Annotated in this window: 117 protein-coding genes (2 of these 117 running past the window's edge); 62 read left to right on the top strand and 55 right to left on the bottom strand. The window is 44.6% G+C overall.

Translation table 11 applies throughout. The annotated features are described in order from the left end of the window. A protein-coding gene (locus ACZ5R2_RS23970; RefSeq protein ID WP_464900716.1) for a recombinase RecT crosses the window boundary here: on the top strand, nt 1-738 show its 3' portion. Its footprint begins 585 nt before the window's first position; only the last 738 of its 1323 coding nucleotides appear in the window; its start codon lies off the left edge, out of view; it ends in the stop codon at nt 736-738. Between the two features lie 349 nt (nt 739-1087). Further along, nucleotides 1088-1837 carry a DNA/RNA non-specific endonuclease gene (locus ACZ5R2_RS23965; RefSeq protein WP_464900715.1) on the top strand — a complete coding sequence of 250 codons (750 nt, stop codon included), beginning with the start codon at nt 1088-1090 and terminating at the stop codon, nt 1835-1837. A gap of 102 nt (nt 1838-1939) precedes the next feature. Here ACZ5R2_RS23965 and ACZ5R2_RS23960 read toward each other — a convergent pair whose 3' ends face one another. Then, the gene (locus ACZ5R2_RS23960) at nt 1940-2182 is read right to left on the bottom strand and encodes a TfoX/Sxy family DNA transformation protein (protein WP_464900714.1); all 243 of its coding nucleotides are present in this window, start codon (nt 2180-2182) and stop codon (nt 1940-1942) included. A 165-nt stretch (nt 2183-2347) separates the two neighbouring features. Between ACZ5R2_RS23960 and tnpA the strand changes: the two genes are divergently transcribed. The 3 genes from tnpA to tnpC are packed head-to-tail and all read left to right on the top strand — an operon-like array spanning nt 2348 to nt 4632. Continuing rightward, the gene (tnpA, locus tag ACZ5R2_RS23955; RefSeq protein WP_464900713.1) at nt 2348-2656 is read left to right on the top strand and encodes an IS66 family insertion sequence element accessory protein TnpA; all 309 of its coding nucleotides are present in this window, start codon (nt 2348-2350) and stop codon (nt 2654-2656) included. Beyond that, nucleotides 2656-3024, top strand: a complete 369-nt coding sequence (tnpB, locus tag ACZ5R2_RS23950) for an IS66 family insertion sequence element accessory protein TnpB (RefSeq protein ID WP_464900712.1) — start codon at nt 2656-2658, stop codon at nt 3022-3024. Before tnpA ends, tnpB begins: the two co-directional genes overlap by 1 nt. A gap of 48 nt (nt 3025-3072) precedes the next feature. Further along, entirely contained in the window at nt 3073-4632 is a 1560-nt protein-coding gene (tnpC, locus tag ACZ5R2_RS23945) for an IS66 family transposase (protein WP_464902408.1), read from the top strand. 42 nt (nt 4633-4674) lie between these two features. On the opposite strand, the gene ACZ5R2_RS23940 is transcribed toward tnpC, so the two are convergent. Further along, the gene (locus tag ACZ5R2_RS23940) at nt 4675-5004 is read right to left on the bottom strand and encodes a hypothetical protein (protein WP_464900711.1); all 330 of its coding nucleotides are present in this window, start codon (nt 5002-5004) and stop codon (nt 4675-4677) included. A gap of 25 nt (nt 5005-5029) precedes the next feature. Continuing rightward, nucleotides 5030-5992: a peptidoglycan DD-metalloendopeptidase family protein gene (locus ACZ5R2_RS23935; RefSeq protein ID WP_464900710.1), complete on the bottom strand. Its 963-nt coding sequence runs from the start codon at nt 5990-5992 to the stop codon at nt 5030-5032. Between the two features lie 572 nt (nt 5993-6564). Between ACZ5R2_RS23935 and ACZ5R2_RS23930 the strand changes: the two genes are divergently transcribed. Both ACZ5R2_RS23930 and ACZ5R2_RS23925 read left to right on the top strand, forming a co-directional pair. After that, complete coding sequence (locus ACZ5R2_RS23930; RefSeq protein ID WP_464900708.1) at nt 6565-9006, top strand: Ig-like domain-containing protein; 2442 nt, start codon at nt 6565-6567, stop codon at nt 9004-9006. 407 nt (nt 9007-9413) lie between these two features. After that, on the top strand, nt 9414-10205 hold the full coding sequence (locus ACZ5R2_RS23925; protein ID WP_464900707.1) for a hypothetical protein: 792 nt from the start codon (nt 9414-9416) through the stop codon (nt 10203-10205). 333 nt (nt 10206-10538) lie between these two features. On the opposite strand, the gene ACZ5R2_RS23920 is transcribed toward ACZ5R2_RS23925, so the two are convergent. Continuing rightward, nucleotides 10539-10928: a hypothetical protein gene (locus ACZ5R2_RS23920; RefSeq protein ID WP_464919480.1), complete on the bottom strand. Its 390-nt coding sequence runs from the start codon at nt 10926-10928 to the stop codon at nt 10539-10541. Between the two features lie 715 nt (nt 10929-11643). Here ACZ5R2_RS23920 and ACZ5R2_RS23915 point away from each other — a divergent pair. The 4 genes from ACZ5R2_RS23915 (at nt 11644) to ACZ5R2_RS23900 (ending at nt 17906) form a co-directional block, all read left to right on the top strand. After that, entirely contained in the window at nt 11644-12318 is a 675-nt protein-coding gene (locus ACZ5R2_RS23915) for a hypothetical protein (protein WP_464900705.1), read from the top strand. 283 nt (nt 12319-12601) lie between these two features. Next, nucleotides 12602-14512, top strand: coding sequence for a hypothetical protein (locus ACZ5R2_RS23910; RefSeq protein WP_464900704.1), 1911 nt, complete (start codon nt 12602-12604; stop codon nt 14510-14512). A 257-nt stretch (nt 14513-14769) separates the two neighbouring features. Then, entirely contained in the window at nt 14770-15615 is an 846-nt protein-coding gene (locus ACZ5R2_RS23905) for a P-loop NTPase family protein (RefSeq protein ID WP_464900703.1), read from the top strand. Between the two features lie 647 nt (nt 15616-16262). Then, nucleotides 16263-17906 carry a hypothetical protein gene (locus tag ACZ5R2_RS23900; RefSeq protein ID WP_464919479.1) on the top strand — a complete coding sequence of 548 codons (1644 nt, stop codon included), beginning with the start codon at nt 16263-16265 and terminating at the stop codon, nt 17904-17906. 333 nt (nt 17907-18239) lie between these two features. Here ACZ5R2_RS23900 and ACZ5R2_RS23895 read toward each other — a convergent pair whose 3' ends face one another. Further along, nucleotides 18240-18590 carry a hypothetical protein gene (locus ACZ5R2_RS23895; RefSeq protein ID WP_464900701.1) on the bottom strand — a complete coding sequence of 117 codons (351 nt, stop codon included), beginning with the start codon at nt 18588-18590 and terminating at the stop codon, nt 18240-18242. Between the two features lie 107 nt (nt 18591-18697). On the opposite strand from ACZ5R2_RS23895, the gene ACZ5R2_RS23890 reads away from it, so the two are divergent. The 7 genes from ACZ5R2_RS23890 (at nt 18698) to ACZ5R2_RS23860 (ending at nt 24203) form a co-directional block, all read left to right on the top strand. Continuing rightward, a complete protein-coding gene (locus ACZ5R2_RS23890; RefSeq protein ID WP_464900700.1) occupies nt 18698-19171 on the top strand; it encodes a hypothetical protein in 474 nt (157 codons plus the stop codon). A 46-nt stretch (nt 19172-19217) separates the two neighbouring features. Further along, the gene (locus tag ACZ5R2_RS23885) at nt 19218-20405 is read left to right on the top strand and encodes a hypothetical protein (RefSeq protein ID WP_464900699.1); all 1188 of its coding nucleotides are present in this window, start codon (nt 19218-19220) and stop codon (nt 20403-20405) included. A 288-nt stretch (nt 20406-20693) separates the two neighbouring features. Further along, nucleotides 20694-21317: a hypothetical protein gene (locus tag ACZ5R2_RS23880; RefSeq protein ID WP_464900698.1), complete on the top strand. Its 624-nt coding sequence runs from the start codon at nt 20694-20696 to the stop codon at nt 21315-21317. Nucleotides 21318-21446: 129 nt separating this feature from the next. Then, nucleotides 21447-21671 (top strand): hypothetical protein, encoded by a 225-nt coding sequence (locus tag ACZ5R2_RS23875; protein WP_464900697.1) that lies wholly within the window; start codon nt 21447-21449, stop codon nt 21669-21671. A 333-nt stretch (nt 21672-22004) separates the two neighbouring features. Beyond that, entirely contained in the window at nt 22005-22520 is a 516-nt protein-coding gene (locus ACZ5R2_RS23870; protein WP_464919478.1) for a hypothetical protein, read from the top strand. A gap of 607 nt (nt 22521-23127) precedes the next feature. Then, nucleotides 23128-23715 (top strand): hypothetical protein, encoded by a 588-nt coding sequence (locus ACZ5R2_RS23865; RefSeq protein ID WP_464900696.1) that lies wholly within the window; start codon nt 23128-23130, stop codon nt 23713-23715. 98 nt (nt 23716-23813) lie between these two features. Continuing rightward, on the top strand, nt 23814-24203 hold the full coding sequence (locus ACZ5R2_RS23860) for a hypothetical protein (RefSeq protein ID WP_464900695.1): 390 nt from the start codon (nt 23814-23816) through the stop codon (nt 24201-24203). A 198-nt stretch (nt 24204-24401) separates the two neighbouring features. On the opposite strand, the gene ACZ5R2_RS23855 is transcribed toward ACZ5R2_RS23860, so the two are convergent. Further along, nucleotides 24402-26843, bottom strand: coding sequence for a hypothetical protein (locus ACZ5R2_RS23855; protein ID WP_464900694.1), 2442 nt, complete (start codon nt 26841-26843; stop codon nt 24402-24404). Nucleotides 26844-27203: 360 nt separating this feature from the next. Between ACZ5R2_RS23855 and ACZ5R2_RS23850 the strand changes: the two genes are divergently transcribed. From ACZ5R2_RS23850 to ACZ5R2_RS23840, 3 genes are all read left to right on the top strand, one after another. Then, nucleotides 27204-27458 carry a hypothetical protein gene (locus tag ACZ5R2_RS23850; RefSeq protein WP_464900693.1) on the top strand — a complete coding sequence of 85 codons (255 nt, stop codon included), beginning with the start codon at nt 27204-27206 and terminating at the stop codon, nt 27456-27458. Nucleotides 27459-27476: 18 nt separating this feature from the next. Then, entirely contained in the window at nt 27477-28964 is a 1488-nt protein-coding gene (locus ACZ5R2_RS23845; protein WP_464900692.1) for a hypothetical protein, read from the top strand. A 166-nt stretch (nt 28965-29130) separates the two neighbouring features. Further along, the gene (locus tag ACZ5R2_RS23840; protein WP_464900691.1) at nt 29131-29742 is read left to right on the top strand and encodes a hypothetical protein; all 612 of its coding nucleotides are present in this window, start codon (nt 29131-29133) and stop codon (nt 29740-29742) included. A 169-nt stretch (nt 29743-29911) separates the two neighbouring features. Here the strand turns inward: ACZ5R2_RS23840 and ACZ5R2_RS23835 are convergent, their stop codons facing one another. Together ACZ5R2_RS23835 and ACZ5R2_RS23830 are read right to left on the bottom strand one after the other, a co-directional pair. Next, entirely contained in the window at nt 29912-30193 is a 282-nt protein-coding gene (locus ACZ5R2_RS23835; protein WP_464900690.1) for a hypothetical protein, read from the bottom strand. 494 nt (nt 30194-30687) lie between these two features. Further along, nucleotides 30688-31506: a hypothetical protein gene (locus tag ACZ5R2_RS23830; protein ID WP_464900689.1), complete on the bottom strand. Its 819-nt coding sequence runs from the start codon at nt 31504-31506 to the stop codon at nt 30688-30690. 144 nt (nt 31507-31650) lie between these two features. Between ACZ5R2_RS23830 and ACZ5R2_RS23825 the strand changes: the two genes are divergently transcribed. Together ACZ5R2_RS23825 and ACZ5R2_RS23820 are read left to right on the top strand one after the other, a co-directional pair. Continuing rightward, a complete protein-coding gene (locus ACZ5R2_RS23825) occupies nt 31651-32307 on the top strand; it encodes a hypothetical protein (protein ID WP_464900688.1) in 657 nt (218 codons plus the stop codon). A 482-nt stretch (nt 32308-32789) separates the two neighbouring features. Then, entirely contained in the window at nt 32790-33074 is a 285-nt protein-coding gene (locus tag ACZ5R2_RS23820; protein WP_464900687.1) for a hypothetical protein, read from the top strand. A 115-nt stretch (nt 33075-33189) separates the two neighbouring features. On the opposite strand, the gene ACZ5R2_RS23815 is transcribed toward ACZ5R2_RS23820, so the two are convergent. Then, nucleotides 33190-33567 carry a hypothetical protein gene (locus ACZ5R2_RS23815; RefSeq protein WP_464900686.1) on the bottom strand — a complete coding sequence of 126 codons (378 nt, stop codon included), beginning with the start codon at nt 33565-33567 and terminating at the stop codon, nt 33190-33192. Between the two features lie 551 nt (nt 33568-34118). Between ACZ5R2_RS23815 and ACZ5R2_RS23810 the strand changes: the two genes are divergently transcribed. From ACZ5R2_RS23810 to ACZ5R2_RS23785, 6 genes are all read left to right on the top strand, one after another. Continuing rightward, nucleotides 34119-34604 carry a Fe3+-citrate ABC transporter substrate-binding protein gene (locus ACZ5R2_RS23810; RefSeq protein ID WP_464900685.1) on the top strand — a complete coding sequence of 162 codons (486 nt, stop codon included), beginning with the start codon at nt 34119-34121 and terminating at the stop codon, nt 34602-34604. 153 nt (nt 34605-34757) lie between these two features. Then, on the top strand, nt 34758-35285 hold the full coding sequence (locus ACZ5R2_RS23805; RefSeq protein ID WP_464900684.1) for a hypothetical protein: 528 nt from the start codon (nt 34758-34760) through the stop codon (nt 35283-35285). After that, complete coding sequence (locus ACZ5R2_RS23800; protein ID WP_464900683.1) at nt 35285-35611, top strand: hypothetical protein; 327 nt, start codon at nt 35285-35287, stop codon at nt 35609-35611. Before ACZ5R2_RS23805 ends, ACZ5R2_RS23800 begins: the two co-directional genes overlap by 1 nt. Nucleotides 35612-35628: 17 nt before the next feature. Continuing rightward, the gene (locus tag ACZ5R2_RS23795; protein WP_464900682.1) at nt 35629-36495 is read left to right on the top strand and encodes a 3'-5' exonuclease; all 867 of its coding nucleotides are present in this window, start codon (nt 35629-35631) and stop codon (nt 36493-36495) included. Between the two features lie 285 nt (nt 36496-36780). Next, the gene (locus ACZ5R2_RS23790) at nt 36781-38337 is read left to right on the top strand and encodes an Lcl C-terminal domain-containing protein (protein WP_464900681.1); all 1557 of its coding nucleotides are present in this window, start codon (nt 36781-36783) and stop codon (nt 38335-38337) included. Further along, nucleotides 38337-38888, top strand: coding sequence for an Lcl C-terminal domain-containing protein (locus tag ACZ5R2_RS23785; RefSeq protein WP_464900680.1), 552 nt, complete (start codon nt 38337-38339; stop codon nt 38886-38888). Before ACZ5R2_RS23790 ends, ACZ5R2_RS23785 begins: the two co-directional genes overlap by 1 nt. 247 nt (nt 38889-39135) lie before the next feature. Here ACZ5R2_RS23785 and ACZ5R2_RS23780 read toward each other — a convergent pair whose 3' ends face one another. Further along, nucleotides 39136-39729 (bottom strand): hypothetical protein, encoded by a 594-nt coding sequence (locus tag ACZ5R2_RS23780; protein ID WP_464900679.1) that lies wholly within the window; start codon nt 39727-39729, stop codon nt 39136-39138. Between the two features lie 415 nt (nt 39730-40144). On the opposite strand from ACZ5R2_RS23780, the gene ACZ5R2_RS23775 reads away from it, so the two are divergent. The 9 genes from ACZ5R2_RS23775 (at nt 40145) to ACZ5R2_RS23735 (ending at nt 48426) form a co-directional block, all read left to right on the top strand. Further along, a complete protein-coding gene (locus ACZ5R2_RS23775; protein ID WP_464900678.1) occupies nt 40145-40615 on the top strand; it encodes a hypothetical protein in 471 nt (156 codons plus the stop codon). Between the two features lie 13 nt (nt 40616-40628). Then, nucleotides 40629-41126: a hypothetical protein gene (locus ACZ5R2_RS23770; RefSeq protein WP_464900677.1), complete on the top strand. Its 498-nt coding sequence runs from the start codon at nt 40629-40631 to the stop codon at nt 41124-41126. A gap of 12 nt (nt 41127-41138) precedes the next feature. Then, nucleotides 41139-42035 (top strand): DNA replication terminus site-binding protein, encoded by an 897-nt coding sequence (locus tag ACZ5R2_RS23765; RefSeq protein WP_464900676.1) that lies wholly within the window; start codon nt 41139-41141, stop codon nt 42033-42035. Further along, nucleotides 42028-42516, top strand: coding sequence for a hypothetical protein (locus ACZ5R2_RS23760; protein WP_464900675.1), 489 nt, complete (start codon nt 42028-42030; stop codon nt 42514-42516). The genes ACZ5R2_RS23765 and ACZ5R2_RS23760 overlap by 8 nt, the downstream gene beginning before the upstream one ends. A 50-nt stretch (nt 42517-42566) precedes the next feature. Further along, nucleotides 42567-42866 carry a hypothetical protein gene (locus tag ACZ5R2_RS23755; protein ID WP_464900674.1) on the top strand — a complete coding sequence of 100 codons (300 nt, stop codon included), beginning with the start codon at nt 42567-42569 and terminating at the stop codon, nt 42864-42866. Nucleotides 42867-42871: 5 nt separating this feature from the next. Continuing rightward, the gene (locus ACZ5R2_RS23750; RefSeq protein ID WP_464919477.1) at nt 42872-43489 is read left to right on the top strand and encodes a hypothetical protein; all 618 of its coding nucleotides are present in this window, start codon (nt 42872-42874) and stop codon (nt 43487-43489) included. A gap of 87 nt (nt 43490-43576) precedes the next feature. Further along, entirely contained in the window at nt 43577-45010 is a 1434-nt protein-coding gene (locus ACZ5R2_RS23745) for a hypothetical protein (RefSeq protein ID WP_464900672.1), read from the top strand. Nucleotides 45011-45021: 11 nt separating this feature from the next. Continuing rightward, entirely contained in the window at nt 45022-45762 is a 741-nt protein-coding gene (locus ACZ5R2_RS23740; protein WP_464900671.1) for a hypothetical protein, read from the top strand. Between the two features lie 117 nt (nt 45763-45879). Then, nucleotides 45880-48426 carry an Ig-like domain-containing protein gene (locus tag ACZ5R2_RS23735; RefSeq protein ID WP_464900670.1) on the top strand — a complete coding sequence of 849 codons (2547 nt, stop codon included), beginning with the start codon at nt 45880-45882 and terminating at the stop codon, nt 48424-48426. 248 nt (nt 48427-48674) lie between these two features. Here ACZ5R2_RS23735 and ACZ5R2_RS23730 read toward each other — a convergent pair whose 3' ends face one another. Both ACZ5R2_RS23730 and ACZ5R2_RS23725 read right to left on the bottom strand, forming a co-directional pair. Next, a complete protein-coding gene (locus ACZ5R2_RS23730) occupies nt 48675-49304 on the bottom strand; it encodes a hypothetical protein (RefSeq protein ID WP_464900669.1) in 630 nt (209 codons plus the stop codon). A gap of 859 nt (nt 49305-50163) precedes the next feature. After that, nucleotides 50164-51111, bottom strand: coding sequence for a S49 family peptidase (locus tag ACZ5R2_RS23725; protein WP_464900668.1), 948 nt, complete (start codon nt 51109-51111; stop codon nt 50164-50166). Nucleotides 51112-51275: 164 nt separating this feature from the next. On the opposite strand from ACZ5R2_RS23725, the gene ACZ5R2_RS23720 reads away from it, so the two are divergent. Beyond that, the gene (locus tag ACZ5R2_RS23720; protein ID WP_464919476.1) at nt 51276-52802 is read left to right on the top strand and encodes a UvrD-helicase domain-containing protein; all 1527 of its coding nucleotides are present in this window, start codon (nt 51276-51278) and stop codon (nt 52800-52802) included. Between the two features lie 20 nt (nt 52803-52822). Here ACZ5R2_RS23720 and ACZ5R2_RS23715 read toward each other — a convergent pair whose 3' ends face one another. Beyond that, nucleotides 52823-53005: a hypothetical protein gene (locus ACZ5R2_RS23715; protein WP_464900666.1), complete on the bottom strand. Its 183-nt coding sequence runs from the start codon at nt 53003-53005 to the stop codon at nt 52823-52825. Nucleotides 53006-53418: 413 nt separating this feature from the next. Here ACZ5R2_RS23715 and ACZ5R2_RS23710 point away from each other — a divergent pair, with 413 nt between their 5' ends. The 3 genes from ACZ5R2_RS23710 to ACZ5R2_RS23700 all read left to right on the top strand — a co-directional run bounded on the left by ACZ5R2_RS23710 (nt 53419) and on the right by ACZ5R2_RS23700 (nt 55907). Continuing rightward, entirely contained in the window at nt 53419-53829 is a 411-nt protein-coding gene (locus tag ACZ5R2_RS23710; RefSeq protein ID WP_464900665.1) for a hypothetical protein, read from the top strand. 33 nt (nt 53830-53862) lie between these two features. After that, on the top strand, nt 53863-54432 hold the full coding sequence (locus ACZ5R2_RS23705; protein WP_464900664.1) for a hypothetical protein: 570 nt from the start codon (nt 53863-53865) through the stop codon (nt 54430-54432). A gap of 776 nt (nt 54433-55208) precedes the next feature. Then, a complete protein-coding gene (locus tag ACZ5R2_RS23700) occupies nt 55209-55907 on the top strand; it encodes a hypothetical protein (protein ID WP_464900663.1) in 699 nt (232 codons plus the stop codon). 66 nt (nt 55908-55973) lie between these two features. Here the strand turns inward: ACZ5R2_RS23700 and ACZ5R2_RS23695 are convergent, their stop codons facing one another. Further along, the gene (locus ACZ5R2_RS23695) at nt 55974-56219 is read right to left on the bottom strand and encodes a hypothetical protein (protein WP_464900662.1); all 246 of its coding nucleotides are present in this window, start codon (nt 56217-56219) and stop codon (nt 55974-55976) included. Nucleotides 56220-56295: 76 nt separating this feature from the next. On the opposite strand from ACZ5R2_RS23695, the gene ACZ5R2_RS23690 reads away from it, so the two are divergent. After that, a complete protein-coding gene (locus tag ACZ5R2_RS23690) occupies nt 56296-56859 on the top strand; it encodes a hypothetical protein (RefSeq protein WP_464900661.1) in 564 nt (187 codons plus the stop codon). 320 nt (nt 56860-57179) lie between these two features. Here the strand turns inward: ACZ5R2_RS23690 and ACZ5R2_RS23685 are convergent, their stop codons facing one another. Together ACZ5R2_RS23685 and ACZ5R2_RS23680 are read right to left on the bottom strand one after the other, a co-directional pair. Further along, complete coding sequence (locus tag ACZ5R2_RS23685) at nt 57180-57731, bottom strand: hypothetical protein (protein WP_464900660.1); 552 nt, start codon at nt 57729-57731, stop codon at nt 57180-57182. A 120-nt stretch (nt 57732-57851) separates the two neighbouring features. After that, entirely contained in the window at nt 57852-59012 is a 1161-nt protein-coding gene (locus tag ACZ5R2_RS23680; RefSeq protein WP_464900659.1) for a tyrosine-type recombinase/integrase, read from the bottom strand. 565 nt (nt 59013-59577) lie between these two features. Here ACZ5R2_RS23680 and ACZ5R2_RS23675 point away from each other — a divergent pair. Beyond that, a complete protein-coding gene (locus ACZ5R2_RS23675) occupies nt 59578-60429 on the top strand; it encodes a hypothetical protein (RefSeq protein ID WP_464900658.1) in 852 nt (283 codons plus the stop codon). Nucleotides 60430-60693: 264 nt separating this feature from the next. Here ACZ5R2_RS23675 and ACZ5R2_RS23670 read toward each other — a convergent pair whose 3' ends face one another. The 5 genes from ACZ5R2_RS23670 to ACZ5R2_RS23650 form a co-directional block, all read right to left on the bottom strand. Further along, nucleotides 60694-61251 carry a hypothetical protein gene (locus ACZ5R2_RS23670; protein WP_464919475.1) on the bottom strand — a complete coding sequence of 186 codons (558 nt, stop codon included), beginning with the start codon at nt 61249-61251 and terminating at the stop codon, nt 60694-60696. A 597-nt stretch (nt 61252-61848) separates the two neighbouring features. Beyond that, nucleotides 61849-62142 carry a hypothetical protein gene (locus ACZ5R2_RS23665; RefSeq protein ID WP_464900656.1) on the bottom strand — a complete coding sequence of 98 codons (294 nt, stop codon included), beginning with the start codon at nt 62140-62142 and terminating at the stop codon, nt 61849-61851. Then, nucleotides 62139-62555: a hypothetical protein gene (locus ACZ5R2_RS23660; protein ID WP_464900655.1), complete on the bottom strand. Its 417-nt coding sequence runs from the start codon at nt 62553-62555 to the stop codon at nt 62139-62141. The genes ACZ5R2_RS23665 and ACZ5R2_RS23660 overlap by 4 nt, the downstream gene beginning before the upstream one ends. Nucleotides 62556-62560: 5 nt before the next feature. Further along, nucleotides 62561-63361 carry a hypothetical protein gene (locus ACZ5R2_RS23655; RefSeq protein ID WP_464900654.1) on the bottom strand — a complete coding sequence of 267 codons (801 nt, stop codon included), beginning with the start codon at nt 63359-63361 and terminating at the stop codon, nt 62561-62563. A gap of 208 nt (nt 63362-63569) precedes the next feature. Then, the gene (locus ACZ5R2_RS23650) at nt 63570-63857 is read right to left on the bottom strand and encodes a hypothetical protein (protein ID WP_464900653.1); all 288 of its coding nucleotides are present in this window, start codon (nt 63855-63857) and stop codon (nt 63570-63572) included. A gap of 819 nt (nt 63858-64676) precedes the next feature. Here ACZ5R2_RS23650 and ACZ5R2_RS23645 point away from each other — a divergent pair. After that, nucleotides 64677-65807, top strand: coding sequence for a DNA-binding protein (locus tag ACZ5R2_RS23645; protein ID WP_464900652.1), 1131 nt, complete (start codon nt 64677-64679; stop codon nt 65805-65807). 37 nt (nt 65808-65844) lie between these two features. On the opposite strand, the gene ACZ5R2_RS23640 is transcribed toward ACZ5R2_RS23645, so the two are convergent. The 3 genes from ACZ5R2_RS23640 to ACZ5R2_RS23630 form a co-directional block, all read right to left on the bottom strand. Next, entirely contained in the window at nt 65845-66333 is a 489-nt protein-coding gene (locus ACZ5R2_RS23640) for a hypothetical protein (RefSeq protein ID WP_464900651.1), read from the bottom strand. 142 nt (nt 66334-66475) lie between these two features. Next, nucleotides 66476-67306, bottom strand: coding sequence for a hypothetical protein (locus ACZ5R2_RS23635; RefSeq protein ID WP_464900650.1), 831 nt, complete (start codon nt 67304-67306; stop codon nt 66476-66478). Then, entirely contained in the window at nt 67299-68135 is an 837-nt protein-coding gene (locus ACZ5R2_RS23630; RefSeq protein ID WP_464900649.1) for a hypothetical protein, read from the bottom strand. Before ACZ5R2_RS23630 ends, ACZ5R2_RS23635 begins: the two co-directional genes overlap by 8 nt. Before the next feature lie 448 nt (nt 68136-68583). Here ACZ5R2_RS23630 and ACZ5R2_RS23625 point away from each other — a divergent pair, with 448 nt between their 5' ends. Together ACZ5R2_RS23625 and ACZ5R2_RS23620 are read left to right on the top strand one after the other, a co-directional pair. Next, a complete protein-coding gene (locus ACZ5R2_RS23625; RefSeq protein WP_464919474.1) occupies nt 68584-69021 on the top strand; it encodes a hypothetical protein in 438 nt (145 codons plus the stop codon). 288 nt (nt 69022-69309) lie between these two features. After that, nucleotides 69310-71808: an Ig-like domain-containing protein gene (locus tag ACZ5R2_RS23620; RefSeq protein WP_464900647.1), complete on the top strand. Its 2499-nt coding sequence runs from the start codon at nt 69310-69312 to the stop codon at nt 71806-71808. A gap of 600 nt (nt 71809-72408) precedes the next feature. Here the strand turns inward: ACZ5R2_RS23620 and ACZ5R2_RS23615 are convergent. From ACZ5R2_RS23615 to ACZ5R2_RS23585, 7 genes are all read right to left on the bottom strand, one after another. Beyond that, on the bottom strand, nt 72409-74283 hold the full coding sequence (locus ACZ5R2_RS23615) for a hypothetical protein (RefSeq protein WP_464900646.1): 1875 nt from the start codon (nt 74281-74283) through the stop codon (nt 72409-72411). Between the two features lie 288 nt (nt 74284-74571). Beyond that, nucleotides 74572-74898 carry a hypothetical protein gene (locus tag ACZ5R2_RS23610; RefSeq protein WP_464900645.1) on the bottom strand — a complete coding sequence of 109 codons (327 nt, stop codon included), beginning with the start codon at nt 74896-74898 and terminating at the stop codon, nt 74572-74574. Between the two features lie 83 nt (nt 74899-74981). Beyond that, the gene (locus tag ACZ5R2_RS23605) at nt 74982-76208 is read right to left on the bottom strand and encodes a helix-hairpin-helix domain-containing protein (RefSeq protein ID WP_464900644.1); all 1227 of its coding nucleotides are present in this window, start codon (nt 76206-76208) and stop codon (nt 74982-74984) included. 70 nt (nt 76209-76278) lie between these two features. Next, nucleotides 76279-76713 carry a hypothetical protein gene (locus ACZ5R2_RS23600; protein ID WP_464900643.1) on the bottom strand — a complete coding sequence of 145 codons (435 nt, stop codon included), beginning with the start codon at nt 76711-76713 and terminating at the stop codon, nt 76279-76281. Continuing rightward, nucleotides 76710-77138: a hypothetical protein gene (locus ACZ5R2_RS23595; RefSeq protein ID WP_464900642.1), complete on the bottom strand. Its 429-nt coding sequence runs from the start codon at nt 77136-77138 to the stop codon at nt 76710-76712. The genes ACZ5R2_RS23600 and ACZ5R2_RS23595 overlap by 4 nt, the downstream gene beginning before the upstream one ends. A 413-nt stretch (nt 77139-77551) precedes the next feature. Beyond that, nucleotides 77552-78298 carry a hypothetical protein gene (locus tag ACZ5R2_RS23590; RefSeq protein ID WP_464900641.1) on the bottom strand — a complete coding sequence of 249 codons (747 nt, stop codon included), beginning with the start codon at nt 78296-78298 and terminating at the stop codon, nt 77552-77554. Nucleotides 78299-78562: 264 nt separating this feature from the next. Continuing rightward, nucleotides 78563-80281: an ankyrin repeat domain-containing protein gene (locus tag ACZ5R2_RS23585; protein ID WP_464900640.1), complete on the bottom strand. Its 1719-nt coding sequence runs from the start codon at nt 80279-80281 to the stop codon at nt 78563-78565. Nucleotides 80282-80500: 219 nt separating this feature from the next. Here ACZ5R2_RS23585 and ACZ5R2_RS23580 point away from each other — a divergent pair, with 219 nt between their 5' ends. The 3 genes from ACZ5R2_RS23580 (at nt 80501) to ACZ5R2_RS23570 (ending at nt 83975) form a co-directional block, all read left to right on the top strand. After that, nucleotides 80501-83074: a hypothetical protein gene (locus tag ACZ5R2_RS23580; protein ID WP_464900639.1), complete on the top strand. Its 2574-nt coding sequence runs from the start codon at nt 80501-80503 to the stop codon at nt 83072-83074. Nucleotides 83075-83119: 45 nt separating this feature from the next. After that, nucleotides 83120-83272 carry a hypothetical protein gene (locus tag ACZ5R2_RS23575; protein WP_464900638.1) on the top strand — a complete coding sequence of 51 codons (153 nt, stop codon included), beginning with the start codon at nt 83120-83122 and terminating at the stop codon, nt 83270-83272. Nucleotides 83273-83621: 349 nt separating this feature from the next. Further along, nucleotides 83622-83975 (top strand): hypothetical protein, encoded by a 354-nt coding sequence (locus ACZ5R2_RS23570; protein WP_464900637.1) that lies wholly within the window; start codon nt 83622-83624, stop codon nt 83973-83975. A gap of 211 nt (nt 83976-84186) precedes the next feature. Here the strand turns inward: ACZ5R2_RS23570 and ACZ5R2_RS23565 are convergent, their stop codons facing one another. The 5 genes from ACZ5R2_RS23565 to ACZ5R2_RS23545 form a co-directional block, all read right to left on the bottom strand. Then, nucleotides 84187-84837: a site-specific integrase gene (locus ACZ5R2_RS23565; protein ID WP_464900636.1), complete on the bottom strand. Its 651-nt coding sequence runs from the start codon at nt 84835-84837 to the stop codon at nt 84187-84189. Between the two features lie 164 nt (nt 84838-85001). Continuing rightward, nucleotides 85002-85421, bottom strand: a complete 420-nt coding sequence (locus ACZ5R2_RS23560) for an Arm DNA-binding domain-containing protein (protein WP_464900635.1) — start codon at nt 85419-85421, stop codon at nt 85002-85004. A gap of 375 nt (nt 85422-85796) precedes the next feature. After that, entirely contained in the window at nt 85797-86828 is a 1032-nt protein-coding gene (locus tag ACZ5R2_RS23555; protein WP_464900634.1) for an MMPL family transporter, read from the bottom strand. A 21-nt stretch (nt 86829-86849) separates the two neighbouring features. Next, a complete protein-coding gene (locus tag ACZ5R2_RS23550) occupies nt 86850-87227 on the bottom strand; it encodes a hypothetical protein (RefSeq protein WP_464900633.1) in 378 nt (125 codons plus the stop codon). A gap of 485 nt (nt 87228-87712) precedes the next feature. Then, nucleotides 87713-87910 carry a hypothetical protein gene (locus ACZ5R2_RS23545; RefSeq protein ID WP_464900632.1) on the bottom strand — a complete coding sequence of 66 codons (198 nt, stop codon included), beginning with the start codon at nt 87908-87910 and terminating at the stop codon, nt 87713-87715. Nucleotides 87911-88934: 1024 nt separating this feature from the next. On the opposite strand from ACZ5R2_RS23545, the gene ACZ5R2_RS23540 reads away from it, so the two are divergent. Both ACZ5R2_RS23540 and ACZ5R2_RS23535 read left to right on the top strand, forming a co-directional pair. Continuing rightward, nucleotides 88935-89927: a hypothetical protein gene (locus ACZ5R2_RS23540; protein WP_464900631.1), complete on the top strand. Its 993-nt coding sequence runs from the start codon at nt 88935-88937 to the stop codon at nt 89925-89927. A gap of 586 nt (nt 89928-90513) precedes the next feature. Continuing rightward, nucleotides 90514-91281 (top strand): helix-turn-helix domain-containing protein, encoded by a 768-nt coding sequence (locus tag ACZ5R2_RS23535; RefSeq protein ID WP_464900630.1) that lies wholly within the window; start codon nt 90514-90516, stop codon nt 91279-91281. A gap of 93 nt (nt 91282-91374) precedes the next feature. On the opposite strand, the gene ACZ5R2_RS23530 is transcribed toward ACZ5R2_RS23535, so the two are convergent. Further along, entirely contained in the window at nt 91375-91578 is a 204-nt protein-coding gene (locus ACZ5R2_RS23530) for a hypothetical protein (RefSeq protein WP_464900629.1), read from the bottom strand. Nucleotides 91579-91931: 353 nt separating this feature from the next. Between ACZ5R2_RS23530 and ACZ5R2_RS23525 the strand changes: the two genes are divergently transcribed. Beyond that, the gene (locus ACZ5R2_RS23525) at nt 91932-92258 is read left to right on the top strand and encodes a hypothetical protein (RefSeq protein ID WP_464900628.1); all 327 of its coding nucleotides are present in this window, start codon (nt 91932-91934) and stop codon (nt 92256-92258) included. Nucleotides 92259-92515: 257 nt separating this feature from the next. On the opposite strand, the gene ACZ5R2_RS23520 is transcribed toward ACZ5R2_RS23525, so the two are convergent. Both ACZ5R2_RS23520 and ACZ5R2_RS23515 read right to left on the bottom strand, forming a co-directional pair. Then, entirely contained in the window at nt 92516-93850 is a 1335-nt protein-coding gene (locus tag ACZ5R2_RS23520) for a Y-family DNA polymerase (RefSeq protein WP_464900627.1), read from the bottom strand. After that, nucleotides 93847-94494, bottom strand: coding sequence for a S24 family peptidase (locus ACZ5R2_RS23515; protein WP_464900626.1), 648 nt, complete (start codon nt 94492-94494; stop codon nt 93847-93849). The genes ACZ5R2_RS23520 and ACZ5R2_RS23515 overlap by 4 nt, the downstream gene beginning before the upstream one ends. Nucleotides 94495-94660: 166 nt before the next feature. On the opposite strand from ACZ5R2_RS23515, the gene ACZ5R2_RS23510 reads away from it, so the two are divergent. The 3 genes from ACZ5R2_RS23510 (at nt 94661) to ACZ5R2_RS23500 (ending at nt 98854) form a co-directional block, all read left to right on the top strand. Continuing rightward, a complete protein-coding gene (locus ACZ5R2_RS23510) occupies nt 94661-94903 on the top strand; it encodes a hypothetical protein (protein ID WP_464900625.1) in 243 nt (80 codons plus the stop codon). Nucleotides 94904-95474: 571 nt separating this feature from the next. Further along, entirely contained in the window at nt 95475-97889 is a 2415-nt protein-coding gene (locus ACZ5R2_RS23505) for an Ig-like domain-containing protein (protein ID WP_464900624.1), read from the top strand. A 227-nt stretch (nt 97890-98116) separates the two neighbouring features. Next, nucleotides 98117-98854, top strand: a complete 738-nt coding sequence (locus tag ACZ5R2_RS23500; protein ID WP_464900623.1) for a hypothetical protein — start codon at nt 98117-98119, stop codon at nt 98852-98854. Between the two features lie 432 nt (nt 98855-99286). Here the strand turns inward: ACZ5R2_RS23500 and ACZ5R2_RS23495 are convergent, their stop codons facing one another. The 4 genes from ACZ5R2_RS23495 to ACZ5R2_RS23480 all read right to left on the bottom strand — a co-directional run bounded on the left by ACZ5R2_RS23495 (nt 99287) and on the right by ACZ5R2_RS23480 (nt 103604). After that, nucleotides 99287-101791, bottom strand: a complete 2505-nt coding sequence (locus ACZ5R2_RS23495; protein WP_464900622.1) for an Ig-like domain-containing protein — start codon at nt 101789-101791, stop codon at nt 99287-99289. A 412-nt stretch (nt 101792-102203) separates the two neighbouring features. After that, nucleotides 102204-102410, bottom strand: a complete 207-nt coding sequence (locus ACZ5R2_RS23490) for a hypothetical protein (protein WP_464900621.1) — start codon at nt 102408-102410, stop codon at nt 102204-102206. 64 nt (nt 102411-102474) lie between these two features. Beyond that, the gene (locus tag ACZ5R2_RS23485; RefSeq protein ID WP_464900620.1) at nt 102475-102792 is read right to left on the bottom strand and encodes a hypothetical protein; all 318 of its coding nucleotides are present in this window, start codon (nt 102790-102792) and stop codon (nt 102475-102477) included. A gap of 311 nt (nt 102793-103103) precedes the next feature. Then, a complete protein-coding gene (locus ACZ5R2_RS23480; RefSeq protein ID WP_464902407.1) occupies nt 103104-103604 on the bottom strand; it encodes an HAD domain-containing protein in 501 nt (166 codons plus the stop codon). Between the two features lie 225 nt (nt 103605-103829). Here ACZ5R2_RS23480 and ACZ5R2_RS23475 point away from each other — a divergent pair, with 225 nt between their 5' ends. Continuing rightward, nucleotides 103830-104108 carry a hypothetical protein gene (locus tag ACZ5R2_RS23475; protein WP_464900619.1) on the top strand — a complete coding sequence of 93 codons (279 nt, stop codon included), beginning with the start codon at nt 103830-103832 and terminating at the stop codon, nt 104106-104108. 40 nt (nt 104109-104148) lie between these two features. On the opposite strand, the gene ACZ5R2_RS23470 is transcribed toward ACZ5R2_RS23475, so the two are convergent. From ACZ5R2_RS23470 to ACZ5R2_RS23455, 4 genes are all read right to left on the bottom strand, one after another. After that, nucleotides 104149-104466, bottom strand: a complete 318-nt coding sequence (locus ACZ5R2_RS23470) for a hypothetical protein (protein ID WP_464900618.1) — start codon at nt 104464-104466, stop codon at nt 104149-104151. 1 nt (nt 104467) lies between these two features. Beyond that, nucleotides 104468-105040, bottom strand: a complete 573-nt coding sequence (locus tag ACZ5R2_RS23465; RefSeq protein ID WP_464900617.1) for a hypothetical protein — start codon at nt 105038-105040, stop codon at nt 104468-104470. Between the two features lie 363 nt (nt 105041-105403). Next, nucleotides 105404-105739, bottom strand: coding sequence for a hypothetical protein (locus tag ACZ5R2_RS23460; protein ID WP_464900616.1), 336 nt, complete (start codon nt 105737-105739; stop codon nt 105404-105406). A 66-nt stretch (nt 105740-105805) separates the two neighbouring features. Continuing rightward, nucleotides 105806-106018, bottom strand: coding sequence for a hypothetical protein (locus ACZ5R2_RS23455; protein WP_464900615.1), 213 nt, complete (start codon nt 106016-106018; stop codon nt 105806-105808). Between the two features lie 181 nt (nt 106019-106199). Here ACZ5R2_RS23455 and ACZ5R2_RS23450 point away from each other — a divergent pair, with 181 nt between their 5' ends. Further along, entirely contained in the window at nt 106200-106829 is a 630-nt protein-coding gene (locus ACZ5R2_RS23450; protein WP_464900614.1) for a DNA adenine methylase, read from the top strand. Nucleotides 106830-107040: 211 nt separating this feature from the next. After that, nucleotides 107041-107445 (top strand): hypothetical protein, encoded by a 405-nt coding sequence (locus ACZ5R2_RS23445; RefSeq protein ID WP_464900613.1) that lies wholly within the window; start codon nt 107041-107043, stop codon nt 107443-107445. Nucleotides 107446-107525: 80 nt separating this feature from the next. Here the strand turns inward: ACZ5R2_RS23445 and ACZ5R2_RS23440 are convergent, their stop codons facing one another. From ACZ5R2_RS23440 to ACZ5R2_RS23425, 4 genes are all read right to left on the bottom strand, one after another. Next, nucleotides 107526-108302 carry a hypothetical protein gene (locus tag ACZ5R2_RS23440; protein ID WP_464900612.1) on the bottom strand — a complete coding sequence of 259 codons (777 nt, stop codon included), beginning with the start codon at nt 108300-108302 and terminating at the stop codon, nt 107526-107528. A 167-nt stretch (nt 108303-108469) separates the two neighbouring features. After that, nucleotides 108470-109078 carry an outer membrane beta-barrel protein gene (locus ACZ5R2_RS23435; RefSeq protein WP_464900611.1) on the bottom strand — a complete coding sequence of 203 codons (609 nt, stop codon included), beginning with the start codon at nt 109076-109078 and terminating at the stop codon, nt 108470-108472. Beyond that, nucleotides 109075-109272, bottom strand: a complete 198-nt coding sequence (locus ACZ5R2_RS23430; RefSeq protein WP_464900610.1) for a hypothetical protein — start codon at nt 109270-109272, stop codon at nt 109075-109077. Before ACZ5R2_RS23430 ends, ACZ5R2_RS23435 begins: the two co-directional genes overlap by 4 nt. Before the next feature lie 88 nt (nt 109273-109360). Continuing rightward, complete coding sequence (locus ACZ5R2_RS23425; protein WP_464900609.1) at nt 109361-110632, bottom strand: hypothetical protein; 1272 nt, start codon at nt 110630-110632, stop codon at nt 109361-109363. Between the two features lie 126 nt (nt 110633-110758). On the opposite strand from ACZ5R2_RS23425, the gene ACZ5R2_RS23420 reads away from it, so the two are divergent. After that, nucleotides 110759-111238, top strand: coding sequence for a hypothetical protein (locus ACZ5R2_RS23420; RefSeq protein ID WP_464900608.1), 480 nt, complete (start codon nt 110759-110761; stop codon nt 111236-111238). Between the two features lie 2 nt (nt 111239-111240). Here the strand turns inward: ACZ5R2_RS23420 and ACZ5R2_RS23415 are convergent, their stop codons facing one another. Together ACZ5R2_RS23415 and ACZ5R2_RS23410 are read right to left on the bottom strand one after the other, a co-directional pair. After that, nucleotides 111241-111819: a hypothetical protein gene (locus ACZ5R2_RS23415; RefSeq protein ID WP_464900607.1), complete on the bottom strand. Its 579-nt coding sequence runs from the start codon at nt 111817-111819 to the stop codon at nt 111241-111243. A 182-nt stretch (nt 111820-112001) separates the two neighbouring features. Next, complete coding sequence (locus ACZ5R2_RS23410) at nt 112002-112649, bottom strand: hypothetical protein (protein WP_464900606.1); 648 nt, start codon at nt 112647-112649, stop codon at nt 112002-112004. Between the two features lie 100 nt (nt 112650-112749). On the opposite strand from ACZ5R2_RS23410, the gene ACZ5R2_RS23405 reads away from it, so the two are divergent. Together ACZ5R2_RS23405 and ACZ5R2_RS23400 are read left to right on the top strand one after the other, a co-directional pair. Beyond that, entirely contained in the window at nt 112750-113151 is a 402-nt protein-coding gene (locus ACZ5R2_RS23405; protein ID WP_464900605.1) for a hypothetical protein, read from the top strand. A gap of 5 nt (nt 113152-113156) precedes the next feature. Continuing rightward, on the top strand, nt 113157-114359 hold the full coding sequence (locus ACZ5R2_RS23400; protein WP_464900604.1) for a hypothetical protein: 1203 nt from the start codon (nt 113157-113159) through the stop codon (nt 114357-114359). A 160-nt stretch (nt 114360-114519) separates the two neighbouring features. Here ACZ5R2_RS23400 and ACZ5R2_RS23395 read toward each other — a convergent pair whose 3' ends face one another. Both ACZ5R2_RS23395 and ACZ5R2_RS23390 read right to left on the bottom strand, forming a co-directional pair. After that, nucleotides 114520-114987 carry a hypothetical protein gene (locus ACZ5R2_RS23395; RefSeq protein WP_464900603.1) on the bottom strand — a complete coding sequence of 156 codons (468 nt, stop codon included), beginning with the start codon at nt 114985-114987 and terminating at the stop codon, nt 114520-114522. A gap of 2 nt (nt 114988-114989) precedes the next feature. After that, nucleotides 114990-115343: the 3' portion of a hypothetical protein gene (locus ACZ5R2_RS23390; protein ID WP_464900602.1), read on the bottom strand. Its footprint extends 438 nt past the window's final position; the window shows 354 of its 792 coding nt (coding positions 439-792); its start codon lies off the right edge, out of view; the stop codon is at nt 114990-114992.

Below are 115343 nucleotides of genomic sequence, written 5' to 3'. Positions count from 1 at the left end.
AAAACGATGATTAATCAGACGTCTAAGCTATGGCCATATTATGTGGCAAACCCCGAGGACGTGATTGTTGACGCCAAGCTTGAGCGTACTACTGGTAACCGCGAGTCAGTGGATGACTTTTTGGCTGTAGCGCCGGTAGGTGACTATTTAACACATGCACTTTGCTACGGTATGTCCCTTATAGGCAACAAGCAGAGGGCAGCCAAAACTTTCAAGGAGTACGTAATGGCGCTTTCTTCCGATCATAAACTGATGGAAGAAACACCGGTGTTCTCTAAGTTAGTCGCATTTCTTGCACTCTCGAAGTACCAACTATCGATGAACAAGATGGCTCAATCAGTCTACCTAGCGCCATATAAAGCAGGTGCAATTAACACTGTTCACATCGGCATTATGTATAAAGGCCTCAGAGAGATTGCTTTTAACGGTGTTTTGAAAACCACTTTAGAGCCACCTCACCAGATTGAGTATGAGTTGGTTTATGCGAACGATACTGTCCTGTACAAAGGCAGTTACACCATCCCAGACCACGCCATCGATCATAAAAAGCCACGAGGAGCTATCGTTGGGGGATACGTGATAATTCACCGAGAATCTTGTACCAAGGTGGTCTACGTAGATAAAAGCACGTTAGACAGGGTCGCAGCATGCGCCAAATCCACTAAAGTCCAGAAGACTTGGTCAAAGCAGTATGCAGAAAAGTCAGTACTAAGGCAGTCATTTTACCAGTGGATTTGATGGATTTAATAGGCAAAACATTGCTATATAAACAGAATTGCATAAGGTACAATGAGTGAATAATAACAAATTTAACATGCAAATTTGCACTCTAATTGAGATGACTTTGCAAGGTGAAGATGTCAGATCGTATTGCAAAGAGCATCGGTTGGACTGGTTCTATCGTCAGCTTGAGATCATTGCAAGGGCATATAAGACAGGGGCTTTTCTAAAAGAAGAGATAAAGCTTATCTATCTTAGGAGTGAGCATTTAGCAGACACCTTCGCGGAGTTGGATCAATTGAGTGATCGAATTTGCAAGTCAAACACCCCCGTCAGTGCGGTGCTATCACGTAGGAGGCTACATTAAGTGGCTAAATTTATACTCGGCATAGGATATGCCTTTGCGACGTCAGTACCCCTGTTTTTGTATTCGGCAGGCGTAGAGTCACAAATCAAAGTTCGCGAGTACTCGAACCATAAACTGTACATAGACTGCTCCATTCGTGCACCGGTTCTATTTGAGTTTAATTTAACAAAGGATTTATCGACATTACGGCCACAAGAAAGTTTTAGCTTTGATCCAGATTTACCTAGGTCTTGTCAGCAGACTTCGATTGGGCCCTATAAGGGCTCTTTGGACGGCATCAGGTTCCGGCAAGGTCTGCTTGTTGACTCAAATACCATGGACATGTCGTTCCGAACCATTCAAGAGACTTATATGATGCCGAACGTTGTACCGATGTCTCATGTTCTACGAAACGGCGGCTGGAAATACACCAATGATTTCCAGGAGTGTGAACGAGAAATCTCAGACATCTATGTGATCGGCGGGGCAGTCTACTCTAACCCAAATAACGATATTTTTCGGCAGTCACATGGTATACCCACACCAAATCATTTGTGGAAGGTAATTTTCTACAAAGACACTCACGTTGCTTGGATGCTCCCTAATGACAACACAGTGAGCTACGATGAAACGAATAAATACTTGGCAACGATTGGAGAGATTGAGGCTGTTGTGGGGTACCAATTATTTCCAGAAGACGTCGATAGACGATTTGTGGCAAGTCCACGACTGATTAGTACAGATCGAAAGCCTAAGTGCAAATTTAGTTAAGTTCTCACAGAATCACCAACCTCATTACATGAGCTTTTGGCCCCGCGAGAAACCAGTTTCACTTAGCCGATGTAAGCGGCTAAGTGAACATCGTATAACCCGTCATTGACTGAACAGATAATGACGACTCTGCTCAAGAAAAGCTGCCCTTGCCTCGTTTTGTGAACGAGTTTCTTTTGGAAGTACACTGTAGTGCACTCCGTGAACTGCACCCTCTAGAGAGTGGAGAAACGTAAGCGACTTGACTCCTGACTTTACATAGGCGTAGACAGAGCCAACTGACCGAAGATCGCTCAGAGATAAGATCCCGCAAGTTCTCAATATCCTCACGTAGCGGCGATTCATGTTAGGTTGACCCAGTAGGCCAACAGCTGTTTGCTTAGGTCGACCTTCGTACCCATTAGCTTTACGGTTCGTTTTACTATCTAGGTAAGCGCTTAATTCTCGACATCATTCCCATTTAAACCCAAGCCCCGATAATGACAATAGTCATTACTAATGGAGGCTTATATGTCATCTCTACAGCAAGCTTGGCAGCGTCATATCGAGGCGTGGCAAACCACTAATCTCTCGCAAGCGCAATACTGCCGAACCCACGACCTAGACCAATCCCAGTTCAGTTATTGGAAGTGCAAATTCAATCGTAAAAACTCAGCGACGACATCCGTCACCTCCAAATTCGCCCTAGCACAAGTTGAAACTGTCACCGAGCATATCAGTTCATTGCTCACGGTCACCCTGCCAAACGGTGTCCAAGTTGAAGGCATTGATGAGTGTAACGCTCATGTCGCCGCAAAACTGATAGAGTGTATAAGCTAATGCGCCAGCCCACGTTAAGACCTGCGCTGACACTGCCAAAAGTCTATCTCTACCGTGACCCGATTGATTTTCGCAAGTCACATCGAGGATTAAGCGCTCTCGTTGAGCTAGAGCTCGGCCACAATCCGTTTAGCGGTGAGCTTTACGTCTTCACCAACAAACAGCGTAACAAAATTAAGTGCCTATTTTGGGAAGACAACGGCTTCGTGCTTTATTACAAGTCACTTGCCCAAGAGAAGTTTAAATGGCCAAAGCGCACTGATGAGTTAGTCACCCTCACGGGGCAGCAGATAAATTGGCTGCTTGATGGCTACGATATCTCCTTGATGCAAGGGCATAAAAAGTTGGAATATGAGTCATTGTTTTAGCGACTTAATTACCAAGTTTTAGTATAATAAGCCCTGTTCCCATAAGGCATTCAAGGCGATTTTACTGTGACTTCTTCCGCTGAACATTTAGCTGAAATCGAGCGACTTCGAGCTCTGCTAGCTGAGAAAGAAGTACAGGTACAAACCCAATCTGCTCGCATTGATGTGTTAGAAGAGGTGGTGCGCCACCTGAAAATCAAACGCTTCATGCCGAGCAGTGAGAAAACCAATGTTGACCAGTTCCTGTTGTTCGATGAAGCGGAGCTCTGTACTGACCCGAAGGTTGAGCAACATGAAAAGGATAATCAAGACCAGAGCAAGAACAACACGTCTAAACCTTGTGGCCGCAAACCACTGTCTAGCGATTTACCTCGTGAACAAATCTTCCTTTACCTAACCGACGAGCAAAAGACAGGCGCAAAAAGTACCTTCTTCGCTAAAGTGAAAGAAGAGCTCGATATCGTGCCTGCAAAAATCCGTGTACTTGAGTACATGCAGGAAAAAGCGGTGTTCGATAATGACGGTGGTCAATCCATGGTCGCTGCGGAAATGCCTAAACATCCACTTCCTGGCTCATTGGGTAGCACAGGTCTGATTGCTCATGTCATCACATCAAAATACGTCGATGGGCTGCCGTTATATCGCATCGAGAAAATGCTTCGGCGCTACGGTGGCGAGCTCTCACGGGCAACGCTGGCGAACTACGTCATGAAGTCCGCTCAGCTGCTCCAGCCACTGGTGAATCTGCTACGAGAGCACCAGAACAGTGGCGACATCGTAGCGATGGATGAAACTCGTATCCAAGTACTGAAAGAGCCTGGTAAATCAGCCACATCGGATAAGTACATGTGGGTCTCATTAGGCGGTTCGTCCAGCCAGCAAAGTGTGTTGTTCCACTATGAACCCTCTCGTAGTGGCGATATTCCCGTGGATTTACTTGAAGGCTTCGATGGCTACCTGCAAACCGATGGTTATGCGGGGTACAATCCTGCCTGTAAGAAATATGGCTTAACACATGTTGGTTGTATGGATCATGCTCGTCGCATGTTTGTTGATGCGCAGAAAGCTCAACCGAAGGGTAAAAACGTTAAGGTAAGCAAAGCGGATATCGCTCTTAATACCATCAATAAACTCTATCGTGTTGAGCGGCAGCTGGCTGACCTTAAGGAAAAGCAGCGGATGACTGCCGAAAAAATCGTGGCGTATCGCCAAGAGCACAGTGTTCCACTACTAAATGAGCTGAAAGCGTTCTTGGAGAAGAACCTCAACAAGTGCCCGAAAGAGAGTTTAACCTACAAGGCGATCAACTATACACTCAACCAATGGTCGAAACTGGTGGTTTACGCAGGTCACCACGAGCTACGTATCAGTAATATCATGGCTGAAAATGCTATCCGCCCGTTTGTGATTGGCCGTAAGGCATGGCTGTTCGCCGATACTTCACAAGGTGCGAAAGCGAGTGCCGTCTGTTACAGCTTGGTTGAAACCGCTAAGTTAAATGGCCTCGAACCATATAGCTACCTACATACCCTCCTGACTCAGTTACCATACGCTGAAACGCTTGAGCAAATAGAAGCCCTGTTACCTTGGAACTTGGCTAACGATTAGATCGTTGTGGTTAGGCAGTTCGGTATGCTGAGTATTGAGCGCTTACCTATCTAGCGCTTGCTCGGCAAGTTTCGCGATAGACCGGTCAGGTCTATTTGGCATCACAAAAAATTTCGTTATTACCTCTGCAGGGACACCGCGCGGGCTGTTTTTTATAAAACGGTGAGGTTTCCATCCTTTATCAATCAATTCAGCTTTGAATGAGTCGTATGCTGCGATAGCTATATCACCATCAACAATTTTGACGACCGTTGTTTTATTAATACTGATCTGGTAGCTACCAAAAGCTTGATAACCTTTGACTTCGCCTAAGTGTTGGAGTTGTTCCACCATCATAAGCATCGTTTTTCTGTCCTTTTTTCCTATCGCCATCTTGTTCTAGTTTGTTGCTGTTCTTTTATCTAAGTACCAGTGCAGTCCGTATGCTAAGCTCTTTTGCGTTATCCAGTAGACTGTTCCAAGGTATAAATGCCATCTCTTTGAGCGCCTTGGCGCTCTCCGGTGTATCAAAATTTACAAACGGGTATGGATCAAGCTTTCTACCTAAAAAGACAATCTCGTAGTGGAGGTGAGGCGCAGAGCTGATTCCTGTGTTGCCGGTATACCCAATAATGTCTCCCTTGCTGACAACATCGTGTTGACTGACAGCGAAAGAGTCCATGTGGCTATATGATGTTGTAAAACCTAAACCATGGTTCAGGCGAATGAAGTTGCCTGAACCTAAGCCTTTACCATCAGGTCTTATTGCCTCTACTACTGCGTCAGCAGGTGCAAAAATTGGAGTGCCAACATTCGCAACAAAATCAATCCCCTTATGGAACTGAGAAGCGCGTGGATGATTAATTGATCGCGGTCCAAACATCGAGCTGACCGCGTTTCCTTCTGGAAGCACTGGGCCAAGTGGAATGCTATGACTGAGCATTAGCTTTGTTGTTGCTTCGACTTTACCGTGATTAATGGTATCGGCAAGTCTAATCGGTGGTGAATCCTCAATATCGAAAGCGAACGCCATATCAGAGAATTTAGCATTGAGAGTAACAAGAGCATCTTTAACATCAATAAGTGCGGACTGTTTATCTTCAAGCTCATAAAAAAGCCGATCGTGGCTGAACCGTAAGCTCTCCAACTCAGCCTGCCGTTGAGATAACTCAGCACGCTGTTCGACGATGATATCTATTGCAGTATTTAAGTGTTGAGCGCGCGATACTGTCTCTTTGAACTCAGCAACAGTCATGGTCTTCGTTGACGAATTGATGTTGTAGTATCCGTAATTTTGAAGTAACGACATATTGGTATCGAAATAGAAAGGATAACTTGCAGTCATTATTAAGGCAGAACAGAGCAGGGCAGGTTTGATCATTTTGTCACACCGCTATTTGTCCTAGCTCTTACTATTGCCTTAAAGCCACGGTCGATAACGCCGAGTAGTTGTTGACTGGTCAATTGACCACCAGCGCTCTGAAAGCACTTCCCCATGATTGTATTTGCAAGCGGGTTCGACTTTTCTGTTCTGTAATAAATTTCGCCACTGCCGGTATCAAGAGCAACAATTGGCCTGTCGTCGATATAAAACAGATTGTAATGAGCGTGAGTAACAGAACGCACGGCGCCATAGATCGACGCGAGCGACAAAATTTGAGTACAAGTTATCATGTTCAACGTCCGTTGGAGCTTTAGTGTTTACGGGGGTACATGTTGATTTTCTCATATTACTTTCTGGAACAGCAAGGTGTTGCTTATGATTTGTGACATTTTTTACAATCGTTTTCCTGAACGGTCTTTTAAGAGTGCGCAGAAAGCCTCAGCTTAAATGGCTGATGAAAATACTAAAATGCCCCATATGAATAGAAATGCATCACCAAAAGCGCTATCATTTTCGCGAATCCCCAAAATAACTGGCCTATGGTCAAACCTAACTGAATAGGTGACATCGTGAAACGAATTTTATCGTTCTCGGCCTTGTTCACATCTGCGCTGTCATTTGCTGCAGTAGAGCACGCTGACTATACCGATATTTATCAGAATCAAAGAACAACGACTTTATCAGAGACCTCGATCTCATATGTGAACAATTCAAGTGGTATCAACTTAGCACTGTCAGCAGGACTTGACCGCCGCTTAAGGTTAGTGACAGCTAAGGATGGTCAAATCACTAGCGATAACCTCAGCTCAGTCATTGGTATTGACGACATGATCACCATCAACGAGCGGTCTTTCTATGGCAAGATGATGACGGCGCCGATAGGCTCGGATGGACTACATAATATTACGATTGAAACTCAAACACTTGCTGGTACTGTCGTGCACACAGAACAATTTGAGGTACTACGCGACACGCAAGCGCCTGCAGTAGGTGAGATGTTCATCAACAGCTACGGTGGTACCACAAACGAGTTTACTCCACCGGACGTTTGGTATACTGGTTACTACAGTAATAACTATCTACAAATCAACGATGTAGATGACCAATTCTCTGGCGTTGACAAAGTTGAAATAGTCAGCGTAATCTTCGAACTGGATACGCCAACGGAATACAAGCGTCGTACACTGGACTATGACTTTGCTCAAAAGTTCGCTCGATTCAATTTTAGCAGCGACAGTAGATTTTGGTTACACGATGACAACGGTGAGTTGATGCAAGGTGTAAAGTTCGAGATCACTGATCGTGCTGGAAATGTAACAGAGACACCAATTCAAAAGATGTACTATGATACCGTTGGAGCGGTTGGTCTCGAGTTAATTGGAGTTCGAGAGCCAGGCAGCACAAACGTAATGGGTGGCCAAGAGGGATACGTGCCTTATGTCCCTGGAGCAGAAGTATTCGAGAATCCGATCTCATTGTTGTATCGAATACCGAAAGATCAGCATAGAAAGTATGTCCGGGGTGGATATAACGCGCAAGGCTCGACAAGCCAGCTCTACGACGTAGATGATAATTATGTCTATGCCATATTTACGAGAGCATTCAATTTCAAAGACAGTAATCACATAAAGTTTTCCGACCAACGCCAGTGGATAGCTGAACGCGTGAATTACAATTTGGTCCTCGCGGAAGGGGTCCCAGAATCACCTGTGCGCGTGGGTGGCGCACAGTATAATTACACCGATATTGGGTGGTCTAGTTGGAATAGGTGGCGAATACAAGTCGATAAACTTCCGATCGAGATATTGGGGTCTAGACAACGGGTAGAACCAAGACCGTACGTTCAACGTTGGAGTCATGGTGGCTATTCATGTGAGATACAGCCTGGAGACGACATATGCGAAACTGTGCATGATAAGCCCTGGGTGTTGAGTAAGGGAGGGAGTGGCTATTTTCACGGTAGCTCCAGCATTAATAGTGCGGATAATACCCTAGTTGGCCCGCCATCTTGGGCGAACGTCAGCTATAACGATCGATATCCACCTGAGATCACAGATTATAGGGTGGAAGGAAATATTCTATATGCGAATGTGTATCAAGAAATGGCTGGTTCATGGTTTGATAACCTACGTTTGAACAAACTGATCTTAATTGACGAAAATGGAGCAGAAGTACCGGCCACTCGGGTACTTAAGAGAACCGGTGTCTATTATGAAGCGGAATGGGATTTAACTACGGTACCCGAGGGCCAGTATATCGTTAGCATCTACGCTGAGGAAATGCATGGATTGAGTGACGCAATTGATGGAGTACACACATTTTTAAACGATACAACACCACCAGTCGCAACATTTGGTTATGCAGGTCAGGATGATGTACCGGAAACTATCACGCAGTTGAGAGACATAGAGATACGTATCGAGGACGCTTTATCTGATGTGTTCATCGAATCACTCGATTTGAAAAGTCGAGATGGAACCGTGGATGTTGCGCTTGGTTATAGTCTCATTGCTGGCGGTGGCAAGAACAAAACATTTAGTCCTGAGCTTCCTCGTTTGTTTCCAAGCTTGGACCCGTCAAAGACTTACACAATCACTGCAGTTGCGCGCGATGAGTTTTATAACACTGTACTGATCAGCTTAGACTTCAGTTTCATACCAGACAACCTTGTTACAATGAAGACGCAAACGTCTCTGCCGGTCTCCGTAGAGATACAAGCCCGAGATAATCAAAGCGTGGCCGTCATACGAAGTGAGCAAGTGCTGATTTTGGAGGATGGAAGAGCCGCGACCGGCCCACAAGAAGCGATCGTTACGCTAACAGCCACCTCAAAGTACCCGGTTGAAGTCGATGGTCAAACCATAAAGCCTGGCGAAACGAAGAACATAGTCATAGATCTTGGTCCCTCGGGTGGCGAGTTGATGATCCCAGTGATTCCGTTGGCTCATGATATTGAAGGTCTTTCTGATCTAATGTTTGAAATACCTGCTCTTCGTTCAATGTATGAATAAACATAAGCCCATATTACTCCATTCGATATGGGCTTGTTATTTTCGTTGAATCTAATTGACTGAAGATCACGAGTATGTGGATAGTAAAAAAGCATGTGCAGCGTAGCTACTATCAGTAAAGAAGGAGATTGCTCATAGTTGCAATCTCTATTTCATTGTGTGTTTGATTTGCTCAGATAACAGCGGAAATAAAGCAAGATATCGTACTCCGTATTGGTGAGAGCAAGGTTTACCTGATCTAAAATGCCCTAATTTTAAATTTATAAACAGTGTGTTAAATTAAGCTCATGGGCACATAGAGCAATGGTTGTTTATCGTTCAGACGCTACCTTTGCCAAACCACCTAATACCAAAAACCTCTCACCACTTATGTGGTGTTGGATGCATTTTATACAAGGATTGAAAAAATGAATAAGAAGTTGATTATGCTTTTACTAGCAACCGCCATTGCTGGCTGTAATTCGTCAGACTCAAAGGGAACTGGACCTGACGATGATGGTACAGATGAGGATGGTGGAAATGCTGGCGGTAGTGTTACTGAAAATGCGGTGTATGGAGAGTACAGCAATGGTATCAACACAGATGACCTAGAAGTATTACTTCGTGTGAGTCGCTACGGTGCTATTAACCTCGAGTTTGGAGACAACCTTATCTACGGTGGTTGGGCAGGTTCGATACGAGTCGATTTTGATGAAGAAAACAGTTTCACTCAAGCACTGACTGTACGAAATGCTAATTCAAACTTGGCAGATGTTGAGCTAACCGTAACTAACTTGAATCCTGACCTGTTGGCACCAACGGAATATACTCTGAAGTCTGATGATCTTGGCATTGAACAATCAGGAACTATTGCTACCATCCTCCCTCAGGAAACTGAAGGTGCATCACTTGCTCTTCTGAATAAGGATTTTCTGGGAGATGAGTACCCACGTGCTTATGAATATCTAGGTGACGGTAAAGTCACATTTGTTAGTGATAGAGGGTGTGAGGTAGAAGCGAATGTCTACCCATCATATTTGCTTTCGTGGGAATATGACGTAGAGGTTACAGGGGTACGCTTTTGTGATATTCCATTTGTCGAAGGGCAGAGCGGTTTTGCCAAATATATGCAATCACCTGATGCCACACGAGCCTCTTTGCACGCGTACGCTGATATAAAATATTATGAGTCATTTATTGGAGTTTGGTATAAAGAGTAACAATAGTTTAGCGTGTGAGCCACAATCACGCGTCTAGAAGATCAAATATAACTGATAGTCTGTCACTTTAATAGCAGCTAACGATGGTCATCGATTGGCTGCTCATCACATCCCTTCAGCAAGCACAGCAATGTTATCCCCACTTAAACAGCACATTGGCCCTATACCTTTTGTTGATAGTGCGAACAACCCATTCAACTGAACCGTTTAGAATTATCATCGTTAATTTCGATCGAACCTAAGATTGTCCTACTGAATCGCTAGTCAAGACAAATAATAGGAGCGCATCAAATGCGCCCCTGTTATTATAGAAACTGCTCATTTAGTGATGGTTTATTTGAAAATGAAGTGCTGAAAAGTCTCTACGAAAGTAGAATGCAACTTACGATCCATTGCTAGCCAGTTAATAAACACTTCTTCTAGTTCCGTGGAATTGGGGCGATTATTTGGGTCAGGAAACTCTTCGATACAGGCCTGCGTTACATCTTCGGTTAAGGCTTTGAATTCTGCGTGAGAGCCAATCAGTTCCATACACCCACCACGACCGTCATTTTTAACATCGAAGACGTGAGTATCATTTTTGAAGATCCGGGCCTTAAAGGCCAACGTCTCTTCACTCATTTCTGGGAAGGTCTTGTGAGCCTTAACCGTCCATTTTTGTAGGGCAGTTCGAACGGCAGGTAGAGCAGGTGCCACGCCAACTTCCAGATCGCATGCCGACACTTTGTAAGCTTCATCGGAACCAATGATGTCCACGTTAGCGTAATTTTGACCCGTCGCCCCGCGAGTGACGATAACAGAGAGGGACTTATCATGAATATGAAACGTGACAAAATCCCCCTTAGAGACCTTCTTATGGCAGTCTTCCAAGTAGGGTCAGGAGCGGCGCAGCTAGCGCAGCAGGTTTTTGTTCAGATGCTCGCACCTTGTGTTTCGATATCAGTGAGGCGGTTGATAAGATTGAAAGCACTTTCAGCCTGCCGTCAGAGCCGAAAAAATAACACTTAATTTGCCTTTGTGTTTTATCACAAACCCCAATAGTGTCTCATTCCCATTAACAAAATCTACTAATTGGTACTCGGTAAATGAAATAACTTTAACTCCAATTGTCAGTTTAAAAATAATACAGGTCATTCTAACAGCTCGAATGAGTAATCAATTGATCTTATCTTTCGTAAAATAAAAGCTGGGTTACAGGTTTCAGGCTTCGAACTTTATCATTTTGTTGAATGTGTCAATTAAAAACTATATGATTGTCAAGTTTATTTCTTTTAGTTTTTATTTAATCGATACTATTGGAAATAAAACAAAGTAACGAGAATAGAACGATATAAAATATCAAGGGAGAAGATCAGTGAAGAAACCTGCTAAAAGGTCAGCAGTCATCAGATTGTCAGATGTTACTCGACTTGCACTCGAGGAGAAGGGAGTCGAGATCATGCTACGAGAGGCTTTTGGTGAACTGTATGAGGTTCCTATGCACATCAATGCAATAGATAACCCATCCAGATATCAGACCGGCTGGCAGTTGCGCTTTAATCGAGTCTCAGAGAAACCATTTTCGAAGTATTTGTCGGTGACAGCTAGCAGCGGTCGGAGTCATGAGGAGGCTCTTGAGCAACTCTCTGAACTGTTGATGGATAAGATAGAGAGTGGCCAAAATGTAACTCACTCACGGATCAATAGAGGTCGAGACAACCTGCCTTTTCGAATTGGGATTGCCCCATCAAAAAAAGAGCTGCCCTATTACGAGATGAGATTCTTCCTGCACAAATCAACAGCTGGAAACAAGTCTTACAACCTAGAGTGTAAGCTTGGTTGCCTCGGCTCAAAATATTCTGATTTAGTGGCACAGGCTCAGAGTGTACATGGCGAGTGGTATCAGCTCTGGAGGTGGCGTAAAAATTTCATCATGGAATATGGATTGGATAAGCTTGAGGATTACCTTGCACATAATGGATTGCCCATACTTGACTCGACAGCCTTAGATGAGGACAAGGATTTTATAATACCAGTAGAGAGGTTCGAGAAGGCACTTAACAAATGGAATGAGCGTTTGGCCAAACGAGGTCTCGATCATCTAATCACTCACAGTAGTGTAAAAATTGATTAATCAAACTCTCGTCATGGTGAGGTAGTCCCACCTCACTCTGACGATTACAGAAAAATATTTCATTTCCCACAGGATAGTGATTGCTATTGAGGCATTCGATACTTGATCTCAAATAAAATTAGCCACTTAGTATTGCGCGCGATTCATTGGGCTTCTTAAGGTCGGTAAAGTTATTTGATTTCCTTCGTAGCTTATAGGTTATAAAACGCTCAAAATTTTCTTGAAAAGGCTGCTTCAGTGACTATTATGCCGCTCAAAATTTATTGATGGGCATATTAAAATCATGAAAGAAATCATCAAACCAATAAGCGCGGGGCTCAAAGAGTGGAGAAAAAACGCGGCAATTGCCGCGATAATCCGCATGGCAAAATTACCAGTCGAGAAACTAGCTAGTTTAACCTCAATTTTGGATTTTGCGTCTAATGATGACGTCGCGGCTATTCAATTAATATCGCCGCCACAGGCCGGTAAAAGCGCTGTTACTGAAACGTTCGGTAAGATCGCAGCTCAGGTCAGTTTGGAGCAGCGGTTACCGATCACACAATGCCTAAACACATCTGGCAGTACAGTTCTGCTTTTGCAGGGCTTAAACAGCAGGGATCTGCTAACTCAAACTCGCAAACTGTATAGTCCGGCTAAGGGGCCGATTGGCTCTTTAGTACGGGCCGAATTGATGCTCAATGCTAATCGGATTTTGAAGGAGTATAAGGCGAATAGTGTTGTTCCGGGCTCAGTATTAATCGATGAGTCTCATCTTGCAAACGCTGAGGATACTAAAAATCTACCATTGGTGATTGAGCAGTTGGGATCTGAGTGGTCATCGGTTTTGCCGCTATTCGTATCGGCGACTCCATTTTCGTTTCTGACTGAACTAGATGATCATGGAGAACTGCCAGCTTTAGATGGTCCTGTACGAACGGTTGTTCAGCAGCCTAGTGAGGGATACAGAGGGATAGTAGAGTTTTTTGACAACGGCCAGATAAACCAGGTGCCCAAACAGCACATTAACATTACGAAAGATTCTCCATCTCGAAGACGGTTTCTTGAGCATTTGAGGGGTTCATCTGGCTCACTCGCTATCGTGAGGTTAGGTGAGAGACAGGTAGAAGCAGCTAAGCAGCTCATAGAACGAGAGATACCTAGCGCTCAGGTCATGCTATTAGGTGAACGCTGGGTGGGTGCGTCATCGGAGGAGATGTCGACACTAACAGATTTAGAAGAACTATTCGCCAATCAGCAAATCACCGGCCAGCGGCAGAAGTTGATTGTGTTTGTACGCAATGGATTTAGTGCAGGCATTGCACTCTCGGAAGAGATGAAGGCAAATATCTGCGCTGTATGGGAAACCTACCGAGGATCGCTTGCTAGTCAGCAACAGGGGCTGATCGGCCGAGTCAGTGGCTATGCAGATACGACAGGGTTAGAAATATTTATTGATTTCGAGGATATCAGTGAATACGTTGAAGCACAGCGCGCACTCTACAAAGATGCCGACCTCGGTCCACTGAGGGCATACCTGCCGACAGCACTGAACTGCAGAAATAGCCTAGACTCTGAGTCACGACAAAAGCGAGAGCAGGTGTCAATTCGCAGCATGGTCCACAACATTGACTATATAGCGACAGTAGATGCAAGTGCTCTGCTAGATAACAACAGTGAACATCTGGCGATCAAGCTCGAACACCAACTATTTGAAGCTACTGGTGACTCTGAGGTCCATGGCCTAATTCACTATGCAATGAACAGGTACCAAGTACGGACTCGAGCGCGAAATCTGAAGTACAACACATTTGGCACACAGCATTCGGTACGTTACATCGGACAAAATTATCTCCGCCAACGGTCGCCGAGTCTTTTGCAGTTGTTTAGAGATATAGCTGATGACGGACTAAGCGCATGCTATTATGAGCGGATGGTGACCGTAGGCGCAGATGCTCTGGGAGCAAGGTCGAAATTTGGAATCTTAATTAGCTCACCAAACCTCCCATTAGATCAACCCGTATCGGTGGAAGATAATGCGCGAATCATGGATCTACTTAGTGATGGTGGGCCGCAATTGAATGCTGGTGGTGATAAGCCTAATCGCCTGATTTTGATAATTGTGCGTCGTGGCGTGCGAGAAATTGAGAATGAGGATATCTTAATTGATCAACCGCCAAACAATGTTTATGGCGTGAGAGCAAAAGTTTCTTAGCCCTAAATCAGTTTAATTTTGTACTTAGGGACACGCCCCATTTATGTAGATAGTGCCGCAAGTGCCGGGAATAGCCCCCGGCCTAGCGGAACTGTTTGACACTTTCTTTCTTATAGATATGATAAATATCACCACCATTCAATAAGTTGCCAGCATACTTTGGGCAGAAATACCATCAAGATTACTATTACCAGATAGAGATGCTCATAACTGACAGTAAGCTCATTCTATCGGTATAGATTTCATAGGGAATGAAAATGCTAAATAACCTCACCTTTCCGTCAGGTCGCTCTATAACTCAAGTACGAAAAGACGCTAGGGCACTTAACAGTCATAGTACCGCGCACGCGCTTGACCTTTGTGCCAGAGATAACGGGATTGATTTGCCGTGGCATCAGGCGCTAAGACACCTGGTAGTCAACCCTAACAACCATCTGTTATCTCATCCGATGAAGCGACACAGTGCGAATCTGCCAGGCTTGACTGACCTACCACGGTTAGAACTGAGCCCACAACGGTCGGTTGCAGTTATTATCGGTCAAAGTGGATCAGGGAAGAGCATATTGGCGACTCAGCTTATCGGAACTGCGTTAAGACAAATGCCAGTTACACTGGTTGAATTAGCCTCAGACTTTCAAGGTGCGCTTGAGACCCGAAGTCACATTGGACAAGACGGCAAGTTACTCAAGGAGTTGGCACGGCAAAAATCCGCACATCCGGGTAAATTCACGTTGGTGCATGCCAGCGATACACTGAATTGCGCTGTAGAATCACTACTTATCATCGACGAGGGGTCCTCGTTCCACACGAAGGCAAGCGAAGAGCAAAAAGAGGCTGTTTCTAGACATATTAGGCAGGGCGGATTGACGGCTATTTTTGTTCAACACGAGAATGATCTGACAAATTTTTTTGAACCACTAATCAAGTCACATCTAGGATGTGTAGCGCTCTGTGGGCTAGCTGCTGTAAAACAGCATGTAGGCGAGGTACCAAAAGAACTGAGTGAAGCACTACAGTTGCGCACCGAATTTAATCTATTGCCATGGTTGATAGTCAGCGATGACAAGAGCGTCGGTCTTGGCTATGCACACTATGTCGACTAATTCAGTCTGGTAACAATCTATGTAAGTGTGTTAGCGCGAACTACTAACCTGGGTGTTACAAAAACCACCAGCCAGAAAGGAACTAAATTTGTTTAGATTGATACTCCTCAGCGCTGCATCGCTGAGTATCCTGTTAACTGGCTGTGACGCGAGCGATTAACCTGCAGCCTTGGGAATTGATTGTCGAGAAGAAATAGTAGAAAAGCAGATGCATAAAATCTCCAGCTTGGTAAAAGGTTGTAGTGCCAGCAACGCATCAATTGACAAATGTCATATGATGGATCGCGAAGTCGAAGAAATAAAATCGAACATTAAGCACTGTGAACTTGATACATTAACTGAACAACTGTTCACCGGGTTCGTAACTGGTTATGAGTCAGCTATAAAGGACTAATCGACAGTTTATGAGCTCATGATTGTTAAGATGGTGTGACATGTCTGATGCCCATATGATCAGGTGTAGTGTTCAGTCCACTTGCGTAATTAAGGAATACCCCTCAAGCCCTGAGCTCCCGAATAATAACCTACGCTGCGTAAGGCCCTATATTCAAACGTCTGCTTACCCTGTAGCGCCAACACCACGGCTTCTGCACGCAAAGACAGCAGACTTAACTAATGGCAGTACTAAGTTCTGCATAGGAATGAGAATGACTATTCAATACCACCTCGTTGACAACGATGATTATGAGATACGACGGATCCTAGGTACTACCAATCTTTCTAGCCTATCTTTACGGTACCTCAACACAATGAAAGAAGGGTTGAGATTCAGTCGTCTTGGAGTGAGGGCCTTGACGGATTTACCAGGCTCTGAATATACCAAGGAAGGTACCGATTTATACGTGCCGAACAACTTGCCTAACAAATCGTTTAGTATTTCGATAGAGCAATCTGATCACGGTGAACTGGAACCAATCGATATAGCACTAGAGTCCTCGAAAGCTGAGTACATACTCGTAGATATCACTTTCACTGAGGGGTCTTACCCTGTTAGAGATAACTGTTTCGATGAGTCCCCAATGTGCCAATCACATAATGACTTAGTTTGGGCGAACATTATTTTATCGTTCACTGTAGCCAGTCAATCGGTGAAGGAAGTCGACCGAACACTTGAGCACTTAAAGCGTCATTTTAGCTGCAAACAAGATCGATGGTCAGAGAAGCGAGACAATCTACTAAAAAAAATCATGTCAGCATTAAAGCCTCGTCAGTTCGAAAAATACGAGACAAAACATACTTTTTCTATGTCAAAGTTGTTCTCGATTTTTGCGTCAGGTTCTTATGGTCAGGTTAGCCATTCTCGCCATATTAAACCTATGCATATGAGACAAACGTTCAATCGCTATTTTGGCTTTGATCCGAGCATGCAATTTAGTTCAGCACCCCTAACAGGTTATTACAGTAGCTCGGTAACGATTCTTGATATGTACATACAGCATTGTAAGAGCTTAGGTTACCCAACCTTAAGTGTAGAACGAGACCCAAAAGCCTTTACTGATGACATCACTAAGGTTGAAATTAGCTCTAACACAGACCTGTTAGGTTTGTGCTCAAAACTCTGGAATGAGGTACCTACCAGCGATAGAAAGCATGATTCTTTTCAAGATTGTGGATTCTGCTCCAGAGCTGAGATTTGGCTGACTGATACTATCATGTCATTTTTAGCCGATAGCATAACGAGCGTAGAAGTACCGTTTGAGTATCGTAAGTTCATCAACAATTTTTTAGAAGGTGGGTATAAAAAATCCGCTGCTGGCCTAGCTAGTTTCTTACTTGCACTTGATGACACCAGTAAAGCCTCTCTCCCCGGCCTTGAGAAAGTACTCCAAGGTTTAGGAGAACTAACAGTGCCCCTAATCGATTATGGGCAACTTTTGGTTCAAAACAGTGTTTTTGTACCTACTGATCAGAAAGCGTTAATGACTGCAAATCTAGCAGTGCTCTTCTCAGCTACGCTTTTAGCTTATACGAATCATGAAGTAGGTGGTTTCGAGCAATTTAATTCTGTAAAGCTTGTTCTCACCGAGCCGCATATCGAAGCTCGCTATTTCCATGTCTACCAATGCCTGATGCGTAAGGCTCGAACACTTGGTATTTGCTGTGGAGTTCACCTAGATTTCGAACTAGATGTAACCCCATCAAAAGATAGCGGTGAGATCGCAGTTCGTAAGTTCGATTTTGGCTGTATGACCACAATCTTTGAAGGACAAACTCAGGGACAGTTTCAGTATGACCGGCCTGATAGTCCAACGATAGTCATTGATATGACACCTAAAACGCTGTGCAACTAAAAACATGTTCGCTTCTTGCTTCCAATAGGCTAGTTTGACCTTCGGTAATAAACTGCCCTTACGCCGCCCCAGACCCGTTGTGCTGCCGGGGCAGATAGGAGCGTGAATCACAATTTGAACTCTGCACTTTATTGCCTTGAGACGCCCCCGATCGGCTGTGCTTCCGGGGCAGGCAGGAGCGTGGATCACAATCTGAACTGCTGTAATAGTGCTGAAATTTGGTCGTCAGGCGAATGATGGTAGGCTTTGCGGGTTTATAAACTCGCGTAGTTGTGAGATTTCTTAACACAGCTCACAAAAAACTGACGTTCAACAATACTGCAATTAACTCATCTAACCCTCAACACGGTTCAACATTGCCATTAACTCAGACGCTCGTTTACGTCGATCACCGGTCTTGGTCATATCTCTCATTATGATCAGGTTCAACATGTTTCTAGTGAGTTCTTCGTAGCTAAGTTGATGTTGTTTCATACTTTGATAAAATCCTGTTCGGCATTTTTCGCGGATCTCAATCTCCATGGCATAACACGCAACGTCGCGCTTTTGGCGATAAAGCTCACGGAACTGACCATAGTCAATGCTCAGTGCTTGTGAGGGATGAGAGTAACCGGCATGACTTGATGAAGCGGCACAAATCGTGAACAGAAATATAGAAATAGAAGTTCGAGAAAATTTTGGCATAAATACATCCCATAAAGGTGTTTGATCTAAAAGAAGCGAGAAACAGATTATAAGCATCAGCTATTACAATCAATGGGTATACGGTCTAACTTTATAATTGGTAACTTATGCTCAACTCAAAAGTAATTGAATTAATGCCCTTGTATCTATCAACATGTCAACTGACCTATTTGAATCGTGCATCCGCAAGTAGTCATATTGATGAAAATGAATTAGTAGGGATTAAGATTGAAGACACTGATGGTAATGACTGCTTTTTGCCCTTTTCCTCTGTCATTAAATCAAAAATCGAAGATGAACACTCTCTCGATGATGGCTTCAATGTTGGTGACGAGATAGTGGTAGCTAATTTTGTTACAAGCTATATACATATTCGCTCACGCTTTGGGCAATTCAACTATCAGCTTGATCCGTTGACATTGAAGAACGATGGGTCCGTCAAGGTTTCTCTAGTAACTCATGAGCGTAATGCTATAAAACCTGCTAAAATGATTTTTGCTGTATTTAATGGTCTGCAGTTTGTATTACACCTCGTAGACCAGATCGAGACGTTCAGCGCAAATACGATATCAACAATATAACTAAAGAATTCAACCCACTCGGGCGGTTTTCGAATAAATGAGTAATATGAAGTTAGAAATTCTAGAAGAGCATAAGCTTAAGGCTGGCGCAAACGTCGCGGCCGCAAAGTCCCTCATTGAAGGTGGCAATTTAAGCGCGGCAGTGTGCGCGCTAGATACGTTCCTCGATCATTTGGCCTCAATAGCCGAAATCGCAGAGCAAGGCGTATCAGGGGTATCAGAAGCGGATAGGTTATCCAGAAAGCTTTCCGAGGCAGTACTGTCGAAACAAGCAGCATCGGCGCAAGCAAGCAGTTTGGAGCGTGAACTACACCAGGTGTCCAATCAAGTTGGAGCACTCGAGTCAAAGCTTAATGAGGCAACCGCGCAACTAGAGTTGGCCAGCACGCGTATAGCAGAGCAAGACGCTGAGTTGGAGTCACTGAGACCTACAGCAGCTAATGCAGTATTGATGGACAAAGAGCTGAGAGCTCTGCGTAAGCTAAACCCTACCAAGCTGGTGGCGGAGAACGAAAGCCTCATTAATAAGCACAATAAAGCACTTAATAGGAAAGGCCGTCAGATAGAAGCTCAACAAACCCGGATCTCTGAGCTTTCGGCACAACTAGCCAAGAAGAAGAAGGACGAGGAACTGACAAGCGGTATGACGCTGATCAATAAACACCCTGGGCAGACTGGAGAGGCAGATTATTCATTGACGTTATATCGGTCACCAAGGAAGTTCCGTTTGACCGATGACAACGCTATGCCACTAATGGGTGACCTACCATGGTCGTTATTGTTATCCTGCTCTAACGGCGTGTCAGTTGATGTTGCTTTCACAATTTACGGCTCGCCGGTTTATCCAAGTTGTGACGAAATAGCTCTGGATTTCCCGCGTGATATGAACTCTCTTATTCACAAGGAGTTCCTGAAGCTTATTGGTAAGTCAAGTGATGGGCTAAGCAAAGTCACTCTAGAGCTTATTAGGCAGTTTAAACAGGTTCCAGCGACCACTTTGGAAGTGATTACAGATGAAGAGAAAGCAGCGTTGCAAAAAGCAAAGCTAATCGATGCCTTTGATTGCGTGTCGATGACATCGAGAACATTTGCCTACACTCTAGAAAAATCAGCAAAATATGATCTTGAGTCCGGGCTTGCTCTTCACAAAAAACTCGTAGAGTTCGCAGTAAGTTATAAAAAAGACTTCTTTTCTGAGTTAAGAGCACTGTCTGACGAAATGAAAGTTGCCTAAATCACGGATAGGTAAGAAGTTTTAGAGGCAAGTGCAACAACAATGCCCACGCGGGCATTGTTGTTAATCTATCCGCTATATTGTGTTTGTTATTCCAAAATAGAAGCTAGATAATTTCAAATGAGATACGTCGCTCTTTGTTTAAGTGTTTTCTTAGTTGGTCTACTTATTTTTCTTTTCCTTGGAGAGCCTGATATAGCAGACTTTATTGCTCAATATTGGTTTAATTGAAGAGACAAGATTAGCGGTAGGCAATTTTGTATAACTGCACGAACCGGGTGAAGAGTTATGACAACATCTATCCAATATATCGCTTTTGTATTCTTGTCGTTACTAGCGGCTCATGCATACGCATGCCAATACCCAGAAATCCAAACCTTAGCTTCACGAAACCTCGAAATAGAATCTGATCAGCTAAAAATTGTACGCCAACTCGAGACCAAATTCGAGATGCACTCGATGGAAGTCGTAGATACTAAAACCGATTTAACCGGTCTCAGAATTGTCGGCACGGTTAGGCGGGGTCGCCCCCTGCCTAAAAACTCAGTCAAGCTCGGAGAACTTAACATTTTTCAAGTCAACCATGAACTCGACAGCAACTTTTATCGTAGCCTTAGGCCGGTATCTGAGACCTTCTTTATCAGTGAGGACTACAACCGTCCAATGCAAGTTCGTTTCGCAACCAACAATCTTCCAAAAGGGTGTGCAATGCGAGACGTACGGCTATACCGCTATAGTCAAGTTGTTGGCATAGACGAGTGGCTGTGGGTAGCTTCCGTGCGCAATTGGAACATAGAACAGCAATACGGATACGATGATCTCGTGGTCAACCTTACTAGGCTCGGGGGCGCCTATTTTTTGGGGGTCACTGACTGTCAACATTGGGGAAACCAATCGCTAGAAACATTGTAGGTGGTACAACGCTGCCGCATCCCGCCGATTTTACAGATTTTTACTATACAATATGTTATTCCCATAGATTTTGAATGAACGATTTAATATGATGAATTCGAAACCCCCGAATCGTTTAAGAACAAAATCATGAGCATTATTTTCACCATCGCGAAAAAACGTAGCAAAAACGTCTTTATCGGACGATTGATAGAAATTTTACTCGTCGCAGCAACTTTTGGCGGCGTCATATTATCACTCTATGCTAACTCAGTTGCACAGCTGCTAGCGTGCGCAGCAATCATCAGCATCGGCATTGTGAGTATGGTATTTTTGAAAAAAATAGATAAGGTTCGACGCGTTATTCATTCCTGAACTTCTTACTTTTGCCAGGTAAGCGCTACTATTGTTCCCTCAATACTACGAACAAGCTTGTGCAGAGGAAGACCACGGTGATCCTTGGATATATAATGCAGTAACTTGATTGGTTCGGCCTTTATGCGAGCCTATCAGTACTCAAATTCTATTTTTCACCTTCTGTTTTCACGCCAATTTGTTGTGGGTCGACTGTGCGGAGGCTCTTTATAGGGTTCAATATAATTTGGCCACAAAAATAGCCCTGCGCGTCCGAGAAATTTACCGGTCAATAATGTGTCAAATGCTAGTTCCTTAGCGAGCACTCGCGATAAACAGAGAAAGCTGTACAGAGTGAAGTCGGGTAAGGCCGCACCTCTAGATGTAGAATTTCTGAGTGAAGCAATTCCGCAACCTCACCTTTTCAGGTACCACGAACACCACAATCTTGATCCAAAACCTGTTGTTGGAGGCTTTGACATTCATCGAGAACCTTGGAATACCTGCGTGGTTCCGTTTGTTTACTACCCCAATGATGAGCCAATATGGCGAGACATAGACTCAAATGAAGCTGGGTATGTCTATGTTTGCACAACATTACGTATGGCAGAGGAAATTGCTCTCCGGCAACTAAATGGATTGAAAGAGCATATTAGTGCTCTAGACAGAATGCATAGTATCGCGGAGGAGGAACTCCACGATACTTTAACTTACCCCTACCACGATGTTCGAGCGCCACTTGATCTTGATGCAATGATGACAGGTAACATGAAGTGCACTTGGTTAACTAGTGAAACTACAGCAGGCGAGTTCTGGGACGAATGCATGAGGCGACGTAACTTAGCCGAACAATCGAGCGCGGGAGATTAGCTGCTCACCAGTTTAGCGGTAAACAAGATTAAACTGACTAGTCCTGATTGGGTTTAGACAGCCTTATTTATCATTGATTTGAGGCCAAGCCATCATTCGCTCATACATTGTTTCGCGCCGGTTACGGGGTTAGCCACAATGGGCTAAGTAAAAGTAAAATAGAGAAGTTCAAGGCGCTATACAAGGGGCCTTTCGCTAAAATAATCATTTTTTGCCCTTTATTCCTGATAGCTATCTTCGGTTGGCTGTTGATTACATCTAACAATAGTGGGCTTCAGGTATTGCTAAGTTTTACCGTTTTGAATGTATGTGCTCCAATAATACCCTTTAGTGCTGCTGTAATGCATCTGAACAGATAAAACGATCCGTTGTCAAAACGGAGAGAAATGGGATGCAAAAAAGCACTTTGAACTCAATATCACAGTCTTGTATCAAAGATTGTGATATTGAGTTTATGCATGGTGATGGTAAGAACGTGAGAAGATATTGATGAAGTTGCTAGGTACTTTGATATCGTAGGTCAGTATTTCACAGCTACTTCTTCATTGAGGTTTGGACCCTAGTGGCTACAGGAAGATTGTCATTAGATAGAATTTATGGAGTAAAAATGAACCGAAGTGACTATGACAGCTTTTTATACCAATTAGTGATCGAAGATCATCCTAATTCAGAATTTGACGATATCCCTCCGGTTGACCCGCGTGGTGAAATCACCGATAAAGAGAAGTTATTGGAACTTGCCTCTGAGATCCATAGGTTTGGAGTGCAGCGCAAAATGTGGTCTGCCAAGGCTACTTTATATATCGCAAATGTAGTGATAGGCGCGGGAGAACTAGGTGATACTAATCTTCCCGTTCAGGCGTACTTTACTGGGTTGGCGAGTTTGATGTACAAAATCAATGACCGGCCGACAAGCACCTGCATTATCCTCGATACGTTTAATCCACCAGTTGAAACCTTGCGTGATATGGCTGAGCTTATTCGAGGCTCATTCTCATTCGTTGCGCAACCATACGCGATCCCAATTGTTGTCTATGAAGATCAAGATCTCAGCAAGAGCTATCAACAATTAGAAGCAAAGCATAGTCATACATTTAGCACAATTGAATTAGAGCAAATGCAACGTTATGGTCAAACTTACTTTGGCTATGGGGCAACCACGCTGCTTCTACCGGTTCACACATCTAAAAGTTGAGGCTATTGAAGTGCCTTGACAACCTATGCCTCACTCAATGAGGCAAGTATGCACCATGCTGCGTTTTGCACAACCACCAATAGTAAGGAAGTACAATTGTGAAAATTGATTTGACGGAGAAAGAGGTCTATTTGATGGGGGATGCACTCATCAGTCATAGATGGAAAATAGAAAAGCAAGCAGGTGAGCAAGACCCTAATTTTCAGCTCTGTGCTCAGTTAGCAGATCGCTTAGCGTGTAATCATACAGGGGCACAGCTTACTTTCAAAAGCACAGATGGCACTATACCTTTGAGCAAGAAAGAGGCCGAAATATTAAGGCTTATTGAGAGGTTCACTGGCTTTGAGAAAACCCACCACAAAGCTTATTTGATCGATCAGATCGCCAGGCTGCTTTTGGCTGAAAAATACGATGATTGGGTGCTTGAAATGAAAAATGGTGACGATGGCCCTGCGACCTACGATTACGATACTGGAATCGCGCCATAATAAATTGGTAAAGTTGGGATAGCTCGGCCAGAGTAGAAACTCTGCCGAGCCTGACACCATAGTGGTCGATGGTGTTGATTACTCTAATGATGCAACGTTAGGATGTCAACAATGTGTGCGCTTAATACTGAGATCCCAAATAGATACGAGATAAGTTGGCTTTGGCCCCGGAATATACCGTTTTAGTTATGACTTAATTTATAACCTTGGCGGTGGCAGAAATACGAACTCAATTTGTTCCGGCTCGAAGCCAATTGAAGACGCCCAATCAGGCAATTTCTCGGCACTAACAAAAAAACTATCTCCAAAGGTCGCATCTGATGTCCATCCATCAACTACCTCCTTCGACTCATCAACCTTTCGTGCCTTTTCAAAGTTGTAGTACGCGCCCATATTGTTGATCATCACTATCGTTTCATGAAATGGTTTACCTGCTAGGTCAAAGGCACCAATAAAGCTCAAAGGCGCTAGTACATTCGGAGCTGTGTCTATGGTGTCGATATCATGAATGATAGTATTTTCTGTCAGCACTGACTGTTCAAAAGATCGATATATCGTTTCGAATGCCATTTCATCTAAAAGGAGTTTGTTCGGCGTGGTAACTAAACTGAAGAAGAACGGGAGCTCGCCTTCATTAATCGAGATAAAGTTTTTTAAAAGCCCCTTGCAGCGTCGATATAGTTCAATTTCATTGATTTCAACTTGCGACCAAGTTTTGCCCTCAATATTAACTACCATGAGCAACAACGATTGGCGCACTGAACTCTCTCTTTGAACCGGCATGAGCGCCCGTTCTGATCGAAAAAAACTCAGATTACGAGGTCCAGTTGGATGCATCACAGTCATCTCTTGCCAACGAAGCTGAATATTATTCTTTTCGCAGAAATTTTTGATAGATGCATCAAGTTGCCACTCAACTGGGTCTTTATCACTGCCAGCGCCAAGAACCACAGCATACGAAACTTCGCAAACAAGTCTGCTCCCAGCAAAGAAGCCCACCGTTAAAACACTAGTCATACCACCATAGAGCTCCTGAAAATCAGTAACTTGACAAAAATCGACTCCTGCATCGATCAGGTCTGTTTCTTTTGTCACAAACACAGGCTGCGTGGCACTGAACAAGTCTGGGTCATCAGGTTTGACCAAATCATCGATATCCCAATGCTTAATCAGTTCGTGAAATGCATTGAATAGTGAAGGGGTAACAAGCATAAAGTCAGAATGGGCATAGTATGAGTCCGATTCCTGTTTTTCCATATGTACCCTAAAGCTCTCATCTGTCTCAATCTGTACATCAAATGTTGAAAAAAAGCCGTTAAACCAACGGCCTTTAAACTGCTTCTTATGGTCCAATACAGGGAGAATTGAGCAAACTGAGATATCAGGAAAGAGCTCTCTAATAAGTCCACCCTCGAAGTGATGGGAACTCGTACTAGCGGAGCCATAATCGCAACTAAAGCTCTCGTAGTGATTCATGGCCAAAGTTTGATTAGATTTGGTCAACATAAGAAAGCCGAAGTGGTATGGCTCACCGGTCATAGATAACGGCACAAGAGAAGATTTAATATTTCCCTTTGCTAACTCTTTTTTCACAATAGTTAAAGCTCTGCGGGTCGAGCAAAAGCCCGAGTTTTCAAATGTGAAAGACTGACCTCCATAAACAGAATCCAGAATAGATAGATCGTATGATTGACCAAAATAATCTTGGACAGCTTCGGTATCATCGGTGAAATCCAGCTCATCGAAGATCTCGCCTGTTTCATCGTCTGTGACCATGCTGTTTAGGCTATCAAAATCCACCGGCAAATAAACAGCTTCCCCAAGGCATGCCGTCTCCCAGGATGAGTCAGATTCAAGACAAAAATCATGATCAATAGCGCGTAAAAGCGATGAATCCAACAGTAGTTCATACCCTGGCTTCACTTCAATAGGCTCAGTCGTTTGTACTGCTATGGCTAGGCAGAATTTGGGGATCTGTATGTTCCAACTTTCCTCGGCCTCCTCAAGCATGACTGATGGTAGCAGGCTCAGACGATTGCTAGGTAGCTCCACCTTTATGCAAGGGAGATCGTCCACTTTTTCTGGCTGCCATTTACGAAGGCTAACCCAAAAGTCGGCAACATCCGCATAAAATTCTTCAGCCCATTGGTGGGATATCAACCGTGTTTTAAAGCCATCGAAATCAACGCCAAACCGCATGGAGAGCGCTTTAATAGTCTGACTAAAGTCATCGTAGGTAAACTGCTCACATTCTCCACAAGCACTACCATATGTCGTATACACACTAAATAGGCATAAAATGGTGTTTGTCTTTACTGGATTGACTTGAGCATTCAATCGTGGCTCTGCTGAGGTGATAATATCGAGTATGGTTCCCGTATTGCAGTCATCAATACCCTGGTCACTGAGTGGCTTTTGATGGACTGACTCAAGATGCTCAAATAACGTCTCAGGGTGAAGGCAAGAAACATCGAACGGTATACGCTTCAACATGTTCTGATACTTCACTCCAGATAGTAAGTAGGCAGATGCCTCTCGTGCCTTAGAGAGCTTAATAGGATAGTTGTAGCGGCTATCAAATGTATCTTTTAATGCAGCTGCAAATAAGTTGAATTTCGACTTGTCGGTAATTCTGATCATGTATCCAAAACCTCTTTTGATTGCCCCGCACCCAAGAGACAGAAATTTCGGACGACAAATTGTGTTACACGCTGAAAACGATATGGTTGTTGTCTATTGGCGGGTGCAGCAAGCAAGACAGCTCTATGTACAAAGCCAAGTTGACTTGTTACATACATCTCATCAAAATATAAACTGTTAAGCCACAATAGGCAAAATCTACCCTGTCACTGAGCCTCGATTTTCAGCTGAACTAAAGCATATGGCATCTGTCATCCCTGATGGAAGGTTGCTCGGCAAGGCAGTGGTTGAGGCAAATAGTCGAAGCCATCGGCCGATGCTAATATGGTCTGGGAAAATAATTAAAACTAGGAGGTCTTGGTGAAAGGAAAGGAAAAAAATCTGATTTCAGCGCGTGAGAAATTACTAGAGTTAGAGTTAGATCTGGCTAAAGCAAACGACTTGTATCAACGTGAGCGACGTGGCTTTTGTGATTATAATGGTGGCAGTATAAGGCAAGAAAATCTTCGTGAAAGGCGTTTGGAGGACTGCAAAGATGCAGTTAGGGCTGCAGAGAATGCGGTTGGAGCTCAAAAGCAACTGATCTCTCAGCTCGAGGCTCTCACGGAAGCATAAGGACGACTCCAAGGCACCATGGCAAGTCAGCATTCAGAATCTGATAAGATAATTCACTATCTATCCATACAGCAATGCAAACGAGCATTTTATAGCGATGCTTATGGTGTTGCTTTGTGTGCTGAGCCCATAGCGAATTATGAAGAGTACGACCTACAGCCGCTTCTTGCTATAGGCTTATTACATCAAGATTTACCTTTGGCGTGGATTAAGTATTGCGCAAAAGCGGCCCCGCAGTCTGTTACGAAGATTTTGAGTTCAGCGTGGTCACAAGAGCTCGCAAACCCATATGGCACGACAATTACTGGTAAGCCAGATGAACTAGTCATCGATAGAAGACTAGACAATGTCATGACCAAAGGGTTTTACCAATGGCTTGAAAGGGAGCAGATTGCTTATCGATTCTCAATCGGCAGCGACCGTAAGTTCACAGCCAAGTGCCGAAAGCTACAGGAATATCCAAATGTCTATCTCAAAGAGGGTTTGTACGAACTCGCAGACGAAGAACTTTTGTTTCCTGAGGCAGAGAAGTATCAACTCACTATTCCCTTACTCAACGAGTCACTAATTGGGCTTTCTGATATTAATTACGACGTAGATAAGAAGACTCGTGAAAATTTGGCGCGGCTCTACATAACCGAGAGACCTAAAGGCTCGTTCAACGAAAAGCCTATTGATCTCGATTTTGACTCCTTTTCTGCAGACTTAAAAATAATCACAAATAACTCAAACAACAATGTTTCGAGTCTCGGGTGGCGTAGTGCTTCTGCTGGGTCAGCACAAGACAAACCTGTTGAGTACTACCACTGCCACCACGGTTATTTGGTTACCAATTATGTGGAAAAGTCAGAGGAGGAAGCTTTTTACGACCAAGCGCTTGAACTCGAACCGATTTATGAGGACTTCGCTGAAGAGTTTGAGGCCCTTAGATTAGCCCTGATGTGTAGCTATCAAAAGTTTCCAAAATCCATGACCTTAGGAAATGAGTCAATTTCTCGTAACGAGATTGAGCTTGCCATCAATGCTGTGGTAAACAAAAATTTCTCAGAGCTTACTCATGAATTGGTGGACTACCTTCGCATTGTGATTGGTCTTAAGGAGGTAGAGTGTCCAGGTACCCTAAAGCCACAGGAGCTGAAATCATTCCGTCTACACATGCATTATGGCTACTCTTTTCATGTCAATAAGCTAAGTAGAAGAGAATTTAGGTTGCTTTGGGAGCGTATACAGCCGGGTTCCGATGATTACTACGAGATCGTCCCAGAGACAGCGAGTGCCATTGACCCTGCTTTTAGAATTGTGTTTAAAGGCTCGATGTTTTCAAGGTCTGCGTTTTACTTTAGTCGTGCCTGCGACGCGGCACTTGCTTTAAACCGACAGGACTATGGCTCTCGAACTACATTACAAGTATCAGATAAACAATATCAGCAAATATTAAGAGCCCTGTCTCTGGGTAGATTAGACCTGGCCACTGATCTAATCCATGAGCTCGAGTGGGACGCTTAATAATTTTCGCTTATTTGTTGCTACGTCATCTTTACCAAAGGCGGTGATGTAATTGGCCCGCTGGTGGTACGCGGCTGAAAAGTTACTAATAGTTCATGAAAAAAAAGAGCAATAATTTGTCAGCAACGTTGGTTTTGCCCAAATAGAAAGTAGTGAGGAACGATAGATGTTATGCCCAAAATGTAACTTAGAAGTGATTGGCACCGGTAACAAATGGGTCTGCCCTCATTGCGATACCACGACGTTAAGCATGGAAATCGAAGACAGGGGTTATGGTGTTGCCGCTGAGCATATTATTGGTAGTGACGGTTACCAAGCCCCCAAGAACCTGCAGCAAAGCTTGAAAATCGCTCTCAAGTACACCCTTACTACTAAGCCAAACCTCAAAAGAGACGTCAATCTAGCTGAATCGGTGGCATTCACCTTATCCAACGAGATTGATATCGCTGAGGGTTTAAGGGGTTACCCGGCCGTCCAACTGGCATTAGGGGATATTAATGAAGCACAAAAGCGCAGCATCCTAATGCATCCAATGATGAAGCGCATGCAGCAACTTAGCTCTTCAAACAGGCTAAAGCTTCAAGTGATTGACATTTCGAGTTCTTCTGGCAATGAGGTGATCGTCTGGTTCGATGGGTTTGGTTTAAAGGGCCTAGCCAAAGATACCGTTTCTGTATGGCAAGAATTTAGAAACTGGTTGAGCGCTGCTGCTAAGAATTCCGATCTGATAATCCAGGAACGCTTTGAGCAATACAATTATGAAAGGCATAGCTGTTAGGTCAAGAAAAAGGCACTTAAACGACTGAAGGTCATCACAGGCCCTCAGGCAATCGCCCAAGGGAATCGTAAAGAGCAAACACTGGGTCATAAGACACTCAGCACAGACAATGTAGTAGGGCAGGATGCAATCTACCCACTATGCATCTTGTTGCTTTAAGTGATTATCGTCAGACCGCATTGAGTACAAGATGGTAAGCTTTGCCAGCCTCTATCCACAGATTGCAGTCACTGCACCATTTACCCGGCTGTTCGTGCTCTTCATCAATATATCGACATTCACCGAGTTCAATCATGATTTTCCAAGCGCCATAGTCACCACATGTTTCAGCGTAGATGTCTTCAACTTCACCGTCATGCATAGTAACGACGACGTCACGCTCATAGGTTTGTTCAATAGGGCCACCGTCGACCATGTAGACTAGTGTCAGTTTACCTTTTCTTTGTGCCATATTTGCTTAGTTCCCGTAGTTCAAACAAAAAATCGAGCTCGCATCTTAGCGCCCAAGCCCCCTAAGTCAATGGCCTTTTTGATGCTCTTAGAGTCATGTTCAAAGGAGATGACGCGATTTTCAAGGAAGTTTTCAAAGGTAGCCAAAAGCTTCTTACTGTGGATTTACTTTCGATTTACAGTCGGATCGATACGCTAAAATAATCTTATCTGCGGATAAAAGCGATAAAGAGGTCGATTTGAGCCTGATATTCATAGCGTCAAAGAAATCTCTGTTTTGGGGATCGTGAGAACGCACCAAAACTGTTACAAAGAGGCAACGGGTGGTGATATTAGAGGCAACTGGTGGTGTTATGAAAGGACTGATTTCTAGGCAAAAAAAACGGATTTACAGTTACTTGACATAGATCACATTCGCGCGAGTGTTTGAGACAAAAGGGGGAGCCGTTTTTGACTGCAAGTCGTTGCTCCACCCTTAACAGGCACAGTCTATTTTTAAGTCACCAGTGCGCCTGCTTGAGCCGCTGGTCTATAAATCGTGACGGTTGTGATCGTCCAACGCAGGCACCCTAATTGAAGAAAGAGTACAGAAAGCGCCAATCGGAACCAGATGCCAGGTACCCCATTGTATGCTTTAGGTTCACTCACTTTGTAACCTGCTTCTGCTAGCACTTCTTTAAATTCATCCAATAATGTGTCGCTAGTTCTATGAAATAGGTGAGAGGTAAGCACAATTTTCTCCTCGTGAGGTTTGTATACAAAATACTGATCAAGCGTGTCTATGAGCTCTGTTCTCATGATGTTAACCAGAAGCTCCCGTGGCTCAATTTCCACCGGCTTGTTGCGGCGTTTAGCCCTTCGCAATGTCAGCAGCGTTTTGTTTAGAGGATTAGAGAGGTGCAACTCCGGTTTGTTCCAACGCCAAGTGATTCGAAAGTGGTTAATGTCAACGCTCGTCGTCACTAAATACGCATTTAACAGGATAAAGATTGGCATCGCGCCGAACGTAATTCCCAGACCAAATGAGTAGGTATAAGCGGTACCGTTAAATACGAAATAGAGCTGAAGCAGGCATAGCACCAGTAGACAGGAGAAGACAGAAAATAAACTGGCTGGCAATGCGTAACTTTTGAGTCGAGTGTCGATCGTTCTTAGACGGACAGTTATCTCGTGACAAACAAAGTAGAACTTGGCCGTGGTGACGATGGCCAGCAACCAAAAGCCAACCGTAAGCACCAAGTTGAGATCACGAAGATAGAATGCAAATAATGTGAGTTGACGTTCAATGCTAGTCAGAGCATGAAGTAGATCCATTGGAAATGGTGGCTCCTTTTATGAGAATGTTGGAGCAGAGTACACTAGAACACCGAAATAAGATTGATCGTAATTACAGAAAACTTGTTACCTGTTGGAAGATTGTATCATGGCGAAATCAACTGTTATAAAGGACTTAGACTCATGACTGCAAACCGCCTCCTTGATAATCTCTCACATAGAACGACACGTTACGAGGACAGCAAGCTAGTACAAACCCCGAGCTTCTATCAGTCAGAGGATGAAGTGCACCACGAGTTCATCACGTCTGCAAAAACGGCGATTTCACGCCGAGGGCCAAGTGCACCACCCAAACAGATAGCCAATGAATACGCTCACTTGCTTCGTGAAGGCTCGACGTTAAATCTCGGAAAAGGCAGAGATCAGTGGGATAGCGACTTACTCATTAACCACACGGGCCACTGTAATGATTACGATTTTTCTTACTGTCCAGACGTATCGGTTCTTACCGGCTCCTACAAGACGATTTATGCGGGCTTCGTCGTCAACGTGCTCACACCTTCAGCTAGGCATAAGCTCTGGACCACCCTGGCGAACTTGAGTTGTAGAAAAGATGGTCTGGTCATCGTCGCGGCGAGGTCCAACACTGACCGTGGCATTAAGGGCGTCAGGGAGTTTGACGGCTATCGAGTGAGAAAGCTGGGGTCATTCCAGAAAGGGTACTTCCTTTCCGAGTTAGAAAGTGAGGCGAAGCAATATTTTCGCTACAGTAAAGAGATATCTACGCGCGGCACCTTTCGCATCGCTATCTGTAGTAATGCTGCAGAGATACCAGTTTAAGTACCTTGCCCACCTTGATTGCCGTTACGTCAATCAAGGTGGGCGAGAGAAAATAGACGTGACAAGCACACTACAAGACAACTACTCGCGAACTCTGCCGGCTATGTTGACAATATACTCAGGTGCTCACGTTCATTCTTACCTCAGACAGCGCCTAGCGAACCGTGGAGACCTTCACACTACGCTTAATCATATCAAACAATTTAGTCTGTAGGGGTTACCAGAAAATAGCATTTGGACTATTCTGCGATCCTCTCAATAGAAGGAATAAATGATGAGTAGCGAACAAGTTTTCACTCAGTGCCAACGATGCAATGCATCGATACATGTAAAAGAGAAAATGGTAACACTCGTTATATCGACTGACTTTGTGGAGAGCATGGAGTGCGTTCAACCACTCAGCGCCAATGAAGTGGCCACGTGGTGCGAGACATGTGCCCCAATTGCCATCAAGACCATTACACAAAAAGCGATTAAAGAGAATGACGATTGATCTCACCTCATTTACGTTAGGTATCCTAACAGCAGGACTTTGTTTCTTGGTCGGGAGCAGCCTCTATCGATATCTGCTAACACGCAGCCAGGAAACGTCATCAATTAATGCAGCGAAGAATATCGTGGCATCGCATGGATACATGGTCCACCGATACTTTGCTGGGATTAATCAGCACCAACAGCTCGAGCTTAAAAATGCACTCAGCCAACTTGGCGATTCAGGTTATTTGATCACTGATGAAACTGGCAATTTAGTGGGTAAGGTAGCATAAAGCCGTCTATCAAGTGATGAAAAAGCCGCTGTCAATCGAGCCAAACTTACGGTCATCGAAGGGGGACAATCAAAGTAGAGAGGCAGACAGCGCTGCCTCTGTTCAAAGTAAATCTCTAAATCTTCAGCATGCACTGCTCTAATGACAATTCGCCGCGTGAGCGCAGAATAACATTTCCGAGTTTAACCAGATCCCGCAGCGCGAGGTCCGACAGCTTAATACCAATCTCCGCAAAGGGAGAAATATCACTCTCATAGGTCGACGTAACATTACCTCGAGTCAGTGCATTGCCGACAACTGCTAGCCAATGCGCTTGCGTCGTTGATAGACCGTCAAAGGGTAGCCCCTGATCGCGTATCATAGTGGCGACGGAATTAAGTACGACACCAGTTTGTGCGGCGAGTTTTACGATATTGTCGTTCGGCTTAGAGTCGAGATTATGTACGGGTTCTGCACCTTTTGGGGCGACAAAACAGGCATCTGCATTATTCATTATTACACCCTTGTGTGAGAGCGCTTTAAAGCGTCTGATTATCTTGCGAACTGTCGTGTGGAAGAGCGACATTTGATTGCGCGTCAGCGCGAGGTTTCCATTAAAGGATACTCATTTTGGCCGCAACTTTAAAGCGGTACCCACAGCAAAACAACCATCTCAAATCAAAAAGTGATTACATACCTCACGGTTCTAGTGGCTAACCCACCGCCGCCACCTCCCTACCAGAAAACAGGTCCTTTGCCGCCATAAGCAACGGCGTGTTGTTTTTGTCTTTTTTTTCTTATCTTTCTTATCTTTCTTCACGCGGGCCGGGCAATGGGAACGTGCGCTTGGTTGGGGTAGGGCAGCGATCGCCGGTGCACTCAATATTAACGGAGGAGGGGAATTGGCAAAGAAGCGAGGTCGCCGCGCGCGCCAGGTGCCGGCGTGGTGCGCGGATGGGTTTTGAAGGGGGGGGGCACCTTTAGGTATGTAATCATAACGTTGTGCTTATTGATCCAGTTGGATATAATTTCATTGTCTTTTTAAGGAAATGCAGTGAAGGACTCATGCCTAGATTTATCACAAAAGCCAAATCGAATAGCTATAAAATCTACATCACCGGACCGGATGGTAAGGTGTACAACAGAACGGTTGGGTTTACCAAAATAGGCAGTGAAGCAGGGCTACAGAAAGCACTTACCAAGCGCGAAAACCTAGGGCTTGAGCTTTGGGGTGAGTTTTGGCCCGCTCTTGTGAGCGATCCCAACTATCTGTATCGCCTGCCACGCACGATGGAGCCTTATTTACACCAAGAGACCGACTTCTTTGGTGATACGAGTTACCAATATCGAGCCTCATGGACTGTGATTGGGGATGACGGTAGCAAAATAACTCATGAATTAAAACGCCGCATCAGCAAAAAAAGAGACTCCAAGCAAGCCTACGCCGAAGCAAAAGCTGCACTCCTAGAAGCGCACGAAGATATCTTACCTGTTTTGCGATACATGAAAGCTCATGGCCACCCGCGGTTTGAGAACGTTGACCTCGGCTAGATGGTCGTGTTGCTTTGATAGAGATTGATCGTAATGACCCTAATTTTTAATTCACACCGACAGTGGTAACATGAACATCAGTTTTCTGACGAAACACTGTTTCTGATAGGGTGTTTCGTCGTGTGTACTTAAGGAAAGGTACTGAAGGTCGGTATGGAACAATTAGTCGCTGAGCTGAAAGAGTGGGGTATCAAACGTCAGTTGCCGGTTGGCAAGAAAATGGGCTCCAACATTTGGGTACACAAAGAGTACCTAGCTGAAATACTTGAACCGTTCATCTCTGAACCCTACCTCAACGCTGCACCTGCGGATTTTGAGTACAATATTGTTCGCTACGATTGCAAAGCAAAAAGCCTCTGTCTCATGCTCAGCCGCGACTTTGATGTGGCTCACGAGCCTACCATCACCGCGTCGGTGCTAATCAAGAAGTCAGGTGACAGCTATTACTGCGGTAAGATCAGACACTCACAAACCGTTTGGCACCATAAGTGGTTATTTGTAAAGCCTTCATATCACGGTGGCTGGTCTATTAAGGACTCGATGCGCCGAAGCTTAGAATGGAAAAGAGTGCTTGGTAACAACCGTTCACTATCGAGTCGGATTGGTCGGCGTAAATATTGGGACTTGTGGCTCGCCTCCAATAGTTTGACGCCTCGACTGCCAACAGAGAGTGCGGCGTAATGCATAAATTTCTTGTCATGATCACCAGTGGCACGATCCCAAAAGACATCAAGCACGATGGAACGTTAGTCGCTCCAAACTTAGATTATGTCTCGCTTAAAAAACGCAAACTGATCAACATTAAAGGCGAGCTAACGGAGCAGGTTGTTACACTGACCAAAACCGATGGACCTATTGAGCATGGCGTGATCTGGATGGTAGCATCAACCGAAGATGCATTGGCTACGCTTGAGAGCTACGGCGTGTATCCCTTTGATAGCTTGAGTGCCGCAAAACTGTTTGCCAAGCGCTTAGGGCTGACGGGTTACACGGTATTCCCGGTCTGAATGAGGAGGAAGGTTAGATGGAAACTGCGCTTGAGAAATACACCAAGTTAATTCCTGGCTTTGAGACAATGAGCTTCGAAGAGCGTCGTGAGCATGCTGCCAGTCTACGTGAAGAGCACTTTCATAATAAAACCACGCTCAAGGAGCTGTTCCGTGTAAAGCCGAAACCCGGCCAGATGAGTGAGTACTCATACAAAGGCTATTACAATGATGTGCCTTGCTTCAAACTGTCTCAGTGCGTGCCTATGCGCGCGCGCAGCACCAAACAGCGAAGTGATGCTCAAGTCGACTCATCGCGACGACTGGCTGAAAACAGTAAACGGCACTCAAAGCAAAACTTCGCCGCCCGTAGGGCTCAGAGATTGATTGAAAACGACACCGTTTTGATAGATTGCGAGACCACATCACTGACGGGCTTTGTGATCTCTATTGCTGCCATTTCGGCTAAAACAGGTAAAACGCTGCTTGATTCACTGGTCTATACATCAGAACCAATCGAGCTCGGGGCTTACGAGGTACATGGCCTTACTGAAAAAGATCTCATTGGTGCCCCTACATTTGATGTGGTGGCCGCTCAACTTCGAGATATCATTGGAGAACGGACATGGACTGCGTTCAATCGTGAATTTGATGAAGCTGCAATGCGCCGCTCGCTGCCGAAAGAGGCTCTCTCAGATCATACTTGGCTTGATAATTCAGCTCCGTGCATTATGTACGACATTTGTGCAGATTTTTTTGGATCGACCAACCGATATGGCTCAATTAGCCTCTCAGCAAGTGTTGAAGGTGCAGGTCTGCAATTTCAGGGCTCAAGCCACAATGCATTAGCTGATATCCAAAACACACAGCGTGTACTGGCCTATGTCGCCGAAAAAGCTCTCTGATTTACGCCCAGTTTGACCCATTTTATGTGATGTCCACGTGCTCAAATTTTTGCCATGTCGACATTACTGGTAGGCACTCTTCTGACAACAGCAGGATCTATGTAAGCAGGTTGCCTAGATCAGCGATAGATAAGTCGCTTTTGCCTTAAAGATCGATAAACCCGACTCTTTGTCTATGAGCAGACCTTCTTGACGAAAAAACACTCACTATTTAGACACTTATCAAGTATACTTTCCAACGAAACTTCAAAAAAACCTCTGCTAGATACTCCTTAAGGGACGATAATGAATACGAAACTCTCTGTTTTCGCGATTGCGATTGCAGCTGCTTTGACTGGGTGCAACAGCAGCGATGATGATTTCAAAGATCGCGATCCGATTGAGCCACCACCAGTTGAGCCACCAGCACCCACGGTCGTTGTAACACTTGCTCAAGATGCTAGTTCTAGCGAGCCTAGCAGCGGCACATCGCAAATGAAGGTGCGCCTTACTCTTGATTCAGCGACTGAGCAACCTACACCAATACATGTCAAAACAGAAGATGGTAGTGCAACGAGCAGCGGCCCGCACGCAATCTACAATGCCATCGACAGTGTGATGACCATTCCTGAAGGGACCCGTAGCTTCGATATCCCGGTAACGATAAGAAATAACAATACCTATGAGGGCTTAACTCAGTTCACGCTGCGTGTGGCCGAGCCCACTGACAGTGACATCAACATTGAATTTACTAACGATATCGCTCTGATCAGTATTTCAGATACAGACCGAATTCCAAAAATTGAGTTTGCTGATGACTTTCAGACTGTTGTGGAAGGCTCTAGCACTCTGCTTGAGCTCAACTTAAGCCACTATACGAGTAACGACGTTGAAGTACGCTTGAAACCAAGTGGAACTGCGTCAGATGCTGATTACACTATCGAAGCTGAAGACTTTACACTGACTATTCCTGCATTGTCGCTCACTACGAGCACTAGGATACATATCATCGATGATCAATTGCCCGAGGGTGGTGAGTCGCTGATTTTCAACTTCGATACCCTTGATGGCGCTGAGCCGGGTGATGTTGATGAATACACTATCTTTATTCCTGGTTACCTAGGATTAAATGACACTGGCTTTAATACGTACTTTGATGGCGTGAATTTTGACTCGACCAAGCCCAATCCGGAATACCCTAACCAAGATGCTGATTATGGATTTGACAACTCAGGAGAGCTAACTGCAGCTCATGCCGGATTCAAGTTCATAAAACTAGACAGCAATGGCAACACGCTGCCCGATACCGCGACTGACTTTACCTGCGTAAAAGATGTCCGTACCGGCCTCTTTATTGAAGCAAAACTACCGGGCAACTCATCACTATTTAGCTGGCAAAAAGCCAAGTCTATTTACAGTTGGTACGAATCAAATAAGACCATCAACGGAGGTGTAGCGGGTACAGAGGGGCATAGAATGGAACTCGATCCTGAAATGCCAGATTTTGCCTACTCATCAGAATGTCAATATTATCGACCAGCAGACGGCTCTAAGACGCCACAATACTGCAACACCGAAACATACATTGGAGCGCTAAACAGTGAATCTCTTTGTGGTGTTAATGACTGGAGAATGCCATCACCTGGTGAGCTCCGATCATTGTACAACTACGGGGTCAAGATTGATGAAGAAGCTGTCGACTATTTCCCGAACCTGAATGAAGCTGCGTACCTTCACTCAGGCTCGACAGCCCTGAATAACAAAGGATCGGCTTGGTGTCTTAATGTGAGCAAAGGTCAGATCCAGCTTTGTCACAAATCATTAGGTGCAGGCATCATCGCCGTCCGAAAGGGAGCTCAATAATGCTACGTAAACTTACAAGCTTACCCATTGTACTAGGCGCACTCGTCAGCACCGGTCTTGCTGCGCAAGAGTGTATTGATGACACCCCAGAGATCCATCCTAGAGGCCAATTCGTTGATCAGATGGATGGAACAATACTCGATGTTAGCAACGGCTTATATTGGAGTCGGTGCAACCTTGGTGAAACCTACAATGAAACAACTAACTCATGCGCAGGCACTCCTATATCGTTCAATGACTGGCAAAGTGCACTCATCGCCGCGGCCGATCCAGCGAATACAACCATTGGAGAGCATAGTGGGTTTCGGTTACCAAATATCAAAGAGCTTCAATCGTTAGTAGACTATCGGTGTATCTCGCCAGCCACCAGTATTGAGTTTTTCCCATCGGCGTTAAATGCACCCTATTGGTCGTCTACGCCCGATGCAAATGACGTGAATCCGTTGCCAGGATACGATGCCCTAATGATCGACTTCAAAGACGGTCAAGAGATGGAAAGTGCCTCTGCTGGCATCATTCTCGTTCGCCTGGTTAAGCACATATCAGAATAGATGATGAAAGGGCGACTCTATGGTTGCCCGATTTTATTTGAGGATATTCGATGATGATAATGACTCGTTCGTTAAGAACTCTACTCGCATTAAGCTGTGTTGTGTCTCTAGCGGCAGTATTTTCTATGACATATAAAAGCAACACTTTGGCGATAGCCAGTGCTTTTCAGGTTGAGCTACCAACGGTCACTGAAGTAGGTGAAAGAGTGCTATCACGACTTGAAGACTCGCTGAGGATCACATCCTTCTAAACCAGTAAGCCAATATTAGCAATTGGGTGGTAATCAGTACCAAATGCTTCCTCAATGGCTTCTAGTGTCGCCGGATCAAGATGCAGAACATATCGGTGGAGTGACGGGGCCGGGGCTTCACTCGCTTGATATTTCGCAAATAGCGAAGAAAAGAAACGCTCCGCGTTTTCCGTCTCAGCAATTGCATTAAAGAACAGAACACCAGGCACTTGACCTGCCGAAGTCGTGTCATCAGAAAGTGGTTCTTTCAGTAACGAAAATGAGTCCTCAGCGATGCTCGTTATCTGTTGTCCAATATCCCTCATGTAGACATCCTCAGCCGAACCATTAAATGCTTCGATCTCATTACTTCCATGGTGGTTGAAGAAGCTATCGATGCGGTTGTTATAGGCTGTCTTTTGCATGTAATTTGAACAAAGCTGCATAAACACGTCATGTTCAAATGGTCTTAACAAATCTCTTAAAATACCATATAAGTGAGAAAAAGTGATAGGGGAGAGTACCAGTTGGGCCGTTGGGTTTTTGGGGTATAAGATCAACGAAAAGGGGTATGAGTTTTTATTCTGTTCTATATTTGATTGCTCGGTCATTTTAAGGGCATCTTACCGGTTGACGAATTCGAGTCTTATTGTACAATTATCAACGTCAATCTTCCACTTGTTGAAATTCTCAGATTTATAACATCAGGCGATCTTGCACGCATGAACAACTAAATTCTGAATTTTTTGGCTTTAGCCTCTTTAGCGGAGGGCTTGTGGGGGCTTGGTTGGTTGACAGTCACGGACGGTTACGCAGACCATGTTATCGTGGCGGTTTTTCTGCTAGTTTTCCATAAAAAAACTAGCAAATTCCAACGAAACACTGTTTTCTCTCTCATTAGTGATGAACTCGCCATCACATTTTGCTCAGCCACCTTACCTACTTTGCCCAATCCTTGCTATATCTTCGGTGTTTAAGTGAACGGGATGTTACTATTGATCTACGTGAAGAACAAAAGCTGGCATAATGGATATTTATTACAACCGAATCGTTGGCGTGGGTAAGACGAAAAAGTACCATAAAGAACTCTACGTCATCAGAGATATTACATTTACCAACAAAGACCGAGAAAGTGATTCACTCTACTTCTTTGTAGTGAGTGATGGTATCCTAGCAACACTTAAAATGTGCTCTCATCTAGCAACGGATATAGCCGTTATATATCGGTCTGCCTATGGCGTGAAATATGTTAAGGCCATTATATTTGTGGACGATGAAGATGCCGAACAAGTGATAATTGATCAAAACTACCAGCCAATAGACAATAAGCGAATTGGCTTACTGGCAGTTTTGGCCGCCTTCGTTACTGTCCCAGTAGCAGCGTATATCGGTATGCATTTTGTTGCTCCTGCTGTTGGTATTACAGTCGCGTCACTCCTTCTCATTCAACGCAAATTGCTCAAGATCAAGGATGAGATAAAGTTCAGCAAACTATAGGATAATTTGGACAATGATTGAGATCCGCCGAGGAAAAATTGGTAGCTTTAGCGATAAAAGGCTTGAGAAAAGCATGGCTCATTATGGCGCGCTTGAACTAGGAGCGTCGATGCTAACTCGAGTAAATATGGACATCAATGTTGATGGATTGATGCAAGTTGGAGATGAAGTTGCTATTGCTTACACAACGAACAATGATCAGATTTACATTCACGCATTGAGCGTTAACGGTAAAATTCACGAGAGTAAGACGAACTACTCTCGAAAGGTGTTTGGTCAGTTCAATCTGTACGCCCTCGTTGGCTTCATCGCTGTATTTTTACTACCCATCGTCGCACCGGGGCTTATGGGCTTGTTTACCTCTTACGGTCAGTACCTCGTGCCCGTGTTCTTTTTGATCCCCTTCATTTCGGCGCTTGGTAGCAAAGGCCTGATAAAGAAAGCCGTGGCCCGGCTAACAGAGCTAGAAGCAGCTGAGCAGACTGAGGAATCCGAACAATTTGAAGGTTAGTAGAGGAATGGCATGGAAGCATCTGACTGGGCAGGCACAAAGGGACAAATTGAGGACAGACTGACTGAAATCGAGAACAAGATAAAGCAGTTAGTGAAGCTCACTCGAACAAACTACGTGAGCTGCCAAAGCTTTAAGCTTGTGGCTCACGACGGTAGACCGTTGCAGTTAAAGCCTGTCGACATCGATGAAGCGCTTGAGAACTATGGCTTTCAGCATGGCACCGACACTGCAAATATGCATCCAATTCGTATTATCGGCACTATCTTTGTGTCGTCTTCTGTAGAGAAGGAGGTGCGCGACTTAATCGATGATATCAACCATCTCAAAACCAAGTTTAAAGAGGATATTAACGAAAAGATCCCCTCGTATCATCAGCGCCAAAAAGCGATAAGAGAGGCCAATAATTCCGTCCTGCTCAAAAGCATATATCGAAGAGTCAACGCGGCGCCAGTTGATACCTACCGTATAAATTATGCGTGGTCGGATAAAGGCCTATCAGTTGACTATATCGAGAAAGAGGAAGCAGAGAAAATCGTCGAGGATAATGCAAAGCCTATCATGTGCCCAGACACCGGTGTTTTGATCAAGTCAGCCGACGATGTAGCAACCGACGATTTGAAACAGCTATACCTCGCCATAGGTGAGAAGTACGCGATTGTTAAGCATATAAAGCTTTTCCCTCAACAAAGTATCAACTATCTCAATGAATCTGGTAAACGGCAGCGTTATATCATCAAGGCCACATCACCATTGATCGTGTTCGTAGAGCATGGCGAATCGCCGCCTATCCATAAACTGCCCAAAGATCCGAAAGCTTTGCTCGATGATACGCATAATGGATTTATACCAGTTATCCCTGAGATCTACCTATTCAAAAAGAAAATAGGACAAGTGAGCCATGCGTGAATACGGCAAACAATTGACCATCTTTGGACCGACCTGCATGCAGTTGAGTGCTGTGAGGAACCCATCAGACGTACCTACATTGGCAGTCGAGCTCACTACTCTTGATGACGCAAAGCAAAATGCTTGGGGAAGCAAATTAGTTTTCCAGTGCGATCCACTTAGAGAGCTGCCCGTACTGTGTAAATACCTAATGTTCATCGGGGAGGTGCCACCAAAGCTAGTTCTCTCTCGACAAACCAAGGACAGCAAATCGCTTACAGTTAAGTGGCAAGAAACCAACTTGTATATTGGTATCTACCAGAACAATACACAACACCCAGATGAGGGTGGGGGGTATTCACGAACACTGGATCCAGACCAAGTCTTTATGCTTCGTTCACTCGCGCTGAGTCAACTTGCCAATATCTATGGAGTCACGGTTACTGAGTGTATGAAACTGCTCAAATATCCTCTTATGCCGGGTTTTCGCGGTGATCGCTAATTTCGTGCGGTAAGATAGCCAATATAAACAATAAAGAAGGACTACGAGTTATGACGATCTCAAACGTTAAACTTAATCATGACGAGCTTGGCTATGCTGTTGCTGAGGGTTTGCCAATCGGTTACGATGCACTTCACGCATACTTCAAGCAGGAAAAGTCAAAGACGACGATCATCAAACTAAGCGATGATGACCCTGAGCTATTTTTTGAGTGGGCCGTTCTCGACGCCAATGAGGAACCGGCACCGGTGAGCAAGTGGCAGACACCCTCGATTATCGATAGCGCACTTATAGCTATCTGCAAAGTCGATGAAGTTGGCCCCTGCGCCATCTACGTTTCGAATACTTGAGAACAATGCCACGGAGTGCTCTAGTTCAGTCTCTTTCGATGGTTTTAGCTTTCTATTCATTGCTCGGAGACCAAATAAATTGGTACATACTGGCGATTGCTGGCATTGTTGGCCTGATCGCCAGGCTCACTACTGAACCCACCCGAAGTAGAGCACATGAGCTCCTACAGTCTGAACAGTCCATAGATGGCGTTACGCTGCCATTAGACTCAACCCACCCGGCACCTAAGATAGTCAGTAATAAATACACTCCCAATCATGGCATTGCGGTACTGGATCTCGTCATACCATCCTCAAATCAGTTAGAACTAATCTTGATCCTTGAAGAAGCCATAGAGCTTAACCCTTCTATTCAACTTGTTATTGGGTCGAAAAGTCTCCGTCAGCTAAGCTCTATCGAGATCACGGAGCACTTATCAAATACCATCTCGACGCGTATCGTTGGTGTCCTACCAGAGCTCAATGATCTAGAGCTTGAGATCGCCATCTTTGAAACAGCATGCTGTCCACGCGCAGTCTACGTTCTCAGGAACTATTCCTCAATTCTCGATTGCAGCTATGACCTGGCAGTTGTTGGCACCACTAATAGAGCATCAATCATCACAAAACTCATCGATCTTTAAACAGAACGTTGTTGAGTTGTTGATCAGTTGTGTAGTAATCTGTGCTAGAAACTTCGATTTACCTTCCGCACAACGGAAACACTGAAAATGCAAAATTCTGCGATCTACATCCACTGTAGTTCAGGCCTTGCTGTGCACAAACACGGTCAAATGCTTAGAGCAAAAGTACTGAATTCATTGGACTTTGTACAAATTCAAAAGTTTGATTGTGCAAAACAAACAGCATCAAACTGCTTTGTCGTGATAATTGAGTACGACAGAGCACACCACCAGCGGATCGAACGTATCTGCAGAAGCCTTTTGCTAATCGATAACCCGCCAGTGATACTTATTGAGATCAAATCTCGTCTAACAAAAAACGAGTTAGTCCAGGCGAGTGAAATAGGCCCATATGAGCAGATCGCTTTCAGTTGTACAGTTGAGCAGTACCGTAAGCTCTTTAGAAGAGTCAAAAAACAGTGGTTTGAGCAGTATTATGCTACGCTCCCACCACCATTGGGTGCCGAGTACACGTCGAACGAGCTATTGAAACTGAAACCTTTCCTATTAAATCGTGTTGTCCGAATGTTACCTCTGCCGGCACTTATGACTCACATAGAAGATGCGCCTGGTTTAATCCAATCCCTAGCAAGTGACTTGCTGCTGAAGTTAGTAGATAGGCACCACTGCCAACCTGCACTTGCTGAGCTCAAAGAGCGTGGTGATTACCAACTGAGTACGACGAAGATAGGTGGCCGATTGCTCTTAAACGGTGAATTGACCGAACCTGACCTCGAAGAAGCGATCGACGACACAAAGCAAATCTTTGACACGACTCGCGATGATCCGGAAGTGGCTTCCAACCTAGTTCAATTACTCACACTTAACAATGATTACCCGGCTGCAGGTGACAGCATTTACACTCACCTTCGGTACTCTAAACCGCAAAACCGTATCACCAATGCGGCAAACATGGCATTGTCATTGACTAAGAGAGCCGTTGGCCATCCAAAGGAAATTGGCGACACGTTACGGGAGCAACAGAGCAAAATTAGCCCGTTGGTCAGCAGCAGAGAACGAGTACAATTGGAGGCGCTTGCCTGTGCGGTACTTGCTAAATCTGCCGCTCTCAACAACAGCCCGTTTCGAGCTCATTTCTATTCTCAGTCACTAATGGAAAATCTGCCGGAGCTTACCATCGATGGCCTTTATATTGCCCTTGAGACTCAAATCGCGATTGGCAATGTTCGTAACGTCAATATGATTGCTGATGCAATCCGCTCATGCAAAGAGGAAGGGCAGGTGGCACAGATCAACCAAAGCTCAATTAGAACCGCATACAAAGAGCTTGGTAGGGAGTTGGAGCAATTGAAAGACAACCTCAAAAAGTCCGATACTGGCCAGGCTTTGGCGATCGCCAGTCAGTATGGTGTACAATCAGATCTTGTCGGTTATGTCGGCGGATACCTCTATCGTAAAAAATCAACATGTAGTAGTTCTGCACTGAGACAATTCGCAAAAATCCATTCAGCAGCTAAATAGGAATAACAGCAATGATGAATCTCTTCACCTACCCGTTCAAGACTTCTGACCCCAAAACATTTATTGTGCTTTGGTCAAAGGGGCTTAAAGAACGTGGCATCTTGACCATGAAGGTGGAGTTTGATTGTAATGATCCAACGTTAATTGCAGAACTTGCTGCTATCCGACACTTATTATTCGAACGTAAGGTCTTCAACTGTGAAGTTCTTGATGGTGTAGGGATCAAATTGTACGTCGGCCGGGGCGCCATTAAAAAACTGTCACGCGCCAGTTCATCAAAGTCCGAGGTTTTCGGCTATGCTGCCTTTGTTCGAACTCGATTAGCAGGTGTTACCATAGAGGTCTGCAGGAAACCGAGTGAATTTTTACCTGAGCTTACCGATGACGTGAGTAAAGAAGATGTTACCGTGAGTTTCGATGAGTACTATCGTCCACATGAGCCATACGAAACTCCCGCGATGGGCACACTCTACATCACCTACCACGCCCTTGAAGCGTATATCGATAAAATCTCTACGGGTGACCCGAGAAGGCCTTTCAAATCGCTTGTGAAGCGTCTTAATAACCCAAAACTTGAACAAGTTCCACTGCCAGAACGAGTCCTCAAACATAAAGCTAGAAAATACGGACCGGATAAAACTGTAGAGGCGTGGAGCATGCCTCATGGTGATTTTACCTATCTGTGTGCGCTAGAAAATGGGAAGCGAACACTGGTCACCGTATTTGAAAATAAGAGCACAGTTAAGTACTAAGTCTGGCGATGTTACTCTTGCATAGATGTAGTGCCCTTGGTAACTTTTTAATTCAACAACTTATCCAACCGATATAACAAAAATCACCGACAACTCTTTAGTTTTTTGGGACACACTATGCGTAAAGTTTACCTAATGTTGGTCTGTGCTTTTTCTGCCCATTCAGAGATAGTTCAGCATCAATTTGAAGACCCTAGCGGTACAACAAAAGTTGTCATGCCAAGCAGTAACTCTGATTTTCCTCTCGGCACAACCTACCTAAATTCTGCAAAAAACCACTCTCTGCTGGCAAGCAGCGGCCTGAGTCGAAAAATCGAAGTAGAAATTACTCAAGACAATGGCAACTGGTCATACCGAGAGCTATCTGACGTTGTTCGCGTTGAAGATAGGTTGAGCGACCTTATGGGAAGAGAGTTCTACGGGAAAGAATTTACGGTACCAAGCAGCATCCCTGAGGGTAACCATGAAATAGTAAAGCGGATATATGACAACTACGATAATCTTATCTCGACTGATGTAGGTGAGTTAATAATTGATGTTACCGCACCCACTGTTGGGTCAATTAGTGCCAGTCCCGACCTTGGGTATGGCAGTGTTAGCGGCAACCTCATTGTCAACGGCGTACGATATATATCGACCGACCTCAATGGGGTCAAAGACAATGTTGATATTGAAAGCGTGCAGATCACAGCCAAGCATTTGGAGTCAGAAGAGATGTTTGGCCCTTTTAATGTCGATGTTGAGGGCGGTGTAGTCTCCATTGGTAAAGAGCCTTTTCAACGAAAGGGAGGTAACTATCAATTAGACTACCTCATCACTGATCTTGCCGGTAACCAAACGAACGTTAGCTATACTGTCTCGAACCAGGACATAGAGACGCCACCATTTGACATCGTTGCTATCAGAGATACAAAGCACCCTGACGTCGGTAAACATAATTTACCCTTTCCTGATGCAGAACAGTATGTCGAGTACAAGGAAGGGATGACGATCTATAGCAATCCGGTTTATATTGTCGCCCGGCTCGATAGAGATGAGCACAAAAAATACTCAGACCATGGTCTCGGCTATGCTGCCTACTGCGAAGCACTCAATTGTTTAGACGAAACCATACTGCATGAGCAGGGTAATGATGTTTATGTTCGATCTCGTCGAGAACGTGGAATCTTCGAAGGCCGTTCAGAGTGGCGCTCTGCCAATGCTGGCATGCACCTACGTACAGGTGAAATTGAAATCAAGTTTGACTCTAACACTCCAATTCCACCCAAACCCATTTCCAGAGGTCTATGGCGCGAAACCACTCAGCAGTGGGATGATACTTGGCAAATACGTGACCAAGCAGAGATTTTTGACAAGTTCCGAGTTGTCATGGAGCCAAGAGAGCATACCCAACGGATACGCGTGTCCACACCAAGATTGAATGCAGGGGCATACAATGGAGTTTCGACTACTTACAACGATTATTATCTAGAACCAGGAGAGACAGAACTAATTGTCGACAACCCTACATCGTTTAGTTGGAAAGAACTACAAGAGCTCGGTCATTCGCTAGAAGAAGAGCCCTGGAGAGTGACATTCCATGTTCAGACCTATATCAATGACACAACTCTGCGAGGCGAAGATTACCACGCATATTACGATGTAGATACGACACCAGCCGAGCTGACAAGCTATCACTACGATCAATCTACACAACAAGTCGTTGTCCGCGCTACCGAAACTAACACAACACCTCTTGGTCGCTCATTGCGTGCACCGAGCTGGCATCCTTCGTATCAGCTTACCAACATACAAGCAATTGACATTCATGGCATCAGCCATCCTCTTGCCCACGACAAAGAAGTTGAATTATCGAACTACATACGTGACTTCTATTTTTCAACAGCTGATCTGGCCGAGGGAGATTACGAGTCTATCGTGATCAACCTTGTAGATAATTTTCATAATGTTGCTGTGCATACAAAAGAGATGTCACTTACGGTGGATCGTTCTCCACCAGACATCGCATTGTCAGTCAATGGAGAAGACTTTATAGATGGCCAAGATGTTATCGGTCTTGAAAGCATAGAAATAACAATAACAGACGAAAACTATCCACGCGTTACGTCGATTGAAATGCAGGGCGGTCCAGTAGATGACCATGTCATGCTCAATTGGCTAGTGGAGAGTGACGATAGGCTAAAATATGTTGCAACGCTTGAGTACCCGCGAATATTTCCAAGCTTAGAGCCCGGCGAGGAATACACCTTAACCATAACGGCATCTGATGATTTTGGTAATGAACGTGTCAACGCTTATACGCTAGCCTACCAACCGGCAAACCTTGTCAGAGTCGAATCCATTTCGGTTTTCCCTATAGATAGCCTGTTAACCGATCGCGCGGATAACCCACTAAATGTCATTGTTTCTAACGAGCTGCGAACTGAACAGGGTGAACTCGCGAGTGGAGACCAGTCAGTCATGATTACACTCCGTTCTGATGCTAATTATCCCGTACACGTTATTGACAACACGATAACAGTAAGTCCAGGTGAAACAGTTGAATTTGTCTATAACATCAACAACAGTCAGGGAAAGCTCTATATACCTATCTTCTCTGCCGAAAATGGAGTACAGGGTGACTCTGAGTTTATGCTTTCAATACCATTGCTAGAGGCTAACTAAACTAGACTGCTTCCAGTAAAGTGAACAAATCCGGTTTGAAACGTACTTGCTTGGAAGAAGGAAGGGCGTGTGTCACTCATACAATAGTCGACTTACCTATTAGGTTAGAGTCCGACACATGTCCCTAATTTAGCGACTATCGACAAACGCTTGCCGAAATGTCTTCTTTCCCGCTGTAACCCCAAACCGGTTCGAGGTTTCTCCTCAGAGCCTTTACATAACTGGCAACTGAGGAGGATACTGGAACATCAGTCTTTGAGCCCTACTAGACAATATCTGTATTTTCTGGCGCCGAGTGACTTATCAACATAAACAAGAGAGCCGTATTGCAACTCACGTTTAAGCCAGGCATCGCTCACATGGATACCTCGCCTTAGTGACTCTTCCCGACAACGTTCTACGAGTGGTCTGTAGTCCCAAACTTGTCGACGAATCACCGATAGGATCAGCTTCTGCTCTCGTGACAACCTAACACTGCCTCCAAACCACGTTAGCCTGTCGAGTTCATCGCACAAAGTTGAACGTGTACTACGCAGGTAATCCTCGATCGTTTCGATAGTCGGGTAACCATAGCCTTCTGACAAATCGGCGCTCACGCGAAACAGAAACCGCTCTAGGTTGCTAGTAAGTGCTCTTACGCCTATAGACTCGTTCACACTAAAAGACGCTGCTGCAGAGCGATAGAGGCGCGATTCTTTAGTAACAAACCATAACTCATCAGATTCATGCCACCAGTGATCGATGAAAGATGAGCTAATCACATATTCAGCAAGTGGTGAACTAGCCTTTAGCCGCCCAACACCATTCATTTCTGCCGGCCGCTGCGCGGCTCTCCATTCTGACTTTAACGTATCAAACCCTGCTTGGAGCACTATCAACTTTGGGACCCATGACTCCTGCAAAACTTTTCGTACTGGCCTAGTTTTCAATGTTTCATCAACCGGCAACCAACCAACTGGTCGTTGTGTAACATCTAAAACTAACCTAGATAGACATTCGACATGAACCCCAGCTCGAATGTAGTGGTTAGTACGTAGAGTCCCCATGACCGATGTGATACTGCTGCAATAGACACCGATTGACTGAGCGATACACACTTGAACGTCCAACAAGGTTTTGAGCGTTCGCGAATCACTACACCTGAGCACTTCTCGTGCCTTTTTGAGTGTTACTGATACATGTTTCTCGGAAATACAAAATTTAACAGCTAGCTGCTTCTGTGATTTGAACCTTGCACCCAGATAGTAGCTAGTTACCAGGTGAAGATGTTGATCTGAAAAATGGTGTAGATCCAACTTGATGGATGACCGCAGATCTGACCGGTTTGTGTTGCGACCCATTTTTTTTACCCCCTATAGGGGGAGGTCGCGATCAGGGCACTTTTCTAGAGACGTAGGAAAACTTACAGTCCCGTGCGCTGCATTGAAAAATTTAGAAGTTAAATTTGAAAAATGCAAACTACAACTTGAGCATTTACAAGTTGTATTTGTTAGCTATATGACTGATTTATTGGAGATTAGCAACTAGAGAAGGCACTGTGCTCGAACTGCATTATTTTTGGATTTTCACATTCGGTGGTAAAATAGCGACCTATCAGCCGGGCTGGCATGATCACTTCAATCGCTCATACATCCATACGAACAAGGTAAGATACGTCGTGATCTATTTTTTGGTGAAGGGGCGATCTGACAGTTGAGCTAGTGCCAGTAACTACCCGGCACCGCCCAACCGATTTGATTAGAATTCGACGCGTAACTCAGATTGGATAAGCGCGCGGCTAATCACATCAGACCAAAATTCTGATGTCAGGAACTGCATGATACTGCCGGTACCCTCGTTGTAGACAATAAACTTGTCTGTATCAAACTCGGCTGATAGAGCCTCTCTGACCTCATAGCTAGTCCTAATCTCATCAACCAAACCTAGCTCAACACTCTGCTCACCCGTCCACACCAAGCCTGTGAGCACACGTGGATCATCTGATAGCTTCTCGCCGCGGCCTTGGCGCACTACATTGGTAAACTCAGCATAAAGTGGTGTAAGTAACTCTGTCTCTATGTGCTGTGTGATAGCATCGTCCTCAGGTTGAAACGGATCGACGAAAGATTTCGATTCACCGATCGTGTAGCTGCGACGCTCGATACCCAGGGTTTTCATCGCATCGACTAGGCCAAAGCTTTCCATTTTAACTCCAATCGATCCAATCAACGAGTTTTTATGAGCGTAAACCATCCCGTTCTTTAGCGAACTACTGATATAGACGCAAGCACTGGCACAGACCTCCTCGATCTGAAAAACGATGGGCTTGCCCGCTGCATCTTGCTCTCTGATCAGCATTTCGGACAAGATCTCACTCTGAACAGGGCTGCCACCGGGTGAGTTGGCCATAATCACGACCGCTTTCGCACTGTCATTGTCTATCGCTTCTTTTAGAGCCTCGGCTAACTGCAACCCATCGCCGTATTTACTGCCTGAAGCGATAGCGCCATTGATCTTAATTACCGCTATATGGTCGTCAGACTTTTTGGGGCCTGATGGTTGTATAAACACCAGAGTTTGCCAGGTCGCCAATCCAGCAATGATAAATAGACCAAGTACTTTGAAAACGTTGATTATATTTCCACGACCAATTTTCTTCTTAACTTGCTGAACTTCACTGATCAGCGATTCTCTCTTGGTAGGCATGACTCATCCTTGATTACGGTTACCTCACATTAGGTTAGATGTTTTATCTAAAATATCAATAGGATAAGAGAACCTCATCTTGCTGATCTAAAAGCACTGAGACTTAAAATCAAAAGCTATGTGAGAGAATAGGTTATTAGATATTTTTTTGTAATGGACACTCAATGAAATACACACCGACCAGGGAAATGAGTCGAATTTTCAGGTTCGCCGATGAACGCCGCAGCTTTGTTGTTGAGGCTAAAGCTGGCGCCGGTAAGACGAGTACGGTTGCACAAGTGATCCGCAGGGTGGTTTCTGCTACAAACCCAGTGCTCTACCTGGTGTTTAACGTACACAACATCGCTGACGCGAAAGAAAAATTGCGCGGGATTGAACATGTTACTATCACTAACGTTCACAAACTTGCATTCGCCAACCTCGGCATCAAATATAAAGACAAAATCGGCGATATGAACTTCCCTGCTTACGCAGAACTCATAGGTAGCAAAGATAGTAATCTCGTCTCGAGTGTTCGAAAAACCATTAACAACTTCATCACTAGCTCAGATGCAACGATCAACTCACGGCATGCACCTAGTATCGGTCGCTCTTATAACTCGACGTGCAAGACAAGTAGAGTAGTCGATCACGCCAGACGAATCTGGTCAAGGATGCTCGACGTTGACGATAAACTAGCGAAAATGCCACACGATGGATACCTACACCAATTCTGCACAACAAACATTGGACTTCGAGTCCTGAGCCAATTTCCAACGGTGATAGTTGATGAAAGCCAAGACCAAAACGAAACATCCATTGCTCTTGAGAAGGCTTATCTATTTGAGAACAGCCAACACCAACTGATCAAAGTCGGCGACGAACACCAGGCCCTTTATCGCTTCCGCAATGCTGTCAATGCCAATGCTCGATATCGCGACACTCTGCCTTTTTTACCGCTTTCGAAGTCATGGCGCTTTGGAGAAGAAGTTGCCGCACTTTCTCAGCAAATTCTGACGCTTAAGGGAACCCCAAGGACAGACAAAATATACGGTAATGAGCAAACTCATACTGCGATACTACCACCGGGCTCAAGGCTATCTGGCCCGCGAGTTGTCCTTCATAGAACCGCTGCTGGCGTTGTTCGCACCGCTATTGCACTCTTAGCTAAAGGTGTACGCTTTAACGTAATGGGTGGCATAAATAATTACATTACCCAAGATCTTCGGTGGTATGAGCAGCTTCGACAAGGCAAAACCGTTGGCATACCGGTCTACTTCATCCGCAACGTCCCCAACTGGCAAAAAGTAGAAGAGCTAGCGAAAAATCATGAAGACCCGGATATAACCCGTGTCGTCAAGATTTTTGAGTTATGTCAGGCCAACCGGATCAACTCAATTCAAGAGCTTATTTCTCGCATTGAAGGTCAAGAGTCCGACTGTGATAGCAAAGCGATTACGCTGAGTACTGTACATCGATATAAGGGTAGTGAAGCCGATCAAGTGATATTGTCCAACGATTTTCGGACACTTGATAAGCTGGCTCTACTTAACAATGAAGAACTCGTTGATGAAATCAACACTCTTTATGTGGCCGTCACACGCGCGAGAAAACGGCTTGTCCTCGATGAAACGACGCAGCAGATAATGAATGGCAAAGGCATAATGCGACAAAAGAAAGCTAGGAACAGCAACCGCTATTGCGCCCGCTAAGAGCCGCAGGTAAGCGGCCCTTACTGTTTTGCCTTGTATCGGGCTATCACCTCTTTTACCTCATCCAGTACGCCATTAGGAACGCGCACTACGGTAGTAGGCTCACCCTGCTTACGGCCGCTACCTGCGCGCTTTCCACCGTGGCCAAAATTACCAAGGTCAGTCGTGGCCAGCAGTGATAGCTGCTCTTCTGTTTTACTCATCACACTCAGTCTACTCAAATATCGCAACTATACTGTCACAGACATTAAGCATCAAGAGCTTGGAATTGGTCGAGACCTACAAAGGTGATAAACTAGAGCCTTGAAGATTGGTGTTGCTCACGGAGGACAGCTTGATCAACAGTAACCAAAAAAGAAAATTCACGTTGTTTGGTATGATTACGGCCAGTACCATTTGGATATACCTAACGCTTGTAGTGCCCGAGTTTATATCTATAAATTCTCCATCCCTAATGTGTGTCTCGGGCGCGATTCTCGGTATTATTCTTACCCAGACAAATCAAACAACAGGCCACAGTGAAAACATTAAGTTGATTATCTCAGTCGCGTTACCTGCAATTGCATTGGGTGGTTCTGCTTTCCTACTGACAAAGGTCTACTTTTTGTAGCGCACCATGGACTTCATCATTCGCGTCAAACATAACTATCGGAACATACTCTTGTCAGCACAAGGAGTCGTCTCCGGGATGAGTGTACTAGGCAGCAGTGTTCCTGTGGCCACCCGCGATGGCTCGAGCCAGACAGTTGAATTCAGAGGTTTCGCCAGCCGCGACGATGGAAAATACCCCACTGACCATCTCGTTAAAGTGCTACAAGTAGCAAGCCTTTGTGACGATTCAACGAAAGAGGTTCAAGCTATTCCTGTTGGAGATTACTGCGTCGGTGTTTTAACCGACAATGGGGTACAATTAATCCTGAAGAACGAACGCCTTGTTCACTACGCCCATGATCAACAACCGGAAATCCGTAGCAAAGCTGAAGTCATTAACCTTTTTGACAACAAACATTCGGACCTCGACAAATAAGGCCGTACTCAAAAGAACTGGGAAGTTACCGCTATGCCAAACAACCAAATTAACCTTCGACCAACTTTTCAATCTGAACTCGGAGATACCCTGTTTCCTGGGGATGATTTCAACAGCCGTGAGCTCAACAACTTAGTGGGTGAGGTTGTTCAAGAAATCTCTCGACTAGATAAACCTTTCACGTTATCTGGGTTGACCGAAACTCTAGACTCAATGACACCACAGTTTTTACTTGACAGCATCTGGGATTCAAGAGACAAGCAACGTTGGTCATCCGAACTCAAACCCAAGCTCATCTCAGCATTTGAGGACTACTTTTCTAATGGCGGTGCTGAGTCGCGCCTTAGTGAAATAGCAGACTTGTTAAACAGGTTGCGAGAGAGCGGCATTGATATCTCCAACGCTAACAAACTTGAGGCCATACTGCTTGTCGGTGACTGGCGAGAGAAACTAGTGAGATTAGCGGAAGTGGGACGCCCTGTAGGTATCACCTTTACCGTACGTAATGACGCATCTCCTGAGGTAATCGCCTCTCTCATGCAGCAGTTCATGTTCAAGGCACAAGCGACTGAGCGATTTTTAGGCAACATCAAAGCGGGGTAGGGAAGCATCTAGAGTACTAATTGAATACACTAAAGCTACTAATATTCTGAGAGCCGGCAACACCATCTAACTTTGTATGACCTCTTTTAGACAATACTTGTATCAGTCAGGTTAAATAGAACACCCATTTGACGTCTACAAGCATTTAAACTTCAACATCGAAGGAGAGCGTATTAAGCGGATTGTTGCATCCATTTGCTTTGGGCAGTCGAACTGGACGCTATTTGATGAATCGACTGACGACCAAAGCGTTTCTTTCGGATACGCCATCTACATTAGTCGATGAAAAATTGAGATAAAGAAGGGTCAACTTGACTTTACTTACCTTCACACAGCAGTTAAATTTTGGTTTTAGTTATGGAGTTGCAATGGGGTGGTCAGTTTAGTTTTAACAAACACCAACTTGAGGGTAGAAAGTTAAACGCAACAGCCACTTAATGGCAGTGCTCGCGTTGTTGAATGGATGTCAAATTGACATTCTTGAGGCGGTAAACACTGCCAACATCAAACTTCATTTTCCTCCTGGCACTATAGTGCAAATTAGTAACCAGAAACCGCTTTTGTAACAGGAACTGATGCCTGTCCGAACAGTGGTGAAAACCGTAGTGTCGATTTAAGTTAAAAAAACGTCGAGGTTTTACTCGAATGTCATGAAGGTCCATTTCAAACATTCCCATTAGTGGAAACGTGGCGTGTCGTTTGGGTGGGTAAAAAGATAACAATAAATAGGCCGAACGGATTCGGCGTCACAGCAATCACTCAATAGCGGATACAATATGAGCTACCTAAAAAACGTTACCATCTCAGTTAGTATATTGATTACAGGTATCATTGGATACCATGTAGGAAAAACTCAAGCGATAGAGAGCACAAATCAACAAAACACCCTACTTAGTGCAGACGACACATTGATGGAGGAAGTTCAGACTCTAACAGAGCTAGATGGACTGAAAGGTGGCCCAGTGAGAATGAGCACCGCTCAAGCAGAAAAACAGCCTGTGCATTATCAAGCAGTAGAAACAATTAGTACACGAGAAGAGCCAGCAAGCGAGCTAAATGAGAGCGAAGTGCTTTTTGACGATCCACGAGTTGGTCGCGTGAAAGAGCCAATCAGTTGGGCTGACATTAACAAGTATGCGCCTCACTTGAGCTATGAAGCAAAACTCGATCTCGAGACACTCGCGATGTCCGATCACGACTCGGCTATAAAGATGTTGGCCAAGGAAGCCAAGTTCCCGGATACAGGCGACATTGAGAAGGATGTGTTCTTTTCGGCACTGGATCAACTATCGCCTGAGATTAATAACTTCATGTTCACAATTGATATTGCGTATCAGGAAAGGTGTGGCAAGCCTATGAATAACGAGCAGTTAAAGAATTCTGTTGTAAAAAGCAGTGACCTCTTTTTCCACTACCGAAAGCGCAACTACCTCAAGCTTCGTGAAGAAATGTACAAAATCGCGCCTTGTACTTAACAAATAGGGTAAATAACAGTGATAAAAGACCAATTCAAAATGTGGTTATGGAGAACTTTCAAATGCTCAAAAGGCAAACACATCAAAGGTGGCAATTTTTGTGCTGCCTTTGGATATCAGATAAATCCCAATGCCTATAAGCCTTACTCCGTGAAATTGACTGATGGTACATAGCATAATGTAATCGCGGTTAACGCGCTGCATGCTAAATCGCTCATCATCTTCGGTGATCACCTTGCCTTTAATCGTAGTACAGGGAAACCGATTGGCACACCAATAGCACACCCAGACAATATTGAATCTGTAACTCAACTACCGCTCGTTGATAAAACAGTTAGCGTGGAACGGCCCGCCACCGAAAAGCATGAAAATGGAACAATAAAAAACAATGATTGATTTTTACTTAAATATTATAGCTTTGGTGGCAATTACAGTAGGTGGATTTGCTGCTGCTTTGTCTTCACCTTCACCACAATACAATAAAGATGGTTCAGTTTCATTAGCGACAGAAGGTAGCAAAGATGATCGTATTGCAATGTACCATAAGCAAAGGCTGTTTCCTTGGTTCATAGCCCTTGTTGCTGTTGGAGGCCTCTTACAGATAATCTCAGTTAGTGCGCCCGTAATTCAAGAGTCACGTCAGCAACGGTTGCTTAACCTAGAGCTATTAGAACTACAAGTTGAAGAGAAGCGTTTATCAGTTGCGTTACTAAATCAAACTTATACTCCCGAAATAGAACAAGAAGACACTAACACCAAAATTTCGTCAAAGGGAGAGTCTTTAGAGTCGCAGGATCTGGAAGAACGTAATAAAGAGTTAACCGAATCTGTCGAGTTAACAGATAGCAGCGAAGATGTACTTAGCCCTCAAACCGACCTGACACTATCGCTAAAACCCGAGGTTGAATCTACGTTCAAATTTGTCCCATTGGGCGAGTATAAATCGGACTAGCCTCCAAAAATAGGCGCTCTCCTTCACGAAAGCGCCTTTAAACTACTATGAAGATGCAAGTCTTGTCTTGGTCATCGCACCAGATTCGATTTCCGCTCGGCGCCTTACATCGATAGGCCGAGCAATACGATTTCTAACTGAAAGATTGTTAGAGTAACGGTTCATACGCTCCAACGCGCTATCAAAGTCGAAGTCGTTGCGAGCACTGTCATCTGACGATGAACGTTTTGTGTATACAAAGTTAGTTTTCATACGTACTCCCACTTTAGAATCTCTCGCCTCATCTGATCTTACTACACGGCTAGCCCTTTTTAAAGTTATCATATCAATCCCTCTAAACTCTTACAGAGTGCGTCGTTCGCATAATCAAACGGATCAGGCTCAGTATACCCTTCGTCGTGGTACAAGTGAATAGCTCCCTCATAAGGTGATTGTATCCCAACCCACTGAATTTCCAGTGCTGCGGCAAAATACTCAGCATAGATTGTAGCAAGCCTAAGCCGTAAACCATCAATTGGGCTCTCATCATGATTCCCCTCAAGAAAATTAATTTTCAGAATCAACTTTCCTCTTGACGGTTTACCGAGAACCAATGCACAAAGCTTCTCGCCATGCCAAATGGCAAGTTCAATCCTGGAAGAATAGTTCTGACGGTATTTATCTAAGGTTGTACGCCATTCATCTGGTGTCCCTACTGAACGCGTAGGGTCTGGATGTTGTACCCAGTCTCTATCCAAATAATTCAATGCCTTGCCGTCAATATCGGTGAGCTTTATGAAGCCTTCATGCTCTGGATATATCTCAACAAAATCTTGGACAACTTTTAGGGCTACCGCTCCCCTTAAGTCTTTATATTTCTTTGCTATATTCATTATGTACTACGTTGTTGTGAAACTAGGATTCTTTTAACAGGTCAAAGAGCAAGGTGTCAATCCACAGAATCATCCAAATTAGGTGATTTGACCCTTACATGACATTAGGATTTAAACCACTTACACCACACCTCGATGCCCACGCCGCCTTGCCATCGCTCCATCAGCAAGATCAGCGCCTTGAGCATAGCGAGCAGGCATTTCTGGCGAAGACCAACCACCAGCCTTTTGTATTGCAGGCAGGGTTACGTTGTCACGTAGCATATCCTGCGCGGCCCCAACTCGACCTGAGTGACCTGAGAGCACTTTACCTACTACCGCGCTGTAGCGCTTAAAAACTTTATACACTGTTTTCCGATCGATATGCTTGCCATCGACAACCTTCCGCCTAGCACCACCTTTGACGCAAGGTACAAACAGGTAAGCTTTCCTGGCCGACTTAGTTAATCGTTTGCTCGGCAATTCAATACCTGCTTCGCGGCAGTACGATGCGAGAAAACCGACTGTTTCGGGCGACAAGTAACGAAAATCCTTCTTACCTACCTTATTTGCTTTGGAGAAAGGAATGTTGAGTACGCCAGCTCCATCAGGGCGAAGCTCGATGTCCTCTATCTTAATTGTGGCAATTTCCATCGATCGCGCCATTGTCTCATAGGCCAAGGCGAGAATAAGCCGGTCACGGTGCTCAATAACCGATTGCGGCTCTCCGAGCTTTGCAATGACATGATCAAGATCGACGTCATTGAAACCAACAGCTTGAGAAATTGTTTCACCAGCTGCAACCTTTGAACGAGAGATTGCACGCAAGCGCAACTTAACATATTCATCGTCGCAGGGATTCGGCATACCGGTAACCCGGTGCATCTTAGAAATTGACCAAACATACGACTTTAGCGTGTTTCGATGACAACGACTGCTATGGTATTCGAGAAAGCTCTCTACTGTTGCCGGCTCTGCTGGCAATGAATTTAGTGCCTGATCAGTGCAGTAACGCGAGAACACAGCAAAGTTGTAGGTCAATTGCTTGACGGTATTAGGACTATAGGCCTCTTGACGATCCGCGAAGGAATTAAGCAAAGAGGAGACACACGCCTGGATCTCTGGACTATCGTCTAAGTTAATACCGTTATCCGAAGCCAGCTTCATGATCTTAAGCATGGTGCTAGGCCGCAATGATTTACCATCCGAACTCATTTTGTTTATCACGCGTTTTATCTCGGACAGCTTCTGAACCTTACTGTCGCGCTTCGCCAATAACGCCAACTTACCGTTTTGTTCCATCTATCCTCCGTCAACTACGTGCGCTGGTGCAGCGCAAACAAATACACATGTACAAACATACAGCAAAAGCAGACCTGAAGCCATGGAAATAGGTGGACATAATCAGAAATATGTACACTAAAAATTGTATGCATTATTTATCAATGCGTTATGGAAAGACAAGTGCCTCACCTGTGTCGTTACAGCGTCACTCAACTAAATGGACTATTAAGGCCATTCATAGTTCTAAACACGTGACCACGTAACACTTGAAATCTATCGAATTTTAGAGGTCTATTAGTCCGTTCCGTGAAACTTGGCTATCAACATCTTCATTGATAATTTCAGGTTTTAAGTTAGTATCTTTGATACTCTCTAAAGACAAAGAAATATTTTAAACTGTACGTATAGAAATCTAATGTCAGCAATCAACAGGACACCCGTTGATTTCATTAAGCAGTTCGCACTTCGGAATTAAATCCATAACGGCAATTTATATTGTTTTTTCTTTGGCAAACCACTTAAAGGAGTGTTAATATAATTTAGAACCCACTTAGTTTATCATTTTTTTACATGGAATTTAAAAATGAAAAAAACCGTTCTATTAGCAGCAATCCTTTTGTCATTTGGCGCGTCAGCCAATGAGAACTCATTAGGTACGAACTTTATATATGACTCAAAGCACTCTTACTCTGTTGGTCGTCATAATTCCACATATGGTGGAACTCAAATTCAATCCAATGGATTTGATAACAATATTTTTGATAGTAACGAGTCTATTGTTCAAGGTAAACGAAATGAACTGCATGAATCCACTAATGTGCACATCAGTGGATTAAAAAATTCTGTCGTTGACTCTGACAATAGTTTTCTCTTTGGAACTGGCAATGAGCTATTTGGTGAATCAACCGACAACACTATTATTGGTCGTTACAACCATTCCAGAACATATAGTAGAAGAAATGTTGTCATCGGTACAAATAACAACAATGACTACTCTTCAGATAACTATGTTTTAGGTGAACAAAATAACTTTGAAGATGCAAGCCTTAATTATACCATTGGTTCAGGCAACTACCTTTCTTACGAATCTGACAACAACATTCTCATGAGCAAAGATTCATGGATTAATCGTGGCCGTGAGAACATAATAGTTGGCAACGGTCCAGGTTTGGAAGATTCCACTAGAAATACTGTTTTGGCGAACGGTAGTAGTATCACCAATTCGCACAATTCACTTATTATTGGAAATAGTTCTGATGTTTACAACGCGAACGATGGTGTATATATTGTAGCCGGTCAGTACTATGGCGATGAAAACCAATATGACAGAGATGTCGTTACTATTTCAGGTGAAAACATTCGAATTTGCCAGGGAAGCGAATGCATTGATAATGTCTTTGAGCTTCTTAAGTCGCTGCAATCTCAAGCGAACTAGCTGAAGAAATTTAAGTAACAATCGAGGATAGTGGCCGCTGCTATCCTCTTTCAATGAAATCCACTCTTGGGACTTTGCAAAGCTCCTTAACTCCCTGACTACATCGATTATAAGTATAACACCTCACAATTAGTCAACCTCAACCCATCCCAATGAGCAGCTGCCATCGACAACCCTTTCTTTAAGAGATTTTTAGCTTATGCGTGGACATTCCATTAAAAAAGGTGGCATCTATAGCCACCTTTGTACCAATCAAAACAGAGACTAATTTCTGTACTTTTCGTCTAGGATTTGTAGTAATTCAAAAACATCTCCAATACATTCATCTTGTCGGCAAATGCTAATATCTTCAGCAGACAAAGTTATTGTTTCTTTTCCATCGTTAAAACGGCCGGTTAATTCACCCGCAACTATATAAATACCTCTCTCTGGATCTTGAACAACAGCATTATGACCAACAATTGTGGCATCGTAACCATTATATGCACCACTCCTACTACCTAACAGCGTTACATCTCTAGAATTATATAGTTCATTATGTGCTCCAGAGACAAACGAACCAAAAGTATCTCGGAAAGCATTCTGGAACCCAAAGGAGTAGGTCATGTCTGAATTTTCAAAAAGGTTCAAGTCACCAATCGCGAAGTTACTATTAGAACGATAGTTCAACTTATTTTGGTTACCGAAAGCTGTACCATAAGAGGGTGACTCAAACTTATTATATTTTCCAAAGATAATGTTATCACTTGAATTAAACTCTGCTCTGTTCCCTGTACCTACAATGATGTTTCTATTAGAGCCTTCTGCAGCTGTATTACCCATTCCTCGAATGTCATTCAGTTCTGTATTATGCAATTGGTTTTCTCGACCAAATACGCTTGATTTTTGCGAATCAAAAATATCGTTTCGACCACCATTAACTACAGTCCTTCCACTATTAGTGACAAAGTTGCTGCCTACAGAATAAGTATTCGGAGATAGCTCTATAGAGTTGGAGCCTACTGCATATGAGTAGGGGAATCTATAATAGAGTCACTGCCCAATGAATTTTCGCTTGCAATGACGCTTGTTGATGAGACGACTACTAACGCTAATAGAACTTGATTAAATTTCATTTTCTCTCCTTGTTTTATACGTACGTAGATAAACCTGCGGTGTATCGCAGGATAAGCAAATAAGTCAAAATCAAACTTTACTGCATTTTGACTTACTATGCTTTGATGATAAATTCTCTCGCCTATGTTCCAAAGGCTTCTGGTGGTTCAAAAGTTATATTGCCAAACAATTATCCGATCGTCTAATTGTCTAATGATATATTTTTCGTGCTTCTAGTGGTAGGCAAAATAAGCGGAGCAACGTGTACAATGACCTTACCCCACATAATTTACGCCTTCATTCGATCGAGCTATTGGAAATCAATCAGTCAACACTGTTAATGTTACGGTTCGATTGAGCAATTTTAACGTAATACCGAATAGGCGGAATATAAAAAAGTGCGGCTGTAAGCAATGCCAATGTAATAATGAGTGGTGAATGACCCTTATAAACCTGCACACCTACAAAGAATAGTACTGACAAAGTAAAATACTTGGCTTTAAATAGGCCGTTTATATAAAGTGCTACAATTAGAGAAGGTGACAACTTAAGATCATTAAAGTCTTGTTCAAATCTTTGTAAAGGTTTCACAAAGTGTGGTGTTCTTGATTCTTTCATTTAATCTTTTCCGATTTAACTGCACCTAGGCGCTTTGATAAAAAAATGAGAGTACCCCAAACTAGAACAGCAAAAACAATCAGCTCTAACTCTTGATACTCCCACTGAATTGCTTTTCCGACATACGTTACTGCTAAATAGCCGTATAAAGCGGTCAGCAATAGTGCCAAAGGGGTAGCGATAATCACATTGGCCAGTCTTGGCCACCGGTTCCCAGAGTTTAACAATGTAACCAAGAACCCGAAAACCAAGACCGTATAGACAATGCCTGTTTCAGCAAAGATGAGGCTGAGTGGGCCTTGATCACCGCTTAAAAATCGCATCCAAACCAATGGAAAAGAGCTAAAGAACCCGAACCCAAACCAGGTTGATTGGAATAGAGCCTGTATCGAGAGATCACGCCATGATTTCATTAAGCTCATTTTGACATCTCACTAATCTCAAAGTCGACTCTAACCGAATAACCATGATACATTTCATAAAAATTTGATGAATACTCCTTTTGCCATTTCTTTGGGTCAGGTGGAGGAGTCTTTGCTGCGTACACTGGCGACGTATCTTTGCCCACGTATGTCCTGCCTTCCTTATAGTAGAAATCCTGAACACCAAGCTCCAAAATGTGGCTATTCCCCATTGCACTAAACGTCGTGCGTGTGAGAACTCGAGGCGAATACAATCTGATATGTGCCTCGATCGCATCTATCTGCTTCTTCGTAATTGCCGTTGCGTTTTTTGTTCTATCGCGATCGTAGGGGTTAAAACCATCGTAAGCTGATACTGATAGTGTGAGATCACTGTTTTGAGCCACAGCGTCAAGCAGAGCGTTTAGTTGCCCATGCGCTTCAGGAAGCATTGCTGTGCTACCTGTTGAGAAGACCTTTCCGTCAACAAAGCTCAATGTTACTAAAGATGCTTGTGGTTTTCCGCTTCTGTAATTGTAAAGTACCAACACGTCATCTTCCGGAATAGCGCCTTCAATGAATGTGCCGGCTTCAGCATGAAGGCCGAAGAAGGCAGAGGGTTCATAAGGAGCTTCTTTTACTTTATCGACCAACTCTACTAGTGGCGCACTAAGTGTATCCTGATACTGGACCAATCGTGCTTTTTGCTGTTCGTCCTTTTCGGCTTGAGTAAGAGGGGTTGATTTTGTAGAGCTACAACCCGCTAAACCGAACGCAAGAGCAATGCCTAAAACGACTGCTTTATCATTTGGAAACATAGATGCCTTTCCGTGTCTAATTCATCTCAAAATGTAGGATAACAGATTTGACTTATGTTTTGTCTGATCGTTTTTTTGGTTCAAGAATTTTCTATTCCATTTGAACTGATTGATGTGATAATCGCAAGTGAATTTTCTAGTATGCAGAATCCGATAATTTCTTCTCAAAAGCTATTGAAGCACGCCACCAAGTACAACTCAGTGTAGTTTAGTGAACTGTATCCGAATCGGTAATAATACAGTCCTCTACCTCTATATGATATGCCGCCGCAATAATTTTCGATTCGTCTTCTGTCAATGACAAGCTTAATTCACCAGCGTTTAATAGATAATATGGGCTCCCTAGGCTAGTTCTATCATCTATAAAATAAATCGCGATATCAGTTGCATCAGCCGACACCCTTATATTTTCGTGCCACACTTCTAACTTGTTAATATCTGACATTAACCAACAATGGCATCCATTAAACAAGACTATAGGATCGTATTCTTTCATAGTTTCTCTTTGATTCTTAACTGAAGAAAAGAGTATTGACACACTTTTTATTAATGACAACGTCGGTGTAAATCTTTGCGTAGTACATCGCAAAGCTCATATATATTTGAAATGCACAACTACACATTCTCATTATCTAGTCTAATTTGTGCGTATATGACGGGCAGGCGTGGGGACTTCGTGACCAAGTGCGAGAGCTAGAGGACTACCGTACCGGGTACCCGACGTTTACGGCGCTATGGCCGTGCCGGTCATTTCCCTCGAACAAGGCAACCTTCAACTCGAACACTACGATATCGGTGCTCCTGGGTATACAGTTGCGGTTGGCATTAGAAAAGAACTTATCAGATGGTACTGAGATGAGTGCGACAAGATAAGCAATGAAATCATAACAGCCACCTCCTTGAAACCAGTGAGAAGTTCATAAGCCCTGCGCCTCTTACCATGAAGCCCCGTTGAACTCCGACACCCGGTCACATTTCCTATTAGGTCTTGTTGTTCTTGTCTTTGGTAACGACACAGACCTTATCGTGTAGCTTTGGACATGGTGATAACACCCATAGTTGCCGCTTCATTGCGATCAGCTCTCAAAAACTTCTCGTCTCTGCAGGGTAGAGCTGATTTGGTTATGCCAATTTTGGTAAAAATTCGATGAATAATCACCAGTAGTACTTCGAGGGACCGCCGGGGCCGGACGCAATGGCAAGAGCAAATATTCGTAAGTCTGATTTTAGGTCCTAAACTTGAAGTGATTGTTTGTATGCTTGTATGTTAGTTGCTAACATACAAACAAACATATTACTGTACAAGGTGATGATCATGGCTAGAGATCGTGGATTCTCAATCGAAGATGTTAAGAAGGCTGCCACTGAGCTGTTGGCCGAAGGTAAAAATATCAATGGCACTTCATTAAGGAAGAAAATTGGTACTGGTCGACCATCTGCTTTGATCGCAGCCTATTCGGAACTACTTGATAAAGGGGCGATTTCTATACCTGCTCAGATTGATAAGGCCGAGCCCATCAAACGAAGAGAACTACCACAAGATGTAAACGATCAGCTATCTTCACTTCTTGAGCAGGCATCAGAAATGGTCCACCAGATCAATGACTATGCAAACCATCTTGCCGAACTGCGATTAAACAACGCGGTCCTAGAGGCTACTGAAGCTGCGGCCAATGCTACGCTTAAAGTTGAAGAGAGCCTGGCTCAGCAAGCGGACGCATTCGAAGCCAACGAAGATTTAAAGGATGAGATAGAGTCACTCAAGGGCCGGCTACAATCTGCCAATGACGAAATTTCCCAGTTAAAAATAGACAAGGTTGAACTGTCCTCTAAGCTTGCTGCCAGCATGTCTAAAGTTAAAGACCGCGATGCAGCGATAGCCGAGCAAACCAAGACTCTTAAGAAGCACAAAGTTGCGTTAGAGACAGCTGAGAAAGGGAGAGTTAAGGCCGAAGGACAGGTGACCTTACTAGAGACCAGAGTTACTCAGCTTGAGAGTGACCTATCAGAGTTCAACAAAACTACTGGTATGCTTGAACAAGCTCAAACACAAATAGAGTCCATGAGCACTGAAATTGCTACGCTAACAGGTCGAGTGCAAGATGCAAATGACGCAAAAACAAAAGCATTGAATAACCAGGCTAGCTTAGAAAGTACTATCAGCGGATTAAATAAAGAGCTCGAAACCGTAAGAGGTGATCTGTCATCGTCCCAAACCTACGTCGGACAGCTGCAGGCGCAAGTGGAGACGATCCCAGAGTTAATTGATGCGCGGGACAACATTTCATCGGCTATGAATAAACTACAGCTCGACCTCAATTCTTCCACGAGCAAAGTCGAATTACTCGAGCTTCAAAACAACCAATACTCGATTGACAATACCGAGCTTGTTCGTCAACTTGCCCTAATTGAAAACAAAAGCAAAAAGGAGTCTAGTGACGACTAATTGGTTAAGGTTTGCTAGGCGGCTTGGCCGATCGAGTTCAACGGGATGCTTTGCATATCTCAGCTCGTCTAACACTGGTAACAGGTGGTTTAGTTTGTATTAGCAGGTCATCATCGCAGAACAACTCATAAGCCCAACGGTACTTATCAGGTCTAGCGAGGATAGTTGGCAGAACTTCATCTGATACTTTTCCGCCTTCCAGTGCTCCCTTGAGTTTGTTAAGAATGAAAACTGATTTGGTTTCTCTTTGGTAACTGAGTTTGGCGCTTTGCGAGGTTGTCCTTGCCGGCGTTAAGAACTCTACAAACCAATTGCGTTGCAATGGCGATAAACTGTCATCGTGGAAGAAAAGGTCATTGTTGAGGAGTTCAATAGCTGTTTTTTGATCTCCCATCCTGAGTAAATTGGCTACGATTTGATACGATGACAAGGCTCGTTTGTCGGGAGCGTTAATATAGGGCGCTTCTGAAAGCTGATTCGCGCACTGACCAATTGCGCTAGAGGGCATGAACAGCTCTTTCATCATTGCTGAATCTGAGTTCAAGCTGCATACTCTGCCATTGATACTACGCTTAGAAACTTGTCTATATTTAACAATATAATGCTCAGCACACCGATACTGCCAAACTCTTTCAGACAGAGTATCATCAGTGCATCGTTTAGGTGCCTCAGTCCGTTTGGCCTGGCTGTCTTTCACCGAGGGCTGCTTGGTCTTCTGCGGTGAGGGAATAGGGGTCTCTACCACTTGCTCCGTGTTCATAGATGGTACTTTTGACACTTCCGGTGCTGATGAACAACCAGTTGCTATCGTCCAAGTGGCAAAGGTCAGCAAAATCGGTCGAAGATATCGCGAGTGTAACATTGGTAAAACCTCCATTTTGGTCCTTTAAATGACTACTTACCATACCCACCAGATACTTGCCGGTTTCGTCGAGTACCGGGGAACCAGAAGAAGCGGGGATCGTTAATTGAGAGTTAATTGCGAACTTTCCTCCAATATCCGGATTTAGAATGCTCGTACTGACTCCAAACTCACCAAGCAAGCCCGGTGTGTTATCAATGAGCACCCCATCATTTTTTGACATGACTACGACTTTCTCTAATAGTTCTCGTTGTTGATCGCAGTCATTAGCTATGCACTTTGAAGCCTTCCAGTCGAGGGGATAACTGGACTGAGACAGTACATCAAATAAGCTTTCTTTGATTCCATTCAGCGGTGAGATTACCGCTACATCATCATGAAAATGGCGGTGCACACTGGTTTGAGCTGGAACGTCGAACTTAAGCCCATTGAATGTTAGTGATATTTGACCACCAGCGTCACGCATCGAGTTTTCAAGCGTATGGTAAGCAGTCACGATTTTGAACTTACCCGAGCAATTGAGGACAATCGCGTTGCCCGTAACCATTTGCTCACTACCATGCGAATGAATGGTCAATGCAGCACCTGCCTTTACAGCGACAAAAGTAAGAACCACTCCTATAGCAAATCTAGCCATTACACTGCTCCTTACCAAAGGCCTGTTTTAACCAATCAGCTTGCTCGTTTACGTATAAAAAATCGCAAAAGCTATCATTGGTAGTTTTGGTCATATCCGGCGCAATATACTTTTCACTGAAATCAACTGACTCTTGGTTACAAAGTGTATTTTCCGCCCAGTCAACTAGAACTGCAGCAGCCATGGTACTGCCGTTTGAGCTAAACTCATCAGGAAGGTGGGCAGGTGGAGGCAAAATTCTTCCAATAGACCTATAGTCAACCTTACCGGACAGCAAATAGCCGCCTTTTCGGTTGCAAATGACTTGACCAAGCTGCGCAATTTTTGGGGTCATCTCAGATTGCACGAAATGATCATAAATATAGCTTAGGGTAGGGATGTAGTTTATGAGAAGAGGGGCTTCTTTTGCCACTTGGACTTCGGTGAGCTCAAAGGGTAGAGCTGTCGTGGCAATAAAGGTAGTGTTGTTGCCGTTTTCTTCGCTAGTTGTTGAATTGTCGCTGGTATCTTTACTTCTACCTGCGCTTAATGTTTGCTTATCCTCTGAACTATCAGGTGACATCCACTCAATGGCGGCTGAACCTATTACGTACAGTGTGTAACAGGCCGATGCGTCTAAGGTAAAAGATCCGAGCATTAGGACAGCTACACAGAGTCTCTGTGATTTGGTTGCAGCCCAAAAACTTTGAATATCTACCCTGTCATAGAATCGTTCTCTCTTCGAACGAAGGCTTCTCCAGAACACAGAAGTGAAGCATTGAATTAATCCGAGATCTTTCTTTACTAGACTATCCGTCTGGGTGCCAGGCTTGCTTTCGGTACGCTTCATAGGATGCCACCTCCATTGTGAGTGATTCAATGAAAATTAGGTTCATTTCTTTTAGTTTTTTAGTAGACATGTTTGGTTCTCTTCTTTAAGGCGTAACCTCTTCAGTTACGCATCTTTCACTAGTTACTGCCCTAATGTACTTTGTACAAAAAAGCATCAATTTCTAAATTAACATTTAACAAATGGAGCCAACCCTGTCAACTGATTGCATAGCGTTCAGGCTCACATTTACTGTGGTCAGACGTCTTTCAATAGGGGGGTGATAAGCAATACTTGAATGCGGCATTGGTGAAAACGTTGAAATTTGCAAAGTAGGACTAAAGAAACTGCAGTACTTGGTAACTAGCGAAAGACATTGGAAATTAGAGGGTTAAGTTAGTAGACTAACGTTTTTTACTGGATTATCGAAGAAATGTTTAAGCCCTTAATACCAGTAGTATCCGGTCTTTTGACAGGTGTAGTACTCTGGCAAGTGATCGGTACTGGAATGTATACCTACGAGTTGTCCAAGTTCTATGGTTACGACTACAAATTTTCAGAACACGGAATAGCTCTGAACGGTTCAACTTGGATAGAAATGGGTAACTATATCAGTATTAGAGACCTAGCAGCAGACGCCCCTGGGCCGACAGGAAGTACACCAGCACAAATGTGCAGTGACGTCACATTCGAACGTGGAACTCCAACGATCAGCTTTGTCGGCGAGACTGCAGTATGTTGTTGGGCAAGCAACGAAGACCAATGGCTTGTACCGTTCAAAGATGTAGCTGATACTCGATACTACATGTGCGGTAAGTGGCCACATATCGACATAGTAAGTAAGCCAATATCAAAAACCAAAATTGATGTTGAATTAAAACAGCACCCGATGCATAAGGACTCCTAGTTTCTAACGATGCAATAATATCGGTTATTAGAGTAATCAACGGGTTTTACTTAGCAAACACTAGCCGGCAAGAACCTTAGTAAGTATATGATTTAAATATACTTTGCGGTAATAACTGTAATTATTGCTGCCATAAATCACACAATAATAGGTCGAGTCTTTATCAACCTTGACCTTACCTCTCTCTACTTCAAGAACAAATTCCATTCAATATAGTGACCTTGGTTGCTCGTTATTATAAGCTAGTTTCGAAACCTCTACATTCTTAACAGCTCAAATGGATTTCCGATGTTCAGCAATAGACCTGCACTAAGTATTGCGTTGTCTATGGCTATGGCTCACGCGCCCGCTTTTTCTGCGATCGAAGGGTTTAGCTTTATTGACACGCTTGAAACTAGCAAATCAATCAAACGTAGTACCAACTCCGCAACACTTTTAAACAACACGTCTCTTGTCGCCGCCCATGTCAGCGCGGGCCTTGATCGCCGTATTCGTGTAAGCGTCGAAACAGAGACTGAAGAAATTAGCAGTTTCACTACCGATGTCGTCACTGTAAATGATGTTCTATCGCCTTTTGGAACAGAGTTCTTTGGATTTTCTGTGCCAATTGACCTGCCTGAAGAAAGCAAATACAAAATCACGGCCGAAACAATCTCACTTAGCGGAGATGTCGTGGACACCGTCTCTACCGAAGTGATCAGGGACATCACCCCACCTGGCTATGGTGAGAAGTACGTCAAAATGCAATACGGGGGGCATATCAATTCGTTGCTTCCTCCCGGGAGCTGGTATCTTTCTCACGTTGTTTCAAGTGTTCATACCATACTCAACCTACCTGATATCATTGACGAATCTAGTATCGTATCTGCCATCATGGAGACCTTTACAATCGGTGACGACGGCACGCGTATCCCTTACAGGCAACAGGAAATGACATACAGTCCTTCGCTTTCCTACGCCCAGATCAACTTGAATACACACAAAACGATGTTTCCACACGGTGATAGCGCAACTACTCCGTTTGAATTTCGTATTCGACTAGAAGACCAAGCTGGTAACGTGTCATACACACCCAAACAAACTGTGTATTATGATACCGTTCTCGCAGAAACGCTTGAAGCATATGCGGTAAAAGTGCCCGGCAGTGAAAACGTGATTGCCGGAGAAGTTGGCTTCGAACCCTACTCTCGAAATATGGAAATCGACACGAATCCAGCAACAGTTATGTATCGTGTGGAAGACTGGAACCACCGCGACTCGTCAGGCAACTTCAACAACGCTGGTGGTCTCTTAGTCTCTGGTGCCGATAAAGTCATTACAGATCAGAATGATGGTTATGTGTACTATATCGATACTGGCGAAGTTGGCCGCGTCACAATCACTTGGCGGATTCAGGCAGATTACCGCTCCGCTAGTGGTAATCAGCTCTATTCATTTGTACTTTCAGACATTGCCCCCCAAACTCCCACAGCGCTAAGAGGTGAGTACTGGTACAGTGACCTCGAGGACTATGATAACTGGTCTCGTCGAGTGATGAATACCGAACTGCCAGTTAGTATAGAAAAGATGCGACTGGGCGCCTCTATGCGTTCGTATGACCAAAAAGCGACACACTCCGGTCACGAGTGCATCATTCCGGCAGGTGAACAATACTGCGAAGTCGAAATGCCGTCTCCGTGGGTGATGACGAAAGGCAATTCTCGATACTTCCACGACGCAGCATACGCCAGAGCACTAGACGGCTCCCTTGTCAGCAACCCAATTTACCCTGTTGGGTCGTACAATGACCAGCACTACCCCGAACTTGAGAGCTTTCATTTTGATCAGCAAAGCAAACTACTCTCGATAGCTCTTATTCAACACGCTCAAGGTGGGTTTCAAAATAGGATTAGCCTAAAAGGATATGAACTTCGAGATGAAAATGGTGAAAAAACACTATCACCTATCGAGCATAAGCAAACCAACTCGCAGTTTGACCTACTGTATGACTTAACACAATTGCCCCATGGCATGCACAAGATCTACTTCTTTGCTGAAGAAAACCACGGCCCTTCGATTAATGAGTACCTACTGGATTACCTGAATGACAAGGAAGCGCCAGAGATTGAGTTTGGCTACGACGGCGCTGATCTTGAGTGGGTTGTCGAAGACCTCAGGAAAGTTGAGTTTACGCTAACTGACGATTCGGCTATAACCGACATCCGAGTCAAGCTGAGTGGATCTCGCTTTGATGTGGACTACTTATTGGGCTATTCCCATATTAGAACTGAAGGCCAAAGTACTAGCTATTCTCTTGAGTTGCCGAAGCTTTTTCCTAACCTTGGGCAGGATGAAGACTATCATCTAGAAGTCCTCGCAACGGATGAGTTTGGTAATAGCCAAGTATCAAGTGTTCGATTCAACTACCAACCAGAGAACTATATTCAGTTAGGCAAAGCTCGCTACCTGCCTACCAAAGATGGTGTCGCGCTCTATCGCGCTAATGGAGAGCCGCTAGCTGTAATCGAGTCGCAATATCCTCTTTCCCTTGACGACAGTATGTTGGCCACTGGCGATCAAGATGCTGAGATAACAGTGGACGCATCTTCCGACCATGGCATCAAGATCATGACGAAGACTGGCTGGGTCGAGGTAATGCCAGGTATGACTAAAATGATCGTGATCGACCTAGGTCTCGGTGAGAGGCTCAATGTCGAGGTTTATCCGGCGATTGACGAGCTCAAAGAGGATTCTCACATAGACATGCTATTCCACATCCCCCAACTTTCTTCGAAATTTGTCGATTAAGGCTATGTGATAACTTTACTAGTTAGAGCCATAGACCAACGAAAGACTCAAGCTTCAATACTGGCCCCCTACTCTGATAAAATGAGATGGGGGGCATAACTGTTTTAAGGTAAACCTGAGAGAGCCTATCACGAACCTAAGCTCAGTAGTTTTTGGCGCCTAGTATAAGTACGCGGCCCATTCAAAGGTTGGTTGCTCACGTTGCTAGCGTTTAGTCATACTGCAGCATCCATGGTTGTTAATCCTTTTGGCGCACCGTTGACGCCTCTCTTTCTTCCAAAGGCAGATAATCCACCAACGAAAAACAAATTGTGACTAACGCTGGTATGCTTAACAGGTAAGTTAGTTTTGTGCTAGAGGTGTCGGTGAAATCAAGCACAAGCAATATTATTTGCGATAATAGTGTCAAACCTATGCACATGATCAAAAAGCGCCGATTTACCCTAAGATTTACTTCACTAAGCTTCATAGCTGATATCTTCTCCTATGGATTTCTGAAAGTCAGGGCTACTGCCCTGCTCTTTTTTTGCCAGGGCCTTGGGCTACCACGAACTCAATCCGTTCATTAATTATCTGCTTGTAGCAACGTTGATCTCCTCATCAAGACAAAGGAGAACCGTTGGATTGCGCTATATCAATTAATACAGTTGATAATTTGCGTGAGTTGTTATATCTCTCTACGTATGAAGCCTGAGTCGATTGACGCTTGGGCTCCGAACGCTCTGAATTATACACATACCTGCTATCTGTTTCTGGCTTTGACCCCTCATACGCTAAAAGTGACTTCACGAAACTATCTATCTCGTGATGACGTGAAATTGCGTCGCACAATAGACTTATTTTATCTCCAAGAAAATCGATAGCCGTGTCACGCCAGTTGTAGGTTAAATTCCAATCGACATCAAAAATCCAAGTACTAAAAACTTTGCATGCTGCTACTAACGCATCAGAGTCGGCTAAATAGCGCGTTTTTCCAGTTATCAACCCTGCCGCCACTGCTATCAAAAACCTGATTTTTCGCTCGGTACACAACTCTAGCTCATCATCTAGTGCTGAGCAATAGTAGTCGTAGTTGGCTTCGCTCGAGTTGTAGATCACGCCAAGTACATCGAGGCTGAACAGGCCATCAAGCTCCGGGAAGTGGCGTACAACTGACTCACCAATTAGCACATATTCGTCTCTGGTTATATCCTCATCAAGGAAGACAGCGAGTTCATTTGACTCGAAAATGATAGCGGTCGCGTTAGCTGGATTTAGCAATAACGCCCACTGAGCTTGAGACAATTTATTTAAGTTGTACAAGTTGCGGTCTTGAGAGCCGAGCACAACTGATTGGAATTGAACCGATTCTTGAGCAAGTGATGCTGGAATTATATTCTCTAACGGCCATTGTGCGTTTTGAATAACCCGGCTGTCATCTGTTTTAAAATTGACGGCTTCTTTCCAGCCAACTGGATAGGGCTTGATAGGATCAACCGCCACATACTTTTGGCCACTATGAACAAAAGCGTGAGTATCCTGATATGATTCATGCATTGTGAACCCAAGCCTAGACACATAATGCTCGCTACGACTCTGATTAAAGCCACCGCGCACACGATATAGCGTTGGCAAACGTGCACTTTGTGCCCGAATCGGTTGGCCTTTAAGAAGAACCTCAATACCTTCGTAAACCTCACTGATCGTCTTGAATACGCGTGGGATAACGGCGCCATACTCACCGTTCCCGATTAAAAATACTCGATCAGCGTCCTTCTTAGGGCTCGTGAACGCAACGAACACAGCAAAGCCACGCGGCAAGTCGAAATCTTTCGCTTCCATCATAGCGTCGATATGATCCGCCAGGGTATACCAGATATGCGGCGCAATGTGGTCCTGTAAAATCCTAGATGGTTCGACCCCCTGCTCTTCCAACACCTCTGCCGGAAGGTCGTCAAATGGCCTCACTAACTGCTCTACTCTTGATTGATCGAATATTTCGTAACCGTCTGAGGTCTTTCTCACTGCTTGCCTATAAGGAGGCACAAGACCTTGGTCAAACAACTGGCAAAAGATCGCAGGCGAGGTGTATGACAATGCTCGATGAAATTCATCTTCTACTAGAAACTTACCGTCTAGATTGGCATCGACTTTCGCTTGCTCGTCTTTGTATTGTGCTGTACAGCGATAGAACGCGAGCTTGCTAAATGGCAGTCTATTGAGCAAAGAGAAGAGTGTTTTGGGGCTGGAGTTTAATCGTTTTAGCCCTCGAACAAACATCGACTTTTTTATCTCTTCGAGCGATATGCTTTCGGGAAGAACATTGGTGGCTGCAGTTTTATAGACCTCATGAACTGAGTTGTAACCGAGCAGATTGGCGAGTAACTCTCGGCCTTGATTATGTTTGAGTTTACCGTCTGGCCAGTGACGACCTAAATAGCTAGCTACCTGGTTGAAAGGTGAAGATAGATCTGTTGAGAGAATTGGAGTCCGCATAATACCGTTCCTTTGCAGTTGTTGCCTGACCACGCACAGTAAATGCGAGTCAAATAGTTGCTTGGAAAAATCGAAAGGTATATCTACTGACTGCGCCATGGCAACGGCACGAGCACCCAAAGCCCGCTGAAACTGTTGACAATTAGATCACGAATCTTCGATAAATGGAAGCGGAATAGTCTATCACTCTACCACCAGCTAAGCAGAGACATGAGTAATTGGAGACGACGTACTTACGAACAGCTGACTTGTATCCATTCAGTACAAAGCAGAAAAGAGGTTACCTCTTCAATCTAGCATTATGCCAACGTGCGTGACGATTTGGATGGGCTTAAATTGCATTGAAGTCAACTGTTTGACTTCTTCTTTAGTCAACTCTGAAACGGCTCGGTCTCGTTTAAGAAAGAGGATATGCAGTGTTTCTCCTGAATCTCGCTGGCCTGAACAGATAAGATCAGTTGGGCCAAACTCGATCACTTTAATATCAGTCAATTTTGTGGAGTAGGTTTCCTCCAATGCAAATGAGCAGTAACCACCAGGCGAAAAGTCTGATGCTCTTGCCATGTAACTGCTGAGAGTGATTATTGCGATAAGTGATAATAGAGATTTCTTCATACTTACTACATTTTCCCTTAGTGAATGGTTCTGGCCAATTGGCCAATAACCTCTCACCATTAACGCTGTGTGTTTCAATCAGCCTAATTTGGCTGTCGTTGATTAAAGGTGTTGAAGATTAGCTTGGCAGTCACCTCTCCTATCCCATTGATAGCACGAAGTTCTTCTTGAGACATCGCCGTTATTTCGTTTAAGGAACGACCTGTATCCGCTAGAGCGTTAGCTACTTTCCGATTTATACCTGGCATTAGTGCAAGTATCGATCTCAACCCATCATCTGGCCTAATAACACCATGTTCACGCTCTTCAACGCGTATGGGTTTATCAAACATGCCTGTCATAGCGTTACGCTCAGACCTGCTTTTATCGACGCGCCCGGCGTGCTCAACCTTCACAGGGTAGAATAATTCCTTCTCTGATACCCCCTGAATAAGCTTTGCAACGATATAAGCCGTGTGTTCGGTGCTGAAGCTTGTTAGCTGGTACTGTCCAGCAATCGCGGTAACATAATTAATCCAGCCATCTACCTGCTTGATATGGTCGAGGGAATTGTAGACCCCCTGATATTCACCGCTTTCGTTCAAAATTCCCTCGTAAATCCAAACTACCTTCAGACTTACACCTTCACGTGCTGATGCAACCATGGAATCGTAGTATTTCTCTACCTGTTTGTGAGCGCGCTTACTATCGCCAGTAATAGCTTGTCTGAGGTCAAGCGTTGTCTTTCTCTCAATGAGGGTAACGTTTTTCGAATCTTCATCGTTGGTGATCAGAATGTCCCCTGCAGCAAGCTGACCAACGGTCACATGAAGACCAGTGCTCGCAAGAAGAGCTATGAGTTTCTGAGGCTCGCGATGGTCAATGATCACCTTAACGTTTTTTCGAGTGGCTGGTCTAAATGGTGCGGTGCTTGGGTCGAGCTGAAGTGATTCGCGATAGAGGCTTTCTTGTGTCCGGCTTGGCAAGCCGTAATTTTGGTGAGACTGTTTAGCACCAAAGTTCGCGAACGTAATGTTATCGATGATATCGCGCTTGTTTCGTGTCGGCTTCGGGCCTGAATGTTGAGTCCGACCGCGGCCTCGCCTTCTTTCTAGAAGGCCACTTGACTCTAATGCGTCATGCAGCTCCCTTAAGCCAAGTGTGTCGATATCGATGTCATGTTCGAGTAATAACGAGCGGATGCCATGCTCTCGAACGGTAGTAAGCGCATTGATCATGAGCTTGTTAGCGCGCTTGCCAATAAACTCGCCATCCCCGAAGTAGAACCTTGCTGCCACATCAGATCCTTTTGGATACCAGGCTTTGAACATCGGTGCGTCCCTTCAACATTGAATAAATCAACATTATGCAGAGCGATCATCGTGCGCAAGTTCCTGAGCGTTATTTGTTCACCGCGTCACAAGAATGCCTCTTACTTTGCTCGTGAAAAATACTAAAATCGGGATCAAATCGTTTTGCTAAGAATGATGCACCAAAGGCTATAGAAGACACGAGCGCTAGACCCAAACCCGTAACGACAAAACCTATTTCGGTCTGATTATCATAGCCAAAGTATTCATATGTGATATAAGCCTGCGTGCTTACTACGAAGAAAAAAATTGGTATGGTGATGAGCAACTTCTTCCAAAACTTCTTAATAATGTTGCTGTTGTTTATTGCCATCAACGAAAAAACAGCTGTAAGCAGCCAGTTACGACATATCGCTTCATGTATCTCTCCCAAAGACGCGCCAAATCGCATGAGAATGAACTGGGATATCAGAAAAGTCAGTAAGAAGATCGTTAGACCATTAGTTTTTTGTTGCTTGGTATTCATACAACCTCGAAGTCGGAAAATTGATTTAGCAAAGACAACCGAAGAGGCGGGAAAGTATTCCTGCGCATGTCATCAGCCCAAACATTCTGATTAATGTCCGCAATCTCGATTCCATGCCTCAGAAATAGGTTAGCTTTTTCCAAGGTGGAATCTTGATTAACCCATTCCGCAACGATCACCGAACCAAGCTCTTGGGATCTAAGTGAGTCGACATCTATCTTATCTATCAAGTTAATGTAAACTCGGTTTGGACCTTCCGCATTAGCCAATGTCTGTAATTTATCGGGGCTATCCACAACTGCCGGGTGCTGGGACAACGATTGAAAATTTTCTTCACCGACAATTAGGTTATGGTCTGGAAAAATTGTTCGAAGATATAGAATTAGACCCGAAGCTGGCCCATACGTTAGCCCAATGATATTCATATCCAAGTATATCCTTAGTAGTGTCCTGTTTGCCTTGTTGAGCCCTGCTGCCCGGACAAATTCAAGGTTACCATATTCGAAATAAACAACTGCACGTTGACCGCCCGCCCTGCTCTACTCTTGCCCTAGGCGGCGCAGCTTCTCTTTAAGCGTGTTATGTGCTTCATCTATCAACCGAGCGAACGCCATGGCATTACACTCTTCCAAGCTGATTTTTATCAGCTGTTCATTAGGCTAATCGGCAATAACTATCTCACCACCAGCGAGCAAATTTGAAATCTGCTGCGCTGATAGCGTTTTCTTGACTGTCTTCATATCAAAACCTCTCTCGTTGAGCCAACCAATAGTACATTTGCCGGGCACGCTGATAACTCAATTAACTAATCTCGATTGTATTCAAAAATTTGGCAATTTCAAGGCATTACCAACGCCACAACAGAGTCATTTATCTGCTCTCTATATGGCTGAAATGGGTGGTATTCATCTAACATGAAATCGACCAGGTTATCGCGCGTAGCCTCTCCTGTCATTAGACCGCCAACCGGCTCCAGATTACGTCTATAGCGCTGCAACAGCATCCCCTCGCGCAATGTCGCAAGGCTCATGCCTGTGACACCATCGTTCAGCCAGAAGCGCCTGTCGCCGTCCCAGAGAAACTCACACGCATCATTTGCTGTGCTAACAATGCTAACTCCAAACCGAAGAGCAGAAGCTGGAGGCTCTATCCATCGTACAAACGACGTTAGACCTTCGACGGTTGATTTACAGCCATCCTCAAGCTTTACGAAAATGCTATCCTCTTCGCGATACCAAGCAGCCAGATATCTGTGGTTACCATCAGTGATATTTGAAAGGCCCCCGCCACAGTTTTCTCTTGCTGTGAGGGCGTCGTCAGGTGACAGATCCCAATTCAAAACGAACCAGCCAATGCGCTTTACGTGCTCAGCGCGGGTTGCACCGAAGTTATCACGCTCTCCCGAGTCAGCGACTGTATCGACAAACAACCCCGGCGCGATTAGCTCATTTGGCCTATCGAGGGCCGCAGCTATTTCCTCTCGCGTTATTGGTGATTGCCCTTCTACCCATGGGTAACAGTCTTGCTGATCTAAAAAGGCGCTGAGTTTGCACTCCATAATTGGTGACTCAAATATGCTAATCATGACTACTCTGCCGGATTGGTTGAATGAATTTAGTCTAGTGGCGAGTTATAGAATTTCTCTTTAGTGCCTGTTCTGGGTCCTCTAACCCTGATTGGACAGCACCTTGTGCCTGCAGAGGATAATACTAACACTCCAATGCGAGATTAATCTACTTGTTAAATTTGAAACCTGCTACGTTCAAACTGAAGCCACTAGCTTTTATCCGTAATGCCCACCGACACCGACATGATCCATTTCCTTGCTAGTGGCCACATCGTCTGCTCATCAACTTTTCTTGAATATTCGATCTGCTAAATATTGTGCACTGAAACCATTCACTGCTTTAACAGACGGGTCCGCACCGTACTCGAGCAATAGATCAAAGGCTTCCTTTGAGCCACTATCCACTGCTCTGTAAATAGCCGTGAAACCTCTAGGGTCCTGACGGTTGACTAGCTCTTTGACAAGCCCATTTTCAAGGAGATATTTCATTACCTGCAAAGATGTTGGCGCCTCACAACAGATATCAAGAACAGAGTAATTGTCCCTATCAACTGCATTCATGGGAACACCACGCTTCATTGCAAAATTTAATAACTCTAAATCATCGTAAGCTGCTGCAATATGGATCAAATTTTTATGATCTTCATCTGTAAAACGCGCCAAGACATCTGTGGGGTATTTATCCAAAGCTTGCACATCTCTCGTATGAGCTAAATTCGTAATTTCTTCGTCTTCCAGAGATAACTCTTTCGTGTCTCTAAAGCCAAAAATGTCATTCACTGTCACCCCTTCCATTTCTGGCCCAAGAAGGCCACCTAACATACTCTCAACGAGTTCAGAGTCACTAAACAGATCGTTATGAGATTCAATTTCCGTCATATCGCTCTCACTAAGAGCATCAATCTCGTCGACTCCCCCATCATCCAGATTATCTGAGACGTAATTTTGAAAGGCCTGCGTCATAAGTACCAATTTGTCATGGATAGTTAAGTTGTTCATATTTGGCACATCAGAGCAATCAAGTTCGACATCATCGTTCATAACCTGATTGCTTTCCTCATCAAAAATCAAGCCGTTAGTAATGTCCAAACTGTAGTTAGCATAGACTCGCAATATTCTACGGCCATCTTGCCAGCGAATATACTGATCGTAGCACTCATACGGTTCTGAGATGGTTCCGCTAAGCATGAGATATCTATTTACTGCTGATCGAACAATATCCATATCGCGGATGTAATCCAGCTTTTCATTGTTTGGAACCGTTCCATCGATTGCAGGATCTATTTTCCAGATGGTTTTCCCCCAATCCATCATGCCGGAGTTAGCCCCTCTCAGCATTGATTCTGGTACACTCATCTGTAGTGATGATTTTGGACTCATATCCAAAAAAAGACCATTGAATGTGTGCTTCAGGGTTAGGCCGAATGCGTCGGCATAGAAGCTATCAATTTGTATCTCATCGGTCCCGTATGAACACCCGACGATTGGTACACTAGCCTTTAAGCAGCGATTTAATCCGTCATCATTAATTAACCAATCTTGATAATGACTCTCAAAGCCAGGATGGTTCATCACTAAGATATCTGGAAGTCCAAAGCGGTCAAGAGAGGGCCCTAACATCGCTTCGCTTAGTTCTATAGAAACAGGCTCCTTTGCAAAGTGCTTTGTGACCTCGAAATTATGCGGAGGTTGCTCTGATGCAGTCTCGTTGCCAATAAGATAGATTTTCCACGTGATGTTGGTGTTCAATAGCGAATTTAGTAAATAAAAACTTCGACACTTATTCATAGTCTCATGGAACGCGGCCCCTGCAACAATGACGGTAACTTCATCTTGCTCTAGAAGTTCTGGTGTGAATTCTTTTATCTGCTTAGCGAGCAAGACGGCAGGTACTGACAGCATCATTTGCTGCTTCAAGTTAAGGCTACCAACCAAGTGAGGCTTTTTACGATTCAATTCACTCACTAAATGATTAAGTTTCTTGTGGTTTAACAGGTTCATGCTGATTGACTCTCCTTAAAATTCAATTTTTCACCCTGGCACATGCCTGTTATCAAACTACTAACTCATGTTCCTCGACCATGGCTATATGCCTATCGTTTTTGTGACGTATCGAAGATTTATTTAATCACAACGTGTCTGCTTGCGCACTCTTCCAATAACATGGCTTCTGTTTAATAAATAGACAAATCATTATCCATTCGCCACAAGGAGGTGTCGATGAATAGTAAACTAACCATAATAACGACAGCATTGGTGACGCTCTACGGCTGTTGCTCGAATTACACAGATCGAGTGACATACGACACTGATATCGCCAATGCAACTGGCACTATAATCGTCACAGACGCAAAGGTTTTTGGTCGAGAGCTTTTGATCGCCGAGCGCGATCAAGATCTCAAATGGATTGATGAGCTCATTGCTGGCGCAGATTCCATAAAATTCGGTAATGAACTCATAAGCGAGATGGAGAACATCTCGATCCTAGCCGCTGGTGCCGGTCTCAAATTTGATCCGGTGAGCGCCATTAACTTTAACTCCTCCAAACAGCAAGCCGACTTGGTTAATGAAATCAATACCACGGCGTTACGTCTTCAACTTGAGCAATTACAGAAGGACGTGGATATTATTCGCTCTGAGATGGACGCTCAAACAACAGCAGTTAATCAAAAGCTAAACGAAATTTCCAATCAACAACCAGAAAAGGTCACTGGCCCTAATGATGCCGCACTAGATGAGCTGACTAAAGCGATTGCAAGTTTAACTCAGGCTACAACAACTCGACTAGATACCAAGTTCGAGCAGCCTACCGCGAGCAGCGCGACCCTCAGCCCATTTGATGAATACCGTAACCGCTCTGCTTACCGAAACCTGCTTAAATCGACGCGTAACGCCACTCTACTTGATGAACGACATGATACTGGTGGCAACCAATTAGTACGTCTACAACTGCAAACCACAATCTTACCCGACCCGGATTACGCCCGGTCGCTTGGTGTACTCGAGGTCAAGGTCCTACCTCCCTCTCAAACGTACCCTGCAATCCGACAATTACTCCATGACTGGCTGACAGAGTTAAACCTTAGTGAACGCTATCGCATCCCCGACGACAAAAAACAAATTGATCGACAAAACTATGATGTGAAACGTCTGCTGTTGAATAACTTTAACATTGTCCAGTTGAATCCAGGCTTGGCATTTGTTGGGTACGAATTACTATTGCCTGACTACGTTAGTTACAACGGAAAATTGATGCCTGCTGATAGCATAGTCCGCATGATAGAAAGTGATCATGAGAAACTCGTAAAGAAATGGGAGAAGACCCAACCTGCCCTTGCTAAGGATACAACCTACCAAGCGTTACGTGAGTTTTGTACCGCCAAAAACATTACTAATGTTGCGATAAGCAAACCACTTCTACAGGCGGCTATGCAAAGTGATGAGTACAATCTGTTCAATAATATCCAGAATGCGCTCGAGCTTCGATACGGTGGAAGCGACTCGCCTAGCGAACCGGATCAGGGAAAAAAGGATCAGGTTACAACGGATGAAATTGCTACCACGTTCGCTAGATATCGTAACATCCTGGTTAGACAAATGAGCAACGTAGATGAGTGCGAGGGTTATTTAAATCCGACGCCATGGAGGGCGCTGGCCATGGATTCGAATCAGGAGCAGTCGGTGCGCTTCTACAACATCGGGCCAAGAGAGCAAGTACAGCAAATCTCCACTACGGCACACTCGGCGAGCAGCCTATCACTGGCCGCTTCCATTGCCGCGACGGAACCATCATCCGGTTTGGGGGCTTCAGCTGCAACTGAATACGCTCGTCAAAAGACGGGGCGCGCTACTGCTGCTGAACGCGTACCAACTGTAGTTGGATACGGCAAGGCTGGTACAAATGAATTTGGTTGGGTTTTTGGGCCTCATGCAGTGCTTGATGGCGAACGTCAGATTGATATGGCTCATTTGCTTAAAACCCACGACCTAACTGCTGATTTGTCCATCCCCGGCTGGTGGCCACACCTGTTACTTGAACACTCATCGCTTTGGGCCCCTGGACTTAAAGATATCGCCCACTCCTCTGTCGCCAATGAAACGCAGAATACTACGTTAACGAAGATCGAGCTCCGTCGTTCAACATTCAAATCGATCACGAAGTTCTTCACCAAACACCAAGATCAACCGACCGTCACTCGCGTAAGCGGCGGTCCAATCCGCCTCTGCAAACCTTCAACTTTACTGCTAGAAGGTGATGAACTTTGGAGAGCCTCACAAATTATGTACAAAGGCGTCATTCTGGAGCGAAGCACTATTACCATGGCACCCGACATGACGGGAATAATTGTCAAGATTCCAGCCAATCAGAACTTCTACTTAGATGCAGACACCGGCAACAAACTTAGAGTACTAACACCAATGGGCTCCGACGAAGTTAATGTAGATTTGGATACTTCGACGGGGTGCTCAACACCTCAGGCTTATGCACCGGCCACAATTGCCAGTGTGACACCAAAAAACTTGGACATCGCAGGTGACTTCACTGTGACGATTGAAGGATCGCAACTTCAGAGCATCGGAGCAGCCCACTTAAATGGCCAACCGGGCAAGCTCACACAGGTCAATCCGGGAGCAACTGTGCGGACAGTGAGCTTTGCTAAGAATGATCTTGTAAGCATTGATAAATCCAATCTTCGACTTGAGATTTACAAAACTGATCAGCAGGGCCAAATAAAGCTACCAGCAAGAACATTTAACATCAATAAGCCCGAACAACTGAAAAAGGAGAACTAGGTGACCATGAAAAAGGGAACTGTTAGACAAATCGTAGGTGTGCAGATGTGGCAAATCTTAGATGAACAGGACAATGTAGTGGCGTATTTTGATAGTGATAAGTATCCGACTTTTACGGACGGATTAGTTGTCCTATACGGGGAAGTTGGGCCAGATAACGTAGCAGAGCATGTCGAGGTACATCCAGAGTTAGTCTGAAATAACAGGTGACTCTGGCGTGCGGAAAATGCGCTCATACACCACTGGCAGTATGAGCGCTTTCATGAATTCGACAAGACTAACTCCTGTGCTGCATAAAGGTGCGCTATCTCCCAACTTAGCACCAAGCTCTGTCTGCCCTAGTCAACCATTAGAGCAACACCATCAGTTCGCTTTTGGGTACTGGCATTTGAAGTAGATCTAGTCTCTAGAGATCTCAACGAACACGAATTGACTCTATTACTGCGCATAGCTATATTCAGGATAGCTCGTTTACTGCTCAGTCAGTAAAATACTATGGCATTGCCCATCGGAACACCACACATCTTCAATTTTTACTAAGGCACATATGACAGACTATTATTTTGATTTTGACCACGCTCGAAAATTGCGTGAGGAAAAAGAGCAAGGTCATTCTGAGGATTCCACAGCGCGCGATACGCAACTTAGTGTACCCGCGGCCGAGGTCAATTTGACCGATTTCTACGCAAAAGTGCTGCATGGTTTCGCTGAGCAGCCGCCAACTAGGATTAACCGAACTCTTAAGTCCAAAACCGAACTAGACGCTCTAAAAACGGTTGCCGCGGCATTGCAGACTGCTCTTGAAGAAAAACAACAAGCGCAGGTACAACAATTAGCTTATCAAATTGCCAAGGCAGGGTTTAATGCTGAGGACATCAAGCGCGCTCTGAACAAGGACTAAAGACTGGAAGTTCTATTTACTCACACCTTACTCTGATCGTGCTAACCGTTAAGTAAAAACTGGCAATTTGACATAGCTGCTCACAGTGACCAATTACCTCTCGAGCTAATAGTTTAACCTCACGGTCTTGTCAGACGTTAGGTCGACCTAAATTGACACGTTGCAAGTAGTAGTCGTAGTTGAGCAGCGCTTGCTCCCATACATCAAGCGCCTACCGGCACTCCTGTAGATATGAGTAACGGTCATAGTGCTTGGTTGAAACCCCTGCTATTGTGTGACCCTGAACGCGGTCACGGATCTCTTTACTAAGCCCTAGCATACCCGCCAAGGTTTTAAAGGTGCGCCGGAGGTCACGAGGGGTAAATTTCCGGATATCAGTACTCAAGCAGTAACGCGAGACCGCATGCGCAAAGCTGTTAGTAGACATCGCTTTATTTGGGTTACCCTTCACCGGAAAAACAAACCTAGTTGCACCGGAAATCTCTTTTTGCCGCTCGAGTATTTTGATCGCCGATGCAGTTAATGGCACTACGTGCTCACGTCCGGCCTTGAAAATCTCGCTCGGCACCACGATGAGTGATTCATCAAAGTAAACATCTGACCATGTGAGATTGGCAAGTTCATAAGGCCGTTGGCCTCCAGTGTGGAGACAGAGTGTTGCTAGGTTACGCAAGCTTTGGCTAATCACTAGATCGTCACGGCGTTGCTCAAGATCAAACAGAAACTGGTGCACCTCAACCATTGAAAGATAATGAGAACCTACGCGCTCAGCGCCGGACTGCTTTGGTATCTTTGCTATGGGGTTATCAGCAATGCGAAAAGTCGCACCGCTAAAATTTGCCGGATCGTAGTCATGCTTCATACCAAAACTGAAACAGGCGTGAAGATGCAATCTCAATCGATTGCTGAGAACTACGGAGCCCTTTTTTATGAGGTCTACTAGGATAGGGACGATATGGCGAGGCTCGACGTCCTTGGCAGGCATAGAGCGGGGCAAGTACGGAAACACGTACTTTTCCAATGTGGCTAGATCAGATTGCCAGTTGCGCTTTCCTGCGTCGCGTTTGTGCGCTGCGTGGGCGGTAAATAGCTGCTGAAGGCTACCAGATGTAACTCGTTCTGCTCCTCGACGCGAGCCTGATAATCAACTCTAAGCATTACCTGCTGAGGATCGTCTCCAAATTGAAGACTATTCGACAGCTTGCCTGCGCGGTTTTTCGCCTGCGTTACGGACATCGCTGGGAACACACCGAGAGACAAAAATCGGCGCTTCTTACTCTGATAGTAGCGAAATATGAAGGACTTGCGACCTGTTGGGTCTATGCGTAAACCAAAGCGGCCTTGATAACGATGAGCAGACTTTTCCCACACATAGTAAGAGTGTGCCCTTGGAGGTAATGACTCGATATACTCAGCATCAAATTGATAGTGGCCGGCTAAGTTCATTACTCGTGTCCAACATCGCTAGAGTACGTAGGTGCGCAGAAGAAAGCCACCAGCTACACCAACCAAAAGAAAAGCGACAATCAACAGCCGTAGTCTCATATTCCCTCTCTAAACCCACATAGCCAATCTGAGTTATCTTAAATCAACACTGTTTCAAAAGTACATCATCTTGACAACATCTTGCAACCGAAGCCCACGCTTGGAATATCTGAGCCATGAAGCCTCGAAAAATATCCATGCACTGCCCTCACCATCCACTACTTTCAAATGCTGTTTGATACCTTACACGTCTACCCCATCGTATTGGATGATCGGTTATGCGGTTTGGGTAGCGTTAGTACGAGTTTTTTTGTTGATTAATGGGAAAACTTGTTACTAAACACGCAATTTTACAAGCTCGGGCTGGCCTCCGGCTCGCTGGGTAACCATCTCTATCCTACCCTGCTTAGAGGAATTAAGGCCAGAAACCATCACTCTAAGTTCGGCTGCAGGAACGTTGTCGTGTGCAGCCTGATCATTTTTAGTATCAATTGAGTTGGTCAAATAAACGAACGTATCCGCGCTCTGAATTAGTTTCGAACCGGCTACGTTTTGCTCAAAATCACTTATTTTTATTTGACGTGACCAAAGTCCAAAATCATCATCGTTGCCGCGCGTTATGATCTGATCCAGGATCGGTACGCAAAGTGCGCTCACATCATCTAGCCCCGCCCACAGCATAAGCAAATCCTCCACAATCACAACACGTTGTGCATGCGCATTGATATTAGGTAAGCTGCTTATCTTCAGAACAAGAATCATTAGCAGACACTCAAGACGATCTCCTATCCTGATATCTGAGAAATCGATCACTGATAGCCCCGCTAGAGGAAGTAGCGATTTACTCGTCGTAAACAAAGATCCGTAATCGCCGTGCTCAGTAAAAGGCTCTAATCCAAGAGCTAAGTCTCTTAGTACAGCGTTGTCGTGGTCTTGGCAATAGGCTTGCAGACCAGTTAGACTCGCCGTACTGCCATGTAGTGCTTTAGTAAGCTTAATGGCGTGAGTAACATGCTCAACATCCTCACGACCTTGCGTCGTTAGACCAGCCATCGCCATGATGTACCGTGCTGCGCTCTCTAAATCAGAACTCTCAAAATATGCCAGAGGATTTAGGGTGAACGAGTTGTTTTTCGACAGGCGTATAAGCTCGGCCCCAACTCGAGAGCAAGTCTCTTCTGAAAAGTTGCTAAAGCTCAACACCACCGCATCGCACATCGATGCACTACGTGCTGACCGTAACTTCAGGGAAGATAATAGATTTGGTAACAGACTGACGTATCCACTACCACCGTATCCGGTGATGACGCCATTCACCAATTTACCGTTATCAAACAACAGTTCATGACTGCATGTTATTTGATCCATGAGTTGATAGCCCTTTGCGCCTTAGTCTATCAGCAAGCCGTCGACAGCATGAATTTCTGCCGTATTTGATGTCGACACTTCCAAACTGTCTTCAACCAACTTAGCAAGCAGCGACTTGATGACAACCGCATTACACATCGGTTTTCTAAGCCTGATGTGAGCCTCCTCGATTAGTTTGGTAAATGATTTCAAGTGCTCTGGCGTTATATGGCCGTCTGGAACCTCAACAAAGGCATCGACCTCTAAAGGTTGGTCGCCAAGACACCAGAACTCACCGTGGTGTGACCACGATTCTCGACCGGCGTAGAGGAAGAGTTGGCTTAAAGGTCTATCCCAACCGGCAATGATCACATCGCGATTTTTTTGTGTAATTGGATACGTTAGGTACCGTTGTGTCATGAAATGCGTTCGTTCTATTAAACTAACTATCTCTGCTCAGGGTAATGAATAGCTAACGGTGCGAGTTTTCTCCGCTCACCGTCGCGTCCATATTAAAAGCATTACGTAATGCTATGTCATCATCGACATCTGCCTGAGTTGGCCGTTTGGGCCGCATAACGGAAATTGGTGTCACAGAAAAACCTACTCCGAAAACCAACCCCCAAAGTTGCCAGTCAAAGCCTGGATCTATTGTGGTTCGGTAATACATAAATGCGGTGCTAACTGAGATGCACACGGATAATACAGCCGGGACTTCCGTTTGAAGCCAGTGACGTCTGCGGCCTCGATATACGTCGAGACGTTGGTCAAGGTTCGATATCTTTTGGACTCTCACAAGATAGTGCTCTCTCCTTCCATGCTAAGTTGGTTCTTACTTGGCTAAATTGATAACTCAGTACTAGTGCAACCAACTCAAGCAAATGAACTGGCGCAAAACGTCATCACTACTTCCAGAGCTTGAGTAATTTTCTGGTGCGTTCAACAAAAATTATCCACAGCTGATTATCAATGCCGTGCTCGAGCGTGTGGTTCTTCATTTGCTGCTTAAGTAAGTACAGATCTCGTTGCAGTTTGATATATTTGAACAGAAAGTAGCAAGCAGCGCCTGTCGATAACATTGCGATAAACTGATAGACATTCATGTCTGGGCCCTCAAAAAATGTTAATCAAGTTTCTCATATATAGTGCTACCGTTGAAGATATTACAAACAGAAACCGTGACCAAAGGGCAAGTATATGAGCCAATTACCATCACAAGTGGCATGCGCGCTTCCCTTCATTTGTGAACTAGTAGCACTGCGCGTCACCGCTATGAACATCAGCCTGTCACCAAGACCTGGAGCACTATCAGAAAATAGCCTTTCCTGTGCCCACTTATCCAAGCTATTCGTCCATTTCATCCTGTATCTGCATCAACCAACATAAGCGTTTTTTTACGACGTCATTGATGGCTTGTGCGCGTGTTCGTTTTGTACCATAAGTCCTTGTGTAATTTTTCTTGGTCAGGGGGTGACACGTGGCGATATGCCCACAATCTGTGCCATCTTGAAGTGTTGCCACTCTCATTCTAAGTTTTGGCTTATAGATGCCAACACACTCAGGGCAGGCCAATCGGAAGATCTGCGCTTTTTGAACTGCTTTTCTTAACACAATTTCGCCAAATACCGGCCCTCACATTTTGGCCTGTCTCGTCGATAGCCCAAGATTTGTATCTCAGGTACTCCTCATGATCTTCAAAATAGAGCTGAAGTTTTTCACCATAGACGGTGAGATTAAGTTTGTATAACCCGGTCTCAGTCATTTTAGGGACAGAAGCATCATGAGTTGCTATAAGATCTTGATCGCCATCGTTTTGTATTCGCAATAGTTTCGTTTGTTACACTATAATCTTTCCAACGAATTTTTGAAGAGGTAAAGGTCTGTAAAATAACAATAACATTCTAATCGCGGCCCTTATATTAGCACTTAATCTCATTTGTCACGCCTGCCTCGCAATATTCAACAAGTAGCACATTTACCTGCAGAAACTTGTCACTAAGCCCTTGTTGATTTTTAGTCCAACCGCCCCTTTACCACTGTACAAACAGTATTTTAATCTCAGTCAGTTGTGCTCGAGGGCGACTTTTCCTTTTTGCACACCATTCCAACCAATCAAAGGACTAGTACATGAAGTTACTCAAAACCGTGGTCACCACACTGGCGCTTACGGCGTCTACCGCTGCTATGGCAGGGCTGAAACCCAACGTCTTTAGCTGCGATGACTTATTTGAACAGTTAACGGCTAAAGAGAACATCGCATTGGGCAATGACATCGATTGTGATGGTCGGCTGATCGACTACTCTACCCATCGATTTGGCGCTGTACTGGAAGGTAACGGGCATCGAATTGAAAACATTGCAACAAACAGTACATATGGCCTACTTACCGACTCGGTTCTTGTACGTGACGTTAAGTTCATCGGGATTAATCGCGTAATCAAAGAGAGCGCGAGCACAAATTACCTTATCGCTTCTAGCACTCCAAGCAATGCCTATTTTGGTAATTTAGTCTTTAGAGACATCACTAGTAACATCCCAATGACTAGCATTTTCAATTCAGTAGATGGTGAAATCGACGATCTGTTGGTTCGACTCTCAACCAATAAGTTTGAAAAATATCTACTCGCTAACACAATCAAGGGAGAGATGTCGAATATCACAATTGTAGGAGGACATACCTACCAAACTACGACTGGAGGAGCACTAGTCGCTCAATACGTCAACGAACCTGCTTCTTTAGCAAATATTCAGATCTCAGGAACAAAAGTCTATGGGAAGCTAGTCAACTTCTCGCTGATTGCCGAGCAACTAACTGGGTATATAAACGGTATGCGTTTCGAAAATATCAAGTTCGATACTCCGACATCCCAAGATGTATACCTTACTACGCGAAACAACTATTATTTACAGACAAATATGGTGCTGAACCTAACTCACGACTTTTGGACTGATGGTGATATTCCTCTGTACCCTGACGTTTATGAACTCAGCTCCGATGGGGGTATCTACGTTGAAGCGCGAGCGGATGGGGAAAATTCAATCAGTGCTATTCCACCAGAGCAATGTGCACCTTTCTTGAAGCAAGACAAGTATTGGTCACCTGCTCCGATCGAAATGTAATGACATTGGCTTAGTAGAAGAGAGCAAGGTTATGTGCCTTGCTTTTTTTTATGCCGCAACAATAACGTAATCTCTTTTTCTACTATGTCCACCATTAACGCACACAACATCCTAGTGCCCTCAAAGACGTATCGACTCATGCCTACCAGTAACACAAACTCTCAAGAAGTTGCCTTATCCAAATTTGTAATAGAGTCCTTCTCAGCAAAACAATGACATGGCAAGTGTGTTAACATGCTTTGCGGAATAGGTTACGGATAGCCCCTTGATGATAAACATTGAAAACTCGTACGATATGATAACTTGCCGGTTCTTACTGTCGCTCTCCATTGGGCGATTTGCTGAGATACTTGGCGTATCACGAAGCTCAATAACGCGGATAGAAAATAGGAAAGCCGAGCCCTCCAAGTGCATTTGCCTAGGCGCCACTGCTGCGCTCCTGAACTCTAAGAACGCTGACTACCGAGTTTCAGTGTATAACTCGCTCAATCGAAAGCGTTATGTAGACTTTCTGTATAAACAAACCGGTAGTGGACTTCGCCTTCCCACGGTGACTGAATACCTGTGCGGTTGCGAGGAACCAGATTTGAGCTTTGCATACGGCAAGAGGTACTCAGTCGATGGCGACCTGCTCGGGGCTGAGGTCGAGGCCAATTGCTCTACTTGCGGGCACTGTGGCATTGCAGAATCAAAGGCAATCTTTCGTGAGTTGCAAATTGCAGTAGTAGGCAGGTTCAATCCATATAGAGAGCTTAACTACGACCACAGAGCTCTACTACCTTACGAGCAAAAATTAAGAGGTGCAGCGTTCCGTGATAATGAGCGTTTTACAACAGTTCGACGCGTCGAGACAGCAACGGGACGGGTAGCTGCGCGATTTGTTCTATCGCTATCACAAGAGCAGTTAGCTCAAGAGTTAGGCGCAGAGATTAGCACTATCCGGAGAGCTGAATTTAACAAAGGTGGGACGCAAGCGCACTTGGGACTGGGTTTGCGTGGCCTACTGATGCTGCGATCGCTCAAGGAACCTTGGCTAATACCTATATTTGAAAGCGTTGATCATGATGAGTACGTCACATTCTTGGAATCTGTGACTAAGTTTCAGGGTACGGTCCCGCAAGTCAAACACCCAACTTGCCCTGTGTGTAACTCTATGAACTTCACAACGTCAGGCCCACCTATTGGCATGACTAGGGGAGTGTTTGGCTTTCGTTGCGATGACTGCTCGCATACGGTTAAGGTTTGCAGAAGCAACACGCTTAAGAGAATACATCACATGCGTATAAACGAGAGCATCAATCTAATGAACGCTGATTGGTATACTACCCCCAACTTTGACGCACCAGTTGGATAGGAGATTACCACTCTCACCTGTGATGTGCGCGGTCGGTAAACATTAACTTTACTCGGTCTTCATGACCTGGAAAAGCGTGAACATAGCAGGCAGTTACTCTAATGCTTTTTTCAAATCTCGAATATAGCACTCAACAACATAGTCAGTTATTTTAGAGTCTATTCTTGTTGCCTTGTACAGAGCTGAGTTAGTTGGAGCAACTCCAGCAACTTCTTTTATTTTTGCTTCAGCTTTTCTCAAACTTCCTGCTAGTGCGACTAACTCTTTTAGTCGCTCGGTTCGTTCTTGTGATGCCATTAGCGATCGTCCTTCTAGTACGAGTCTTACACCAATAATACAGGTTACATCAGCGGCTCAATCAGCGAGTCGCAAATGCGGCGTTAACGCCGTTGTAATATGCTTCAATATAGCTTTTTGATATCCAAGTACCTTGCAAACCATATAATCAAGTGTTGATTGCAGCATAGTTCATTTCAGTAATGTGCATTATCAAATACTGACAATTAATGGTGTGACCACCAAAGTACAACGAATCGCATAGCATCAGCGCCTCAACAATCACTAGCCTGACGCTTACAGAAACCTACTGTTTATCTGGATGTCGTGACCTACATTGGTATACTCAAAATTTGACACCGGGAAAGATGGTAATGACTGCTTATCTGAACAGCGGCACAATGCTGACACTTAATGTAATCAACACAGAAGGTCGTGTTTGTATTTCCGCTATCGATCTATGCAGTGAATTAGAGAAAGCGTTTGGCACCGAACGTGCGAACGAGGTACTCGATGCTATCGGTAACCTGATGGTTGCAGTGAGTTGTCCTGTTATTTCCTGCAGGGGTACTGAACCGGTACATGCCATCTATATTCACGACTTTACCTATTGCGCGCAACAACTGGATCTGAACTATGTGCTCATGTGTGATGGTCAAGAAATCAATGCTGATGGCTCTTTATCAGGCATAAATACTTGACTGGTATTGCCAAGCTAATCCCTTCTCAACGCTTATAAGCAAGATAGATGACAGGTTTGTGGTGTCTTGCTCGACATAAGACACAATCTAGGTGTGTTCACACCGCTCAGCAGCTCGAATTGCTTACATGGGCCCCAAAAACGTACCTTAAAGGCACTTTGCACCTAGATTCTGTCACGTAAAAACTGGTGTATCATTGCAGTGCGGTACAACTACACGGCGAACGTCGACGCTTCGTCTCATTACGGCCGCTTGATCTAACATTCGAAAGTAGGCAGCTCAGAAAACTCAGTAAAGTAGTCATGCATCCGAAACTCGTCAATTTGTTGATCGTTCATTAAGGCAGAGCGGGCCAAACCAACGACATTCCCATATTTTGCATTCAATTTATCGACCGTTTCTAGTAACGCAGCCCTCTCAGGGGCACCTTCATCAGCGAATAGGTCGAATTGTCTTGACTGCTCATGCTGAAGCCTTGATGCGCCAAATCCCAATTTATAGATCGGTTGCTGCGCGGGGTCACCCGGTATCAGTTTTGAGTGCTGCTTTCTAAGCTCAGAAAGGAGTACTGAAGGATCATCAGTACATTGATCTAACCTTATATTGACTTCACCATAGAACGGCAACACATGGCTGTCATGAGGCGATGTCGCGGCAAAGGCTCGCACTTCTTGGATCTTGGCTTTTTGTTTTCGTGCCTTCGCACAAACCACTTCACAATGATGCGCTATGTGGGCTGCGATCTGTTCGCCATCGGTAAGCCTCGTAGCATGCGATTTAGTGGAAAAGACCTGCTGATTGGCTTGCTTGGAGGCTACTCTGGATTGCGATGTATCGAGCTCGAAGACTGATGTGCCACGAAGTTCGTAAATGACATTGCTAATTGTTATGCCGAACTCGCGCCGAGCCTTGTCTGGACACAAATCGCGGAGCTGCGCAGCTGTTGCGATCCCCATGGCCAATAGTCGTTCGGAAATTCGCTTACCTACGTTCCATACTTCACCAACAGGTATTCTCTCGAGGATCGATTGGGCTTCGACGCTTGTTGCGTCAAGCACCACGCATACGCCGTTGTAACCATCAATCTTTTTGGCGGCATAAGAGCTACACTTAGAAAACGTGACAGTGGGCCCAATCGCCACACCACACCCGATGCGCTGCTCTTGCCAAACCCTGCGCCTGAGGTCATCAGCGAAGTCATATAGATCTAATTTTGATGGTAAGTTGGATAAATCTAGAAAAATCTCGTCGACTGAGTAAACCATGAGCGGGACACCTCGCTCCTCTCCGGCTTCGCAAGCATCGATGATAGATTGCATAAACCTGTCGCTCTGATGACCCAGGGTTGAGAAATTTGCCGTCCATACACGTCCACCAGCACTCTCGATTTTGCTTTGCCCGCCATTTTGCCACAATGGTTTAAATTTACTTATTCCACATTGGTGGCTTGCAATTTTGTTAATTGCAATAGGGACTCCCTTAAAACCGCTGTGAGTAGTCACGGCAACAGGCTTTGATCGGTACTCAGGTAGAAAAGAGATGGCACTTGAGGCATACATACGCGCAGCGTCAACTAAGCAGAAAATGCTCATGATCCGCTAACCCTGTGAAGCTTGATAATCTTCCCAATGACACCTTCGCACGTAACCCGCGAGGCGGTTAAATCGACAGTTTCGGTTTTCCCGGCCGCAAACAGACAACTGTTATCTTGATCGAACCATCTACATTTTAAAGGCCCACCATCAATACTAAAGAGCGAGATGTCTTCGTGCTCCAAGGCTAGGTGCCGCTCAACTATCGCTAAATCTCCACTTTTGATGACTGGTGCCATTCCCCCCCCTCTCGCCCGCATGAAGAAACAAGCGTGAGGTTTGGTATCTATAATCTGCTGATGGAGAGTTCGTTCTGCCAGGGGGACCGGCTCTTTCTTATCCCGGCAGAAGTGAACGGACGCAACAACCACCCCATAGCTTATTGCGCCCTCCGAGCGAACCACTTGCTCATCGTTTGTCAAAACGACTTGGCCATCTAGTTCTACAAGGACAAGCAAACCGTCTGACCAATTACTGATCTGATCTAAGATCAACCAGTCACCACTTTCGACGCCTGAGGCCAGATGAGAGTTTGGAGCTATGGCGATATGATGCCGGCCGGGCATTAGATTGAGTGCCACATCCAAGACTATCGGCGGTTTCATATGCTTAACGGTTGGATTGTCGAAGCCTTGAATTTTCATGAGTTACTACACTGTTTAAATAACCAGTCGTGATCATAATAAAGATGCTGCGTTTGTCGAGAAAAATCCGTGCCTGAACGATAGTGGCTCACGATCATGACCAGTCAGTAGGAGTCGTTACCACTTCATGTTACTGTAGCTTACATCGATACTCAGGAAATACGGAATGGAAATTACTAGTCAAATTTCGAGGGGCCTCAAGCGCTACCCAACAAAGTCACTGCTATCTGAATTGCTAGTTCTACTGCACTGCGCCGCGTGCCTATGGTTCATCAATACCGCCGATTTGGAAGGGATCACCGGGCTCGACGCCATGCTTACAACCATGAAGGTAGTATTCATTACAGTGTGTATCTTGCTACCAGTGGCCTTGATATTGAAAATTGCCAGCCTTGGGAAATCTGAATAATCGGCGCTTCCTTTACTCGAACCTGTCAATACTAACCACAGTTTTGCGACTAGATACGATGGCTTAGACCTTTCGTATGCGATTATAAGTAACACATCGCATACACATGGAGTGAATATGACAACACTACAAAAATTAACCGAGCTTGTTCTATTTGTTATTGGTGGACTTATATTTTGTCTAATTGTCCAACCTGAACATCCCTTCGAGTCTGTTGTTATGGGGGTCGTTACCACGTATATCCTGAAGTATGGGGCAGGCCTAGCAGTACGCTTTGTCCGCTCGAAACTTAGTTAGGTTCCCACATAGATAGAACAGAATAAGCTTGCAGTGAGAATCTGGCGTATTCACTTTGGGACGAACCGCTAAATCACAACCTCGCCACCCGCGATAAGTAACTAAAGTCAGCCGGGTGCGGTTACCCCCAAGCGAAGCACAATACCTAGCATGTTCCTTTCAATCTACCTGATCTGGCATACATAACTCTTTGCTCTACCGAGCAATTCAGTCATAATGTTGTTGATACCTCAATAATACAAGCCCTCCTCCTGTATTATAATGGACCTATACAATGAAGCGATTATTAGCACTGATCCCTGCCATTTGTGCAATGGTAGCAAATGCGAGTTTTGAACTGCTTGAATTCACCGATCCTGAAGGAAACAAACGCGAATTTACTAACCAATTAGATGGTCGCTGGATCAATAACCAATCAGTCATCCACTCTGCCCTATCATCAGGTCTGGATCGTCGTCTACGCGTAACTGCTAAGAGCGAAGGTCAGACCGTATTTACTGAAACTACAAGTGTGGTTAGTACTTCGGATCGTATCGATATCGGTGGCCGCGAGTTTTACGGCAAGCGAATGGATATCACCGGCTTAACTTCTGACGGAGAGTACTCTGTCGACGTTGAAACCATTGATCTGTATGGAGAGGTCGTTGCCAGTCAAACTTATACGTTAAAACGCGATACTTCACCTCCTGTGATCCACGATACTGACATCACCTGGGTCAGATCGGCATACACACTTGGATCCATCGATCATTTTTCGGCTGGTGGCGCATCACTTGAGCTACGCCTCAATGAGATAACCGAGGAGGGTAGCGGTCTATCTCACGCTACCTACTTCATTGAAAATCCGGACTTCGAAAGAAAAACCATTACCGCAAACCTCAATGCAAGCGATCCATTTAGGGGAAGTGTCCAGATCCCGACGTCCACCGCAGCATCGAGTAGTCTCGTACCTGCGTCTAAGTCGGGGCTATATACGATTGGTTTCAATATTTACGATAAAGCTGGCAACTCAACCACAATTCAACGTGAATCGCATATTGATAACAACTGTTTGACCACCCCGATACGAGAGGTACTTAACGCAAATACGAGTGAGTGGGAACCGTACACAGCCAATATGAATGCTTACTCAAACCCGATCACCATGCGATTTGGTCGACCGCTAAGTCAATTTGAGTCTGGTGAACGAGCCCCTTACGGTTGGGCTGATAACTCAACTGTATCGTATGTTGAAAACGACATTGCATGGTACCAGAGAAGTTTGAACTACCCTGAAATATACAGCTACTTCTATTTCAACTTGAAGTCGGGTGCAATATGCCAGAGACAGAGCCTCAACAGCTTCAAGTTTACGCTTGGCGACGGAATAGATACCGCGCCCAAGGGTGTTAGCGTCTGGCACAATACTGATATTGCTGACCAGAATGGTGAATGGCAAACACATGGTAGACCTCGATACAACGTGCCCCACACCATTACCGGCACAAGGGTCCACGTTGAGCCAAGAAGCTATCGTCAACTGGTCACCGGTTCCGGCATGGAGCAATGCTTCGTAGAGGTCGGTGATGATTTTTGCGATCTTGGGACAAATTTTGTTCGAACATCAGGTAGGGGATACAGCCCTTACTCGATTCACCTCGCAAGAGATGATGGCAGTCTCCGAGTCCACTATAGCTATCTATACACCTATCATGACCTCAACGATCCCTCGGTCCTCTCCACTGAATATTCAGACGATAAGTTAGTCATCGTCCATACCAGAGACAACGATACGGTTTCCAACTGGCAAAAAGACCACTGGAAAATAAAGCAATGGGAGGCTGTTGCGACGAACACTGAAACTAGCAAAGAAATATCATTGAGCCGAACGTCACTGACGCAGCTTGATCTATGGGAGCATATCGCCACGTTTTCGACAGATAACTTGGCCGATGGTACGTACAGCATCACTGCCTACGCGACGGATACGTACGATAATATTGGCGCCTCTGAGCAGCCGATCGAGATTGTTGTGGACAACACCCCGCCTGTAATTAACATTACGTATGAAGAAGCCACTGTGCCATCAGTAATTGATGACATCAGAAAGATTGTGATCAAGCTTGATGACCAAAGCCCTTCCCAACTGACTTCTGCGAGGCTCTTCGGGTCCATCCGCGACGAGAACGTGTATTTAGGTATCCTGCAACACGACTCTCACTGGACGCTAGAGCAACCGCGCATATTCCCTACTTTGCAACAAGGTGAAAAGTACGGGCTCGAGATAACGGCCAGCGACATCTTTAATAATCAATCATCCAACACGATTGAGTTTTCCTACACCCCTGCAAATTTGATTGAGATTGGGATCTTGAGTTACCTCACCATCGATAGAGAACTGCTTGATAGGGACAACACTCCCATCGCCCAGATTCAATCACTTGATCCGCTTTACATCGATGATGGCATGCGCGCGACAGGGCCGCAGACGGCTTACATGACTGTGCACGCGTCCTCTGATTTTGGTGTTTGGCTAGATGAACCTGGCAACAAAACCAAGGTTGAGCCGGGGGAAACGATCGAGGTCACGATTGATTTAGGTTTCGAAGGCTCACCGCTCTCGATACCCTTATACCCCACAAAGCCCGACTCAATAGGCAAAGCAGAGATATTGTTCGACATCCCACATCTTCGAACGATTCACAATTAAAGCTGTGATCACATGGCCGACGCCCTCACACCAGGTGCTCGGCCATAATTTTCTGACCGTTTGGGCGCAATAACAACCTGCACTCTGGATATCACTTGCATCGAGCTGAACTAACCGACAAGATCAAAAGTCACCGAGGTCTGCGCGGCAGGTAAACATTGCCGGTTGCAAAACGGGCACACAGAGCTAGAATTCCTAACCGATTTGTTTTGCTAGGTTGAATCAAAATGTATACCGAAAGCTACCCTGATTTCATCGACCAAAGCTTAGCTGAAGGTTTAGTCAGACGTTACACAAGAGCCGTAAAAGAGCGATGCGCTCGAGTACCGACGCCTCAATTACAAATGCGCTGGAAACAGTTAGAGGCCGAGGTAATTGCCGGTGTACCTCGCAAAAAAAGGAGCAATCACTTCTCACGTTACGTAAAAGAACTAGCCAAGGCACGTGCTGTAGTTCCAGTCATGGGAGATGGTGATCCATTTGCGGGACTAGCTTTGCTTAGCACCGTGGAAAAATTCGGTAAAGACCATCTAAAAGTCGAGTTTTTCATTATCGACTACTCTGAAAAATCGATTGTGCTTTTGCCGAACCAGATCGAGGTTGATACTAACCATTTCCTCGTACGATGGCTTCAGCGCGAGCAAGTCAAATCAATTAACGTGGCAGTGGCGGCGGTGAGCAACGGCTGCCTTGCACTATCTGCTTTACCTCTCGCAACGTTGGTGAAAAGCAGACCGTCGTTTACAGATGATGCCAGCTTAAAGCTCCCCTCTGGCGGGTACCTGCTTGGGAAAGTTAACCCTGACAACACTAAAAATTTCCTGGCTCGTACCTACATTAGCGAGAACATGGCTAAAGCGCACAATCTTGAGCAGTGCCTCAATCCACAAGAGCTTCGTGAAGAATGGGACTGGAATGACGAGTTTGAAGTGATTCAACGTCACTTTTCAGCTTCCAGTAAATAACCCATACCCCATTCCAATATCCACTGGAATCAAAACTAGGGTAGATGAGGCAGTTTGCCCTAACTAGCTGGTAGCCTTCAGATTCTGCAAGGTCAGCTGGCCTAGGTCAATGACATCGTTGCGGCCAAGCTTACCACCAACAAACCAAAGGAGGTCAAACTCAAAATCGACCTAAACCGTGTGAACTTATGCTCACGCTGTGATGACAAGTGACTGGCACATACATGCAGGAAGCCACCTAGGATTAACGAACAGAAAAACAAGACGTAAGTTAGTCCAAAAAGTATCTCTAACAAGCTCATAACGCATCCCTTTCGAGTGAATTAGGGAAATTATGGCTCGCTATTTTCGTGGACTTGGTCATTAGCGAAGCTATTTTAAACCTTTAAAGCAGTTTGTTTTGCCGCTCTCGATCAAGAGCGGCAGGTTGGATTAGTTAAAATCAACGTTCGGTATTTCGACCATAAAAGCGGCACGGGCCTCTTTTGATGACTCTCCTGCTGAGATAGGCAGCTGCATTCTGCCGCCATTACCCTTCATGTCATGAATGAAGTCGTGTGATTCACCTGGGTAGATAAGATGGCCTTCGGCGATTATTGGAAACGCAGCGTCGTCACGCAGGGTTATGATTACCCTGAGCTCATCAGTGATTAATTGGCCATTGTGATCTCGAAGCTCATTCGTCTCCACTTTGAAAATTGGCTTATCTTCGTTATTCGTTATGATTTTTGCGATAGGGAGCAAGCTCATTGTGCTAACGACGATCAAATTGTTCGGAACGTAATCAAACGTTACGATGCCAACAGCTACATTACCTGAATAATCATGAACTTCCATCGTCAACTGGTAGTCCTCCCCCTCTCGCATCGACGGGAAGATACGCGGATAGTCAAGCAGGAAAGAGTTGTCACCATTCGGGATCACGCTTAACTGAACTCTATCATCAGTTGGCCCTCCAGAAAGCAAGGCACCAACCACTATAATAGGTTCGCTCGCGACTATCTCAATAGACTCAAGGCCACGAACTGTCTCCCCATCGACCAAAAGCTCACCTTGGTTGTAAAAAGTCAGCGTCGGCGCTGTCTTGTCAATCTCGACAACCTCTAAAAAACTGCGCAACTCATTTCCAGCACTATCATAAGCAAGAATATTTAGTGACCATTCGCCCTCATCAAGCTCTTCCAAATCAAAATCGTATGTGTACAGATCAACAATGACTTCGGGATCTCGACTTCGTGGTACCAAAACCACATCACCATCTTTCGATGCCTCGATAAATGCCGTTGCCATACGAACACGTCCCCAAGACTCCGTATCTTTGGGAGAATCTATCTTAACGGACATCGTACCGCTTATAAGATCAAGATCATGCTCTACATAGAGTGGTGGCTCATGATCTAAGTAGATACCGATATGCCAACCGGCGTTATAATCTCTTTCTTTCCAGAGTCTGACGCCACTTGTCGCGTTCAACTTAACGAACTCTTCCTCTAAATCATAATCCAGCTCGGCTTCACACATCGTCTGATTTGGGGGTATTTCACAATAATACTCAAAGTTATCCAGCGTCGTTGTGCCGTATTGGGTATATGGCTTAGGTGAAGCGTTGTACTGAATCCCGGTTATTCTTTTGTATGGAAAAAGAGAACCAAATAACGACTCCTCATAACCATCACCCGGCAATTGAGCTTGTAAAGCTTTATTTATTGAGTTTAAGTCGCTTCGCGGTATCCATTCACCTCCATCAAGCTGGAGCCTGTAATTATCCAGATTAGGTGGTGCAGCTTGTTCCGCGAAATTGGTACCAACGTTAAAGTAGCCCCCGCAATAATCCCCATTGCTTGACATTCTAAATGTCGTAGCACCATTGGATTTGATCACCTGATTACCTGTAACGTGATATGCATAACCATCATGCGTGGTGATGTAGTTCAGTTGGGTTCGATTGTAACGACCTAACCCATTCAGTTCGTTGTACTTCTTCGAATGCTCCTGTTTGAGGCGAAAAGCAAATTTTGCTGGGTTGAAGAGAATTGGTTCACCGGGTTTAAATGGACGATAGCCAGTTGTGCCAGGAATACCTAAGTCACCAGTAAACGATGTGTCTTCTATGCCTATAATTTCAAAGGACTCTGATGACAATTTGTAATCTTTCGAAATCCAGCAACTTGAAACAAAATCATAGACTCGTTCTTTACTAGACATATTACCAGCTAGATCCTCGGCGCTAACCGTGAGACGAACTTTAGTATCGAAATAGGGCATAGCACCATCAAGGCCCCAGAGCACATCATCGTTACGCGCCTCACGCAAGCGCGCGACCCCTGAGGTAATCGAAGCTTCAAAGTCTCCAATTTTGTGCCACCCATCATCCAGATACTCTGTCGTGAAAATAACCTTGTCTATCGGAGAACCAACAGTTTCGAACTCTATATCTATCGCTCCACTAAACCTACTGCTCAAGAATTGCTGACCTTGATAGACAAACTCTGGATGTTCAGACTGCCAGTTAGAACCAGGTACGTACCAGTGGATAAAATCACCTAGGACCGGACGAACCGTATCTACCACCAATGGTAGCTCTACCTGCTTGACTACCCCCCCACTCCGGTCAGTTATGGTTTGACGTATTGTGTACGAGCCATCCGACAAACTGGGCACTGTGAACAATTTGCCATAAAAAGAGTCGTCGAAATCATCGATGCGATCGTCTATGGTCACAAATTCAGATGTATCTACATAGTCGTAACTATTACCATCAGTGATCCGCAATTCCACTAGACGGTCGAGACCAGCGCTTGTATATACCGTCAGGTTTCCCGTTGAGTTGATGAATTCACTCTGAGTTTCAAGAACAAGTTCGCCGTCTGTATCTGCATACCTATACCCGACGATCTCAGCATTCGCCGCGCCAGCACAGAACAGCAAACCAAGCATAGTCGAATACTTTGGTCGCATAGTGTCAAAAATCCTAATTTTAGAAGGGGGTAATCTAAGTAAATTATTGAAGTTTCGACACTAATATAACATCCTCGCAGTTACATTTCATCAGCATTATTGTGCAGAAGATAAGCAACACATCGCTACTAGAGGTTAACCTCCCCCAAACTTGCAAGTAAGGAAAGCAAGAGGCCTTTGCGGTTAAAATCGACGCTGTAGCGGATTACGGCCTCTAAAGGTTAAAGTGGGACAGCAACAGAGCCGCGACAACATTAGGGAGAATTGCCTGAACAAGCTACGTAGACGCCGGTAATATCGGGGGCTCCTATAGAACCAGTCCCAACGATAGAGATGAAAGCACCGCTTGCTGAGTGGGTAAAAGTCTCTTGAAACACGGCGCTCTTCGAATTTATTTGGCCGAAACTTTACTTGGGGAGGGAGAGCCCGGCATCTTGACTTTACCTGTCGCAATAAGCAAGCCTGAGAATAGACAATAGGAGCCTAGAGTTCCGACCACAAAGCCTGTCCACGACCCTAACCAGAGACCGAATGCACCACCAGCAATACTGAGAGCCAGTAGTGTGCAGATTGCCAAAATACGTGTCTTATAAGTCATCTAAATCGTTACCTACTTGAAGGAGCAAGTTATACCATGAATTAAACCGAAAAATCGCTGCGCTCTATTCACTACTCAATCGGAACCGACGCAGTTGAAGAAAAGCCAACAAGAGGGCCACATCGACTAACCAAACATAGCTAGCGGAATAGAGTAAGAAAGTGTTGATAGCTTCAAGACCTATGATCATATGAAGGATGGCCAAGGCAATCGCAAACGCCAGCGTGCCATTGAGCATTTCAAACAAGCACCTTTGCAGCATATTTTTCTTTAGTGCTTGAAGGTCAGCATACCACTGACGGGTCTTAATAAAAGCACCAATCACCGCGCCTGATAACAACGCTCCAAAGCAAACACAAGCAAGGTAGACACTTGATGACATAAAACTAAAACCCCTTCGCTACAACGCCAAATACGTATTTTACTCTTCCAAAGGCAGAGGTAATCACTTCTTAGTCATAGGCAACACTACTCAACCAATGACATAAAAAAGGCGTCTAACACCAATCGGTTAAACGCCCTCTCTACGGCTTATGCCTTATGGAAGAATACGATCTATGTGTGACCATGAGCCGGACTCAACCACAACGGATTCTATGTTACACATAAAAAACAAAATTAGATTACCGTCACAAACCAATGATTGTCAATACTTTTTCAAATCAATTACTTGCGTCCGTGACGTTGAAATCCCTAGCCCTGACCCAGCCTAGATAACCAGGCATCAATCGCCCAATAGTTAGCTTCAGTGAAACCTTTACTTGGATCTGTTAACAACAAGAAACCACAAGATTGATCGAACCAACTTTTGTCATCGTCGATAGCCACAAAGTTTGAAACACCAAATATTGCAATAAAGGCTTCGATTTCGCGCTGTCGTCGTATTGGGCCGAGCTTGAGCATTGGCGTTGCACCGACTATCCGTTCAAACAGCGAAGGACCAAACATAGTCTTTAAGTATTCATCATCCGCTGAGTCTCGCCAGTTAGAGCTTAACACTAACTGCATTGATGGATGCCGTATAGCGAGTTGCTCAAACCAATGCCGGCATTCGAAACTATTATTCTGGTACCTGTGTAATACGCCGTCGCAGTCAATAAACAATGTTGGACAATCCCTACTAAACCGGCTATTAATCAAACCTAGCTTTGGTGTATCGCAAGAGATTGGAAACTGTAAGTGAGGCTTAGGCATAGCATCAAATAGCTCATCATAATCGATTAGCTTTGGTTCTTTGCGAAAACTAATAAACATGACTGCCAGTACAATCGACCCGGCGAGAAAATAAAATATCACCACTACCTCCATTAAGATGCTTTCCCGTTATCTGAAAATAGCTATACAGCTGTGAGTATTTCAGATTTACAGGCTACCTAGGATTAGTTATTCTGCTTCAATTACGACTTGTGAGCTCACACCATGACTATCAAATCAAGACATCAAGAAAGGCTAGATTTAATGGCTGACGTCACGCTAGCATATTACACTGGCTACGTTATTGGAATTTCTCTAGCGGTTCTATGTTGCTTCATTTTGGGCGTTGCCATGTATATTGGTAAGCAACTCGACAATTACGATTTGCAAGTGGCACTGCTTAAAGTCTATGCTGTCACAAGCTTTGGTAACCTCTTTCAACTTATGTATTTCTCCATGAAAGCCAAGCTTATAAAAAAGAAGTTAAAACACCTCCCTAGCTGACAGAGTCCGTGAAGCGCACAATCGACCCTAAACACCGGTACTACTGGTTGTTAATTAGGGCTCTGCGCTTTGCTGAATCCACTCCCTTCTGGTAATGCTCAAACCAAAGTCGCCGCGGCCAACCTTCTAAGAAGTCTGGATGGAATATGCAATCAGCGTTTCCAACCGAGTCCTGCACATAATCATTATTGCCGCGGCGTTTGGCATCAACACGAATAAAGCTGGCTAATTCTTCGACCAAATCTTGACTTGATAGAAATTCCCTTGCGTGCCTTCCGGACCAACAGGGAATACCTAAAACCGAACAGTTGACCTCTGGAGCCACTGACTTCGTACCATACGTACCTATCGTCCCCATACTACTTTCCTTCAATCTCACTACGTTCAATCGACAATTCACGATGACACTCGGCAACATGCTCACGGATGCGTTTCCTTGACCCGACAGGCGCTACTAGAGCTTTAATCACAAATTGAGGCATCAACGTCAAAGGCCAAAAAGACAAGACAAGTCTCAATGGCCATGGCTTTGAACGGACTATCCACTTCCACCCCATCGCGAGCTCTTCGTTGGCATCACCAAGCTTGACCTTATGCTCTATATGCAGCAAAGCCAATTCCTCTGCCGCAGGCAAGGAACCTTTTTGATACGCAAATTCAAGCAAAGATACGATCCTGCTTATATCATACTGAAAATGAGGCCTTTGCTCATCCATAATCAAGTCGGCCAGACTCAGCGCTGCACAAGCGCAAACCTCTTTATCTTTACTCTCCATCGCTTGGTAAATCCACTCTTCAGCAACAGCCTTGGTTGAAGGGTCAGTGGATGCGTTAGCTGCCAAAAACAAAGCGGCCATGTCATCCCCCGCATGATATGCGCATTCGAGGTTTTGTGTCTCTTTGATTGTCAAAGGCTCTTTGCTAGATACCATTCTTAAAAGAGCCTTTGTCTTATGCTTCTGCAAGTGCTCAGAGTGATCTTTGGTTCTGCGTGCCGTCATTTTTTTAAATTTACTCGCATTGTAAAACTCATTTCATCAGTGAGTAGGTTAAATGGTACTGGCAACCAATGAAAGCATTAGCTTCTTTCACTGCAGTTGCTCAATCAACTAACCCGAGCTTCAAAAGGTGTGCCTCTCTCAGTAGGCCAAAGAGTGAAAATATCATCCATAAAATGTATGGCAAATTTACTGACAAAGATGCTGAGAAACTGAAATAGACAAAAGCCACCACTAGACTGACCAACCAAACACATTTCATCGAACTGCCAGAGCGCCAAACAGACAAAGCGCGCCTCATAAAGCAAGGTCCTTTAGTCGTGCCTCAAAGCGCTTGAGTACGTCACTGCCAAAGAGATCATCAACGCAAGACAAGTAATGAGTAGCGCTACCCTCAAGGACAACCCTCTCAAAGCTAAACCCCTTCTGGTAATGCGAAGTTGGGCCACTTAGGACATAACGCACGTTGCTTGGTTTCAGCTCACGGTAAGGACTCATGTAATTGGATGCGGTACTACGATGAAGGCCAAAGGTGGCAGCTATATCGTTGATACTGATTGAATCAAACTGCTCGAGTGACGCCTCAATGTAAGAGAAAATTATCAGGCCAATTTTTTTCTTGCTCAAGTTCATATAAATTCCAATTGGTTGATGTTTAGACGCATGTCCTGTGCATATCGATAAAGTTAACTTCTGTCCCTACCGACTTGAATCAACACTGATCGGACGTTTGAACTTGTAGTCTTTGAGCAGAGTCAATACTGCACTTGCACCGAGTACGATGCAAATCAACTGAAGCATCATTGCTTTAATCAGTCCTATCGGATCTGCTGGCGCTTCGTAGCCGAAACGAAAGATCAGGTAGTGGGCGACAAAGAATAGCAGTGTACAAAATAGCTTTAATAAAATCATGGTTTCTGGGCTTATTAATAGGGTGCCAATAAGACAACAACATGCGGTCACTAAACAGATAGTATCTGATCTAAACGTAAGTTTTAAGTGGCTGATCTCTCTAAATTTATAATTTAGTTGTTTGCTATCAAGTCCTCGGGCGGTATAGTTTTAGCGAACCCACCAATAATCAGCTAAGCAGATGATCTCACCCGCACGAGTACGTTCACCGATCAAATATGCCGGAAATAAGTATTTTCTAGCAAGCGCCCTTGACCGCCTCATTTGCAAGGAAATACCGCGAGACAGCCGTGTACTTGAGCCGTTCGCAGGCTCATTGGGATTCTCTCTTTATTTTGGCTTCGATTTTGTTACCGCCAATGATGCCAGTTTCCCGATGTACAACTTTCAACGACACATCATCGATGGTGAGATGCCGCGTCCAGAGAGCGAGCCAATCTCTCGCGATTACTATTACCGGATGGTCAAGCGTTACAATGAAATCGCCACTGCAATGCCATCAACACTAAGCAAAGCAACATTAAGTGAGCTATCGAGTTTAACCTTCTTGATCAACTACGCATCTTTCAACGGTCTTGTTCGAGTCAATAAAAAAGGAATCTTCAATGTACCATTTGGAAAGCCCAAAGCCTCGATCCCCCGGGCTAAATTAGAAGCGTGCACAGTTGCACATAAGGTTATGAAAAATTGGCAGATGCATCATGGGTGCTTTAGTGACTTAAACTTCAAAGGCTATGACTTTCTGTACATCGATCCTCCCTACTCTCAGACCTTTACAGCTCTGGAACCTTTTCCGATGATATGCAATTAAAGGTTATTGATAAATTGAATCAAACAAACGCACCCATCGTTCTGAGCAACTCAACAAACAGCCGTGATCTGATGAATGAATACCGAGCCGCAGGCTTTCGCCTTTATCGTATTCCGATAAGACGCCGGGTCGCGGCAACTCAAGCAGGTCGCAGTGTCGTCGATGAGCTTGTCGCCTTTCGTGGATTTACGACAAAGAGGATACGATCATTATGTCCCAAACTGAGCCTCATTTAGTCGAACCCAAAACTGCTGTGTTCAGAGCAGCTAAAGAACTGGATCTTTTGGACTTCATGGCGGAGCTTGCAAAACACACTCAAGCGTTTAGTGCCGTAGAGATTGAGGTCAAAGAGTGTGAAGGATCGGATTGGACGCACCTCGTTGGTTACTCGCAATCGACAAAACGAGTGCCTCTAGCCAACTGCAACCAATACACCGAGATCAAGTCGAGAGAGCTACGCTATATCTACCAAGGTTACCCTATCAAACACATGCATGATGGCTACGGATTTTTTACAGTGAGTCAACCGTATAAAAGTGAGAAACTCGATGGTCTAACACCTGGTACGGGCTACAGCCAACATGAAAATCCCAGTGAAGAAGAAGCATTAGTTTAGATCGAAAAAAAGCCCAACCGCAATGGGCCAGGCTAAAGTCTCAGATTGAAAAGGAATTTATGGATAGAGTGCCTACGATACTATTGCGCAGTTTCCAACATTTGTTGCATTTGCATCATAATTTCAAATACGTTTTCGATGCATCGACCAGTAGCATCACAAATGCGTACGTTCTCAGCAGCCAGAGTAATGTTGCCTGAGTGAGGAGCTTGGTCATCAAAATGACCCGTTGTCAATAGAATACCAGATGCTTCGGTAATACTACCCCCATTAGAAATTACGACTGCGTTAGTACTGTTGCGCACATCTGCTCCTTGACCTAACACAACCGCATTATAAAGGTTTGACAATCCCAGCCATTGACCAACAGCCACTACATTTTCAGACTTACTCGAATTGATTTCGTCGCCGAACAAGTAGTTTCCATACCCCTGCTCAACTCGGGTGTTTGAACCGATAACTCCTGAGTATCTTGTATCGTTCAATTCTAAACGGTTGCCCAGAGCAAATGACTCGTTTACTTCCCACATATGCACGTTTTGGCCTAGAACTGTCGAGAATTTTGTATAAGTTTCAGTGTTATACAAACCAAACATCGTTGAGTAATCAGACCACTGAGCCCCATTTTCATCACCAACCATAGTCACAGATTCAGCTGCTGTTGAAGAATTATCGGTGCCGCTAACGTGAATATTGTAGCTGTCCCATAACTGGTTCCACGAGCCTACTACTGTTGAGTTATTTGAAGTTGATAGCTCATTGTTTGACCCAAGTTCAACATTTGAGTCACTAGCCATTGCCGACGCAGAAACAAGTAGAGAGACGGCTGCAAGTCCTAAAGCCAATTGATTTTTCATGATTTTTCCTTGATATCCAGTTAAATTGTTTCGCAGAATTGCTCAACTGGGAACACAATAACAAATTGCCTTCCCAACTAATTGATCGTGTTTTCAGTAGAGAAAACCGGAAAAACATAGCCTTCTTGGAGTCACATAAAATCAAAGCAACAGTGTTTCGTTGGAATTTAGAAGCGGTAGCCTAGCATGGCGACAACGTTGGTCGACTCAACCCCAAAATCACGAGACCCAAGACCATACATCCCGTTATCAAGCACCTGATATTCGACGCCAAAACTGACATCGTTCATCGCCTGCCACTTAATGCCAGCGCCCCACGTGCCGATTGCGCCGTCTTGCTTCATGGCGCCTACAGACTGAACAATCTCCGACTTAGCCAAACCCAGACCCGCTTTAACATACAAACTGAGGCCATCGTGCTCTTTTAGTCGTTTACCGGCACAGAAACGCGCAGGAAGTGTGAATATTCGATAGGAAAGCACAGGACTGAGTGTAATAGCTGTGTGTTCACTATCATTGCTGCCGTATAGCGCATTTTCAAAAGAGTCATAGGAGAAGTTAACTCCCAAAGAAAAATTCTTTGCGATATGAGTCAGCCATGTAGCATCTGCTCCATACACAATCCCGGTCTCTTTGACCCTTCCTTGTGCGTCCCTAAAGCTCAAATCTGATGAGCCAAGCTTGAGACCAACACTAACTGCAGCATTTGCCGATATTGGCAATACTGCACATGATAAAGCCAGTGCAGCACAAGCAAAATTTCTTTTATTTGTCATTTTAATCCGTCCGTGAGTGTTTGCTGCTTCCTAATATTTTCGACAACGGTATCGAGCCGAACTTGCTGTTCGGTTGATAGAGCGAATTGTTTGGGCACGATGTTGCAACCCGAGGAAACTGAACAAGTCGCTGTCAGAAAAAATAGATAGATAGCAAACGCAGAGAGGGTAAATACCTGCTGTTTCGCATCCATGTTATTGCCTAATAGATTCATAAATGATGAAGTTTCAGGCTAATAGTAAAACAGCTTACCGCCTCTTGGCTATATCTTGTTGAAAAAATCAACCAATAAAACGGTCTTTCTCTGCTAAGCCCTCAAGGCGTAGGTGAACTCGTGAAGATAGGTACACCGATAGTGCCTGATATGAGCTGTGGCCACTGCACTTCATTACATCTTTAGCTCGCCGGCCGGACGCTAGATCATTACTAATACCCGTATGGCGACAGCAATGGATGCTTCTGCCGCGTAGATCATTTGCTTCATCAAGTTCACCAGCCTCGACAAGATCATCGGCAACGTTAGCAAAGAGCTCTTGAATAATATCTGCCAACTGCCCCGCGCTGAGGTTGGCATTCAAGATGCCTGCCTGACGGCCGTGACTCGCCTCTTTGTGCCGCGTGAACAGCGGCACTTCTCGCTCTGATTGACTAGGATAGTCTGGCAGACCGATAAAGCGACGATAGCGCACAAGTGCCGACATTAGGCCATGAGAGCAAATCACCTCCCGGCTTTTTCCATTCTTGGAAGACGGAATAAAGTAGGTCCAAACCGTCTTGTCCCCGACCCTATGGCGCCTAAAATCGGCCATCGTTGGAGTCCAGTTCAAACGCGGGCTTATTTCCGAGCGGCGAGGAAATGCCAATACCAGAAAGAGGAACAAAAATCTTAGACGTTCATACTTGTTGGCCTGCTCTGTGTCAGTAGTTAGTTTATTGTTTAGATGATGTAAGATGGCATCTAACTGTACCTGACTCAGGGCTTTGTCTTTTAGATCATCAGACAATGCTAGGTTATCAAAGGCGTTCACGTTAAGCCTTCTGAGTGCAACAGCTGCCGGGTTAGACTCAGTCCATTCAACATCCGCTAGGAATATATAGAACGACGACAAAACGCTTAGTGTTCTTTTCAGGGTTGCTTCCTTTCGCACGTAAGGCTTGCCTTGGTTGAGACCAGGATTCTTGAACGGGCGCCAATCGGGATTAACCGCCAAACCGTCATCTGTCTCTACTAACATCGGTCTAGACCACTGACTCTGTAACCCAGCTGGTGGCGAATTTGTAAACTTGATGTACAGATTAATCTCTGTACGCTTAAGTTGGTGAACATCTTTTTTTGCAACAAACCAACACCAGTTCAAGAACACATTGAGCTCTGACTTAAATGAATCGTAGTTGTTCTGGCTGTTCTCAAACTCAGACATAAACGCGATTGCATGCTCATAGGTAATGGTCGCGGTCTCTACCGAGAGCTTGGCACGAGCCAGCGCATGACGACACTCAGGCAGGAAGGTATGGAGGTGAGTGCGCGGTAGAAAAAATGGTGTAAATTGCAATTGCCTGCCCCTAAGCTGTTATTATATACAGTAGAATAAACCTTATTCACTCAGCATGCAAAGAGGCGTTGATGCGTGCTCAAGCAGTTTGATATAGTTTGACTGAAACAACAAGGTTGATACCGAATGAATCCAATAAAGAAAATGACCATTGGCGTCGCGGCAACGTTCGCCACGATTAGCATCGCTACTACCATGATTAAGAACGATCAGAGAAATGTCGCTACTGCGAGTCTTAGAGCCCCAACTTTTTACGAGATTGCGTTGCTAAATGAGTACCGAGCGCAATCTTTCGACAACGGCATCCTTCTTGACGGGGAATACCATTCCACAGCGTATAATGAGACACAGGCGTACCTACCGGCAGTGTGGCAATTCAGCGCTCCTGAGGAAACCTTCATCTATAAGGTGATGGAGAACGAAAATGTCCACGCAGTGAGTGGAACATTTGAGATTGTTGGTAAAACGATGCAATTTAGTTCGCTTCAGGGCGATAAGGGCATCATTAATTCGACTGGCGTAGCGCTCGATCATCTAGATGGCAACGTTGTTATCATCAAAACTGACGGTACAACGTTACCACTTGTGAGCTCCCTACTGAACTGAGATTAATGAGACATAGAGCTAATGTAGCTATTCTCAGCGATTATTTTGGACAAATTGACGTCTGCCAACTCGAAAAAATCATTATCTACCAGGTGATATGAAGCAAATGATGCTATTTCGAACAAAATCTGGACACGGTCCTCAGGGCTTAGCTCCGCATCGCAAGCGATAGACTCTAGATAATCGGATATCCACCTCGAATATTTTTCTCTGAAGTGAAGATTGGAGTAGATGGGCTTACGTCGCTCTTTGAGCTGTAGTGATGCTATTAAACCATGAGTAAGGCACTGTCTTTTTACATTCCTATACTCAATATCAGACAAAGTGAGTATATTCTCGAAAGCGAGCTTATGCACTGTGGCTGAATCACATGAGTGAGCGCCATAGATCATCAACGTCAGTACCGGACAGGATAAAATATGTGATATCAATGCTTCTGAGCTTGATAAATTAAGCCCTTCAACATCCACCAGGTAATCTCTTTTTTGTTGAGCCAGTAGTAACTCATTGCACGATTCCGTTCTTAGCGCTTGTGTGAGTGCGTCGCTTTTAATCAGCGACAATCTCTGAGACATATTCATAATGTGAGACCTAATCGCAGGATAGTGTTATTTTTTTGTGGCCTGCGCTACAACTGATAATATTAGTGACTAACAGCATCATGCCGATAGAAGTCAAAAAATATCATACCGTAATTAGGCTTTCATTCAATAGCAGCATAAGCATAACATTTTGTTACACTACGAGAGCAATACCGTGAAATTTACATCTCAGTTACAGTGTTACATTTTGACAACAGATTACCACCACTGCTAATCGCTGAAAACTTAACACCAATACTTCTCAAATAACAATGAGTTAAGCCACCCACTTCTTCAGATGAAAAAAATTGAGTATTAAAATTTCTATCGAGCATGTGAATTATAGAACGTGGGTAAACATTTAATTTACTAAGCAGGTCAGATACCGACCTCAATGTTGCAGTTGTTAACAGTATATTTCCATCGTGAAAACGTGATCGGAATACTATTTTATCCGTATCGTATGCGAAATATAACGTTCGACTTGTCAATAAGTTATTTACATCCCCGCTGTGAATTGGGCATATATTTGCCAGCGGAAAGAGTAGCACGCATATTTCACCTTGAGACTTTGAGGCGTAGTATTTCTGTGCCTCTTCTGTAGAGAATGATATGTTAAAACGACCTTGAATACCTGCATGGTCACGCAATTGATCCTTGGCCAAAGCAATTAACGCAAGCGTCTCGCTACTAAACTCAGGACAAGTGATATCTAGCACGTTTTTTACATCAACAAGGCCATTCAAGCTTCTAACCACACCGCCATTGGTGTGATCACGACAGGCCCACGCGACGAGACCGTCGCTAATATTTTGCAACTCAATGTACATTACTGTCTGATCTTAAATCGTGTTATAATTAAGTCGCCATTCGGTGTGGTAGGATTGTTGATAACCCACTGTCACACGATGAGAATGGACTCAAATTGTTATGTATGACCTTCGAACTCTGAAACTACTGAGAAATAATTTAGCATTAACCACGCTGTTTATTGCACAGTTTGCGCTTGCTGATATCTCTGAGGAATACGGTATCTATCTTGAGTACTTTACTCCGGTGTTCAATACTGAGACCAAAGAGCTATTTGCTGCGGCTTGTCACAATGACAAACAAGCTAGTGAGTTACTTGCTCAGGCAAGTGTATCTACTTATCTAAGTGAGAAATCAGTCAGTTCGAAAGAAGAAGTTTTCAATAACGAATATACACTGATTTTGGAATCGGCGGTAGTTTCAATTGCATCAGAAATCGATGTAATTAAGCAGGAAACGTTGCTAATTGGTGCGGAGAGTAAAACATGCTCTCTAATACGCACCTTATTGACAAAGAGCTAATTAAAATGACTAAATTTAAGAAAATTGCGCTTGCTACGGCTTGTATCGCGCTAGTTGCAACCGGTGGTGCTTATTCATTTGCCAAATCGACAATAAGCGATTACCGATTGGCTATCAAGCAAGCCCCGCTGATCGAAGTTGCAGGTGAAACCGAAGCCGACCTCAATAATGGAAACATCATCTTCAAAACTCCGGTGATGGATACAGATGGCTTTGCATGGGAGTTGGTGACCATTACCAACCTTAGAGACCTCTCTTTTTCATCAGTTCAATCCGTATCGCGGTTGTTTGCTACCGAAGAAGCAACGATAGGTCAATATGCACAGTTCCTAGACGCAAGAACGGGCGCACTACAGGCACTGGCAATCACCGAACTATCGAAGAGCACCATACATGCCGAGTTAAGCACTCACCCGATCATTCTTGTGCATGACGAAGCTACATTCTCAATCCCAGAGACGCAGACAATCATTGATATTGATAGAGCCAACCCGGCCAACAGAGAGGCGGTATTCATAGTCACAGGTGATATGAGCATTAACCTAAACGGTGCGGATACAGTGTTTAGCAAGCCACGTGCTCTGCTTGTTGGGGGAGATAGCAATGAGCTTGGATTTAAAGTTGATGGCATTTCTGTAGGTGATGTACAACTAGCTAGCAACATTGACGCCTCCTATGCACAATCCTCTAAAGGTGACTTATATAGCAGTAACGTACAAATCACTGCTGAGCAACTCGCCCAAATGCATAGCTTCTCTGGCTCGATTAGCCTAAACAACTACGGTATTGAAACCGCTTTGGATCTTGTCGAACTTGCTATTGACAATGCGATGCAAACGAACACCTTCAATACCGCTCAAAAGCTTAAAACACTTTTTGCTTTTGCTAGGAACGGTGGTGAGATAGAGTTGTCCACCAGCGCGACTAACCTTAACGAGCAGCCCGTCGAGATCAACGCAAGGCTAACTTTTGACGAACACATGCGCCACAGTATCGTCGACGATAATGCTTTCAGTATCACAGACGCTGCAATTTTAAAAGCTGAACTCAATGTACCACTAGAAACCGCGGCGGAGTACGTGAACCCTATGTGGCTGCACCAATTCATCACAGACAGGTTTCTGACCCTCGAGGGCAGCCAGGTGAAGACTACAATTGAAATCAATAAGATGGACAGTGTAATTAACGGCGTTGCAGTAGACCTGTGACCCACAACACTCATAAGCCGTTATAGTTACCGACGCAAACAATAACTCTTTGGTAGGAATGGTAACCCGGTTAGTATGAATAAAAAAAGGTGAGCCATTGGCTCACCTTTTTGTTAGAAGTCAGTTAGCAGAGAATTCCTACCACTGCCAAAGTGCACCACTAGTTTGCTTCAGCAATCTCCGCTTCCTCTTGAACTAGAGCTGCGTAAATTGGCTGAGTGGCGAGCGCCAGTGCAGCGAAGAAGAACAACCAAGCAATGACCATTGGATGGTTGTCATAAGCGAAGATACCAGTACAGAAGATAATACCGATGAGCGGTAAGCCGTGAAGAATTTTTACGTTCTTACCACTGTATTTCTCACGGACCTTCTCTTCACTGATGCTGTCGTTCAGAGTAATACCTGAGCAGATAAGTGCCTTTTTAAGAGGTGATGCCTTTTTATTCTTTTCGTTTGCAGTCATCTTCAAGCCAATGTTGTAGACAATGTACTGCATAACAAACAGAACAAGACCAAGAGTTGTTGCCTCGTACCAACCCAACTGATAAAAGTTTAGCCAGTCTAAGCTCATCCAAACGAAAATATTGCCAAGTGCAAGTGTGCGCGCGAGTTTAGCAAATTTAAACATTATTAATCCCTAATTTGACGTGTGATGAAAACAACAAAGAGTGTTGCGATAAAGTGTGTTAAAAAAACTATTCCTGAAAACGCTAAAAAAAGTGCGAACATCGATGCCAATGCGGTACTTAGTAAGGACTCTAGTGTATCCGCACCAAATACTAAGCAGCCAACCAATGCAAGCATACCGAAAGCTACCAGGCCCCTGCTTGCGCCCATCAGATCCGCTCGTGATGGGATCAAGTTGCTCACTATCGAGGTCATGAGCAGTGACCAAACAAAAAACGTACCTACTGACTCAGCTAGCATGTATTCGTAGAGCGAAACAACAGCTTTAGCCGAAAGTAAAAAAGTATCTGAGAGCGG

It is taken from the genome of Vibrio sabulosilitoris, assembly GCF_055391395.1.
Note: the sequence above shows the minus strand (reverse complement) of the source record. Positions and strands in the feature narration are given on the sequence as shown.

Excerpts from the sequence above, each read along its gene's own strand:
- ACZ5R2_RS23960 (WP_464900714.1), bottom strand. The coding sequence starts at position 2,182 with ATGAATCGCCGCTACGTGAGGATATTGAGAACTTGCGGGATCTTATCT.
- tnpA (WP_464900713.1), top strand. The coding sequence starts at position 2,348 with ATGTCATCTCTACAGCAAGCTTGGCAGCGTCATATCGAGGCGTGGCAA.
- tnpB (WP_464900712.1), top strand. The coding sequence starts at position 2,656 with ATGCGCCAGCCCACGTTAAGACCTGCGCTGACACTGCCAAAAGTCTAT.
- ACZ5R2_RS23940 (WP_464900711.1), bottom strand. The coding sequence starts at position 5,004 with ATGGCGATAGGAAAAAAGGACAGAAAAACGATGCTTATGATGGTGGAA.
- ACZ5R2_RS23935 (WP_464900710.1), bottom strand. The coding sequence starts at position 5,992 with ATGATCAAACCTGCCCTGCTCTGTTCTGCCTTAATAATGACTGCAAGT.
- ACZ5R2_RS23925 (WP_464900707.1), top strand. The coding sequence starts at position 9,414 with ATGAATAAGAAGTTGATTATGCTTTTACTAGCAACCGCCATTGCTGGC.
- ACZ5R2_RS23915 (WP_464900705.1), top strand. The coding sequence starts at position 11,644 with ATGCTACGAGAGGCTTTTGGTGAACTGTATGAGGTTCCTATGCACATC.
- ACZ5R2_RS23910 (WP_464900704.1), top strand. The coding sequence starts at position 12,602 with ATGAAAGAAATCATCAAACCAATAAGCGCGGGGCTCAAAGAGTGGAGA.
- ACZ5R2_RS23905 (WP_464900703.1), top strand. The coding sequence starts at position 14,770 with ATGCTAAATAACCTCACCTTTCCGTCAGGTCGCTCTATAACTCAAGTA.
- ACZ5R2_RS23900 (WP_464919479.1), top strand. The coding sequence starts at position 16,263 with ATGACTATTCAATACCACCTCGTTGACAACGATGATTATGAGATACGA.
- ACZ5R2_RS23895 (WP_464900701.1), bottom strand. The coding sequence starts at position 18,590 with ATGCCAAAATTTTCTCGAACTTCTATTTCTATATTTCTGTTCACGATT.
- ACZ5R2_RS23890 (WP_464900700.1), top strand. The coding sequence starts at position 18,698 with ATGCTCAACTCAAAAGTAATTGAATTAATGCCCTTGTATCTATCAACA.
- ACZ5R2_RS23885 (WP_464900699.1), top strand. The coding sequence starts at position 19,218 with ATGAAGTTAGAAATTCTAGAAGAGCATAAGCTTAAGGCTGGCGCAAAC.
- ACZ5R2_RS23880 (WP_464900698.1), top strand. The coding sequence starts at position 20,694 with ATGACAACATCTATCCAATATATCGCTTTTGTATTCTTGTCGTTACTA.
- ACZ5R2_RS23875 (WP_464900697.1), top strand. The coding sequence starts at position 21,447 with ATGAGCATTATTTTCACCATCGCGAAAAAACGTAGCAAAAACGTCTTT.
- ACZ5R2_RS23865 (WP_464900696.1), top strand. The coding sequence starts at position 23,128 with ATGAACCGAAGTGACTATGACAGCTTTTTATACCAATTAGTGATCGAA.
- ACZ5R2_RS23855 (WP_464900694.1), bottom strand. The coding sequence starts at position 26,843 with ATGATCAGAATTACCGACAAGTCGAAATTCAACTTATTTGCAGCTGCA.
- ACZ5R2_RS23845 (WP_464900692.1), top strand. The coding sequence starts at position 27,477 with ATGGCAAGTCAGCATTCAGAATCTGATAAGATAATTCACTATCTATCC.
- ACZ5R2_RS23840 (WP_464900691.1), top strand. The coding sequence starts at position 29,131 with ATGTTATGCCCAAAATGTAACTTAGAAGTGATTGGCACCGGTAACAAA.
- ACZ5R2_RS23835 (WP_464900690.1), bottom strand. The coding sequence starts at position 30,193 with ATGGCACAAAGAAAAGGTAAACTGACACTAGTCTACATGGTCGACGGT.
- ACZ5R2_RS23830 (WP_464900689.1), bottom strand. The coding sequence starts at position 31,506 with ATGGATCTACTTCATGCTCTGACTAGCATTGAACGTCAACTCACATTA.
- ACZ5R2_RS23825 (WP_464900688.1), top strand. The coding sequence starts at position 31,651 with ATGACTGCAAACCGCCTCCTTGATAATCTCTCACATAGAACGACACGT.
- ACZ5R2_RS23820 (WP_464900687.1), top strand. The coding sequence starts at position 32,790 with ATGACGATTGATCTCACCTCATTTACGTTAGGTATCCTAACAGCAGGA.
- ACZ5R2_RS23815 (WP_464900686.1), bottom strand. The coding sequence starts at position 33,567 with ATGAATAATGCAGATGCCTGTTTTGTCGCCCCAAAAGGTGCAGAACCC.
- ACZ5R2_RS23810 (WP_464900685.1), top strand. The coding sequence starts at position 34,119 with ATGCCTAGATTTATCACAAAAGCCAAATCGAATAGCTATAAAATCTAC.
- ACZ5R2_RS23805 (WP_464900684.1), top strand. The coding sequence starts at position 34,758 with ATGGAACAATTAGTCGCTGAGCTGAAAGAGTGGGGTATCAAACGTCAG.
- ACZ5R2_RS23800 (WP_464900683.1), top strand. The coding sequence starts at position 35,285 with ATGCATAAATTTCTTGTCATGATCACCAGTGGCACGATCCCAAAAGAC.
- ACZ5R2_RS23795 (WP_464900682.1), top strand. The coding sequence starts at position 35,629 with ATGGAAACTGCGCTTGAGAAATACACCAAGTTAATTCCTGGCTTTGAG.
- ACZ5R2_RS23790 (WP_464900681.1), top strand. The coding sequence starts at position 36,781 with ATGAATACGAAACTCTCTGTTTTCGCGATTGCGATTGCAGCTGCTTTG.
- ACZ5R2_RS23785 (WP_464900680.1), top strand. The coding sequence starts at position 38,337 with ATGCTACGTAAACTTACAAGCTTACCCATTGTACTAGGCGCACTCGTC.
- ACZ5R2_RS23780 (WP_464900679.1), bottom strand. The coding sequence starts at position 39,729 with ATGACCGAGCAATCAAATATAGAACAGAATAAAAACTCATACCCCTTT.
- ACZ5R2_RS23775 (WP_464900678.1), top strand. The coding sequence starts at position 40,145 with ATGGATATTTATTACAACCGAATCGTTGGCGTGGGTAAGACGAAAAAG.
- ACZ5R2_RS23770 (WP_464900677.1), top strand. The coding sequence starts at position 40,629 with ATGATTGAGATCCGCCGAGGAAAAATTGGTAGCTTTAGCGATAAAAGG.
- ACZ5R2_RS23765 (WP_464900676.1), top strand. The coding sequence starts at position 41,139 with ATGGAAGCATCTGACTGGGCAGGCACAAAGGGACAAATTGAGGACAGA.
- ACZ5R2_RS23760 (WP_464900675.1), top strand. The coding sequence starts at position 42,028 with ATGCGTGAATACGGCAAACAATTGACCATCTTTGGACCGACCTGCATG.
- ACZ5R2_RS23755 (WP_464900674.1), top strand. The coding sequence starts at position 42,567 with ATGACGATCTCAAACGTTAAACTTAATCATGACGAGCTTGGCTATGCT.
- ACZ5R2_RS23750 (WP_464919477.1), top strand. The coding sequence starts at position 42,872 with ATGCCACGGAGTGCTCTAGTTCAGTCTCTTTCGATGGTTTTAGCTTTC.
- ACZ5R2_RS23745 (WP_464900672.1), top strand. The coding sequence starts at position 43,577 with ATGCAAAATTCTGCGATCTACATCCACTGTAGTTCAGGCCTTGCTGTG.
- ACZ5R2_RS23740 (WP_464900671.1), top strand. The coding sequence starts at position 45,022 with ATGATGAATCTCTTCACCTACCCGTTCAAGACTTCTGACCCCAAAACA.
- ACZ5R2_RS23735 (WP_464900670.1), top strand. The coding sequence starts at position 45,880 with ATGCGTAAAGTTTACCTAATGTTGGTCTGTGCTTTTTCTGCCCATTCA.
- ACZ5R2_RS23725 (WP_464900668.1), bottom strand. The coding sequence starts at position 51,111 with ATGCCTACCAAGAGAGAATCGCTGATCAGTGAAGTTCAGCAAGTTAAG.
- ACZ5R2_RS23720 (WP_464919476.1), top strand. The coding sequence starts at position 51,276 with ATGAAATACACACCGACCAGGGAAATGAGTCGAATTTTCAGGTTCGCC.
- ACZ5R2_RS23715 (WP_464900666.1), bottom strand. The coding sequence starts at position 53,005 with ATGAGTAAAACAGAAGAGCAGCTATCACTGCTGGCCACGACTGACCTT.
- ACZ5R2_RS23710 (WP_464900665.1), top strand. The coding sequence starts at position 53,419 with ATGGACTTCATCATTCGCGTCAAACATAACTATCGGAACATACTCTTG.
- ACZ5R2_RS23705 (WP_464900664.1), top strand. The coding sequence starts at position 53,863 with ATGCCAAACAACCAAATTAACCTTCGACCAACTTTTCAATCTGAACTC.
- ACZ5R2_RS23700 (WP_464900663.1), top strand. The coding sequence starts at position 55,209 with ATGAGCTACCTAAAAAACGTTACCATCTCAGTTAGTATATTGATTACA.
- ACZ5R2_RS23690 (WP_464900661.1), top strand. The coding sequence starts at position 56,296 with ATGATTGATTTTTACTTAAATATTATAGCTTTGGTGGCAATTACAGTA.
- ACZ5R2_RS23685 (WP_464900660.1), bottom strand. The coding sequence starts at position 57,731 with ATGAATATAGCAAAGAAATATAAAGACTTAAGGGGAGCGGTAGCCCTA.
- ACZ5R2_RS23680 (WP_464900659.1), bottom strand. The coding sequence starts at position 59,012 with ATGGAACAAAACGGTAAGTTGGCGTTATTGGCGAAGCGCGACAGTAAG.
- ACZ5R2_RS23675 (WP_464900658.1), top strand. The coding sequence starts at position 59,578 with ATGAAAAAAACCGTTCTATTAGCAGCAATCCTTTTGTCATTTGGCGCG.
- ACZ5R2_RS23670 (WP_464919475.1), bottom strand. The coding sequence starts at position 61,251 with ATGGGTAATACAGCTGCAGAAGGCTCTAATAGAAACATCATTGTAGGT.
- ACZ5R2_RS23665 (WP_464900656.1), bottom strand. The coding sequence starts at position 62,142 with ATGAAAGAATCAAGAACACCACACTTTGTGAAACCTTTACAAAGATTT.
- ACZ5R2_RS23660 (WP_464900655.1), bottom strand. The coding sequence starts at position 62,555 with ATGAAATCATGGCGTGATCTCTCGATACAGGCTCTATTCCAATCAACC.
- ACZ5R2_RS23655 (WP_464900654.1), bottom strand. The coding sequence starts at position 63,361 with ATGTTTCCAAATGATAAAGCAGTCGTTTTAGGCATTGCTCTTGCGTTC.
- ACZ5R2_RS23650 (WP_464900653.1), bottom strand. The coding sequence starts at position 63,857 with ATGAAAGAATACGATCCTATAGTCTTGTTTAATGGATGCCATTGTTGG.
- ACZ5R2_RS23645 (WP_464900652.1), top strand. The coding sequence starts at position 64,677 with ATGGCTAGAGATCGTGGATTCTCAATCGAAGATGTTAAGAAGGCTGCC.
- ACZ5R2_RS23640 (WP_464900651.1), bottom strand. The coding sequence starts at position 66,333 with ATGATGAAAGAGCTGTTCATGCCCTCTAGCGCAATTGGTCAGTGCGCG.
- ACZ5R2_RS23635 (WP_464900650.1), bottom strand. The coding sequence starts at position 67,306 with ATGGCTAGATTTGCTATAGGAGTGGTTCTTACTTTTGTCGCTGTAAAG.
- ACZ5R2_RS23630 (WP_464900649.1), bottom strand. The coding sequence starts at position 68,135 with ATGAAGCGTACCGAAAGCAAGCCTGGCACCCAGACGGATAGTCTAGTA.
- ACZ5R2_RS23620 (WP_464900647.1), top strand. The coding sequence starts at position 69,310 with ATGTTCAGCAATAGACCTGCACTAAGTATTGCGTTGTCTATGGCTATG.
- ACZ5R2_RS23615 (WP_464900646.1), bottom strand. The coding sequence starts at position 74,283 with ATGCGGACTCCAATTCTCTCAACAGATCTATCTTCACCTTTCAACCAG.
- ACZ5R2_RS23610 (WP_464900645.1), bottom strand. The coding sequence starts at position 74,898 with ATGAAGAAATCTCTATTATCACTTATCGCAATAATCACTCTCAGCAGT.
- ACZ5R2_RS23605 (WP_464900644.1), bottom strand. The coding sequence starts at position 76,208 with ATGTTCAAAGCCTGGTATCCAAAAGGATCTGATGTGGCAGCAAGGTTC.
- ACZ5R2_RS23600 (WP_464900643.1), bottom strand. The coding sequence starts at position 76,713 with ATGAATACCAAGCAACAAAAAACTAATGGTCTAACGATCTTCTTACTG.
- ACZ5R2_RS23595 (WP_464900642.1), bottom strand. The coding sequence starts at position 77,138 with ATGAATATCATTGGGCTAACGTATGGGCCAGCTTCGGGTCTAATTCTA.
- ACZ5R2_RS23590 (WP_464900641.1), bottom strand. The coding sequence starts at position 78,298 with ATGATTAGCATATTTGAGTCACCAATTATGGAGTGCAAACTCAGCGCC.
- ACZ5R2_RS23585 (WP_464900640.1), bottom strand. The coding sequence starts at position 80,281 with ATGAACCTGTTAAACCACAAGAAACTTAATCATTTAGTGAGTGAATTG.
- ACZ5R2_RS23580 (WP_464900639.1), top strand. The coding sequence starts at position 80,501 with ATGAATAGTAAACTAACCATAATAACGACAGCATTGGTGACGCTCTAC.
- ACZ5R2_RS23575 (WP_464900638.1), top strand. The coding sequence starts at position 83,120 with ATGTGGCAAATCTTAGATGAACAGGACAATGTAGTGGCGTATTTTGAT.
- ACZ5R2_RS23570 (WP_464900637.1), top strand. The coding sequence starts at position 83,622 with ATGACAGACTATTATTTTGATTTTGACCACGCTCGAAAATTGCGTGAG.
- ACZ5R2_RS23565 (WP_464900636.1), bottom strand. The coding sequence starts at position 84,837 with ATGAAGCATGACTACGATCCGGCAAATTTTAGCGGTGCGACTTTTCGC.
- ACZ5R2_RS23560 (WP_464900635.1), bottom strand. The coding sequence starts at position 85,421 with ATGAACTTAGCCGGCCACTATCAATTTGATGCTGAGTATATCGAGTCA.
- ACZ5R2_RS23555 (WP_464900634.1), bottom strand. The coding sequence starts at position 86,828 with ATGGATCAAATAACATGCAGTCATGAACTGTTGTTTGATAACGGTAAA.
- ACZ5R2_RS23550 (WP_464900633.1), bottom strand. The coding sequence starts at position 87,227 with ATGACACAACGGTACCTAACGTATCCAATTACACAAAAAAATCGCGAT.
- ACZ5R2_RS23545 (WP_464900632.1), bottom strand. The coding sequence starts at position 87,910 with ATGAATGTCTATCAGTTTATCGCAATGTTATCGACAGGCGCTGCTTGC.
- ACZ5R2_RS23540 (WP_464900631.1), top strand. The coding sequence starts at position 88,935 with ATGAAGTTACTCAAAACCGTGGTCACCACACTGGCGCTTACGGCGTCT.
- ACZ5R2_RS23530 (WP_464900629.1), bottom strand. The coding sequence starts at position 91,578 with ATGGCATCACAAGAACGAACCGAGCGACTAAAAGAGTTAGTCGCACTA.
- ACZ5R2_RS23525 (WP_464900628.1), top strand. The coding sequence starts at position 91,932 with ATGACTGCTTATCTGAACAGCGGCACAATGCTGACACTTAATGTAATC.
- ACZ5R2_RS23520 (WP_464900627.1), bottom strand. The coding sequence starts at position 93,850 with ATGAGCATTTTCTGCTTAGTTGACGCTGCGCGTATGTATGCCTCAAGT.
- ACZ5R2_RS23515 (WP_464900626.1), bottom strand. The coding sequence starts at position 94,494 with ATGAAAATTCAAGGCTTCGACAATCCAACCGTTAAGCATATGAAACCG.
- ACZ5R2_RS23510 (WP_464900625.1), top strand. The coding sequence starts at position 94,661 with ATGGAAATTACTAGTCAAATTTCGAGGGGCCTCAAGCGCTACCCAACA.
- ACZ5R2_RS23505 (WP_464900624.1), top strand. The coding sequence starts at position 95,475 with ATGAAGCGATTATTAGCACTGATCCCTGCCATTTGTGCAATGGTAGCA.
- ACZ5R2_RS23500 (WP_464900623.1), top strand. The coding sequence starts at position 98,117 with ATGTATACCGAAAGCTACCCTGATTTCATCGACCAAAGCTTAGCTGAA.
- ACZ5R2_RS23495 (WP_464900622.1), bottom strand. The coding sequence starts at position 101,791 with ATGCTTGGTTTGCTGTTCTGTGCTGGCGCGGCGAATGCTGAGATCGTC.
- ACZ5R2_RS23490 (WP_464900621.1), bottom strand. The coding sequence starts at position 102,410 with ATGACTTATAAGACACGTATTTTGGCAATCTGCACACTACTGGCTCTC.
- ACZ5R2_RS23485 (WP_464900620.1), bottom strand. The coding sequence starts at position 102,792 with ATGTCATCAAGTGTCTACCTTGCTTGTGTTTGCTTTGGAGCGTTGTTA.
- ACZ5R2_RS23480 (WP_464902407.1), bottom strand. The coding sequence starts at position 103,604 with ATGCCTAAGCCTCACTTACAGTTTCCAATCTCTTGCGATACACCAAAG.
- ACZ5R2_RS23475 (WP_464900619.1), top strand. The coding sequence starts at position 103,830 with ATGACTATCAAATCAAGACATCAAGAAAGGCTAGATTTAATGGCTGAC.
- ACZ5R2_RS23470 (WP_464900618.1), bottom strand. The coding sequence starts at position 104,466 with ATGGGGACGATAGGTACGTATGGTACGAAGTCAGTGGCTCCAGAGGTC.
- ACZ5R2_RS23465 (WP_464900617.1), bottom strand. The coding sequence starts at position 105,040 with ATGGTATCTAGCAAAGAGCCTTTGACAATCAAAGAGACACAAAACCTC.
- ACZ5R2_RS23460 (WP_464900616.1), bottom strand. The coding sequence starts at position 105,739 with ATGAACTTGAGCAAGAAAAAAATTGGCCTGATAATTTTCTCTTACATT.
- ACZ5R2_RS23455 (WP_464900615.1), bottom strand. The coding sequence starts at position 106,018 with ATGATTTTATTAAAGCTATTTTGTACACTGCTATTCTTTGTCGCCCAC.
- ACZ5R2_RS23450 (WP_464900614.1), top strand. The coding sequence starts at position 106,200 with ATGATCTCACCCGCACGAGTACGTTCACCGATCAAATATGCCGGAAAT.
- ACZ5R2_RS23445 (WP_464900613.1), top strand. The coding sequence starts at position 107,041 with ATGTCCCAAACTGAGCCTCATTTAGTCGAACCCAAAACTGCTGTGTTC.
- ACZ5R2_RS23440 (WP_464900612.1), bottom strand. The coding sequence starts at position 108,302 with ATGAAAAATCAATTGGCTTTAGGACTTGCAGCCGTCTCTCTACTTGTT.
- ACZ5R2_RS23435 (WP_464900611.1), bottom strand. The coding sequence starts at position 109,078 with ATGACAAATAAAAGAAATTTTGCTTGTGCTGCACTGGCTTTATCATGT.
- ACZ5R2_RS23430 (WP_464900610.1), bottom strand. The coding sequence starts at position 109,272 with ATGGATGCGAAACAGCAGGTATTTACCCTCTCTGCGTTTGCTATCTAT.
- ACZ5R2_RS23420 (WP_464900608.1), top strand. The coding sequence starts at position 110,759 with ATGAATCCAATAAAGAAAATGACCATTGGCGTCGCGGCAACGTTCGCC.
- ACZ5R2_RS23415 (WP_464900607.1), bottom strand. The coding sequence starts at position 111,819 with ATGAATATGTCTCAGAGATTGTCGCTGATTAAAAGCGACGCACTCACA.
- ACZ5R2_RS23410 (WP_464900606.1), bottom strand. The coding sequence starts at position 112,649 with ATGTACATTGAGTTGCAAAATATTAGCGACGGTCTCGTCGCGTGGGCC.
- ACZ5R2_RS23405 (WP_464900605.1), top strand. The coding sequence starts at position 112,750 with ATGTATGACCTTCGAACTCTGAAACTACTGAGAAATAATTTAGCATTA.
- ACZ5R2_RS23400 (WP_464900604.1), top strand. The coding sequence starts at position 113,157 with ATGACTAAATTTAAGAAAATTGCGCTTGCTACGGCTTGTATCGCGCTA.
- ACZ5R2_RS23395 (WP_464900603.1), bottom strand. The coding sequence starts at position 114,987 with ATGTTTAAATTTGCTAAACTCGCGCGCACACTTGCACTTGGCAATATT.